75 protein-coding genes and 9 pseudogenes are annotated in these 113,762 nt (G+C 70.1%); 39 read left to right on the top strand and 45 right to left on the bottom strand.

Annotation, left to right across the window (positions count from 1 at the left end; genetic code table 11):
* Window positions 1-133 precede the first annotated feature (133 nt).
* Window positions 134-1,015, bottom strand: coding sequence for a tetratricopeptide repeat protein (locus ABTY62_RS40570; protein WP_352134389.1), 882 nt, complete (start codon window positions 1,013-1,015; stop codon window positions 134-136).
* 556 nt (window positions 1,016-1,571) lie between these two features.
* Here ABTY62_RS40570 and ABTY62_RS40565 point away from each other — a divergent pair.
* The gene (locus ABTY62_RS40565) at window positions 1,572-1,868 is read left to right on the top strand and encodes a hypothetical protein (RefSeq protein ID WP_352134388.1); all 297 of its coding nucleotides are present in this window, start codon (window positions 1,572-1,574) and stop codon (window positions 1,866-1,868) included.
* Between the two features lie 106 nt (window positions 1,869-1,974).
* On the opposite strand, the pseudogene ABTY62_RS40560 reads toward ABTY62_RS40565, so the two are convergent.
* From ABTY62_RS40560 to ABTY62_RS40545, 4 genes and pseudogenes are all read right to left on the bottom strand, one after another.
* Window positions 1,975-2,226, bottom strand: a pseudogene (locus ABTY62_RS40560) (ATP-binding protein); the annotation flags it as partial.
* A 114-nt stretch (window positions 2,227-2,340) separates the two neighbouring features.
* Window positions 2,341-2,487 (bottom strand): hypothetical protein, encoded by a 147-nt coding sequence (locus tag ABTY62_RS40555; RefSeq protein WP_352134387.1) that lies wholly within the window; start codon window positions 2,485-2,487, stop codon window positions 2,341-2,343.
* Between the two features lie 569 nt (window positions 2,488-3,056).
* Window positions 3,057-3,728 (bottom strand): hypothetical protein, encoded by a 672-nt coding sequence (locus ABTY62_RS40550; protein WP_352134386.1) that lies wholly within the window; start codon window positions 3,726-3,728, stop codon window positions 3,057-3,059.
* A 1,106-nt stretch (window positions 3,729-4,834) separates the two neighbouring features.
* Window positions 4,835-8,485: a DUF4132 domain-containing protein gene (locus ABTY62_RS40545; protein WP_352134385.1), complete on the bottom strand. Its 3,651-nt coding sequence runs from the start codon at window positions 8,483-8,485 to the stop codon at window positions 4,835-4,837.
* A gap of 1,523 nt (window positions 8,486-10,008) precedes the next feature.
* On the opposite strand from ABTY62_RS40545, the pseudogene ABTY62_RS40540 reads away from it, so the two are divergent.
* Window positions 10,009-10,482 (top strand): annotated as a pseudogene (locus ABTY62_RS40540) (transposase); the annotation flags it as partial.
* A gap of 12 nt (window positions 10,483-10,494) precedes the next feature.
* Here ABTY62_RS40540 and ABTY62_RS40535 read toward each other — a convergent pair.
* Window positions 10,495-10,626 (bottom strand): annotated as a pseudogene (locus ABTY62_RS40535) (IS5-like element IS4811 family transposase); the annotation flags it as partial.
* Window positions 10,627-11,153: 527 nt separating this feature from the next.
* Here ABTY62_RS40535 and ABTY62_RS40530 point away from each other — a divergent pair.
* The 3 genes from ABTY62_RS40530 (at window position 11,154) to ABTY62_RS40520 (ending at window position 14,311) form a co-directional block, all read left to right on the top strand.
* A complete protein-coding gene (locus ABTY62_RS40530; protein WP_352134384.1) occupies window positions 11,154-12,248 on the top strand; it encodes a hypothetical protein in 1,095 nt (364 codons plus the stop codon).
* A 442-nt stretch (window positions 12,249-12,690) separates the two neighbouring features.
* Window positions 12,691-12,861, top strand: coding sequence for a hypothetical protein (locus tag ABTY62_RS40525; RefSeq protein ID WP_352134383.1), 171 nt, complete (start codon window positions 12,691-12,693; stop codon window positions 12,859-12,861).
* 382 nt (window positions 12,862-13,243) lie between these two features.
* The gene (locus ABTY62_RS40520) at window positions 13,244-14,311 is read left to right on the top strand and encodes a lipocalin-like domain-containing protein (protein ID WP_352134382.1); all 1,068 of its coding nucleotides are present in this window, start codon (window positions 13,244-13,246) and stop codon (window positions 14,309-14,311) included.
* Window positions 14,312-14,537: 226 nt separating this feature from the next.
* On the opposite strand, the gene ABTY62_RS40515 is transcribed toward ABTY62_RS40520, so the two are convergent.
* The gene (locus ABTY62_RS40515; RefSeq protein ID WP_352134381.1) at window positions 14,538-15,218 is read right to left on the bottom strand and encodes a TetR/AcrR family transcriptional regulator; all 681 of its coding nucleotides are present in this window, start codon (window positions 15,216-15,218) and stop codon (window positions 14,538-14,540) included.
* Between the two features lie 104 nt (window positions 15,219-15,322).
* Between ABTY62_RS40515 and ABTY62_RS40510 the strand changes: the two genes are divergently transcribed.
* Window positions 15,323-16,285 (top strand): NAD(P)-dependent alcohol dehydrogenase, encoded by a 963-nt coding sequence (locus tag ABTY62_RS40510; protein WP_352134380.1) that lies wholly within the window; start codon window positions 15,323-15,325, stop codon window positions 16,283-16,285.
* Window positions 16,286-16,305: 20 nt separating this feature from the next.
* Here the strand turns inward: ABTY62_RS40510 and ABTY62_RS40505 are convergent.
* Window positions 16,306-17,179, bottom strand: a pseudogene (locus ABTY62_RS40505) (IS5 family transposase).
* 96 nt (window positions 17,180-17,275) lie between these two features.
* Here ABTY62_RS40505 and ABTY62_RS40500 point away from each other — a divergent pair.
* From ABTY62_RS40500 to ABTY62_RS40480, 5 genes and pseudogenes are all read left to right on the top strand, one after another.
* Window positions 17,276-17,608, top strand: coding sequence for a glyoxalase superfamily protein (locus ABTY62_RS40500; RefSeq protein WP_352134379.1), 333 nt, complete (start codon window positions 17,276-17,278; stop codon window positions 17,606-17,608).
* 36 nt (window positions 17,609-17,644) lie between these two features.
* Window positions 17,645-18,288: pseudogene (locus ABTY62_RS40495) on the top strand (helix-turn-helix domain-containing protein); the annotation flags it as partial.
* A 921-nt stretch (window positions 18,289-19,209) separates the two neighbouring features.
* Complete coding sequence (locus ABTY62_RS40490; protein ID WP_352134378.1) at window positions 19,210-19,869, top strand: NADPH-dependent FMN reductase; 660 nt, start codon at window positions 19,210-19,212, stop codon at window positions 19,867-19,869.
* A gap of 1,096 nt (window positions 19,870-20,965) precedes the next feature.
* Window positions 20,966-22,462, top strand: a complete 1,497-nt coding sequence (locus tag ABTY62_RS40485; protein ID WP_352134377.1) for an alkaline phosphatase D family protein — start codon at window positions 20,966-20,968, stop codon at window positions 22,460-22,462.
* 14 nt (window positions 22,463-22,476) lie between these two features.
* Complete coding sequence (locus tag ABTY62_RS40480; protein WP_352134376.1) at window positions 22,477-23,337, top strand: galactose-binding domain-containing protein; 861 nt, start codon at window positions 22,477-22,479, stop codon at window positions 23,335-23,337.
* Window positions 23,338-24,750: 1,413 nt separating this feature from the next.
* On the opposite strand, the gene ABTY62_RS40475 is transcribed toward ABTY62_RS40480, so the two are convergent.
* Window positions 24,751-25,452 carry a Crp/Fnr family transcriptional regulator gene (locus ABTY62_RS40475; protein WP_352134375.1) on the bottom strand — a complete coding sequence of 234 codons (702 nt, stop codon included), beginning with the start codon at window positions 25,450-25,452 and terminating at the stop codon, window positions 24,751-24,753.
* A 23-nt stretch (window positions 25,453-25,475) separates the two neighbouring features.
* Here ABTY62_RS40475 and ABTY62_RS40470 point away from each other — a divergent pair, with 23 nt between their 5' ends.
* Window positions 25,476-25,760 carry a YciI family protein gene (locus tag ABTY62_RS40470; RefSeq protein WP_352134374.1) on the top strand — a complete coding sequence of 95 codons (285 nt, stop codon included), beginning with the start codon at window positions 25,476-25,478 and terminating at the stop codon, window positions 25,758-25,760.
* Here the strand turns inward: ABTY62_RS40470 and ABTY62_RS40465 are convergent.
* The 4 genes and pseudogenes from ABTY62_RS40465 to ABTY62_RS40450 form a co-directional block, all read right to left on the bottom strand.
* A pseudogene (locus ABTY62_RS40465) lies at window positions 25,745-25,933 on the bottom strand (IS701 family transposase); the annotation flags it as partial. The gene ABTY62_RS40470 and the pseudogene ABTY62_RS40465 sit on opposite strands and share 16 nt — an antisense overlap.
* Window positions 25,934-25,948: 15 nt before the next feature.
* The gene (locus ABTY62_RS40460; protein ID WP_352134373.1) at window positions 25,949-26,074 is read right to left on the bottom strand and encodes a hypothetical protein; all 126 of its coding nucleotides are present in this window, start codon (window positions 26,072-26,074) and stop codon (window positions 25,949-25,951) included.
* 469 nt (window positions 26,075-26,543) lie between these two features.
* Window positions 26,544-27,095 carry a YciI family protein gene (locus tag ABTY62_RS40455; protein ID WP_352134372.1) on the bottom strand — a complete coding sequence of 184 codons (552 nt, stop codon included), beginning with the start codon at window positions 27,093-27,095 and terminating at the stop codon, window positions 26,544-26,546.
* Between the two features lie 43 nt (window positions 27,096-27,138).
* On the bottom strand, window positions 27,139-27,468 hold the full coding sequence (locus tag ABTY62_RS40450) for a hypothetical protein (protein WP_352134371.1): 330 nt from the start codon (window positions 27,466-27,468) through the stop codon (window positions 27,139-27,141).
* Window positions 27,469-27,860: 392 nt separating this feature from the next.
* On the opposite strand from ABTY62_RS40450, the gene ABTY62_RS40445 reads away from it, so the two are divergent.
* The 4 genes and pseudogenes from ABTY62_RS40445 to ABTY62_RS40430 all read left to right on the top strand — a co-directional run.
* Window positions 27,861-28,658, top strand: coding sequence for a thymidylate synthase (locus ABTY62_RS40445; RefSeq protein WP_352134370.1), 798 nt, complete (start codon window positions 27,861-27,863; stop codon window positions 28,656-28,658).
* A 36-nt stretch (window positions 28,659-28,694) separates the two neighbouring features.
* A complete protein-coding gene (locus ABTY62_RS40440) occupies window positions 28,695-28,880 on the top strand; it encodes a dihydrofolate reductase family protein (protein ID WP_352134394.1) in 186 nt (61 codons plus the stop codon).
* A 344-nt stretch (window positions 28,881-29,224) separates the two neighbouring features.
* Window positions 29,225-29,986: a class I SAM-dependent methyltransferase gene (locus tag ABTY62_RS40435; protein ID WP_352134369.1), complete on the top strand. Its 762-nt coding sequence runs from the start codon at window positions 29,225-29,227 to the stop codon at window positions 29,984-29,986.
* A gap of 75 nt (window positions 29,987-30,061) precedes the next feature.
* A pseudogene (locus ABTY62_RS40430) lies at window positions 30,062-30,282 on the top strand (Tn3 family transposase); the annotation flags it as partial.
* 178 nt (window positions 30,283-30,460) lie between these two features.
* Here the strand turns inward: ABTY62_RS40430 and ABTY62_RS40425 are convergent.
* On the bottom strand, window positions 30,461-31,324 hold the full coding sequence (locus tag ABTY62_RS40425) for a LysR family transcriptional regulator (RefSeq protein WP_352134368.1): 864 nt from the start codon (window positions 31,322-31,324) through the stop codon (window positions 30,461-30,463).
* Between the two features lie 212 nt (window positions 31,325-31,536).
* On the opposite strand from ABTY62_RS40425, the gene ABTY62_RS40420 reads away from it, so the two are divergent.
* On the top strand, window positions 31,537-32,409 hold the full coding sequence (locus tag ABTY62_RS40420) for an aldo/keto reductase family oxidoreductase (RefSeq protein ID WP_352134367.1): 873 nt from the start codon (window positions 31,537-31,539) through the stop codon (window positions 32,407-32,409).
* Here the strand turns inward: ABTY62_RS40420 and ABTY62_RS40415 are convergent.
* From ABTY62_RS40415 to ABTY62_RS40395, 5 genes are all read right to left on the bottom strand, one after another.
* Window positions 32,406-32,891 carry an OsmC family protein gene (locus tag ABTY62_RS40415; protein ID WP_352134366.1) on the bottom strand — a complete coding sequence of 162 codons (486 nt, stop codon included), beginning with the start codon at window positions 32,889-32,891 and terminating at the stop codon, window positions 32,406-32,408. The two genes, ABTY62_RS40420 and ABTY62_RS40415, sit on opposite strands and share 4 nt — an antisense overlap.
* A gap of 46 nt (window positions 32,892-32,937) precedes the next feature.
* The gene (locus tag ABTY62_RS40410; RefSeq protein WP_352134365.1) at window positions 32,938-33,720 is read right to left on the bottom strand and encodes an SDR family NAD(P)-dependent oxidoreductase; all 783 of its coding nucleotides are present in this window, start codon (window positions 33,718-33,720) and stop codon (window positions 32,938-32,940) included.
* A 21-nt stretch (window positions 33,721-33,741) separates the two neighbouring features.
* Window positions 33,742-34,275 (bottom strand): DinB family protein, encoded by a 534-nt coding sequence (locus ABTY62_RS40405; protein ID WP_352134364.1) that lies wholly within the window; start codon window positions 34,273-34,275, stop codon window positions 33,742-33,744.
* A gap of 158 nt (window positions 34,276-34,433) precedes the next feature.
* Window positions 34,434-34,715, bottom strand: coding sequence for a hypothetical protein (locus tag ABTY62_RS40400; protein WP_352134363.1), 282 nt, complete (start codon window positions 34,713-34,715; stop codon window positions 34,434-34,436).
* A 132-nt stretch (window positions 34,716-34,847) separates the two neighbouring features.
* Complete coding sequence (locus ABTY62_RS40395; RefSeq protein WP_352134362.1) at window positions 34,848-35,738, bottom strand: LysR family transcriptional regulator; 891 nt, start codon at window positions 35,736-35,738, stop codon at window positions 34,848-34,850.
* Window positions 35,739-35,867: 129 nt separating this feature from the next.
* Between ABTY62_RS40395 and ABTY62_RS40390 the strand changes: the two genes are divergently transcribed.
* From ABTY62_RS40390 to ABTY62_RS47635, 6 genes and pseudogenes are all read left to right on the top strand, one after another.
* Window positions 35,868-36,896, top strand: a complete 1,029-nt coding sequence (locus tag ABTY62_RS40390) for an alcohol dehydrogenase catalytic domain-containing protein (protein ID WP_352134361.1) — start codon at window positions 35,868-35,870, stop codon at window positions 36,894-36,896.
* A gap of 119 nt (window positions 36,897-37,015) precedes the next feature.
* Window positions 37,016-37,231, top strand: a pseudogene (locus ABTY62_RS40385) (NAD(P)-binding protein); the annotation flags it as partial.
* Window positions 37,222-38,082, top strand: coding sequence for a flavin monoamine oxidase family protein (locus tag ABTY62_RS40380; RefSeq protein WP_352134360.1), 861 nt, complete (start codon window positions 37,222-37,224; stop codon window positions 38,080-38,082). The pseudogene ABTY62_RS40385 and the gene ABTY62_RS40380, both read left to right, overlap by 10 nt.
* A gap of 135 nt (window positions 38,083-38,217) precedes the next feature.
* The gene (locus tag ABTY62_RS40375) at window positions 38,218-38,922 is read left to right on the top strand and encodes a VanZ family protein (protein WP_352134359.1); all 705 of its coding nucleotides are present in this window, start codon (window positions 38,218-38,220) and stop codon (window positions 38,920-38,922) included.
* A 75-nt stretch (window positions 38,923-38,997) separates the two neighbouring features.
* Window positions 38,998-39,693: a response regulator transcription factor gene (locus ABTY62_RS40370; RefSeq protein ID WP_352134358.1), complete on the top strand. Its 696-nt coding sequence runs from the start codon at window positions 38,998-39,000 to the stop codon at window positions 39,691-39,693.
* Between the two features lie 73 nt (window positions 39,694-39,766).
* Window positions 39,767-41,479 carry a GNAT family N-acetyltransferase gene (locus ABTY62_RS47635; protein WP_502997615.1) on the top strand — a complete coding sequence of 571 codons (1,713 nt, stop codon included), beginning with the start codon at window positions 39,767-39,769 and terminating at the stop codon, window positions 41,477-41,479.
* Window positions 41,480-41,692: 213 nt separating this feature from the next.
* Here the strand turns inward: ABTY62_RS47635 and ABTY62_RS40355 are convergent, their stop codons facing one another.
* On the bottom strand, window positions 41,693-42,277 hold the full coding sequence (locus ABTY62_RS40355) for a class I SAM-dependent methyltransferase (RefSeq protein WP_352134357.1): 585 nt from the start codon (window positions 42,275-42,277) through the stop codon (window positions 41,693-41,695).
* A gap of 219 nt (window positions 42,278-42,496) precedes the next feature.
* Between ABTY62_RS40355 and ABTY62_RS40350 the strand changes: the two genes are divergently transcribed.
* The gene (locus ABTY62_RS40350; protein WP_352134356.1) at window positions 42,497-42,838 is read left to right on the top strand and encodes a MazG nucleotide pyrophosphohydrolase domain-containing protein; all 342 of its coding nucleotides are present in this window, start codon (window positions 42,497-42,499) and stop codon (window positions 42,836-42,838) included.
* A gap of 206 nt (window positions 42,839-43,044) precedes the next feature.
* Here the strand turns inward: ABTY62_RS40350 and ABTY62_RS40345 are convergent, their stop codons facing one another.
* Window positions 43,045-44,757 (bottom strand): hypothetical protein, encoded by a 1,713-nt coding sequence (locus tag ABTY62_RS40345; protein ID WP_352134355.1) that lies wholly within the window; start codon window positions 44,755-44,757, stop codon window positions 43,045-43,047.
* A 327-nt stretch (window positions 44,758-45,084) separates the two neighbouring features.
* Here ABTY62_RS40345 and ABTY62_RS40340 point away from each other — a divergent pair, with 327 nt between their 5' ends.
* From ABTY62_RS40340 to ABTY62_RS40315, 6 genes are all read left to right on the top strand, one after another.
* Window positions 45,085-48,480, top strand: a complete 3,396-nt coding sequence (locus ABTY62_RS40340) for a DUF6603 domain-containing protein (protein ID WP_352134354.1) — start codon at window positions 45,085-45,087, stop codon at window positions 48,478-48,480.
* Window positions 48,481-48,522: 42 nt separating this feature from the next.
* Window positions 48,523-50,835, top strand: coding sequence for a hypothetical protein (locus tag ABTY62_RS40335; RefSeq protein WP_352134353.1), 2,313 nt, complete (start codon window positions 48,523-48,525; stop codon window positions 50,833-50,835).
* Window positions 50,836-50,863: 28 nt separating this feature from the next.
* Complete coding sequence (locus tag ABTY62_RS40330) at window positions 50,864-54,709, top strand: hypothetical protein (RefSeq protein WP_352134352.1); 3,846 nt, start codon at window positions 50,864-50,866, stop codon at window positions 54,707-54,709.
* A complete protein-coding gene (locus ABTY62_RS40325) occupies window positions 54,706-55,902 on the top strand; it encodes a hypothetical protein (protein ID WP_352134351.1) in 1,197 nt (398 codons plus the stop codon). The genes ABTY62_RS40330 and ABTY62_RS40325 overlap by 4 nt, the downstream gene beginning before the upstream one ends.
* Window positions 55,899-57,113 carry a hypothetical protein gene (locus ABTY62_RS40320; RefSeq protein ID WP_352134350.1) on the top strand — a complete coding sequence of 405 codons (1,215 nt, stop codon included), beginning with the start codon at window positions 55,899-55,901 and terminating at the stop codon, window positions 57,111-57,113. The genes ABTY62_RS40325 and ABTY62_RS40320 overlap by 4 nt, the downstream gene beginning before the upstream one ends.
* Window positions 57,114-57,329: 216 nt before the next feature.
* Complete coding sequence (locus tag ABTY62_RS40315) at window positions 57,330-58,112, top strand: DUF899 family protein (RefSeq protein WP_352134349.1); 783 nt, start codon at window positions 57,330-57,332, stop codon at window positions 58,110-58,112.
* 156 nt (window positions 58,113-58,268) lie between these two features.
* Here the strand turns inward: ABTY62_RS40315 and ABTY62_RS40310 are convergent, their stop codons facing one another.
* Window positions 58,269-59,156 (bottom strand): helix-turn-helix transcriptional regulator, encoded by an 888-nt coding sequence (locus ABTY62_RS40310; protein ID WP_352134348.1) that lies wholly within the window; start codon window positions 59,154-59,156, stop codon window positions 58,269-58,271.
* Window positions 59,157-59,322: 166 nt separating this feature from the next.
* Complete coding sequence (locus ABTY62_RS40305) at window positions 59,323-60,297, bottom strand: nitrilase-related carbon-nitrogen hydrolase (protein WP_352134347.1); 975 nt, start codon at window positions 60,295-60,297, stop codon at window positions 59,323-59,325.
* Between the two features lie 50 nt (window positions 60,298-60,347).
* Between ABTY62_RS40305 and ABTY62_RS40300 the strand changes: the two genes are divergently transcribed.
* On the top strand, window positions 60,348-61,280 hold the full coding sequence (locus tag ABTY62_RS40300) for a LysR substrate-binding domain-containing protein (RefSeq protein WP_352134392.1): 933 nt from the start codon (window positions 60,348-60,350) through the stop codon (window positions 61,278-61,280).
* A gap of 15 nt (window positions 61,281-61,295) precedes the next feature.
* Here the strand turns inward: ABTY62_RS40300 and ABTY62_RS40295 are convergent, their stop codons facing one another.
* The 4 genes from ABTY62_RS40295 to ABTY62_RS40280 form a co-directional block, all read right to left on the bottom strand.
* Window positions 61,296-62,426, bottom strand: coding sequence for an FAD-dependent oxidoreductase (locus ABTY62_RS40295; protein WP_352134346.1), 1,131 nt, complete (start codon window positions 62,424-62,426; stop codon window positions 61,296-61,298).
* 524 nt (window positions 62,427-62,950) lie between these two features.
* Window positions 62,951-63,172, bottom strand: a complete 222-nt coding sequence (locus ABTY62_RS40290; protein ID WP_352134345.1) for a hypothetical protein — start codon at window positions 63,170-63,172, stop codon at window positions 62,951-62,953.
* Window positions 63,173-63,718: 546 nt separating this feature from the next.
* On the bottom strand, window positions 63,719-64,612 hold the full coding sequence (locus ABTY62_RS40285; RefSeq protein ID WP_352134343.1) for a Vgb family protein: 894 nt from the start codon (window positions 64,610-64,612) through the stop codon (window positions 63,719-63,721).
* Window positions 64,613-64,919: 307 nt separating this feature from the next.
* Entirely contained in the window at window positions 64,920-65,570 is a 651-nt protein-coding gene (locus ABTY62_RS40280) for a TetR/AcrR family transcriptional regulator (RefSeq protein WP_502997614.1), read from the bottom strand.
* 153 nt (window positions 65,571-65,723) lie between these two features.
* On the opposite strand from ABTY62_RS40280, the gene abc-f reads away from it, so the two are divergent.
* The 3 genes from abc-f to ABTY62_RS40265 all read left to right on the top strand — a co-directional run bounded on the left by abc-f (window position 65,724) and on the right by ABTY62_RS40265 (window position 69,428).
* A complete protein-coding gene (gene abc-f, locus ABTY62_RS40275; RefSeq protein WP_352134342.1) occupies window positions 65,724-67,343 on the top strand; it encodes a ribosomal protection-like ABC-F family protein in 1,620 nt (539 codons plus the stop codon).
* A 49-nt stretch (window positions 67,344-67,392) separates the two neighbouring features.
* Window positions 67,393-68,046 (top strand): CatB-related O-acetyltransferase, encoded by a 654-nt coding sequence (locus ABTY62_RS40270; RefSeq protein WP_352134341.1) that lies wholly within the window; start codon window positions 67,393-67,395, stop codon window positions 68,044-68,046.
* A gap of 86 nt (window positions 68,047-68,132) precedes the next feature.
* Window positions 68,133-69,428: an erythromycin esterase family protein gene (locus ABTY62_RS40265; protein ID WP_352134340.1), complete on the top strand. Its 1,296-nt coding sequence runs from the start codon at window positions 68,133-68,135 to the stop codon at window positions 69,426-69,428.
* 7 nt (window positions 69,429-69,435) lie between these two features.
* On the opposite strand, the gene ABTY62_RS40260 is transcribed toward ABTY62_RS40265, so the two are convergent.
* Window positions 69,436-70,479, bottom strand: coding sequence for a BtrH N-terminal domain-containing protein (locus ABTY62_RS40260; protein ID WP_352134339.1), 1,044 nt, complete (start codon window positions 70,477-70,479; stop codon window positions 69,436-69,438).
* A 540-nt stretch (window positions 70,480-71,019) separates the two neighbouring features.
* Between ABTY62_RS40260 and ABTY62_RS40250 the strand changes: the two are divergent.
* The 3 genes and pseudogenes from ABTY62_RS40250 to ABTY62_RS40240 all read left to right on the top strand — a co-directional run.
* Window positions 71,020-72,114 (top strand): annotated as a pseudogene (locus tag ABTY62_RS40250) (family 2B encapsulin nanocompartment shell protein); the annotation flags it as partial.
* A 94-nt stretch (window positions 72,115-72,208) separates the two neighbouring features.
* On the top strand, window positions 72,209-73,450 hold the full coding sequence (locus ABTY62_RS40245; protein WP_352134338.1) for a family 2 encapsulin nanocompartment cargo protein terpene cyclase: 1,242 nt from the start codon (window positions 72,209-72,211) through the stop codon (window positions 73,448-73,450).
* 17 nt (window positions 73,451-73,467) lie between these two features.
* Complete coding sequence (locus ABTY62_RS40240; RefSeq protein ID WP_352134337.1) at window positions 73,468-74,361, top strand: geranyl diphosphate 2-C-methyltransferase; 894 nt, start codon at window positions 73,468-73,470, stop codon at window positions 74,359-74,361.
* Between the two features lie 50 nt (window positions 74,362-74,411).
* Here ABTY62_RS40240 and ABTY62_RS40235 read toward each other — a convergent pair whose 3' ends face one another.
* The 3 genes from ABTY62_RS40235 to ABTY62_RS40225 are packed head-to-tail and all read right to left on the bottom strand — an operon-like array spanning window position 74,412 to window position 76,046.
* Window positions 74,412-74,990 carry a YceI family protein gene (locus tag ABTY62_RS40235; RefSeq protein ID WP_352134336.1) on the bottom strand — a complete coding sequence of 193 codons (579 nt, stop codon included), beginning with the start codon at window positions 74,988-74,990 and terminating at the stop codon, window positions 74,412-74,414.
* Window positions 74,991-75,042: 52 nt separating this feature from the next.
* On the bottom strand, window positions 75,043-75,336 hold the full coding sequence (locus ABTY62_RS40230; RefSeq protein WP_352134390.1) for an AzlD domain-containing protein: 294 nt from the start codon (window positions 75,334-75,336) through the stop codon (window positions 75,043-75,045).
* Between the two features lie 26 nt (window positions 75,337-75,362).
* Entirely contained in the window at window positions 75,363-76,046 is a 684-nt protein-coding gene (locus ABTY62_RS40225; protein ID WP_352134335.1) for an AzlC family ABC transporter permease, read from the bottom strand.
* Between the two features lie 53 nt (window positions 76,047-76,099).
* On the opposite strand from ABTY62_RS40225, the gene ABTY62_RS40220 reads away from it, so the two are divergent.
* Complete coding sequence (locus ABTY62_RS40220; protein ID WP_352134334.1) at window positions 76,100-76,693, top strand: helix-turn-helix domain-containing protein; 594 nt, start codon at window positions 76,100-76,102, stop codon at window positions 76,691-76,693.
* A gap of 3 nt (window positions 76,694-76,696) precedes the next feature.
* Here ABTY62_RS40220 and fabG read toward each other — a convergent pair whose 3' ends face one another.
* The 9 genes from fabG to ABTY62_RS40175 are packed head-to-tail and all read right to left on the bottom strand — an operon-like array spanning window position 76,697 to window position 85,896.
* The gene (fabG, locus tag ABTY62_RS40215; protein WP_352134333.1) at window positions 76,697-77,416 is read right to left on the bottom strand and encodes a 3-oxoacyl-[acyl-carrier-protein] reductase; all 720 of its coding nucleotides are present in this window, start codon (window positions 77,414-77,416) and stop codon (window positions 76,697-76,699) included.
* A 29-nt stretch (window positions 77,417-77,445) separates the two neighbouring features.
* The gene (locus ABTY62_RS40210; RefSeq protein ID WP_352134332.1) at window positions 77,446-78,528 is read right to left on the bottom strand and encodes a branched-chain amino acid aminotransferase; all 1,083 of its coding nucleotides are present in this window, start codon (window positions 78,526-78,528) and stop codon (window positions 77,446-77,448) included.
* Window positions 78,529-78,562: 34 nt separating this feature from the next.
* Window positions 78,563-80,128 (bottom strand): acyl-CoA carboxylase subunit beta, encoded by a 1,566-nt coding sequence (locus tag ABTY62_RS40205; protein ID WP_352134331.1) that lies wholly within the window; start codon window positions 80,126-80,128, stop codon window positions 78,563-78,565.
* Window positions 80,125-81,039, bottom strand: coding sequence for a fumarylacetoacetate hydrolase family protein (locus ABTY62_RS40200; RefSeq protein WP_352134330.1), 915 nt, complete (start codon window positions 81,037-81,039; stop codon window positions 80,125-80,127). Before ABTY62_RS40200 ends, ABTY62_RS40205 begins: the two co-directional genes overlap by 4 nt.
* Window position 81,040: 1 nt before the next feature.
* A complete protein-coding gene (locus ABTY62_RS40195; protein ID WP_352134329.1) occupies window positions 81,041-81,463 on the bottom strand; it encodes an acyl-CoA thioesterase in 423 nt (140 codons plus the stop codon).
* A 5-nt stretch (window positions 81,464-81,468) separates the two neighbouring features.
* Entirely contained in the window at window positions 81,469-83,310 is a 1,842-nt protein-coding gene (locus ABTY62_RS40190) for an acyl-CoA dehydrogenase family protein (RefSeq protein ID WP_352134328.1), read from the bottom strand.
* 60 nt (window positions 83,311-83,370) lie between these two features.
* A complete protein-coding gene (locus ABTY62_RS40185) occupies window positions 83,371-84,594 on the bottom strand; it encodes a beta-ketoacyl-[acyl-carrier-protein] synthase family protein (protein ID WP_352134327.1) in 1,224 nt (407 codons plus the stop codon).
* A complete protein-coding gene (locus tag ABTY62_RS40180) occupies window positions 84,591-84,833 on the bottom strand; it encodes an acyl carrier protein (RefSeq protein ID WP_311728033.1) in 243 nt (80 codons plus the stop codon). The genes ABTY62_RS40185 and ABTY62_RS40180 overlap by 4 nt, the downstream gene beginning before the upstream one ends.
* A gap of 43 nt (window positions 84,834-84,876) precedes the next feature.
* Complete coding sequence (locus ABTY62_RS40175; RefSeq protein WP_352134326.1) at window positions 84,877-85,896, bottom strand: beta-ketoacyl-ACP synthase III; 1,020 nt, start codon at window positions 85,894-85,896, stop codon at window positions 84,877-84,879.
* A 160-nt stretch (window positions 85,897-86,056) separates the two neighbouring features.
* Here ABTY62_RS40175 and ABTY62_RS40170 point away from each other — a divergent pair, with 160 nt between their 5' ends.
* The gene (locus ABTY62_RS40170) at window positions 86,057-87,433 is read left to right on the top strand and encodes an FAD-binding oxidoreductase (protein WP_352134325.1); all 1,377 of its coding nucleotides are present in this window, start codon (window positions 86,057-86,059) and stop codon (window positions 87,431-87,433) included.
* Here ABTY62_RS40170 and ABTY62_RS40165 read toward each other — a convergent pair.
* From ABTY62_RS40165 to ABTY62_RS40145, 5 genes are all read right to left on the bottom strand, one after another.
* On the bottom strand, window positions 87,423-87,749 hold the full coding sequence (locus ABTY62_RS40165) for a response regulator transcription factor (RefSeq protein WP_352134324.1): 327 nt from the start codon (window positions 87,747-87,749) through the stop codon (window positions 87,423-87,425). The two genes, ABTY62_RS40170 and ABTY62_RS40165, sit on opposite strands and share 11 nt — an antisense overlap.
* Window positions 87,750-87,978: 229 nt before the next feature.
* Window positions 87,979-89,175 carry a cytochrome P450 gene (locus ABTY62_RS40160; protein ID WP_352134323.1) on the bottom strand — a complete coding sequence of 399 codons (1,197 nt, stop codon included), beginning with the start codon at window positions 89,173-89,175 and terminating at the stop codon, window positions 87,979-87,981.
* A gap of 83 nt (window positions 89,176-89,258) precedes the next feature.
* Window positions 89,259-90,482, bottom strand: coding sequence for a cytochrome P450 (locus ABTY62_RS40155; protein ID WP_352134322.1), 1,224 nt, complete (start codon window positions 90,480-90,482; stop codon window positions 89,259-89,261).
* Window positions 90,479-93,607 carry an ACP S-malonyltransferase gene (fabD, locus tag ABTY62_RS40150; RefSeq protein WP_502997616.1) on the bottom strand — a complete coding sequence of 1,043 codons (3,129 nt, stop codon included), beginning with the start codon at window positions 93,605-93,607 and terminating at the stop codon, window positions 90,479-90,481. The genes ABTY62_RS40155 and fabD overlap by 4 nt, the downstream gene beginning before the upstream one ends.
* 56 nt (window positions 93,608-93,663) lie before the next feature.
* Window positions 93,664-113,762, bottom strand: a 20,099-nt coding sequence (locus ABTY62_RS40145; RefSeq protein ID WP_352134320.1) for a non-ribosomal peptide synthetase/type I polyketide synthase, incomplete at its 5' end; no start/stop codon positions are given.

Here is a 113,762-nt window from a genome sequence, read left to right as displayed (position 1 = left end):
CCCCGACCCAACCGCCCACCCCGCCTCTCAACAAACCCACAACACCGCAGGCCAACAAACACTCGGCCCACCAACAAACCCCCCTCCGAGCGTTAGGACCGCCTTCCGCCCGGATTGCGCTGTCGGCGAGGGTTCAGCGGTTTACGGTCAGTTGGCGCCGGACGTGGTCGCCGTGGTCCGTGCGGTTCTGGGCTTCGTACAGGTGCAGGGCCTGCTGCCAGGTGGTGCGGGCTTGCCGGCGGTCGCCGAGGGCGAGGTGGGCCTCGCCGAGGCGGACGAGGGTGTCGGCTTCGCCGTGGGCGTTGCCGATCTCGCGGAGGAGTGCCACTGCCTGCCGGTAACGGTCCAGCGCGCGGCGGTGTCTGCCGGTGCGCTGGGCGAGGTAGCCCAGCGCTGTCCAGGGCGTTGGCCTCTCCGTCGGGGTGCTGGTGGCCGCGGAACAGTGCCAGGGCGGCCTCGCAGTGGGGGAACGCTTCGGTGCGCCGGCCGAGCCGGGCCGCATACCGCCCGGGCATGTCGGCCGCCCCGCCTGGGGTGTCAGGTGCGGTTGCGGGTGGTGGGGTCGAGTCTGCTGAACACGGCGCGCGAGGTCGCGGCTGTAGTTGTTGTGAGGTGGGGTGGTCATGGCTTCTTGGAAGTGGTAGGTGATCTTGGCCCATTGGCGGAAGTTGCCGTGGCAGGCGAGGTCATCGATCCACAGCAGGTCATCGGCCGGTACATCAGTCCAGATGGAGTGGTAGCGGGGGATGGAGGTGAGGGTTTCGGTCGGGGTCAGGGGCTGCAGCGCTGCCAGGCAGAGATGCGGGAGTCCAGCGCGGGCGGTTTTTGATCTTCTGGTAGCATTTTTCTGCGCCGACGAGCACGACGGCCAGGCCGGGGTGTCGTCGTCCCAGCGTTCGCGGATGTATTCCAATGCGCTGGCGGCGAGCCAATCGATACACCTTACGGCCCTCAAGAACCCATGCCCGCCTTCCCTGACGATCTCAGGACGCTCGCGGACAAGGCCCTCGCTCACATCATCAGCGACGAGGCCGGGCCAGCCTCGAACTGGGTCGGCCCGGAGGACTGGAAGCAGTGGCGAGCCAACCTCAACCGCCTTCGTATGGTCCTTGCTCCGCCATCACCGTCCATCCCGCTGTTCAGTCGAGCAGTGACAGAGCGTCATCCGCCACAAGACCTGAGCCAGAACCCGTGAAGTAGCAGCGATTGGCCATCACTTTGGGCAGCAGTTGACGATCTTGAGTGCTGCGGATGTTCACCAGAGATGACGTCGCCCAGCGGCGATGAGGATCGTTGAAACTGGGTCTGGCCGCAGTTTCGTGAGAGATCTTGGAGCGCCTTGCCCTGGCAACAGGGGTGAGTAGAAAGCCTCGGCCTCCACGTCTCCGCGCGACTACTGTGCTGCTGGTAGATCGTCGTGACTAACGAAGGGAGCTGAGTTGTGCTGACCACTACGCACCCGCCGTAGGTGCCTCTGGAAAGTCCAGAGGCACCTACGGAGGCTCTCGATGTCCCGAACGGTCCGCACGACTCCCAGGCGATTCCGCGTCCAAGAGGGCGCATCGGAGTCCATGTCGCTGTACGACCTGCGCTATGCGACTGCTGAACTGGCCCGAGCTGCCCGCGAAGGCCGTCGCCCCGCCCCGGCGAAGACGCTGCGCCGGCTCACCTCTTGGCAGTGGATGGTGCTCTACTGCAGGAATGGCTCGTTTTCCGCCGAGATCGCTACGGCTGAGGGCCGCGCCCGGCTTCAGAGTCGACTCGAAGCCCAGCGGATCCGCGGACTGCACCACGCTGGCCACGAACTTGACGACGCGGACATACCACCGGTCCGCCACCGTCATGGTGTGCTCTGGAATGCCTGGTAGAGGCGAAGCGCCCAGGACTGACCGGCACTCGCGAGCGTAGGAAGTGCGCACTGGTGGCGGCCCTCCCCCCGGAGGGCGGAGGGCCGCCAAGCAGGAGCCTGCACGGTCATCCGGACTTGGCGGGCGCTTCGGTCCGCGCCCGGGTGCTGGCGAGGCGGTAGGAGTCGGTGCCGGTCTCGATGATGGAGCCGTTGAAGGTCAGGCGGGCGACGATGGCCGCGCAGAGGCGGGGGTCGGTGAAGGTCTTGGTCCAGCCGCCGAAGGACTCGTTGGAGGCGATGGCGACACTGTTCTTCTCCTCGCGCTCGGTCAGCACCTGGAAGAGGAGCTCGGCGCCGTGGCGGTCGAGTTCCATGTGTTGGGTCGGGGACGGGATGCCGTGCACCGTTTCCGGTCCGGTTTCCCCGTCCCCGCCCGCCGAACCGGACGTGCCCGTTGGCCGGGCGTCCGGCTCTCCACGTGATCCGCTGGATCAGGCGAGGTATTCGCTGACCTGGCCGACGAAGGCCACATCGTCGTGGTTCGTCCGGCGGACGCGTGCTCCGTCGGGATCGACCTCGTCGATGTTGTAAGGCGTGCTGATCTGAGCTCCACGAAACGTGTATCGCTGGACCCGCATCTTCGCCGGGTTGCAGAGGACGATCCCGCCCTCGGTGATGCGGTCCGCTCCGTAGTGGCTCCTCCTTGCGGAGTCCCTGTGAGGGTCTCCGCGAAGCGCGGTCGAAGGGGAGTTCCGCCTCGATCATCCCGTCGGGGTCGTACAAGACCGTATGCGTGTCAGCAGTCGCCAGCGCCTTCGGTGCGTGATCATCACCGCTCGCCTTGTCGTCCTGAGGCTGAAGGCCGTGACCATCCGGCGCGGCGTCGGCGGTGTTGCGCGTGCGCATGGGCCGCCTCTTCCGCTGCTGCTGGTGGTGGCGCCGATGTGGCTCGGCGCTACGGAGGCCGCGGGAGGGGTCTCAACGAAACTGCGGATGATTGCGCGGATTCACCTCGGGGAGTCAATCGCGGACCGGATTAGGGCGCGGGCGGCATCGCCGTGCACCGGTGAGGGTTTCGACCACGGTGTGCTGGCCACCGGAGAGGCAGAAGGCCTCCACACCAATGAACCGATGACCGTCCTACTCGGCGGCGAACTCCACACGGCCCGGGGGCCGCCCCCCTGCACCCCGGGCCGTCCGCGGCACCCTAGAACGAGCGGCTCAGGCGGAGTGACAGGTAGCAGCCGCCGGGGCGGCCGTCCGTGTCGTCGCCCAACGTCAGAGATTTGGTCTCATCGACCGTGTCCCAGCCGCCCTGCGGAATGTAGCCCCTGCACTGCCCCGAGGCATCGCGCCCGCCATCGCCGTACCACTGCACGTCGAGCCGAATGTCCGAGCGGCCGGACAGGGCGAAGGTGAGGTTGCACCAGCCCGCGCGGTTGTCGGTGTCCACTCGGATGCTGTCGCCGAATGTCTTGTACGTCTTGATCGGGATCGTGTGCGTGCCCTCGTTCTCGCACTGGGTCTCGTCGCTGCCGGGCTCCACCATCCAGGTGTAGGTGATGTTCAGACCCGCGAGAGTGTTCGACGGGTCGTAGATGCCGAAGGCCAGCTGGCATCCGCCCGCGCGGTTGTCGGTGTCCAGGCGGATGGTGGAGGTCCAGTCGGGCGCGGTGGCCCACTTCTCCGGCGGGTTCGTCGGCCCGTCGCACTGGCCGTCTCCGTCGGGGTAGAACCGGACGCCCAGTTCGGGCACGGCGTTGGCCGAGGACGGCGCCGCGTCGGCCGATGTGGCCGACAGGCCGCTCACCATCAGTAAGCCGACCGCCAGCACGGCCGCCCGTCGGGCCGATCTGCTGCCCAGCTTCTGCTTTCTCACGTGTGTCTCCCACGATGTCTTCGGTTGATCCGGAAAAGGTGCCGAACCGTGCCACGAGCGTGAATGACCATCACTGAATTCCCGTTGGTGCGATGGAGCGGAGAGGAACAGAGAGGTACGGAGAGAAACCGAGGTGAATCAGACGAGGGAGGGCGGAATGGGCCCCTCCAAAGCGAGGCGCCGCACCGACGGCGCGGCGACGACGCCAAATTATCCAGGGCACATCAGGACAAGCAGTAAGGCCGATACCGGCCAGGTACGGTCAAAATCGGGCAATGCCCGTCCGAAATCAGCGCCACCGGGCCGTACCGGACAACCGTGATCGCCATGCCGGGCCCCTCCGCACGAAGACCTGAGGCCGGCACCCGATGAGCACGTGATCGCCGCTCACCACGCTTGGGTGCGACGGTTCTCTTCTCACCACACAGTAGCCCCAGCAGGAGGCGGCGGGATGCCAGCCAACGCCACCGTACGTGTGCACATCGCCTGCCCGTCACGTGACCTGGAAGCGGCAGAGAGGTTCCGGGTCTCCGGCCTCGGCCTCGGCGTCGGTGTCCTGTACCGGCATACCTCGGACGGTCCCCCTGGTGACCACTCGCTCCTGATGGCCGGCCGGCCCCACGCCGCCTGGCACCCCGAGCTGCCCCGCGGCCCCCATGGACCCGCGCCCGACACGCGACGACCTCTTGGCGATCCACCTCGGCGAACCGGTGCCGGACTCCCTGGCGGAAAGCCTCGAACGACACGGCGGCAAACGAGTACCGGCACGCAACCCCTGCTGGGACACCCGGAGCGCCGCCGGTATCGGTGCCGGTGTCGGTGAAGTGGCGGAACTGCACGATCCGCCCGCCCGGACCACGACCGCAAAGACCAAGCAGACGAAGCAGAGCCGAACCCAGAACGCGAAGGCGATCGCCGAGTCGACGAGGAAGGCGAAGAAGTCCAACGCGGACCCGCTGTATCAGCAGGCCCCGCACCGAGTGCGGCGGGTACGACACCTGCGTCACCGACCGGGTCGCCGAACTCCGGGCCCAGAAGAAGGCTCCTCCCGCGCCGTACCGGCCGCGCCGTCCCCGAGCTGTGCCGTACGGTGTCGTGCGGCGTCGTCACCGGGCCACCAGCTCCGTCAGGTCGGCGAGCAGCTCGGACGCGGTCACCGGGTCGAGTTCCGCGAAGGCGAGCCTGGACGGCTCCCCGGGCGGGTCCCACGCACTGGGCTGCTCGGACAGCCCTATGAATTCCAGCGACTGCTCGGCGGACACGTCGACGGCACCGATCGTGAACCCCTCCGACGGACTGACGACGATCCAGCGGTCCTTCGCGACTCGCTTGGACAGCCAGCACTGCACACCCCCGAACATCGGCTCGTCACGCTCCCAGCCACGCCGTTCCAGGCCGAGCAGTCTGGCGGTCGGCACGGTCACGTTCTCGAACCGCTCCAACCGGTCACCGGCCGCCTCGTCCTCCGTGAGCCGGTGCACGGCGCGGCCGAGCTGCGGGAAAGGCTGCAGGATCTCGCGGCCGGCGAACAGTTCCTCCCACTCCGTCAGCTCCCCGCCGAGGTGGAGCGGGTGCGCCAGCCGCACCGAGGCGTCCCTGGGCAACGAGAACTCCTCGTCCCGTACGTCGGCGAAGGTGCGGTCCTCCGCCACCCGGAACGCCGTCACCGCACCAGCGCCACCAACAGCCGGGGTCCCGTACAAAGCCCCCTCCGAAGCCCCGGCCGGGACGCACAGCCACACCAGCCGCCGCACCAGATGCCACAGCAGAGGATGGGAGACGAACAGCTCACGGAACTCGCCGGCCGACCAGCTGCGGCCCGCGACCATCGCACCCTCCAGCCGGCACACCTGGTCCGAGGCCACCGTCCGCACATCCTTCTTCAGCGCCATGAACCGCTTGCGTTCCGCCGGCGCCAACTCGGCGTCGTCGCGGGCACCCGGCTTGGGCAAGTCCTTGCGCCGCTTGCCGTCCCCGTCAAGGACGTACGGCCGCAATTGCTCGTCGAAACCCACAGTGAAGCGCCGGGGCCCGTAGTCCACGACGGCCGAGCCATCGGCATCCAGCCCGAACTCCGGCACCAGCCGGTCCGCGAGTTCCTCGCCGGACAGCCCCAGATCCGCCGCCACCTGCCCGACCTTCTCCTGGGCGCGCGTCTTGAGCGCCTTGAATTTCACCCGCTGGGACACCCCGTGCAGATGCATCAGGGCCACGTCACTGCCGATGGCCGCCAGCACGTCCAAGCCCTCCACGGCCCGCTGATGCGCTCCCTCGCCGGGCCAGTTCCGCAGGACCGGCGCCAGCCGGCGCACCGTGTCATCGTCGCCGAGCCACCCCAGAGCATGCAGCGCCCAGCTTTCCCCGGCCGGCATCCCGGACAGCCGCCACTGCTCGAACAGGGACCAGGCGAACGCGGCCAGCGACTCGGGATCGCACGCCTCCTTCACCATCTCCACACCCGTATAGACCGCGCCCGGCCGCGAGATCGCCAGCATGGTCAGCACATGGCGCACGGACTCGGCCGGCAGCGCCGAGGCCCGGCCGCGCAGCAGCACTCGCGGCAGCAACCGGGGGGCCGCCCAGGCGGCGGGCTCCGGCATCCTCGACGGCAGCGCGAGCTCCAGACGATCGGCCGACAGCAGGTCACGGACGACCGCGCCCGCCCTGGGACCGTGACCGGCCGCCGCGTCGAGCACGGCGTCCTTGCAGTGTGTGGCGGCGATGGCCCGCAGCGCGTGCTCCGCGTTGTGGCGAGCGGCACCCGCCGGACCGGCGGCGTCAGGCACCAGCAGCACGGCGGCGTCCGCGCCGTGCCGGGCGAACCAGGCACGGGCCGTGGCCGCAACGGACTTCAGCCGCACGAACCAGTCGGCCATCAGCCGCGCGACCTCCAGCTGCCGATAGGGCAGGAGCAGCCCGCCGGCCACAGCGGGCTGCCGCGCCGCGGCGTGCAGCAGCGCCGGCAGCGCGTCCTCCTCCCATCGGGCGGCCACCGGCTTCAGCTCCTTGACGAGCTCCCACATGTGCTCAGGAGCCCACAGCGCCAGCAGCGGGCGGTACGTGTCCGGGCCGTCCGCGAACAGGGCGGCCAGACGATAGTTGTCGAGGCCGGTGAACTGTTCCCGCAGGGTTCGGACGTCGGGATACGGCTCGTTCTGCCGGCGCCGCACCCGCCGCCTGGGCTCCTCGACGGCGGCAGCCCACGCCTCGCGCTCGCCGGGCTGCCACAGCATGCGGGTCTCCTCCCCGGCCACGAGCCCCTTGACGGTTCCCGGCTCCGGCGCCGCCCGCCTGCCCGTCCACGGCGGGCTCACCAGCAGCCCGGGCAGCGCCTCGGCGGGGGCGTCGGCAGCGGCCGGGCGCAGCAGCTCCCGCACCACCCCGGCGGCCCTGGGCGGGAACTGCGCGAGCCGCGACTCCAGCAGCTCACCGTGCGTGGCGACATGCGCGAGCAGCAACTGGCCCAGCAGAAAGGAGTTACGGCCCGGGGCGGGCGCCGCCCGGCCCGCCAGCAGACGGGCCGCGCGCACCGGATACCGGCGCACCGCCTCCAGCAGCGCCGGACGCACCTGCTTGTCGTCCGCGTGGGCCATCAACAGCTCGAACGCCTCGTCCGTCGGCAGCTCCAACAGGATGCCCGCCTGTTCTTCCGCCGATGCCCCGTAGGAAGGCGTACGGTGCCGCCAGATCTCCGCGACCAGCGCGGCAACGGCCGGGCCCACGCCCTCGGCGACAGTGGCCGCGGTGGCAAGCCGGCCATCATAGGCGGACACACCGCCCGCCCGCAGCAGAGCCCGCAGCTGCTCCCCATCGTTCAGCGACTCGAACAGCATGGCCCGCACGACACGGTCCTCCCGGCCGCTCACCCCCGGATCGGCGCAGCACTCCGCGACCCAGCCGGTCTCGCCCGGAACCAGATACGACACCACAATCCGGCGCCGCGCACCGCCGCGGTGCGCGGCCAGAGCCGCCACCACCTCCCGGTACCGGCCCTCACCAGCCATCGACAGCAGCATCCGCACCCGATCAGCGGCACCCCGGCGCAACCACAGCCCCTGCGTCGAGTCGCCCTCGGGCAAGACAGCCAGCCTGGTAGTCCGGCCCCGGTCGTCCTCGCGGTCAAGCCCGAACAGCTCCACCGCGGCACGGGCCGCGAAGACCAGCCCGTGCCGCAGACACCAGGCATCGGCAACCGCGTCGTACAACAACTTCCCCCGGTCGGTGACCATCGCCACAACCGCGGCACCGACCGGATCCGCCGTCCCCTCCAGATAGCGGCGTGCGGCAGCCGCCAGCTCAGGGGCAATGCCCGGGACAGCCCCACCCAGGACCGTGCCGGTCCACTCCCCCTTCACCGCCGCGAGCCGCCTGTCCCAGGAATCGAGAGCCGACTCGTGCGGGGCATACGAGTACCCGGCGATACCGCCCCAACGCGGGCGGAGCCTCTGCCGCCATGCGGCGGGCAGCGTGAAAAAGTCCTCACCGGGAGCCGCCACAGCGTCCCCGGCTAAACCGGCGCCCCCGGCGCCCAGCGTGTGACCGGCACCCACAGGCACATACCCCTCGCGTTCCTTCTCCCGCACGGCCTCGGCCACACACGCCTCCGCGGCCGCCGCCGAGCCGCAGTCCTCGACCCGCGTACGCCCCGGTGCACCGGCCTCTCCGTGACGGACAGTCACCACCGCGCCGTCCGACCCGACCTCCCAGAACATGACCGGGCTCTCTTCTCCCCCGTCACCCAGCTCCCAGCGCCGCACGACCGCCCCTTCCCCGGACCCACGCCGACCCCAGGCCGGCGCTCCTGTGATGAACCCGCCCCCGACACGGGCAAGACAGACCTCACAGTAGATCCGGTCACTGACAACAGCCGCCGGCAGCCCTGCACCAGGGTCCAGACATGGGCAGGCCAAAAGACACAACGGCGCCGCCGTGAGCTACGAGGTACTGCCTTTCGTGCCGGCGCCACCTGCCCCGAGACCGGCCTGCCCTCCAATACCACCAGCAGCCCCGCCAGCGCCGGCACGAGCGCGAGCGCGGGATCTGGCCCGGTGCACGGCACGGGCCACCGCCTCGTACAGACGCCGCTCACCTGCCATACGGGCCGTCGGCACCTGCCGGGCCGGCACCAAGACGCCGGGCAACAACACCCAGTTCCCGCACAGCCACATCCCTCCCCACCACCGCTCCAGGTACCGAACCGCTGGCGCAACACGCCGTTCGGCTGCCGTTCCCGGCGTATCCCATCGGTGAGGAGGAGGGCTGGACCCGATGATTTCTGCGCCAGGACGTCCTTCTGCGCGACGACGACGGCATGGCCGTCCTCGCCCGCAGCCTCACCTCCTTCCGCGGCTCCGCCAGGGCCGACGCAGCACTTCCGCATGACAACCCGCATCGACATACCGGTCCTGACATCGCGGCGGATCGCCGCGTACAGATCGACCTCGGACCTCAGCAGCCCCCAGGCCCCCTCGTCGCGCCGAGCACAACCATGGCCCCGAGGCATCCAACCGGTGCCAGAAACCTCTGAATTCACTCAAACTCCACGGCACCCGACCTTGGACTCGCAACGCTCGTCCCATGACCGCCTCCGAATACGTACCGCTGGCCACAGTCGCAGCCAGCTTCGTCACGTCCGTGTTCGCCCTGTGGACCGGCCATCGCACCGCCCGCATGTCCTGGCACACGGCCTACACCAGCCCGCGTCTGGACGCCGTCACCACCTTCCTGGAGGCCGTGGACGCCTTCGCGGAGGACCCGCAGGGCACCACCCCGGCCACCGTCCGCATTCCATACCAGAACGTGCGCCTGGTGTTCTTCTCCAAAGACGACCCCGTCACCTGCGCTGAGGCGATCACCAACACCTGTGCCGCGCTGCGCGCCGCCACTCGCACCGACGTCCCCGCCAGCTTCAGGACTTTCGAGCTGTTGGAGGAGCGGGCCGACGCCGACGCCGACGACAGCGACCGCGACCAGCACCGGCAATACCGGGCCGTCCTCGAAGGGGTCAAGGAGATCCAGGCACTACAGGACGAAGCGCTCAAGTCCGGGGCCCCCGCGCCGCATATCGCCGATCGTGTCGCGGAACTCGCCAAGGCCGCCCCTCCCGGAGTCTTCTCCGATGTGAACACGGTGCGGACAGCAATCGGGAATGCCAAAGCGCGCAACGAGTTCGACACCCGGTACGACCGCACAGCGGAGGCCTATCGGGTTCTTCTCGAGCAGAGGCAGGAGTTCATCGACTCGGTCTCGGCGTGGCTGCGCGATCCGGACAATGCCACCACCCGCCGACGGCCGCTCCCGCGCCGGACTGACCACCAAGATCCACCTCGCGGTGGAGCAGGGACAGAAGCCTCTATCGATCCTGATCACTGCGGAGCAGCGTGGCGACTTATCGCAGTTCGAGCCCGTTATGGAGACGATCCGAGTGCCCCTCCTGGGGCTCGGAAGACCACGCAAGCGACCCAATCGGGTTCGTGCTGACAAGGCGTACGACTCCCGCCGGAACCGTTCCTATCTGCGCAGACGCGGCATCAAGGCAACCATCCCGGTCCCCGCAGACCGCGCCCGGAACCGGCGGAGGCGCGGCTCCCGAAGTGGACGCCCACCGAAGTTCCACAAGACCGACTACCGCGAGCGTCACGCGGTCGAGTGTGGGATCAATCGCCTCAAGAAGCACCGGGCCATGGCAACGAGATATGAGACGCTCGCCGTCCGCCACGCATTGTCCAAGGTCAAAGTCATCATGGACGCTTGAGCGGTCGGTAAACACAATCTCGCGCCGCGGCCACTTCTCCGGCCGGCCGCCGCGGCGGATCTCGGCCGCCGGAGTCGGCAGCAGGGGCTCGATCAGGGCCCATTCGGCGTTCGTGATGTGCGAGGAATAGCGGCGATGACGCATGGCAGTTTGCCCTCCGGGCATTGCCGCGGGGCCGTCCACCGTCCAGGCGGCCCCCAACGGGTCAGGAAGAAACGACGAGATCGAGGTGGATGCGGAGCAGGCGGTGGACTCGCACCCGGCGGGGAAGCTGAACTGTGCCGTGCTGCTCGCCACACACGAGCCGGAGCTGACGGACTTCTACGCCGGGCTGGGCTTCACCGTGTCTCCCGACGGCATCGGGATCCCCACGCCCACGGGGTTCATCTGCCACGGCCCGATCAAGGGCTTTCGCTTCTCTGTGAGGCCGCTGCGCACCGGCGTCCAGATGAAGGCCATGCCACCCTGTACGGGCGACAACCGGTCCCCCAGGGCGTCGTGCCGCTGCCCCGCTGAGCGGGTGCCACCGGACGCAGCAGCGTCGTTGGGCACGGCATCACGTGCATGGACATCCGCCCGCCCAGCCGGCCTCGCTGTCGGCGCTCTGTGTCATTATGCGGACGCGTCCCAGGTGAGTGGGCCGCGCTCTACTGATTGCCAGGGGGTTGGGGATGGGCACGGGTACGGAGCCGGACGGCTCGTCCAGATCCAACGAGGAGTGGGAGCGGTTTCTGCGCGAGTCGGTGGCGGGTGTCGCCGACGCGCCCAAGGAGCCGTCGGCGCGGGCCCGCGACGTGGCGAAGCGGCTGCGCGCGGAGCCCGGCCGCGGCACGGAGGGCTGGCGCAGCTACACGCCCGCGCGGCCCAAGCGGCGCACGGGATGGTACGTGGTCGGGCTGCTGGCCTTGCTGGTCCTGCTGGTGGTGGCGCTCGCGCCGGGGCGGATCGTGGACCTGTTCGCCGGCACTGACTCCCAGCCGCTGGCGGCCGAGACCGCCCGCCCGACCCAGGCACCCCCGGCGGAGGCGGCCCAACAGCCCACCATGGAGGAGCCGTTCCGCGGCTCGCCGGCGGCGCGCTGGGCGAGCGGAGCGGCGGGGATCACCGTGCCGAAGGCCGGGGCGGTCGGCTGGATGAGCGCGACCGAGGTCGAGCGGGCCCTCGCCCGCAGCCGAGACTTCCTCGTGGCGTCCGGCCTGGACCGCGGGGTGCTGCGGGGCGAGCGCCCCGAGACGGCGATTGCACTGATCAACCCGCACCAGAAGGACGTCCAAGACCTTCTGAAAACCGCTTTCCGAACCCCGAGCGAGAAGAACGACCCCCTCCTCCTCTTCAGCCGCTTCCAGCCCTCCCGCACCCACCTGGTCGGCGACGTCGTGAAGACCCGGGGCCGGCTCACCTACCGGGAGGGCGAGCGCGGCGCGCTCCAGGTGACCGCGGACGTCACCTTCGTCTACCCGGTCACCCGAGCGGACGCGGGCGGCGACGACGAGATCGTGCGCACGATCGTCCGGCGCGAGCTGGTCCTGAGCTGGGACGACCCTGACAAGGTGATCACCGAGCCGGGCACGTTCTCGATCGTCTCGTACAAGTACGACATGACCAACGGCGGCTGCGGCGCCCCCACGGGCTACTTCACCCCGCCCTTCGGCACGGACCGCCGGGCGGACGAGGCCGGCACGGAGGTCGACCCGTACGACCGCAGCGCGCCGGTCGGGCGGGCCGAGTCCTCTGGGGACGAGTGCGCGAAGGCGACCCGGTCCTAGCGGGCGGTACTCGGTGGCGGCCACCCCAACCCCCAGGGCGATGAACATCCAGCCGCCGATCCGCCCCCAGCGCCAGCGCCAGGCCGGGCAGCGACATACACGAGCGCCAGCCGGCAGACGACGCCAATCGTGAGATCGGGCTGCGCTCAGTCAGCCACGTCCAGTACACAGCACCAGTTGCACTCGACAGCTCCGCGCTCAGTGCGTGCTTCTAAGCCTTGGAAGCGCAGGTCAGTGGCGTACAAGGGGAGTACTCGGGAAACACCGCCGTTCGCCGTACGGTCACCGTGACCGATGCGCGAACGGAACGTCTGGGGCTGCTGTGGCGCCCGGCCCGGGTGGGGCGGTGGTCCGTACCACCGTGGCCGGGGTCTTCGCGAAGACCACCGGGGAGAGCTCGAAGAAACCGCCTCGCCGCGCTCTCGTCCGCGAGGAAGCCAACATGGCCAGCATCCCATCCCTGTCCCGCGTCGTCATCGGCGGCGTGGACACCCGCAAGGACCTGCACGTCTCCGCCGTGATCGACACCGACGACCACGTCCTGAGCGCCGAAGCGTTCTCCACGGCCCAGGCGCTACAGCGCCCTGCTCGCCTGGGTGCGCACCTTCGGTGACGTCCGCCGTGTCGGCATCGAGGGCCCCGGCTCCTGTGCTCGAACACGAGCGGCACGAGTCGGTCGCTGGGCTCTTCGGTCGGCCCTGATGACACCGATGCCACGTCCAGGTTCAGGTTGGCTGCGGCACGGAACAGCTTCTACCTGCTGTCGAAGTGCCACATCACCAGCGAGGGGTCACACCCGGACCTGTCCGATAGCATGCGAATTGTCGCTTTCTGGTGGCCGTGCCGCGAACTCTGACAGGCGACCTCAAGGATCGGCGCCCGGGTGGCGGACCGCCGTGTACGCCGATTCGATCAACGGCCATAGCGCCACCGGAAGCACAGAGCCTCATTTACTCAACATGCGTTGATCGAACAGGAGCGATAGGGAGACCGCCATGAAGAGAAGCGCTCGGATCAGGCTGGGTGTCGCCGTCTCCGCAGCGGCCACCCTCGGCGCAACAGCGGCCGTGCCCGCCGTCCAGGCCGCGGGCCAGGACATCCACCAAACGTCCACCAGCACCTACGCCGGGATCCCCTCGGCGGTCAACCCCGACACCGACCTCGCCGCCCACACCCCCGGCACCCAGCGCCTCTGGAATGACTCCATCTACTTCACCAGCTGGATCAAGGCCGGCGGTCACAACTTCGGAGTGCTGGTACACACGCTGGACTTCCCCAACATAGACAACCGCATATGGCGAGTCACCGTCACCGACGAGGACACTGGCTGGCACAAGCTCTACGAATCCAAGGTTGCCCAAAAGGACTACTCCTGGAGCAAGAGGAAGCTCAACATCAAGGCGCCCGGACTGACCTGGACGGGCAACGCACAGAACATGGCGGTCAAAGCCGCCACCCCGTGGGGTGCCCTCAACTTCAACCTCAAGGCCCAAGGCCCGGCGCTGAAGTACGCCGGCACCGGCACCTTCGACCTGCTCGGCAGCCAGCAATACGAGTACGCTCTCCCGTCCATGCGCACCACCGGCACCCTGGCCGTCCAGGGCAAGACGCACGCGGTCTCCGGGGAATCCTGGCTCGACCGCCAGTGGGGGCCGGTGCCCCTGGACGACAAGACCATGCACTGGACCTGGATGAACCTCCGGCTCCCCAATGGCGACAAGCTCGCGATCTGGGACTACGCCAACAACAAGCGCGGGAACGCCTGGGCCACCGTCGTACACCCCGACGGCTCCTACAGCCTCGCAGAGGTCAAACCGCTGGCCAAGGGCGCTCACCGCACCTGGACCAGCCCCGTCAGCGGCAACTCCTACCCCACCCGCTGGAGCGTGGACATCCCCGCGCTCAAGACGCACCTCAACGTGCGCATCACGGGCACCGACGCACAGGAAGCCACTGGTAACCCGCGCGGATACGAAGGCACAGCCGCCTTCAACGGGACCTACGAAGGCAAGCAGGCCAGCGGCGTCAACTACGTCGAGATGGTGGGCAACTGGAAGGCCTGAACCCGCCTCTTGAAAGAGCGTTTTGCCTTGGCGAAGGTGTTGGTATGCCGGTCGAGGACGATGGCGGGGTGTTGGTCAAAGTAGAGGCAGTACAGCCAGCCCCGTCGAGGCCCATGGCTGTCTGACAAATCTGCGTGAACAGCGTCCTGACCTGTGGATCTAGGGCCTGTTGCGAAAGTGGGGTTGCCGTCCGAAGGGCGTGCCATGTGACAGGCGTCGCTTTGCGTCAGGCCCTGGAGGGTCGCTGTCCCGGGGAGCTGTCGGCCGAGAGCGGGAGACTGCGCAGCGACAGAGCGCTCGGCGGAGGTAGGGCCCCGTGAGTCGCCTCAGCGCGGAATGACTGGAGCAGGTACGCCACCAGGCGCCTGGAGGCAGCACTGTCATGCGGCAGCGCGTTTACCAGACCGCAGTGGGACAACAGGGCCACGGCGAGGTCGGAAGGGTGGAAGTCGGCCCGCAGTGCGCCCGCTGCCTGGGCTCTGCGGACCAGGGTCATGAGGTCCCGTTCGGCCCGTTCTCGGGCCTGCGCGTGTTCCACCGTGCTGTCCGGGAAGGCTGCGACGAACGCGGCCGGAAACCCCTGTTCCTCTCGCTGAAGCTCGCAGGCCGTCTCGACCAGACGCTGGAAGCCCCGCCAGGGGTCGGGGTCGGCCAGCGCCTCGGTGAGCGCTCGGGCGCAGGTCTCCATCTGCTGCGCGAACGCGGCCCGCACCAGGGTGTCCCGGGTCGGGAAACGCCGGTACAGCGTCGCCACGCCGACCCCGGCCCGTCGGGCCACGGTCGCCATGGGCGCGTCGATCCCGTGCTCGGCGAAGACCGCGCGGGCGGAGACGAGGATGCGCTCCTGGTTGCGCCGGGCGTCGGCCCGCAGCCTGGCCGGGCCCGCGATCCGAGAGGATTCCTCCACCACTGTTTCTCACCTCCGGTTCAAACGGACGATGTCGTCCGCTTAAGAGCCTACGCTCGGGGCCAGATCCCCTGCAAAGGCCACTGGTGGCGAAGGTGAGTACGATGGACGACCGCACGATGAGAGCAGTACTTTTCGACCGCTTCGGCGGCCCCGAGGTGCTGTACGTGGGCCGGGTACCACGCCCCGAACCGGCGCCCGGCGAGGTACTCGTGCGGGTGCGGGCGTTCAGCGTCAACGGCAGCGAAGTAGCGGCCCGTTCCGGCCGGCTTCGTCTCTTCACCGGACGGAAGTTCCCGCAGCGCGTCGGGTTGGACCTCACCGGTGAGGTTGCCGCACTCGGCGCCGGCGTGACGGACTTCGCGGTCGGCGATCGTGTGTGGGGCATCGTGGGCCGTACCGGATTCGGCAGCGCCGCCGAGTGCGTGACAGTCCGCGCCGAGCGGCTCGGCCGGGTTCCGGACGGACTGGATCTGGTGGCAGCCGCCGCGCTTCCGGTGGCAACCACGGCCATCACGGCGCTGCGCGACAAGGCCAGGCTGCGCCCCGGCGAACGACTGCTCGTACGGGGCGCTGCGGGCGGCGTCGGCAACGCCGCCGTCCAGCTCGGACAGGCATATGGTGCCGAGGTCACGGCCCTGGCCCGCGCCGCCAACCTTGACTTCGTCCGCATGCTCGGCGCCCACCACGCCATCGACCACCGGGCCGTTCCGCCGAGGGAACTGGGCCTGTTCGACGTGGTCTTCGACACCGCAGGCACCGACCTGCGGGCCTTCCGGCGCCTGCTGACGCCCGGCGGACGCATGGTCACCATCGCCTTCGACCCGGCACGGCCCGCCGCCTCACTCGGCTACATAGCCGCCAGCGCCGTACACGGACGCGGCCGGGTGCGCTTCTTCAGCGGCAACCCCACGCGGGCACTCTTCGACGACCTCGCCCGCCAGGTGGCGGAGGGTGGACTGCGCCCTGCGGTGGACAGGGGCTTCCCGCTGGAGGAGACAGCGGCGGCACACCGGGCGCTGGAGACGGGCGGGGTGCGGGGCAAGTACGTGGTCAGGGTCGACTGAAGCCTGTTGCACTGTGCTGGTTACAGCCACTCGTTGATGGCGGCGACCAACACGGTCGCTACGTAGCGAACAGCAAGTTCGTCGTATCTCGCGGCTACGGCCCGGTGCCTTTTCAACCAGTTGATCCCGCACTCCACCGCGTGACGTTCTCGGTAGTCGGTCTTATCGAACTTCGGGGGGCGACCGCCGCGGGAACCGAGCTTCTTACGGTTGCGGACTTGGTCGGCTTTTCCGGGATCGTGCAGCCGATGCCACGCCTTCGCAGGTAGCTACGGTTCGCTCGGGATCCGTAGGCCCTATCTGCCCGGACCTTGTCTGGCCGGGTACGCGGTCGCCCCTGGCCGGTGCGGGGCACTCGGATGGCATCGAGGACCGGCTGGAACTGCGGACTGTCATGCCGGTGGCCGGCAGTAACAAGCAGCGACAGTGGCTTCTGGCCCTGCTCAACCGCCAAATGGAGTTTGGTCGTCAGCCCGCCGCGCGAGTGCCCGAGGCCGTGGTCGTCGGGCTCGACGTCGACGCCGCCGGGAGGCTCCTTTTGCAGTTCCCCTTTTTACGCGCCCCAGCGGCGCGCTGATGCGCTCGGGCAATGGTGGAGTCCACACTGACGTCCCAGGTCATGAGGCCCTTCACGTCGGCCTCGGCCTGCAACTGCTCGAAGAGCCTCTTCCAGGTGCCATTGCGCTGCCAGCGTCGGAACAGGTCGTGGACCCGGTCCCACGGCCCATATCGTTCCGGAACATCCCGCCACGGTGCACCGGTCCTGGTCCTCCACCGTATACCGTCGATCAGCTGCCGACGTGTCCACGTCGGCGGCCGACCCGGCTTCTTCCCACGTGGCAGCAACGGCTCAAGCTTTGCCCACTGGCCATTCGTCAGGTTGCCTCGCCCCACGGCTCTTGATCATCTACGACCTTGATCAATTTTCGCAACAGGCCTTAGTCCCGCATCAGACAACGTTCGCCCTGGGCGGTCTGCCACGATGACTCCATGGACGAAGAAGTCATTCCCATTCTTCGCGTCGAGGACGCCGCGGCGGCGGTCGCTTGGTACGAGCGGCTGGGCTTCGCCAAGCAGTGGGAACACCGCTTCGAACCGGGACTTCCCGCGTTCGTCGAGGTCGCCCGGGGCAGGATGCGGTTGTTCTTGTCGGAGCACAAGGGCGATGCCCGACCCGACACGTTGGTCTACCTCCGCATTCGTGATGTCGAGGCCATCGCCTCCGGGTTCGGTGTGCAGATCAAGGACGCTCCGTGGGCGCGTGAGATTGAGCTGCGCGACCCTGACGGCAACCGGCTGCGGATCGGAACGCCGACGGAATGACACTCGCCGGCAGCGCGCGGCAGGGAAGCTGAGCTGGTGGCTGAGCGAGTGTGCGTCCGCGAGATCGATGACGACGAGGGGAAGGGCCTGCTGCGGATCATCCGCAGAGGCAGCGGGTCGGTGGTGACCTGGCGGCGGTCCCAGATGGTGCGGCTGTCCGTGCAGGGCATGTCCGTCGCGAAGATCGCCGGGGTGACGTTCACCAGCGCGGAGCGGGTCCGGGATGTGATCCACAACTTCAACGCCGACGGCTTCGACTCCCTCTAACCTGAGTACAGAGGCGGTCGACCCAGGGAATTCACCCTGCCCGAGCGGCGGGAGATCAAGACGATCGCCAAGTCCAGGCCGGCCGAGCACGGTCTGCCGTTCTCGGCTTGGAGCCCGGTCAAGCCGGCCGACGTCCTGGTCGCCGAGGGAGTGGTCGACGACATCAGCCACGAGGGCTTTCGGGTCCTGCTCCGCGAGGAGGGTGGTCGTTTCAACGCGTAAAGACCTGGAAGATCTCCCGCGATCCCGACTATGCCGCCAAGAAGGCCCGCGTCGAGCATCTCTACGCGATCGTCGACGGCGAGGTCATACCCGGGGAAGACGAGCCCGAAGTCGTCTTACGCCTGGACGAGTTCGGCCCGCTCAACCTCCAGCACCACCCCGGCCGACAGCGGGCCGAGCGCGGCGGACGACGCCTCGCCGGATCGTCGGACGCTAGGAGTTCGCCGCTTTCGCGGCAGCTGGCAGGAGCGCCCTGCCCGTCCGGTTCGACGAGTTCCGGAATATCACCGTCCACCACGCTGCCGACCCCGAGGTGATCGTCGCCGAATACGAGGTGACGGGAAGGGTCACCACGACCGACCGCAGTGCGAGCGCCGCATTCGTTCTGGTCCTCCGGGTCCGGGGCGGCCGCGTCGTGCACTGGCGCGAATACCAGGACGTCACGGGCATAGCACAGGCGCTGTCACATCAACGCTGACCTTCGTCCCGCACCGGCAAAGGCTGCCGGTGCATGTTGATCTGGCTTTCCGGCGTCGTCGCAGATGATCTGGTCCGCTGACTTGTTCGATTGGAGGTGTCACACGTTTGGGTGGCCCCTTTCCCGTTTCGGGCGCTGGGTTCCGCGGCATGGTCCACGTTCGCATTGCAGGGGTCGCTGGCGGCTGGCAGAGCTGTCCGTGGGCCAGTCCGCCGCAGCACTCCCCGCCTGGGAGTACGCATCGGGCGTTCAGGTGAGGTTCGTCGGTGTCGACGGCATCGGGCGGCTCGGGCCGCCGGCTCGCTACTGAAACGATCCCGTCGAACGTGCCTTACCGGCCCGGAAGTTCGCCGCGTTCAAGGGACAGGGGAACTTCACAGGCGACTCCTGGGCGGAGCAGGGCTCTGGCCCGTCTGCTCGGCATCGGACGGTGTAGACCCCCAGGGTTCGCGGCCGGGGCCGTGGGCCCAGCCCCTGTCCTGTCCGACACCATCGCCGCGCGTCGGCGGCAGAGCGTGCCCGGCTCGGCTCCCTGTGGCACCGCTCAGAAGCCGCAGTGTGTCGTCTCGTGCGGCAGGCCGCGCTGAGGAAAACTGGCTGCCGGGGACAACCGCCCGGCGAAAGGGACCGCAGGATGACCATGGACGCTCAGCCGGCTCCCGTTCGGGTGCTGGTATTCGGCGCTGCACTGCGTGCCGGGTCCACCAACGCGCGACTCGCCTCGCTGGCGGCGAACCTGATCGCCGAGACCGGTGCCGATGTCGACCTGGCCAGGATGCGGGATTTCGACATGCCGCTGTACGACGGGGATGTGGAGGATTCCGAAGGGCTGCCCGCCGGTGCCCTGGCCCTGTGCGAAAGGATCAAGCGGTGCGATGCGTTCGTGATCTCGTCGCCCGAGTACAACGCCTCCGTTCCAGGACTGCTGAAGAACGCCATCGACTGGGTCTCCCGAGTACGGCCGCAGCCGTTCAAGACCAAGCACGCGCTGCTGGTCTCGTCCTCCCCGTCGATGGTTGGCGGCAACCGCGGCCTGTGGGCGCTACGGGTCCCGCTGGAACACCTGGGCACACGGGTCTACCCCGACATGTTCAGCCTGCCCCGCGCACACGAGGCCTTCACTGAGGACGGCCGACTCACCCACCCCGGCTCCCAAGAGCGGCTCGCCGCGACCATCTGCGGGTTCATGCAGCTGGTACGCGCCGACGTGGAGTTCGTGTGCCTGCAGCGCCGCTGGTACGAGTTCCCCGGCGATCGCACCGACGCACTGGTCACCCACCGGAGTGAGGACTGACCCGCGTTTGCTGACCTGCTGTCGCACAGTTCCCAGCGAGAGCCGGGCGCCCAATCCGAGTGACAACAGGCTTGCCTATGTGGCGCCTATCGCGCGTCGGCTCGGGCGCCCCGCCAAGTACGACTCTCGGAACCCTCCAATTACGGCGCTCAGTCACACCTCCGGGCGACACTCCGGACGCTGACCCAGCCCACGAAATTCGAACAGACACATCATTTCAGCCATGGTCAGACCTGACTTCCCCGCAGCCCCTGCTCGCCGCACAGCAAGAACTCCACGAAACCGCCGCCGCACGGTCGGCCCTGTACGGCCGCCTGCCCAGGTCGGTCGGAGCACACGGCGGCTCCAAGGACGCGAACGCCGGGCGCCCGCGGGAACCTCCCGCGAGCGAGGGCTGATCCCAGGAAGCAACTGGAGCTGGCCGGCAGCGTGTCAACGCACGCCTTCTGGACCACGCTGGAGAGACCGGCCCGCGTCACCGCACCGATGATGATCAAGCACGCCCGCGACACACCCGTCGCATATCGGTCACAGACACCGTCGGCCCCGACGATCCGGAGCCGGACAGGCCCGGCCCGCCGGAGTGGGTCGCCCTGCCCGACAGCCAGAGCGCGACCGCCCAATTCAAAGGCACCGGCTTGGCATTCCTGTCCAACGCCAAGAGCCGCTGCGGGAACTCACTGCCGACAAACTCCAGACCTTGGCCGGCCTCGGGCTCGAATGGGCACGCTGAACAGGCGGTGCGGCCTGGCTGGGCCGAAGCGGATCGGCGGGGGCCGGGAGCGCCTTCTCCCACTCTCGCCTGAACATCTGCCATGGGCAGACTCCGTCGGCCACGTATCGCGCCAACGGTAATGCCGGTCACCGCCCGCTCCTGACGGGAGAGACGCCTCCAGAAGAGAACATCCTCTCCGGCGCCAGTTCGTGTTGAAGTCCTGACAGTACCGCCACGAGATGTTTATCAGTTGTTCATCTGGCGCCGCCAACGTCCACGCACGTGGAACACTCCCCTTTTCTTCCTCCAGCGCTGAGCGCGGCGACGCGTCGACGCTTCCTCACAGTCACGGGTGCCGCCGCCGGGCTCGCTCTTTCCGGCATGCTGCCCGGGATCAGCCCCGCCACCGCCGCGACCACCTCCGCCACCAAGCAGGACCCGTTCACGCTCGGAGTCGCCTCCGGCGACCCGCTGCCGGACGGTGTCGTGCTGTGGACCCGTCTCGCCCCTGACCCGCTGGCGCCCTTCGGCGGCATGGATCGGCGGACCTACTCGGTCCAGTGGGAGATCGCTGCCGACGAGCGCTTCAGCCGGGTGGTCCAACGCGGTACGGCGAAGGCCTCACCCGAGTACGGCCACTCCGTCCATGTGGACGTCCGCGGCCTCCAGCCGGCCCGCGACTACTACTACCGCTTCCGCACCGGCGGGTTCGTCAGCCCGGCCGCCCGGACGAAGACCGCTCCGGCGCCGGACCAGCTGCTGCCGAGCATGACCCTCGCCTTCGCCTCCTGCCAGGCCATCTGGGAGGGCTGGTTCACCGCCCACCGCGACCTGGCCGCCCGACACCACGACGTGGTGCTGTTCCTCGGGGACTACATCTACGAGTTCGGCAACGACCGCGGCGTCCGCCCCGGCGACGACGACCCGCTGCGGACCCGCCAGACCGTCACCCTGGACGAGTACCGCCAGCGTTACGCGTACTACAAGACCGACCCGGACCTGCAGGCGGCGCACCACACCGCCCCGTGGATCGCGGTCTTCGACGACCACGAGGTCGTCGACAACTGGGCCGACCGGTACGCCGGGAGCACGCCCCCCGACGAGTTCCTGGTCCGGCGGGCCAACGCGTTCCGCGCCTACTGGGAGAACCTGCCGCTGCGTGCACCGCAGTTCCCGACCGGCCCCGAGATGCAGCTCTACCGCCGCCTGCGGTACGGGCGGCTGGCTGAGTTCTCCATGCTCGACACCCGCCAGTACCGCAACGACCAGGTGAATGGCGACGGCATCAAGGCGCCCAACGAGGCCACGGCCGACCCCACCCGCTCCATCCTCGGCTTCCCCCAGGAGAGATGGCTGCTCGACGGCCTCACCGCGTCGCAGTCCACCTGGAACGTCCTCGGCCACCAGACCGCCATCACTCTCCTCGACACGGTCTCCGGCCCCGGCGTGGGCGTCCCGATGGACGCCTGGGACGGGTACAGCGCATCGCGCGACCGCCTCCTCGGCGGCATCGACGAGCGCGGCATCCAGAACGTGGTGAGCCTCGCCGGCGACCTGCACCGCACGGTGGTCAGCGACCTCGCGCTCGACTTCACCGACCCGGACTCGAAGGTCGTCGCCACCGAGTTCGTCGGCACCTCCATCTCTTCGGCGCGGGACGGCGAGGACCTGGACGCCGGCGGGCGGGTACTGCTCGAGGAGAACCCGCACATGAAGTTCGGCAACTTCCAGCGGGGCTACGTCAGTTGCGAGATAACGCCGGACCGCTGGATATCCGAGTTCCGGGTGTGCGACCGGGTCACGGTGCCCGAAGGCACCATGAGCACCCGCACCAAGCTCGCCGTCGAGAGCGGCGTCGCCGCCATTCAGCAGGCCTGAGAAGAGGAACGACCATGAACAAGACCCTGACCGCCGCCGCGGTCGCGGGCGTGCTGACCGCCGGCGTGACCCTCGCCGCTCCCGCGGAGAGCGCCGTCGCCGCCCCGGGCGGCAAGGCCCGCTCGAACGTCGTGATGTGGGCCTCGCCCGCCGCGGTGTCCGCCAGCGAACTGCCGTGCCTGCCCACCTCGATCTCGGTGACCCTGACCAACACCGGCACCGAACCGGTCTTCGCAGACGCCACCCTGAAAGCCGAGGCGCCGCTCGTCCTCTCCGACACGATCTTCCAAACGTACCTGCCGCCCAATAGCCCGGCCCAACCGGTGTCCAAGTCGTTCGGCGTGCTCGTTCCGCGCGGGACGAAACCGGGGACGTACGACGTCACCGTGACCAGCGGCAAGCAGAAGGAGGTCGTCCCGGTCACGGTCCAGCCGGTCCCCGAGCGCGGGCCCGGGACCAACCTCGCCTACGGCGAGCAGGCCATCGCCTCCTCCACGCATGGCAACTTCACGCTCTGCGGCGCCGTCGACGGTGACAAGGACCAGAGCCACTGGGACACCCTGACCGGCTGGAACGACGGCACCCGGGACGTCTTCCCCGACTGGTACGGCGTGGAGTGGCCGACGGTCCAGACGGTCGACCGGACCGAGCTCTGGACCAAGACGCCCGCCGCCACGAGCGGTATCCGGGACTTCGATATCCAGGTCCGTGACGGCGACACCTGGCGCACCGTCGCGCAGGTCGTGGGCAACGCCGAGGAGCACGTCGTCACCACGTTCCCCGCCGAGCAGACCGACGCGGTACGCGTCTTGATCAACTTCGCCCGCAGCAACTACTCGCGTCTCGTCGAACTCGAGGTCTACGGCCCGCAGTAGAAATCCGAGCACGACGCCGGGGCGTCCCGTCTGTCGGCCCAACGGGCTGGGGCGTCCCGGCGCCCGTACTCGACGTCTTCCCCCAGGAGGCGGAACCATAGAACTCGGATGCCCTCATCGCTCCGGCATCACCCGCTGCAGACCGCGCGAGTCCGGGAAGCGCGTTATCGAGCGGCCTGGGGCCTCTCCTGAGCGACCGGGACAAGGGTGTCGCAGGTCGAGTCTGCGTTCAAGACGATCAGGAGCCGGTTCTCCGGGCGCATCGCCCGCTACTGACGGAGCAGATGACCGAGTGGCGAGAAGCACTGATGCCTCTCCACGGAGGGGTACCCGTGGAGCAAGGTACCGGCATCGGAGCTCACGCGAGGTCGGGTCGAACAGGGACTCGGTGGATCGGCCGGTTCCTGATCGCGTGCGGTGTCTTCCTCGTACCCTCGTGGTGCCTGATCGCGACCGAACCGGCAACCAGCTCGGCTGCCGCACACCGGCGGGTGACCTGGGTCGTCATCGACGGCCTGGAGGCAGGCGGACCTGATCGCGCTGGGCACGCTTCTGGCCCGTGGCAACAGGCCACACGCCGTACTGGCCTCCGCCGCCGCCGTACTGCCCACGATGGACGCCTGGCCGGACATCACCACGGCTTCCGGCGGAAGTGAACTCGCGGCCAATCTTGTACTCTTGTACTGGCACTCGCCGCGGAGTTGCCTGTGGCGGCACTCTGCGCAGGGCTGGCAATACGGGAGAAACGGCGGTGGGCATAGCTCCCGCCGACGGCCCCGGCGGCAGGGGCCCGCGCCGACCGACGCGTCCCCGGCACCCGGGCGCACTCGACACAGGCATTCAAGCAGCTCGACCCCACAGACCGGGGAGAACGCCCACGACGGCACCGGCCCCTGCCCGCCCCGTACGGCTGGCCTGCCCTGCTCGGTGTCACCGGCGCCGGGCACGACGACGCGCGTCGTGTGCCTGCGGCAGGCACTACAACTAGACCTGCCGCAGTTCTCCGGTGGAACCGCTCCTCAACTGCGAGAAGGACCCCGAACCGTTCACCACAACCCGACACAGCCTTATCCGCAGCCTCGCTCAGAACGCCGGAAATCAGGGTGACCGTCGCCAGCGAGGGCGAACCCAGAGCACTCAGTTCGGGCGCGGAACTCACGACGTACCGCATCATGCAAGAGACGCGCAGACATACGGTTCACATACACCGCCGGCCTGGTGATGGTGGCCGTTACGAACAATGGCGCTCCCATGGCTCCCCCTCCCCCACGCCGAAACGGCACTGCCCGGCCCTCATCGCGATGAGTGCGCCCCATACTCCAGCCGCAGAACGTGATCTTGCTGATTGGGCCGCTGCATCCGCGCCATCCACAAGCTTCCCTTCCACTGCTGCGGCTCCCCGCCGCGCGTCCCTTAACCGTGGGTTCGCAATTCGAGAAGCTCCGGGGCAAGGATGGTGATCGTGTGGCGATTGACCTCGATCAGGCCGTCCCGGCGGAGCCGGGAGAGTGCACGGTTGACCGTCACCCTGGTGACACCCAGGAGGTCGGCCAAGACCTGCTGGGTACCTGGCAAGAAGATGCATCCCCTTGCATCTGATGCGCCCTCGTTCAGCAGCCAAGCCGCCAGTCTGGCCTCTGCGGGCATTGTCGCAGTGATGGTGATCTTTTCTTGGTGACTTCGCGCTTGGCTGGCGAGAACGCGCAGTACATGCCTACGTACAGAAGGCGCATCGTCAATTATGTTCAGGAAGCGGTCACGCGGCAGCATCCGAACCGAACACGGAATGAGCGAGGTGAGGGTGGCGGTGTGTCCGTGGCCATCGATCACGGCAACCTTGTCGAGCGCGCAAGGGCCGGCCCACTCGCCGAAGCGGACGACCCGGCCCGAACGCGTGGTAGCGGTGGCGGCCACCCGACCACGCAGCAGCAGCACGAGATGCGACGCAGGATCACCTGCATTGCGCAGCGCATGTCCGGCTGGGTAGCCGCGTGCAAGCGAATCATCCCAGAGGGCGCGCAACTGGTTGTCCGACAACCCGGCCAACAGCGGAATCTCGCCCAGTGAGCGCCACTCCGCCGCAGCTGCAGTATCGCCTGATACAGATCCCGGCATCCTCAGAACCTACCCTCGGGCGCATGCTGATCGTCGAACTTGCATTCACCGCCACCTCAGAGCGCCTCGCGGCACGTCCCGCGCATCGTGTGCTCCTCCAGCGCCTTCATGAAGAGGGCCTTCTCGTCACCGCAGGTCCGTGGGCAGACGACACAGGTGCGCTACTTGTCTTCGATACGGAACGCGGGAAGCTGGACCGCCTGCTTGAAACCGATCCGTACTACCGCACACCCGGAGTCGAGGTGCTCGGCGTCCGCGAGTGGGCGCCGGTGGTCGGTCGGGAACGGCTGATTCACGACCACGCCTGAGCGGCGGCTTGTCGCCGGTAACGGCTGGCCTGGGCCCGGGCCTGATGACGGCGTCGCCAGACGGACCAGCCGAGCCGGTGCGCCGCATCGTGCACGGGCCGCATGACGAACGCCGTGAACAGCCGCTGGACCTCGTTGCAGGTGAGCGGGACCACTCCGTCCGGGGCGGGATGGGGCGGGCGTGTTCGTCAGCGCAGCCCTGGTACCTGGCCCTTGCCCTGGCCCGCGTCGCCGACACCCACGCCGACAACGAACACCCCGGCCGAGCACACCAGCACCGCGCCGAAGCCCTCACCCTCCTCCCTCCCCCTCATCCAGATCGGTGCGAGCCGGATCGCGCAGAGGCTTCAGGCCGCCGCCCACCAAGGTGGCGGAAGCCGTAGCCGTGTCCTGGGGCCAGGCGCGGCTTGGCCCCGGTGTGGGTTCGAGAAGCGTCCTTGGGGGTTCCTGGCCGGGGCCAGCCCGGCTGGTCACTGGTGCGGGCGCCGACTGCCGGCTCCTGTGGCTGATGCCGATTCGGGTGTTCTTCTCACCGTCGTGCTCGAGGTAAGGGACGGTCTCCGGCCGGCCGGATCGTCCGATGTCCAGGCAATCGCCCCCTCGGGACGTTCTGGGCGGAGCCGTACAGCGGAGCCCAGGGGCGGCCTCCCCGTCCCTGCGCGCAGCGGGGCGGGAGGCTGGAGTCGGCCCTTGCGGCGTGAACCCGCTCAACGCAACGCCGCCTTCGCCGCCCGGGACGCCACCGGCGGGCTTCGGCGCTGACGTCGGCCGGACATTCTCGGGTTATGACGGTCGCCCACCGAACTGCCAGTTGTGCACCTCAATGTCGGCGTACCGGTCCGCGGTCAGGATGGCGCGGGCCGTGTCCGGGTCCGGCGCCCGGACCAGTGCCGCAGTGCCGAGCCAGGTGGCGCCGTCGTCGGACAGCAGCGGCCCGTAGGCGATCAGTTCATCCCGGACGGGCGGTGCGGCGAGGTCGGTGGCCTGCCCCGTGCCGAGGCCGATCACCAGGTACCGGTTGCCGCCGGTCCGGCCGCCAGGGAAGTCCCACATGGTGCGGCCCAGGGTGTTGCGCCACCGTCGCAGCAGTACGTCCCGGTAGACGCCGGCCTGGTAGTTCGGCTCGTCAAAGGCGAAGGCGCGGGCAGCGGCTGGATCGGGCAGGTCGAGGATGTGCACGCTTCCGGTGGGGGTGTCGCCGTCGTCGGCGAGGGTCGGGCCCCGGGCGATCATCTCCTTCGCGTACTGGTCCATATATGACCAATGCTCTTCCAGTAGCTCGTCGCGCAGTGGCAGGGAGCCGGGCCGGTCGCGGTGGTAGCAGAGGAACTCCATGTCTACAGGATCTCTTCAAGGAGATCATCAGGGCGAGCGAGTTTCACTGTGATGACCGTTCCGCAGCACCATCCGGAAGCACGCGTACCGATGCCGAGTAGCTGATGGCTGACTTCTCGTCGATGCCGGTGACGGGGACGAGGGCTTCTTCAGGCTGGCGGTCGGCTCGGAGCCGTTCGAGGGTGGCGGTGAGGTTGCGGGTGACCCGGGTGGTCCACGGCATGCCTGCCGGGCCGCGCGAGGCGGCGGTCTTCTGGGTGATCAGCGGGCGGGTGCTGGCTGTGCCCGGCTGACGGCTGCGGCGGCAGTCGAGCCAGTCCGGGCAGCACGGCGGGTGGGTTCGTCGAACGGGGCGGATCAGGCCGCGCCACACCGCCGAACTTTGCTCACGGTGAGTCGCCGCTGGTCCGGAGCGCGGGGGTGGGATCGTCCAGCGCATGGTTGTCCGGCCTTCGAGATCAGGTTGAAGAGTCGCGAGACGCCCGGAGCGGCGTACACCGCGATGTCTCATTGCGTGGTCGCCGCTGTCCCAGTTGATCCCCAGGACCGGGCTTCCTTGCGACTTCGGTGGCGCCGAGATGTGAAGGGGGTGGGTCTGGCTCGCGCGGTCCCGGCACCGGCACCACCTGCGTGCGGTCCCTGGAGCGATACGCCCGCCCCGGCGTGGGCGCCGCCGCCGGGGCTGTGCCGCACACCGGTGCCCCGGCACACGGGGAGACATGGCAGTCGAGTGCGCCTTGTGAGCGGCCAGTAGACTCGACGGCTGTGGCGGACACCCAGTACGAAGACCTGTTGCGGCTGGTACTCACCTCCGGGACGGCCAAAGCCGACCGGACGGGCACTGGCACCCGAAGTGTCTTCGGGCACCAACTGCGCTACGACCTCTCGCGGGGGTTCCCGCTGATCACCACCAAAAAGGTGCATCTCAGGTCCATCGTGTACGAACTGCTGTGGTTCCTGCGAGGCGACTCGAACGTCGGCTGGCTGCATGAGCACGGCATCACCATCTGGGACGAATGGGCCGACGCGAACGGCGAGCTCGGTCCGGTCTACGGCGCGCAGTGGCGTTCTTGGCCCGCCCCGGACGGCAGGCACATCGACCAGGTCAGCGAGGTTCTCGACACTCTGCGCCGGGACCCGGACTCCCGCCGGATGATCGTCTCCGCCTGGAACGTCGCCGAGCTGGCCAAGATGGCTCTCGCGCCGTGTCATGCCTTCTTCCAGTTCTACGTCGCCGACGGCAAGCTCTCCTGCCAGCTGTACCAGCGCAGCGCGGACCTGTTCCTCGGCGTCCCGTTCAACATCGCCAGCTATGCCCTGCTCACGCACATGGTGGCGCAGCAGGTCGGCCTCGAACCGGGTGACTTCATCTGGACCGGCGGCGACTGCCACATCTATGACAACCATGTCGAGCAGGTGACCGAGCAGCTCTCGCGCACCCCGTTCGAGTTCCCGGGACTGCGTCTGCGTCAAGCCGACTCGCTTTTCGAATACGCCTACTCCGACGTGGAAGTGCTCGACTACCAGCACCACCCGGCCATCAAAGCCCCGGTCGCCGTGTGAACGTCGGGCTGATCTGGGCGCAGAACGGGGGATTCGCTGCCTCCGCGATCCCGCCTGCTGTCCGGCAGACGCAACATCGTGGTGACCCGTGACCCACAGTGGGCGGCCAACAGCGCCGAGCGTGCCGGGTCCATCGCCCAGGCCCTGGAACCTGCCGCCGAGCCGTCGGAGCCGGCGGCTGCCCCTGCCGTGGCATGGGTGGTCGGCGGCGGGGAAATCTAACGTCTGGATTCAAAATGGCGGGGACGCTCGCGCCCTCGGAACGGCTGGGCGTCGTGTCCGGCATGGTCATGGTCGCTACCGGGCGGTGATCCTGAAGTTCGTGCATTCAGCCGTACTCAAGTCCACCAACATGGTCATCGACGGAGAAACAGCGAACTCGGCCAATGGAGCTCACAGCTACATCGCGATGTGGCCGGGTGGCGTACGGCGGAGGCGGACGGGATACCCGCCAGGGCACGGACCTGATCACAGGAAGATGGAGTTGTAGCCGCAGGTGAGGTAGCGACCGGCGACAGCTGAAGACGAGCCCATCACTATCGGACCCCAAGTCGAGGGAGCCGTTGATGGGCGCGCTCTCCAGTTGCACAAAACCGCTCGCAGTTGGCAGCCACCGGCGCGATGCTGTCACGATGCCTGCAGAGACCACTTACCACGACGAACTCGGCGACTACTTCGCGAAGAACGCCGACACCAGCCCCTACAACGCGCACACCGACCGGCCCGCGATGCTCGCACTTGCGGGGGACGTTGCCGGGCTGAAGGTTCTCGACGTCGGCTGCGGGGCCGGGCACTACGCGGCCGAACTCCTGGCGGGTGGTGCCGAGGTAGTCGGAATCGACGGTAGCGCGACTCTGCTGAGTCACGCGCGGGAGCGATTGGGCAATCGGGCCGAACTGCGCATGCACGATGCCGAGAAGCCGTTGGACTTCATCGACGACGCGTCGTTCGACGGAGTCATGTGCGCGTTGACGCTCCACCATATCGCCGACCGGCCGCGTCTCCTCGGCGAGCTACAACGCGTCCTGCGTCCGGGCGGATGGCTGCTGGTCTCGACGACCCACCCGACGGCTGACTGGCTGAAATTCGGTGGTTCGTACTACGCCGACGACTGGGTTGACCGCCCTCTCGCCGGAGGCCCGTTGGCAATCCGCTACCAACGCATGCCGCTGGAATCGTTCCTGAACGAGCTGCTGGCCGCCGGGTTCATACTTGAAAGGCTCATCGAGCCTCGCCCGAGGCCTGGCCTGCAAGATCTCGACGAGACGGCCTACAACAAGCTCCACCAGGCTCCGTGCTTCCTTGCGGTCAGGCTCCTGCGGCCCTGACCGCACGCAATCCCTGCCTCCCGGCGAACGCGCACAGTCACGACTCCGTCTCCCAAGCGCCAGAACTGGAGACACAGGCATATGGGCGCCACGGTGAACCAGCTGCGCGCTGACGGCTCCGATGTCCGCGACGAGGACGTGCCCGCCTCTCATCGTTCGTGCGGCACCACATCAACATGCTCGGGCGCCATCCGTTCCAGCTCCCCGAGCCGGCGGGCGGCCCGCGCCCGCTGCGCAACAAGGACGCATCGACGACGGACGGCATCATCGGCTCGTCGTGGTCGTGGCCAACTTGACCAAGGAATACCTGCTGGTCAGCGACCCAGAAGGGGTTCCGGGAGCCGTCTCGCCCGCCGGGGCCGTGACGGCTTCGCGGCCCTGTCCGTCCCGTGGGCGGGCGACGGTGGGGTGTGGGGGCCGGCGGTCAGGCGGTGTGTCATCAGGGTGACGGCGACGATGAAAGGCGCGAGAGGGTCATAGCCGTGTGGCTGTGCGGATCAGCCCCGCGAGGGCGAGGGAGCGGCTGTGCGCGGGCCAGGCGATGTGGGTGACGACGGGAGGTGCGTCGGTCAGGGGGACGGCGGTGTGCTCGGCCCACAACCAGGCGCGGGCGGAGTCGGGGAAGACGGCCACGGTGCGTCCGAGGGCGATCAGCTGGGCCAGCTGCGTCTGATCGTGGATCTCGGGGCCCGGGCCGGGTGGGTACGTACCGTCGCGGGACCAACGGGCGAGCGGAAGATCGGGGATGTCGCCGACGTCGGCCAGGGACAGAGTCTTGTGCGCGGCGAGCGGGTGCCCGGCGGGCAGGATGGCGATCTGCCCCTCGGTCATCAGTTCCTCGCTGTCGAACCCGGCGAGGGAGTTGAACGGCGCGTGCATGAGCGCCACATCGGCGCGGCCATCGCGCAGCATCTCTCCCTGCTCGCACGTGCCGCTCGGCAGCACCTCGATCTCGGCGGCGTCGGGCTCGGCCGCGTAGGCGTCGAGGAGCTTGTGCAGCAGTTCGTGGGACGCGGCGGCCTTCACCGCCAGCACCAGGCGGTTGCGGGCGCCGCCCGGGCTGTCGGCGCCACCGGCGCGGCGGGTGCGGCGAGCGGCGGCGGTGGCCGCGTCGAGGGCTGCGCGGCCCTCGTGCAGCAGCATCTCTCCGGCGCCGGTCAGGGCGACGCCGCGGCGGTTGCGTTCCAGCAGACGGACGCCGAGGCGCCGCTCGAGCTGCTGGATCGCCCGGGACAACGGTGGCTGGGCCATGCCGAGGCGCTCGGCGGCGCGGCCGAAGTGCAGTTCCTCGGCGACGGCGATGAAGTACCTCAGCTCGCGGGTCTCCAGGGTGTCCACGGCCACAGCATAGCCCGGTGATACCTGCCGGGTATGACAGGGCACCGTGTCGGTATTGGATGTGCCGCTCGTCGGCAAGCGAACATCGACGGCATGGGCGAAGCGAAGTCCGCGCCGGTGGCCGGCGCGGATGAGGGGTGCCGTTGGCGAACGGCGCACCAGGTGGAAGACAGCCCTCTTGCAGTATCCGGCTCAGCAGGAAGGTCACAGACATGAACACACCCTCCGCTCCACTGCCTGGCGGCACCTGGCCCCTGGGCGATCTGACCGTCACCCGCTTCGGCTACGGCGCCATGCAGCTCGCCGGCCCCGGGGTCATGGGCCCGCCCGCCGACCACGACGGTGCGCTCGCCGTCCTGCGCGAGGCCACCGCCCTCGGGGTCACCCATATCGACACCGCGGGCGCATACGGACCACGCGTCACCAACCATCTGATCCGTGAAGCGCTGCACCCCTATCCCGCATCGCTGCACATCGTGACCAAGGTCGGCGCGGTCCGCGATCAGCAGGGCGGCTGGATTCCCGCCCGGCAGCCCGAGGACCTGCGCCGCGCCGTCCGCGAGAACCTTGAGGACCTCGGCCTCGATTCGCTCGATGTGGTCAACCTCCGGCTCGGCGACGCCCAGGGCCCCCGGCCCGGCTCACTCGCCGAGCCCCTCGAGGCCCTGGTCGAACTCCAGCGGCAGGGCCTGATCCGACACCTTGGAGTGAGCAACGCGACGGCGGAACAGGTCGCCGAGGCGCAGGCGATCGCGCCGATCGTGTGCGTCCAGAACATGTACAACCTCGCCTACCGCCAGGACGACGAGCTGATCGACGACCTCGCCGAGAAGGGCATCGCCTACGTGCCCTTCTTCCCGCTCGGCGGCTTCACCCCGCTGCAGTCCACGGCGCTTTCCGCCGTGGCCACCCGGCTGGATGCGACTCCGATGTCGGTCGCCCTGGCCTGGCTGCTGCGGCGGTCGCCGAACATCCTGCTCATCCCCGGCACCTCGTCGGTGGCACATCTGCGCGAGAACGTCGCCGGCGCGGGACTCTCATTCTCCGACGAGGATCTCGCCGAGTTGGACAACATCGGCCACTAGCGGGACGCAGCCCGGCCCCCCAGCAAGGCCAAGGGGCGGTGGCGGATGATGTGGTGGCGGACGCGCACCTGTTGCAGGCCCGGGCGGACCGTGGGGTCGATGCCGAGGAATCCGCGGAGGTCGACGTCGCCTTCGAGCTCGAGGCGGAAACTCTTCAGCTCCACACCCTTGGCGGCGGCGTTGGCGGCGAGCGTGACGGTGTAGCAGCCGGCGAGTGCCTGCAACAGGTACTCCGCGGGTGAGACGGCCGTGTCGGTGCCCAGCAGCGGGGCGGGTTCGTCGCTCCTCATCACGTATCGCGCGACGCGCTTGTCGTCACGCTCGCCGCCCGCGGTCAGCGGGCCGGTCTGCGCGGTGAGCCGACAGCCGCCCTGCCACGAACCGTTGACCGAGAACGTGGCCCGGCCGAGCTCCGGGTTGGCCCGGACAGCGGCCGTGGTGTCCCGCAGTGCCTGGACGTCGATGTCGTTGATCAGGGACATGGGTGCTGGTTCCCTCGGCGATTGCTATGTGGATGGCGAGGCCGGGTCAGTTGCGTCCGGCCATGACGCCGCCGTCGATGTCCCAGACGGCGCCGGTGACCCAGTCGGTCTGGGTCGACAGGAGGAAGGCCACGGTGACGGCGATGTCGTCGGGGGTGCCGGTGCGGCCGAGGGGGTGGAAATCGTTGAAGCCGTCGAGCGCGGAGTCGACATCCGACTTGGGGATGAACTCCTCGTAGATCGGGGTGCGCACCACGGCCGGGGCGACCGCGTTGACGCGGATGCCGTGCGAGGCGAGTTCCAGCGCGAGGTGCTGGGTCAGCGCGTGGAGCCCGGCCTTGGCCATCGAGTACGCCGACGAGGGCGTGGCGGCGATGGCCTGGTGGGCCCACATGGAGCCGATGTTGACAATGGCTCCCTTCGCGTCGCGGGCGATCATGTTGCCGGTGACGGTCTGGGTCAGGAAGAAGAAGGCCCGGTTGATGGCCTGGTAGCGGTCGTAGTCCTCGGGCGTGTGCTCCAGGAAGGGCTTCGGGGCGAAGACACCGGCCGCGTTGACGAGGAGGGTGGCGTCGGTGTGCTCTTCGGTGAGGATGAGGCGTAGGCGGTCGACGGCCGCCGGGACAGTCAGGTCGGCCGCCAAGCCGACGGCGTTGCCGTGGGTGGACAGGGCAGCCGCCGCTTCGTCGGCGCTGGACTGTGCGCGGCCGGTGACGACGGCGCGGCCACCGGCGTCGAGGACGTGGCGGGCGACGGCGTAGCCGATGCCGCTGGTGCCGCCGATGACGACGACCTTCTGCCCGGTGAAGTCAAGGGTGTCGCTGGACATGTGGTGCTCCTGGTGCGGTTGTCAGGCGTAGGGGTTGAGGACGAGGTAGCCGTCGATGCGGCTGAGCCGGTCCGAGGCGGGGTCGGGCGGGAGCGAGTGGCCGAGGTCGTCGGCGCGGACCTCGCTGATCCACTGGTCGTGCTGGTACTCGTGGTTGATGAGTGCGGTCAGCAGGTGGGTGGCGACGATGGTCAGTTGGGTGGGGGCGCCGACGTTGCCGGCGGCGATGTCGCCGATCCGGGCGTGGACGCGTTCGGCGACGGTGTCGCGGAAGGCGGTGAGCCGTTTGACCGTGGGCAGCGTGCCGCGGAACTTCTCCGGATTCGCCGAGTCCATGAGCCCGTCCAGTTCCGGGTCGGGGCTGGGCTCGGCTGCGGTGAGGTTGCGGATCATGAAGTGGGCGACGTGGGCCTGGTGGCCGAGATGCCAGCCGATGGCACTGGAGTTCTCGTGCGGGCGCCAGGTCACCTCGTCCGGGGTGAGGTCTTTCCACAGCTCGTCCGTGTACGCGCGGGCACGGTCGTATTCGCGTAGCAGCGCTTCGAGTTCGCGCATGACTCCACCTGTCGGTGTTGGGGTGAGGGGAAGGGATCGATGCCGGGTCAGGACCGCGGTGACGAGGGCGGGCGCGATCGCTCCGGCGAGCCGCGCGGGCCGATGACGGGCTGGGCGAAGCCTGGTGCGCGGGGTCCGCCCCGATGGTTCTGGGAGGGTCAGACGGTGTCGTAGAGGCGCACCTCGGGTGCCGCCTTCAGCAACGGGGACAGGCCGCCGACCACATCGCGGGTGAACAGGTCGCTCGCCAGGTACGCCTTCGCGTCGGCCACGTTCTGAAAGCCGTGGAGCACCTGGACGTCCTCGTTGCGGACGAGGAGCTCCTTGCTGGTGGCGCCCGGGACGGTGTCAAGGAACGGCTGCTTGTACTTCTCGTACACACCCGCGGCCGCGACGCGGTTGACCGGGTCCACCTGGAGCGTGATCTCAAGATATGCCATGGTTATGCCTCACTCGATCGGCAGGGATTCAGCGGTACGGGTGGGCACCGCAACGTGCCTGCCAAGTTAGGCGTTCCTCGCCGGGGGCCGGTAGAGGATCCTGCCGAATCAGGCTATAAGTGTTCCGTATGGCTAGTGGCGGGCGGCCGCGAGGCTGTCGGCGAGGCGGAGCAGGTCCGCGCTGAGAGGGGAGTCGGCGCTCCAGACCGCCTCGAATGAGATCTGCACCTCGCGACCCTCGTCCATCAGGGGCCGGTGGGGCACGTCGGGCGAGGTGAGCTTGGAGCGGGGGACCATGGCCGAGCCCAGGCCCAGCTTGGTCCAGTCCTCCAGGACCCGGTAGCTGGCGGCTTCTCCCGGATAGGTGCGCAGGGGCATGTCGCGTGCCTGGAAGAGCTGTGTGGTGAAGGTGGTCAGGCCGCAGGTGTCCGGAACGAGGATGAAGCATTCCTCGCCGACTTCTTCGAGTTCGAGCGGAGCCGCCTCTGCGGGATCGGGGGTGACCACGACGATCGGCTCGACGTCGATGACCCGGTGCTCGAAGCGGGGCATCGCGGTGACGGCCGGGATCAGGATGATGTCGAGTTGGCCGGCCCGCAGGCATTCGCGCAGGTCCTGCATGTTCGCCTCGCGCAGCACGAGGTCGCGCGGGGCGGGAAGGTCGCGCACCTTGCTGAACGCCCGGGCGACCAGGTGCGAGCCGATCAGGGGCGAGAGACCCATGCGGATCTTCTGCTCGCCTGGTTCGGTCAGCCGCCTGGCCTCCGCAGCGACGGCGTCCAGCGCGACCAGGGCACGCTCGATCAGAGGAAGGATCCGAGTACCGAAGGTGGTCTGGGTCACGCCGCGCGGCGACCGGTCGAACAGCTTGTCACCGAGGCGCTCCTCCAGCTTGGCGATCCCGTTGGACAGGGCGGGCTGGGTGACGCCGTAGGCGCGTGCGGCGGCGCTGAACGACTTGGTCTCGGCGACGGCCTGCGCGTATCGGAGTCCTTCGGGATTCAGGCGATCCGTCATAGCCATGCCTTATCGCTCCATTCACTGATGTCCCCTACCGGGCCTGTTTCCCTCAGCCTACGGTGGGGTCGCCGCTGATCCGGCATAGCCAGCCGCTATATGCATCATCGTCGTGTTCGGAATGGAAAAGGCACCATGTCAGACACTGCCGTGGCCATGGTCGTGACCGACCCCCAGGGCCCTGTTCACCCCTCCATGGCCGAGACGCCATCGCCGACGGGCAGGTGGGTCCGCGTGGCCGTCGCGGCGAGCGGCGTGTGCAACGCCGACATCGGAACGGCCGCGGCCACCGGCGCGGGCACGTCCTTCCCGGTGAGCCCGGGGCACGAGGTCGCCGGTGTCATCGCCGAGATGGGCGACCAGGTGGAGGGCTGGTCGGTCGGGGACCGCGTGGCCGTCGGCTGGTTCGGCGGCAGCTGCGGGCACTGCGCGTTCTGCCGCGCGGGCGACGTCGTCCACTGCCCCGAACGCAAGGTACCCGGCGTGTCCTACCCGGGCGGGTGGGCCCAGAGCATCACCGTGCCCGCCGACGCGCTCGCGCGCATCCCCGGCGGGCTCGACCTGTTCGACGCCGCCCCGTTCGGCTGCGCGGGCGTCACGACCTTCAACGCCGTGCGCACGGCCGGCACGCGCGCGGGCGGTCGCGTCGCCGTGTTCGGGATCGGCGGACTGGGCCACCTCGCCGTCCAGTTCGCGGCGAAGCTCGGCTACGAGACCATCGCCATCGCCCGGGGCAGCGACCGCGAGCAGCTCGCCCGCGCCCTCGGCGCCCACCACTACATCGACGGCAACGCCCAGGCGCCCGGAGCCGCCCTGAGGCAACTCGGCGGCGCGGACCTCATCGTCCACACCGCCTCCGCCACCGCCCCCGTGGACGAACTGCTCACCGGGCTGAACGTGCACGGACAGCTCACCCTCGTCGGGGTCGACTCGGGATCCGTGACCGTTCCGGCGGCCCAGCTCGTCATGAACGGCCACACCCTCACCGGACACCTGACCGGCAGCGCGCGCGAGACGGAGGAGGCAATGGAGTTCGCCGTCACCAACGGCGTACGCCCCATGATCGAGCGCATGCCGCTGGAGCAGGCCGGCGAAGCCGTGGCCCGGCTGCGCTCGGGAGCTCCCCGCTTCCGGATCGTCCTGGACACCGCCGACGGCGAGTAGCCCCCTCCGGCCGCCCCCACCTCGCGTGGCTGCCGCCGGCTCGGCACGCGTCAGGAGCCGGACGCCGAAACACCACCGACGACAGCGGCGGTTCGGCCTGATCAAAAAGGAAGCCACACATGTCCCGCCAGGACAGCAACAACGTGATCGTGGTCGGCGCCGGCGCCTCCGGACTCGCCGCGGCCACCGCTCTGCACGCCGCCGGCCGCGAGACGATCTGCCTGGAGGCCCGTGACCGCATCGGCGGACGCCTGCTCTCTGCCCCCACATCGCATCCGGGCCGGGCCCTTGACCTGGGAGCCACCTGGTTCTGGGACGGAGAGGAGTGCGTGCGGACCCTGGCCGTACGCAGCGGCATCGAGACCTTCGACCAGCACCTCACCGGCGACACCATCCTCCAGGAGAGCACCGGCACACGCCGCTACGCCGGCAACCTGATCGACGCCCCCTCCCGCCGCTTCACCGCCGGATCCCAGAACCTCGCCACCGCCCTCGCCGCCGCACTGCCCGCCGAGTCCCTGCGGCTGAACACGCCCGTCACCGCCATCCATCCGGACGGCACGGGCGGCCTTGCCGTGCTCACCCCGGCCGGAACCCTGCCCTGGAGCGCATCGACTTCCGCGACGCACTTCCCGCCGACCTCGTGCGCCTCGCCCGGTCCACCCCGGTCTGGATGGGGGCCGTCGCCAAGGTCGTCGCCCAGTACCCCTCCGCCTTCTGGCGGGAGGCCGGGCTGGCCGGCGCGGCGCTCAGCAGGACCGGCCCCCTCCAGGAGATACACGACATGTCGGGGCCCGACGGCCGACCCGCCGCACTCTTCGGATTCGCCCACGCGCGCACCGTCCGAGCGGGATTCGACAAGACAGTCACCGCACAGCTCGCGCGGCTCTTCGGGCCGGCCGCGGCCGCCCCCGATGTCCTGCATGTGCAGAACTGGAGCGCCGAGCAGTGGACGTCCCCGTCCACTGTGCGGCACCTCGCCGACTACTCGCTCTTCGGCCACCCCCTCTACCAGCGGCCGGCGCTCGACGGCCGCCTGCACTGGGCGTCCACCGAGACGGCGACCGACCACGCCGGACACATCGAAGGCGCGCTCGCTGCCGGAGAGCGAGCGGCACAGGCCGTACTGGTGGCGCCCGGCGTCCTGAACAGCCGCAGCATCACCATCCCCACCACAAGGCGCTAATAGGGATCCCTCTCCACGGACCGCCCTTTCGTTCTCGTCGTCGTGGGCTCCGGCTCCGAAAACTCGATCGGTGTATCGCAGGCGTATCGAAAATCGCATACGTCACCACAACGGCCCTCCGTCTCCAATGGGGGCATGAACCACAACGCATCCCTGTCGGCACCGCCCCGCCGCACGCGCAGGATCGTGCTCCTCAGCCTGGCGATCCTCGGCATGGTGAGCGCCACGTTCGTCGTGTGGCGGCCGCTCATGATGCCCGCTCCGATGTGCATGGCCGGGCGGTGGCACGGCTGCTTCGATACGTTCAACGGTGTGGTGCTCATGACATTGGTCACGCTGCCGTTGGCCGCGCTGGTGGTGTGGGCTCTGGCGTGCCGTCGGCGTGCCGTTGGCGTCACATCGGCGTGGCGGATGTCGCTGGCCGAGGTGGGCATGGTCCATGGGACGGTGCCGTTCCTATGGATGACCATGATGCCGGGCGCCGGGGCCGGCACCGCTGCGCGCCGGGTGAGCCTGGTACCGCTGCGGGACCTGGTCACGATGGGGCCGGGCGGGATCGTCGGCAACCTGCTGATCTTCGCGGCGCTGGGGTTCTTCGCCCCCATGCGGTTCGCGGCGCTGGCGTCCGTGCCGCGGATTCTGGCGCTCGGGGCGGGCTGCTCGGTCCTGGTCGAAACCGCACAGTACGCCCTGTGGCTGGACCGGGTGTCCTCCGTGGACGACGTACTGGTCAACGCCGCCGGCGCCGTGCTGGCCGCGCTGGCGTCGCGCCGCTGGTGGCGCACTGCGGCGGAAGCACCGTCGGACCAGCCTCGCCCCGCGCCGGCACCAGCGGGCTGAGTCGCGTGTCGCGTGTCGGGAGTGCACACGTCTTTGCATACGTCGGCGATATGTTGTGCTGCTTAGGCTTCGGACATGCGCGTACTGCTCGTGGAGGACGAGCCCTACCTGGCCGAAGCCGTCCGTGACGGTCTGCGGCTGGAGGCGATCGCCGCCGACATCGCCGGCGACGGCGACTCCGCCCTGGAACTGCTCAGCGTCAACTCCTACGACCTCGCGGTCCTCGACCGCGACATCCCCGGCCCGTCCGGCGACGAGATCGCCCGGCGCATCGTCGCCTCCGGCAGCGGCATCCCGATCCTCATGCTCACCGCTGCCGACCGGATCGAGGACAAGGCTTCCGGGTTCGAGCTCGGCGCCGACGACTACCTCACCAAACCGTTCGAGCTGCGGGAGCTCGTCATGCGGCTGAGGGCGCTCGACCGCAGACGCGCATACGCCCGGCCCCCGGTCCGCGAGATCGCGGGTCTGCGGCTGGACCCCTTCCGCCGGGAGGTCTTCCGCCACGGACGCTACGTCGCGCTCACCCGCAAACAGTTCGCCGTGCTCGAAGTCCTCGTCGCCGCCGAAGGCGGTGTCGTCAGCGCCGAAGAGCTACTGGAACGGGCCTGGGACAACAACGCCGACCCCTTCACCAACGCCGTCCGCATCACCGTCTCCGCACTGCGCAAACGACTCGGCGAACCATGGCTCATCGCCACGGTGCCCGGCGTCGGCTACCGAATCGACACCGGCATGGACACCGCCCAACCCGGCGGCAGTCATGAATAGACGCCCAGGGCTCAGCACCCGACTGAAACTCACCATCAGCTACACCGGATTCCTCCTCCTCGCCGGCGCTCTCATGCTGGCCGTGGCCTGGGTATTCGTGCTGCGCTGGCTGCCGGACGACGACCGCAGATCCCTCCAGAGGACGTTCGGCGCCGTGATCATCACCGGGCCCAACCGCTCCGACCTCCTGCGCGGCTTCGCCCCCGCCGCGGCCACAGCGCTGGCCTTCCTTCTCGTGTTCGGCCTCCTGGGAGGATGGATCCTCGCCGGCCGGATGCTCGCACCACTCACACGGATCGCGTACGCGGCACGGATGGCCGCGAACGGATCGCTGTCCCACCGGATCCGCATGAAAGGTCCCAAAGACGAATTCCGTGAACTCGCCGACGTGTTCGACACCATGCTGGAACAACTCGACTCCCACGTCACCGAACAGCGGAGGTTCGCCGCGAACGCCTCCCACGAACTGCGCACCCCGCTGGCGATTTCCAAGACACTCCTCGACGCCGCCCGCAACGACCCCACGCGGGACCAGGGCGAACTCATCGAACGCCTCCGCACTGTCAACACGCGGGCGATCGACCTCACCGAGGCCCTCCTGCTGCTCAGCCGCGCCGACCGCAGGAGCTTCACCCGCGAGGCCGTCGACCTCTCCCTCATAGCCGAAGAAGCCGCCGAAACGCTGCTTCCCCTCGCCGAAAAGCGCCAGATCACACTCGACGTCACCGGCGAGGCAACACAGACCGTCGGCTCCACGGCGCTCATACTGCGGATGGTGACGAACCTCGTCCAGAACGCCATCGTCCACAACCTCCCCGCCGGCGGCACCGTAACGGTCCACACCGAACCGCAGCACGACGCGAGCGTGCTGCGGGTCGAGAACACCGGCCGTCCGCTCCCGCCGGAACTGATACCGGCCCTCACCGAACCCTTCCAACGCGGAACAGAACGCATACGCACCGACGAGCACGCCGGCGTCGGCCTCGGGCTGGCCATCGTGCACAGCCTCGTCCGAGCACACGACGGCACCCTCGACCTCGCCCCCCGCCCCTCCGGCGGCCTCCGCGTCACGGTTCGACTTCCCGGCACGCCGCGGGCATCCTCCCCGAGTGGCTCACCTGCCCCCACCCGACGGGCCGGGCTCCCGATCTGGCAGAAAGCGCCTGATCACCGAGGGGGTGCGGGTGTTATGGTCCCTCGCATGGCTGAACTGATCGCTCCCACAGGGCGGCTGCATTCCTCGTGGCTCACGGCGCGTGACGAGTGGCAGCCGGGTGCTCACCAGGACGGGGCCGGCCTGCGTCTGGTTGGTGACGATGACCTCGACAGCCCGGAAGGGTTCGCCGCATGGGTCGAGCGACTGCGCCAGCAAGCGGACCGGTCGCTGCCTGTCGGGGAAGGACGCGTCCACGCTACCCACTGGTGGATTGTCGACGGCGAGACGTACCTCGGGGCCATCGACCTCCGGCACTATCTGAACGCCTTTCTGTTGGAAGGCGGCGGACACATCGGCTACAGCGTTCGGCCTTCCGCCAGGAGACGCGGACTGGCCTCGTGGGCGCTGGGCGCGGTTCTGCTCAAGGCACCGGCGCTCGGTCTGGACCGGGTCCTCCTCACCTGTGATGACGGCAACGTCGGCTCGGCGCGCACCATCGAAAGCAACGGCGGCGTCCTCGAAGATGTGCGCAGCACCGAAGCCGGGGTCAAGCGCCGCTACTGGATCACTCTCAACGACGCTGGTCACAGCCATTCATCGATGGCGGCGACGAGGGCGGTCGCCTCGTAGCGGGCCGCCAGCTTGTCGTCCCTCGTGGCCACGGCGCGGTGTCTTTCGAGGCGGTTGATGCCGTACTCCGCGCCGACCGCTGTAGAAAGCGGTGCAGACCAGTCACCTCCTCCCCCACGGCCTCGCGGCTGCTGGCCGACGTCGCCCTGCTGGCAATGGCTGCACCGCACGCGGCCGTCCACGGGGGCGGGCGTGGCCACACGAGGGAGGCCTTCAGAGGCGGAGGGCGTAGCAGCGGAGCAGGTCGAGGTCGGCGTTCCGTACGACAGACCAGCCCGCGGTGAGGAGCTCGACGTCGGCGGCGGTGATCCCCAGCTTCTTGAGGGGGTCGGTGTCCTCGCGGCGTTCGGCGAGCTCGGTGACGACCCACAGGATTCCACCGGGTGCGAGGACGTGGCGGACGCGGTCGAGGAAGGCCGGTTTGTCGTCCACCCACCGGTAGACAAGGCGGCAGGTGACGGCGGCGTACGCGGGCTCCGGCAGTTTGCCGAGGTCGTCGCTTGTGAAGTCCATCAGCCGCCAGGCCGGGCCGGATTCGTCCTCCACGGTCTCGACGTCCTCAGCGGCCGCGAGGGCGACGGCGGTGGGAGCGCAGTCCACGCCGGTGGTGCGGTAGCCGAGCTGGTGGTGGAGGTGGCGGGCGAGCGCGCCGTCCCCGCTGCCGATGTCGAGGGCCGGGCGTCCGCGGCCGGGGCCGAGATACCTGGCCAGGAGCGTGGTCTCGGCACCGGTCACCCGGCGGTACCGGCGGCCGTCGTGCCAGAGCCGCTCCCAGTAGGTGGCGGGCGCGGTCGTCATCAGGACTCTGCCTTTCAGGCGGGGGCGAACCGGAAACTCGTCAAGCACCCGCACGGCGCAAGGCAGTGGGAGAACTGCACGTCTGACGAGTTGCAACGGCGCCGGGTTCCCGACCTGTTCCGGGACCGCGAGTGATCGCGACCCGTTGACGATCAAGGCTCCCAGCGAGAGGGTCAATCCTCGATCACCTCGACACGTTGAAACGGAAAGGCGGGCTCCGTGGACCTCGGCGAGCTGAAAGAGCAGGCGATTCGGATCCATGACCTCTACGACGAACTGAACCGCCGTGAGCGCGGACGGGCGTGGACGCGAGACGAGTTCATGCTCGGCTTCATGGGAGACGTCGGTGATCTGGCCAAGCTCATCATGGCTCAGGAAGGTGCCCGAGATGTCCCGGGCGGCCGGGCGGCGCTGGAGCATGAGCTCGCCGACTGCCTGTGGTCAGTATTGATCCTTGCGCACCGCTACGAGGTGGATCTGGAGGATGCCTTCCGACGCACCATGGCGGAACTCGATGAGTCGATCACCGCCCAACTCGCCGACGGCAAGGAACTGCCGTGACGGACGACCGCCGCGAACACGTCAGCGTAGACCGTCCGCGCCGGCTCCCGGCCGAGCAGTGGCCGGGAACCGGGGCGCCCGCGTTTCGGCTGGTCACGGGCTGCGCGATCAGTCGGTGTGACGTTGAGCCGAGCCGTCAGCTCGCGGTTGGCGGCGGGTGGTGCCAGGGTCGTCCTCGTATGCTTCCCGTCCGCCCTGGGGGGCGGTCAGCGGGCGGGTCCCCAGGTGATGGTGATGAGGCCGGGGCCGCCGGGTTGGCCGGGGGTGCCGGGGGTGCCTCCGCCGGTTCCGCCCGTTCCGCCCTTACCGCCGGTGGCGACGTTGGCGGGTGGGTTGCCGCCCGGCCTGCTCCCCTGGCCGCGCTGGTTTTCCGTGACGTCCATCAGGGGGTGGCTGTATCCGCCGTCTCCGCCACCGCCGCCTGCGCCACCGCCGGCGGCGTTGCCGGCACCCCCACCCCCACCGCAGTAGCCGCCGCCGGTGGCGCTGGTGACACCGCCCGTGCCACCGGCACCGCCCCCACCGCCCGCACCGGGGCCATGACCACCGCCGGCACCAGGCCTATACGCGCCCTGATTCTGCCCGCATTGACCGTTGCCGCCGGGGCCTTCTCCTCCGCTGGTTCTGAGACCTAAGTAGCCGCCCTTGGTGCCGTTGGCGCCGTCGCCGCCGGCGCCGATGCTGTGGTTCGCAGAGTAGGCAAATGCGGTACCCCCTCCGCCCGCGCCGGCGGTGCCGCCACCGCCTCCGCCGTGGCCGCCCATGACCGTGCCCAGGAAGTTGAAGGACGACGCGTTGCCGTCGGTGCCGTCGCGGCCGCCTTCGGTGCCCTGGCCGCCTTTGCCACCGGTGTCCGCACCTCCACCGCCGGCGCCCCCGGCGCCCCCACCGCCGCCGTGGTGGTCCTGCCAGGCGTTGCCACCATCGCCTCCGTTGCCACCGCTGCCGACCCAGACGCCGGCGTAATCGCCGTCGTGAAGGCCGGTGGAGCAGTTGGTGGTGGTGCCGGGCCCGTCGACGGTGAAGGTGAGTGTGTGTCCGGGGGTAACGGCGCAGGTGCCGGCGTAGTAGGCGCCGAGGCCTCCGTCGCCCCCGGCGCCGCCTGTTCCGCTCGTGCCGTCGCCGGCGCCTCCAGTGCCGCCGCTGCCGCCGGCACCCCAGATCCTCGCGGTGATCTGGTTCACGCCGCTGGGGACGGTCCAGGAGTGGGTACCGGGCTGGTCGAAGACCCGCGCGCCGATGGAGCCGAGTCCGGGCCAGTCGGTGTCGCTGACGGTCTGGCAGGTGCCGACGACGCTGTGGGTGCCGGGGGTGCAGGCGATCCACTGGTTGCCGTGGAAGAGGTAGCCGCTGTCCTGGAAGTCACCACCGGACCTGAGTTCGGGCACGGCGAAGTCGATGCCGGCGGCGAAGTCACCGGCCAGGCCCCACAGCGTGCTGGTATCGCCGGAGAGCTCGACGTGCTGGGCCAGGGACTCCCGGTTGTAGAGGCAGCACTGGCTGCCGGAGAAGAACCAGATCTTGACGGTGTTGCCGTCCCGGAACGGCAATGCCGCATCGATCTTGCTGGTAAAGGGAGCGGGAAGGCCTTTGAAGACGGTGCTGATCGGCTTGGCGGCGGTATCGGCATCTCCGGCCATCCGGGCCCACAGGCACTGGTCGCCCTTGAACAGGTAGATGGTGTTCAGGTCCAGGCAGCAGACGGCGTCCACGCCCTCGCCGAACGACACGGCAGCCTGGGGAATGTCGAGCAGATATCGGGTGGCGCCGAAATCCTGGTAGGTGACCTTCTGCTTACTCCCGGAACTGTTCCACGCAAAGCGGTAGTACTGGTTGCCGATGAGGAAATAGCCACTGGCCACGGCCGCGTCTCCGTGCGGTGGAGCGGAGAACGCGGCATCGAAAAGCTTCGCTGACATGACAAACGCTCCCGTCGGTAACAAGATCGCCGGAACCTCCGGCACGCGTCGCCGAACCAGCCACCGGCACCCGGCCGTGCCCACACCATCTGACGTCACAACCGCGGCTCGCCCACGCGCTATTCGCCTTGTCATACGTCGCCTCAGACCCGATCCCCCTCCCGCACCAAAACAACCAAACCGATGGAGCGAGCTGTCAGGTGAGGGGGGTACGTTCCGGGGTGACTTAGGACGCAGTACTGCTACAGGCTCGACCGAGCGATCGTTTCTCACTTCGCCTGGCGCTCGACCAGGAGCCGATTTGACGCGTCCCAGAGGTGGTGTGCCATGACCGGTCTGTCCCGTGAAGATCTTCTGAATTGTCTCGACCAAAGCACGGATACGTTCACCTTGCCGGGCAGTAGATTATATATTCCCGCAGCACAGGAGCTGTTCCAGAATCACCTGCAAGGCAGTCTCGAAACCAACCCGGGAGCCGGTTTCCAGGGGAATCCTGAAACCGACGAAACCGTGGTTCTCGTCGGAAAATTGCGACTGCCCGGAGCTCAGTGGGATGGACAACGGGTAAAGACAAGCTTCCCGATCGCCGGCGGTGAGGTCGCCGGCGTCAAAGTTGAGATCTCGCTCCCCCACGATCTCAAGGACATCAGTTCCGGGGGACTCCACCTCGACATCGGCTTTCTTCCCAACCTTGGCTTCACGGAGATGCAGCTGCTCCTGGAGACACGAACGAACGGCCATACCCTGGCTCCTTTCGCGGGCGTAGCTGCGGGATTGACTTTCGGTCAGAATATCCATCTGCACATGGCTTCCGCGGGCAAGGTAGCGGCCAAGGTCGGGGATCACACCAGGCGTGCGCTCCCCAGCCCGGACAGTACGTCACCGGATGTGCTCAGTACGGCTGTGTTTGTGATGCCTTTCGATGTTTCCATGGACGGCCAGGGCGAGGTGACGGTCGGGAATCTCCTGAAGGCATTCAAGATCAGCTCTGGTGGGATACCGGCGGGGGCGCTGGCACCGAAACTGACTCAAGTCTGGGTGGTGTACGACCCGCAGTCGGACGTTCTGACGCTGTGCGGCCAGTCGACGGACGGCAACTGGCGCTTCTCCCTCGGATCGGTGAAGGCCCATGTGCCGGGGGGCGAGGATTTCATCTATATCGTGGAATCCGCCTGCGGGATCGGGATGCCCTGGAGTTTTTCGAAGCTGGTGGATATGACGCCCGCTCGGGGAATGACGCTGAATCATCTGGGCGCCGGAGTGTGCACCGGCACTTTCGAAGCAGAGCAGTTGAATGCTTTGAACGAGACGATCGGTGAGATCGAGAAAAAGGTCGCGGCCCGGTTGCCGATATTCCCGGACAAGTACTTCGAGGGGGACGGGTCATGGTTCGCCATGGCGGAGTACGAGAAGGAGGCTGTGCCGACAACCATGGCCCTGCCTCAGGTCCTGGGGGCAGGGGTCGAGCCCGTGTGGTTCGATGTATCCGAGCAGCTCGGTCCTCTGTATCTGGGCCGTATCGGGCTGGACTACGACGATCCCAACGTATGGGTCCTGGTGGACGGCTCTGTGGGCGGCAGCCTGAAAGGAGCGGGAGTCCGTCTCGAGCTCGCCGGGGCCAAGGTCGGGATACCGTTGAATGCGCCGGACTTCCCGTTGCCGCTCATCGAGGGCCTTGGCCTCGACGTACAGCTCCCCGATTTCCGGATCGCCGGGGGTCTGATATTCAAGAAGGATTCGCACTACTACTATCTGGTAGAAGGTGACGTCATCCTGCAGTTCGGAAACCCGCAAGGATCCGATGTCACAGGCTTCCAGCTCATGGGCGCTCTCGGGAAGACCAAGGACCCCGAATACACCACCGGGTTTCTGTTCGGGCGGGTGAACGCGGGGACGGGGCGCGGAATACCGATCGGCCCCGTCATCATCGATGGATTCTGTATCGGCTTCGGGTACAACAATCAGCTGCGGACGCCAGGGCCGACGGAGGTCCTTTCCTTCCCGCTGATGGTGAAGAGCACACATCCGGTGGACAAGAACCCGACCGAGGAGGATGCGGAGCCCAACCCGCCGGACGGCCCGTTGTCTGCGCTGAGAGCGCTCTCGGCCACCAATCCCCCGTGGATACGGCCTCAGGACGGGGCGTTCTGGGGCGTGCTGGGGGTAAGTGCGAGTATTTGCGGGCAAGTCGATGCCCAGGCCGTGGTCGCGATTGCGATCGACAAGATCGGCTGGTCGGCGGCGCTGATAGGGCTGGCCGCCTTCGAAGTGCCGCCTTCGAGTCAGTCCCTCGCGATGCTGGGGGGCTGGGATCCCTTCGTGAGGGTCCAACTGGTACTGGACGCGACATATCAGTCGGCGACCGGACTGTTTGCCATCGCCGCCGCCATCGATGCAAAAGCATTCTTCTTCGCGAACGAAGCGCGAATTACCGGAGCTTTGGCACTCAACATCTGGCTCACCGGTGGCCACCGCGGTGAGTTCGTACTGACCGCGGGAGGATACCCCCATGGCATCACCATGCCGTCCTACTATCCGTCGAATCTTGACAGGGTGAAGGTCGGCTGGACGCTCTCAAAAACAATATCCATGACCGCGTCGGTCTACTGCACTTTGACACCGGCCGCGTACATGTTCGGCTGCAAAATGGAGCTGGACGCAAAGGCAGACTTCAAGATCGGGCATGTCATCCTGTTCTGCACGGCTGGGTTCGACGCCCTCATCCAGTGGCATCCGTTCCACGTCAGGGCTCGGATCGGGCTGTCCGTAGGGGTCGAGATCAAGCTTGTATTCACGAAGAGATTCGAATGCGAGCTCACTTTGGATGCGTGGGCTCCGCCGTTCGGCGGAAACGTCATCATCAATCTTCCTTTTGGTATCAGGTGGGCCATCCCCATCGGTCAGGAAGAAAGCACGAAGCCCGCATGGGCGAGCTGGGAACACGTCACCGCGATGCTGCCGGCCGCCGAGGACCGGCTGCACGCCACCGCGGGCGATGGCCTGCTGCCCTCCGGCAGCGACACCGAGTCCTCTGCGCAGGACGCCGGATCGCGTCCACCGTGGGCCGTGTCCACGCATGGGTTCAGCTTCACCACCCACTGTGCCGTCCCCGCCACCAGCGCCTGCGTCAACGGCGTCCCCCTCTCCGACAGTGCTGTCGCCCCCACGCTGAGCATCCGCCCCATGGGCCCCGAGGCCGGGAAGGGAAACCAGGCCACCCACAGCGTCACCATCGCCCGAGGCGACACGCAGATCGACTGGCAGGGCCAGGGATGGAGGGTGGAATGCCTCACCGAGCATGTCGCCAACGCTCTTTGGGGCACCCCCGTCGACGGCGAGCCCGACCCGAAAGAACCCGCTCTCACCAGGGATACGTACATCACCGGTATCCGCGTCGCCGTCCCTGATTCCACGCTCAAAGGCGGTCTTCCCCCCGTCGGTTCGTCCGTCCTCGAGGAAACCGAGCCTCTTTCACCCGATGGATGCATTCCTCCCGTTGCGGGCCCTCACATTCAGCAGCCCGCCCCCGCCGCGGACCAACACGCCATCGCCGACATCGCCACCGACCTCGGCAGCAATTCCACAGCCGCCGCTCGCAGCAACCTCTACAGCGCTCTCGACTCCCTCGGCTACAGCCCGCACACGAACGACTCTCTCAGCGATTACCAAGATCGCATCGAAAGCGGACTGTACAACTCCCAGCCGCTCGTTCTTTCCCCGTGACGCTCCCCGCCCGCCCCAGCCACCAGGACCAGGTGACCCGCCATGACGACGAAGGACGACGACTCCTCACGCGAGCTGACTTTCCACGACTCCTATACGCCTTTCCTGACCGGCGGCGAGTACACCATCAAGATCGACCACTCGGTGTCCGACAGCCTGGGCCATGCGCTCAGCAGCGGGTCTGATTTTCCGTTCGACGGCCAGGAATTCCAGGTGACGGCACCAAGGTTCGCCCTGCCGCCAGGGTCCGTGCATGCGGTATTTCCTCCCCCTGGAGCGGCGAGCGACTTTGACACCCAACTGGCGCATGTGAGCCTGACCCGCCCGATCCTCCCGTGGGAGCAGATGCTGGACGAGCATGTGCAGAGCGGCCAAGCGGACCGCATCCCATGGCTGGCCTTGTTGCTCTTCGCTCCAGGGGAGCTTCCGGACACCGACCCGTATGCGCAGGGCTCCGTCGACACCGCCTGCACCGTCCAGGACCTGCTCGATCTGAACGACGTTCCCAACGCTCCTGTGCTCGGCCCGGACATCGACAAGAACTCCGTGCTCGATGCGGTGAAGAAGACCACCTGCCGCACCATCGATGTGCCGGCCGATGTGTTCAAGGCCGTCGCACCCCGCATCGACGAGCTGGCATACCTGACGCACGTACGTGACGTCACACCCCAGCAGGCACGGCGGACGGGCAACTCGGTCAGGCAGGACTTCAAGGACCTGGGCCGATACGGTGTCGTGCTCGCCAATCGCTTTCCCCGCACCCCAGGCCCCTACGCCGCCCACCTGGTCTCGCTGGAAGGCTTCGCGGATTACCTGAAGCCGGATGCTCGGGCCCCCAAGCCGCTTCGGCTGGTCTCCCTCCACTCATGGGCGTTCATTCAACAGCCCGACGCGAGGGGGCACTTCTCCGATGTGGTCAGCCACCTGGCGGCGGACCCGGACCCACGACACCCAGGGGATCCGTTTCGGCAGGCGCTGCGGCTGCCGCCCCCGCACGACACTGATCAGTCGGAGCAGGCGATCGAGGCGAGCAACCGGCTGACGTGGGGGTACACCCCTGTACGCCATGAGACGGCCACAGGAGAGAGCACCTTCGGCTGGTACCGGGGCCCGTGCTCCGCGGTGCCGGTCCCGCCGGTACCAGGTCTGGAATCCGAGAGCAACGACCATGCCTCGGCTGACGGACTGCTGATCTATGTGAAGGACTGGGGAGTCTATGACCTGTCCTACGCCGTGGCCTGGAGCATGGGACGGCTGGTGGCGCTGTCCCATGCGGAGAGCCGCGTCGCGGTGCAGCGGCTCTGGCGGCAGGCCCGTATCACCGCGTTCAAGGCCCTGTGCCGGATCACCACCCCTGCCGAGGTCAGCGGGTTCGACCCCGGAACCCTGACCACGACGGCAGCGCTGGCCAGGGACCGTCCGGCCGTCCATCACTTCCATCAGCTCCTGGCCGACGGGCTGCCCGAGCAGCCGGCTCGGCCCATGGCAGCCGACGCACCGTCAACGAGCCGGACCGTACGCTCCCCGGCCGGAGGGAGGAGCGCCGGAGCACGGCGAACGCTGGACTTCCTGGAACGGAGTGAGGCGCGGTCCATGCTGACCCGGTCCCTGGATGAGCACATCGAGCCGGCCGCGGACGTCGTCGAGGCATTGCGGGCGCTGGAAATGATCCCCTTCGACCACCTGGTCCCCGATGCGCGGATGCTGCCGGCGGAGAGCGTGCGGTTCTTCTTCATCGATCAGGCGTGGGTGACCGCTCTGGTCGACGGAGCGATGAGCACGGGAGTGAGCACCTCTCAGGACCGGGCTCTGGCCGGCATCGTGACCAACGCCGTCGCGGACCGGCTCGCGTCGCGCGAGGGCGGCGGCCCAGGTGCGCGCGCAGGCATGGTCATGCGGTCACGGCTCGCCCGGGACTGGCCGAACCTGTCCATTGCCGTACAGGACGAGGATGGGGCGCCGGTGGAGATGATCCGGCGGGAGATGCTGGCCCCGGACGTGATGCTGTGCCTGTTCGGTGATGTTCCCGACACGGTGACGTTCAGCGAGGCCCATCAGGACCTCACCCTCGGCGTCGAGGATGCGGATGGCTACCGCATCATGCTGCGCAACCTGGGTGAGGGGAAAGTCCCGGTCGGCGAGCCGATACACCAAGAGTTCCCGTCCGGTGGGCCGGGCCTGGAAACGTCCTGCTTCCGGCCCATGGTCCCCGGTGCTCGGCAAGCCGAGGTGATGGACATCGCCGCGCTGATACCGGACCTCGGCGCGGCGTTGGGCACCACGGTGAAAGCGGCGGGCTTCGCGGTCCAGCTGTTCGTTTCGTCTGTTCGCCAAGCTTTCACACAACCGCGGTAACACCAGTCTTGAAGACCCGGAGCCAATTGTGACCACTCCACTGATCGTTCCCGTCCAGATCAAGGCGTACCTCGTCAACGACGGCGAGTACGGGTCGGACCATCGACGCTGGTCCCTGGACAACTCCAGCCCTGAGGGCTATCTCTCGACCCCCATCGAACCCTCTCCACTGGTCGAAGCGGATTCACCGGACCCAGGTGTGTATGTGCAGTGGTCACTGCCCGACGCCCTGCGGGCCATGCGGGACCAGTCCGACGGCGAGGCGACCTTCCCGCTGGTTCCCAATCGATGGCTGGTCGCCCGTTTCAGCCGCCCCAAGGGCACGCCGGAGGCGAGTCTCACTGCCGCATGGGTCGTGGACAGCGACTTCTTGGATGACGGCGAAGTCGGAGAGTCCCCCTATCTCGTCACCACTCCGGACAACCGGCTCGAGGGAAGATGGATCGGCCGGGCCCGCGACATCACGGGGGCGGAGCCGCAACAGTGGGCCGAGAGCGGGGATGAACTGTTCCTGAGCGGCGTGGGCCCGGGTCTCCTGGCCTTCGCCGGCTACCAGCCGTACCACGAGAACGTCTTCTCCTACCATGACGATCTCGGCGATCTGACAGACAGCATCGACGAGCTGACACTGGACTACCTCGTCGTGGGCTGGTACTCCCGGGGCGACAAGGACATCCTCGCGAACCCCGGGGACACGCCCCTGGCCGAGCTGCTGAAGGGCCTCGGCTGGGAACCCGAACCGGGCGGGCAGGAGCCGGACGGGAAGTCGCTCTACGTGGGCACGGCCCTGCGCGTGGAATCGCACGGCGACGGCCCCCCTGCCTCGGACCGTCCCGACGATCCCGGCAGCGTCTTCCTCGCGGTGGGAAACAACACCGCCGACGCCCAGCAGGCATTGATGAGCGACAGAGACGCCGCGCTGGGGCGGCTGTTCCACGCGTTCCTGACCGACAATTTCGAGCAACTGGACGAGGATCCCGACGGGCTCGACGACGTCGTCCACCGCACCTGGTTCCACAAGCGCGCCGCCGGCCACGTGTGGGAGATCACCAACGCCCCCGACGCGTCCGGGCAACCGGACCAGGCGGAACTGGAGATCGAACGCGGCTGGCTCGCCGAGCTCAACGACAAGCAACGCCGTTACGACATCGCGGCACGCTCCGCGGCCGCCCTGCGTCAGCGTCTCTATGACCTGTGGCGGCTGAAGCACACCCCCGAGGCCGCTCAGCAGGCTACCGACTTCAACCCCGATGAGAAGATCAACCAACTCGGTGACCACGTACAGGCGTTGCTGGAGGAGATGCGGAACATCCTCAGCACCGACGGCGGTCTGCCCACCGGCAACACCACGGACGAACTCAACCGCAGCGTCGAGCAGTACACGGCGGCCAGGAAACTGCCCGCTTACCGGCGACTCAAGTGTTCTGCGCTGCCCTCCTTCTACACTCCGGCCGACCCCGTCATCCTCTTCGGTGGACTCAATGCCGAGGCACCGCCCAAGGACGGCGGCGCGGCCCTGCGCTGCCGCACCGCCGACCAACTGGTCAGCCAGATCCGCATCGACGGGGCCATGCGGGGCCCATACCTCGCCGCCCCCACCTGGTACCAGGATGCTCTGGGCCGTCTGCCCGAAGAGATACGCGAGGCCGTCGAGGGCCTGATCACGGAGTGCTCTCTGCTCTCTCTGGCCGCAGCCACCGGAAACGCGCCCGATGGCGACGCCCTGACGCAGGACCTGGCCGATCCGGACAGGATCCCGGCCACCGTCATGGGCATACCCGCACCCTTCACCTCACGCTGGCGCCAGCCCTGGGCGCCGGTCTTCGTGGAGTGGCGGATGCACTACTACCCCATCCCCTTCGTCGTTCCCGGCGAGGACCATGACAACTGCCACTACTGGCAGTTCGACGCCGACACGGGCCGCTACCGTCTGCACACTCGAGGCCGACCGTCACCCGTGCAGCCCCAACAGCTCACCGGGCGGTGCGCTGTGACATCGCTGCCCGTCTTCATCACCCGGGCCCGAGCCGAACAGCACGCCCGCAGGTATCCCGACGCGCCCGGCCAGGCTCTGGAAGCCCTGGCCGAGACGGGCGAACTGGGCCAGCTCTCCCAGACACTGGAAGACTTCAACCTCTCACTTCAGCAGCGGACCGCCGCCGCGGACGCCCTCCCCCAGCCGCGCGACATGACCCCCGACGGCAGACACGACCTGAATGATCTCCTCAGGCCACGCTCCGACCTTGGGCTCACCGCGCCCAGCCACGGTCTCCCCCTGCCCGATCCCGACCAACGCGAAGGCTCCGACCCGGACCAGCACGGGAGTCACGGCCAGGTCGCCCCGTTGCGGTTCAACCCCGTACGAGCAGGCCAGTTCGTCTTCACTGAGTTCGTCGTCGTCGATGCCTTCGGCCGCAGTCTGGAATTCAACCCGTCCCATGGCGCATTCTCGCGATCCATCCATGTGACTCCCGACAACGACATCACCGTCGGCGGGAGCGACCAGACGGACCCCAACCTCTACATCCAACTGCCGCCCCGCATCCTCCAGCCGACCCAGTTACGGTTCGACTTCGTCGACGCCCTCAACCGCGACCTCATCGTCGGCGATCCGCCCGTGATCAGCACGGCCGGCGAACGCGCTCCCAGCCCGGTAGTCGGCTGGCTGCTGGCCAACCACCTCACCGGCTCCCTGCTCGTCTACGACCCGGAAGGCCACGGCGTCGTCGAAGGCCGCCTCGGCCTCGCCCCGGACGGATCCCAGAAGGTGGACTGGGACTCGCTGCCCGACTGCCGCTACCGCCCGCTGGACACCCAGGACGAGGGCTTCACCGACGCGTGGCCCGAACTCTCCGGTTTCCTCCAGGGGCTCAGGGGCGGGTCGGACCACCCGGGATTTGATCCGGTCACGGCATTCAAAAGCCTGATGGAACACATCGACAGGTCCGCGCAGAGCACCAAGCCCTCCGGCGACGACGGCGACATGATGGCACCGCTCGTCGGCAGGCCCATCGCCCTGCTACGCGCCCGCCTCACCCTGGAGACCGACTCCCCCTACCCCTTCACCGACACCAGTTGGAAGAACGTCGAGCATTTCCCCACCCCTCCTTACCTCGATGTCTCGCACACGTGGCGGTGGAACATCCTCCTTGGCGCCGAGACCCAGTACGCCGACGGGCTGCTCGGCTATTACACCCATCCCCCGCTCGACGACCAGTCCGGCAACCCCGTCGACACCACCAAGAGCACCGACTATTCCGTTCTCCGAACCGTCCTCCAGTCCACCGCGCAGGACACAGAGAGCCCCTACACACAGCACATCGACGCCCGCGACCTGGCCCTGCCCATCAACCCGGGCCCCGTCCCCGACGTGCTTCCTCGCGACGGCTCCGCCCCGACCGCCGCCTACGTCACTCTGCTCGCCGACCCACGACGGACCTTCCAGGCCACCACCGACATCGTCCCCGCGGTCACCCTGCGCCTGCCCGACGAATTCGTGCGCGATGCCCTGTCCAACCTCCGGCTCGCCTTTCGTATGGGCCCTCTCCTCGCCTCCACCCGCCCCGTACCCGACCCGTCCCCCGAGAGCGGAGCGATCAGCAGCACTCAGGAAGGCGATGACGCTCCGGCCACAGCGGTCACCATGCCGTCCATCTCCGCCTGGGCCGGCACCTGGAACTGGTCCCAGCGCGGGCGGCAAGCCGGGCGCCATGACTGGGAGACGTACGCCATCGCCCACACCGATCCCACCGCCCACCTCGACCAGGAAACGCCGACCGCACGCACCGGCTACCTCACCCTCACCACAGCGCTCGGGCAGACGAAGCCGCCCGAGGACGACACCCCGTCACCTTCCCCGGAGCCCCAGTCATGACGACATGCACCGTCGACAACATCAGCGGACTTCGCTACAGCCTCGCCACCAGTCCCACCCATCTCGCCGTCTCGGAGGAAGCCACCCTCACGCTGACGATCACCAACCCGACCGATCAGCCCATCGCCTGCTCCGGCTTCACCCTCACCTTCCCCCTCGAACTCCCCACCCATGACACCACCGTCCTCACCTCACACCCCGAAACCATCAACGCCACCGCCGACAGTGGCTGGCACATCACCAGCCCTGAGCACGGCGTTTACGCGGCGGCGCCCCCCGCGGCCACCACTGACCTCGCTCCCGGGAAACGCATCACTCTCACCCTCGACAGAATCACCGCCTCTGCCGATCCCGGCGCCGCAACCCTCTTCCTCTCCGACGGGCTCCATCCCACCAGCCAGGACCCGACGCCCCTGCGTGTTGTGGTGTGGCCCTCGGGTCCCATCGTCGATGACTTCCACCCCACCTCGCTCAACGTCCAACGCGGTGAACAGGTGACCCTGAAATGGAACCGCATCAAAGAAAGCGCGATCACATACGCCCTCTACTATTACCCGCACACGGATGGTCAACTCCCCATCGGAAGGGATGGCGGACCGGAGCCAATCCCGGACGAGGATCTCCGCGGCACCTACGACGTAAACTCACAGCGGTACGACGTCGATTACACCACGAAAGACAAAGACGGTATGACCAATCCCACCGTCATCTTCGCTCTCAACGCGATCTATCAGGGAGACGTGAAAAGCTACGTCACCTATGTACAGACAACTCACGCGGACGGTGAATTCTACAACGTCGGCGTGAGTGGAGCCATCACCGTTCTCAACCGTACCGCCCATCCTCTCAGGGATTCCTCCACGGTTTACCGGGCGAGCACCGACGGATTCCTTGTCGGCTGGGTCAAAGAATCCGACTCCATGAGCGCCCAGGGAAACGTCACCACGGGGCAGGAGTACGTCACAAATGAGCTCCAGATCCAGGTCAACGCGCCAGACGCGACCGACTGCAGCTACTTTCACCTCGTATCCGGCGAACGCGAATCACACAACAGCAACGTCACCATTCCGGTGGCCGCCGGAAGTGAAATCATCTTCGAAGGGCCGGCGGATGATCGCGTATGCGAGCTCTTATGGCACCCCTTGGGAACCGACGTAGGAACCGGACTAGACGGAGAACAGGAAGGGACGTGACTGCCATGACCTCATCGCGAGACGAATCCCCCCTGCTCCAATACCGGGAGCCGACAACAGATCCGGCGCCACCGCAGATCGGCAAGAACGGTTCCATTACCTTCGAGGTAACGAATACAAGCGATGGCCCCGTACCCTGCGAGAAAATCTCCGTCGACCTCCAGCCGCCCGATGTCGACAGCTCCCAGTACTTCACTGAGGACACCGCCGATGCGCTGACGCACATCACGCAGGCCCCACCCCGCAAGTCAAAGTGGACCGCACACAAGCGCGGCAGCGTCATCGACATCGTCCCCAAAGCCGGTTCCTATCTATTCCCCAGAACTGAATACAACGGCGATGGGACGGCAAAGAATTCGCTGACGTTCACGATCGACCACATTACCGTCAGCGAAAGCAACACGGATGCGGTTGTCAAGATCAGCGAAGCAACCGCTATCAGCACCGGAAGCGAGTATCTGACACGCGGCAAAGAATTCGCGATCAAGAAATGTGACGCGGGTACGGTCTTCGAAAACTTCAGACCGTATCATCCGGACCAGATTCTCGTCGGTCGAGGCACTTCCGTCCGACTCGTCTGGGACGTCAACGTTCCGCATTACTCGGCCGGAGAGCAGAAGAGTCCCGCCCCCTATTACATCACCACTCTGGGGTACGACCAACTCGGCGATACTCCCGTCGATGTCGTCGATGTCACAGGGGCTGCCGAATACCCCACCCGGCCGCTTTCCCATTCCACCATTTTCACCCTGACGCTCAATCTGTACAAGACAGGCGGCGAACTCGAGCGTTCTTACTCCCTCCGGAGGCTCATTGCAGTTGCTCCCTCCGACGCCAACTTCGCCACACTCAACGTCAGCGGCCATGCCAGCCTCCTGCGAACCGCTTCCCCTACCGGTGAAGGCAGGTTTATCGCCACGACCGACGGACTCCTTCACTGTAGAGTCCAATCGGCTCCGGACGGATCTCCATCCGGACTCAGTATCAAGCTCAGCTCCGCCGACGGGAGCAGCGCCCGCTCTTACAACATCATTTCAACCAATCCATCCGGCAGTAACTCATCCAATGATCCGGGCCGCGCCGCCAGCATTCTCCTGCCGGTGGCTCATGGCTCCTACACCGATGTATATCGCCCCTCCACCGCCGACAAAGGAACCTACCAAGTGGATTGGCACCCCCTAGGCGCCGGAGTACTCATCCCGGCCACCTGATGGTCGGAGTGGCGATTCCGCCGGCTTGCATTCAGGCCTGGCGCCGAAGCGAAGGCGGCCTTCGTCTGATCCTGTGCTCCATCACAGAGGCAGAGGAACAGTGCGAAGGCCGTAGTCGTGAGTCGCGATGAGTTCCGGACGCCTCGCGAGTCTGTTCTGGTGACCGGCACAGAGCGCGTATGACGCCGCCCTGCATGAGACACCACGGAGGACACCATGACGACCACGCCGAACGACCCGACCACCGCGCAGCCCGGCCGCCCGCCCGTGGTCGACCTGGACACCTGGCAGCGGGCCCGTGACGAGCTTCTGGTCCGCGAGAAGGCCCACACCCACGAGGGCGACGCCCTCGCCGCGGCCCGCCGCCGGCTGCCGATGGTGGAGTTCGACGGGACGGTCGAGGTCGTCGGACCCGACGGCCCGGTCCCGTTCCTGGACCTGTTCCAGGGCCGCGACGAGCTCGTGGTCTACAAGCACATGTGGTACGACGGCGCGCCGCACCAGGGGCAGTGCGAGGGCTGCACCACCGCGGCCTGGCACATCAAGGACGCGGTCTATCTCAGCGCCCGCGGCGTGTCGTTCGCCATTCTGACCACGGGCCGTTGGGACGAGGTGGCCTCCTACGTCGGGTTCATGGGCTACACCCAGCCGTGGTACTCGGTGCGCGACGTGGACGCGCCGGTCGGCGGCAGCATGGGTTACATCGCCTGTTTCCTGCGCGACGGCGACCGCGTGTTCCTCACCTACTCCACGACGGGCCGTGGCAACGAGCGGATCAACGGGTCCCTCGGCCTGCTCGACATGACGCCCTACGGCCGCGGCGAGGCATGGGAGGACAACCCCGAGGGCTGGCCCGAGGGGCACACCCCGTGCTGGTCCTGGCGCTCGGACGCGGACGGCAACGCCACCTGGGGCCCGACCAGCCGCCCCGTGCCGCAGTGGACCCGCCCCGGTGCGACCCCCGTGGACACCCTCGGGCGGCACGGCCACCACCACTGACAAGGTGTCCAGGTGCCGGGCGGAGCCTCCCAACGGCTCGCCCAATGGCCGACGAGCGCTCCCGCCGCACCAGACCGGCGATGCCCTGTTGCGCCGGCGGACCCGCGTCGTGGTCACGACCGCCTCGTTGCAGCCCTGGCCGTGGCGATCCCGCAGTCAGCTGGACGGCGCGTCGGAGGAGGCGGCCTCGCGTGCGCCCGGCGGCGCGCTCCAACTGGCGAGGAGACGCAGCGTCTGTGCGGAAGGGGAGCCGGGTTCGGCGGTGTAGAGGCAGATGCTCTGGTCGGGGTCGGCTGGAAGGGCCAGCGTTTCGTAGGAGAGGGTGAGTTGGCCGACCACGGGGTGGTCGAGGCGCTGGGTGCCGTGGGCGCACTGGTCCACGCGGTGGCCGGCCCACCAGGTGCGGAATTCGGGGACCTTGATGGACAGTTCCCCGACCAGTTCGTTCAGCTGCCGGTCGTCGGGGTGGCTTCCGGCAGCCAGGCGGAGGCTGGCGACGAACGTCTCGGCGGCTTTGTCCCAGTCCGCGTACAGCTCACGGGCGGCGGGGTGGAGCAGGACGAAGCGGGCGAGGTTGCGGTCACGGTACGGCAGCGCGTCGAAATCGGTGATCAGCGCCTTGGCGAGGTGGTTGGCCGCCAGGACGTCGCTGCGGTGGTTGACGACGAGGGCGGGCGAGACGTCGTTCAGGACGTCCAGCATGCGGTGGACCGCCGGCCGCATGCGCGGTCCACCGGCCGGACGCCGCCGGCCCGGGCCGGGCGTCCCGCGCCGGACGAGCTCGAAGAGGTAGCCGCGCTCGGTGTCGTCCAGGCGCAGGGCACGAGCCACGGCCTCCAGCACCGCCTCCGAGACATGGGGGTGCCGGCCCTGTTCGAGGCGGGCGTAGTAGTCCGTACTCACCCCGGCCAGGTGCGCGACCTCTTCACGCCGCAGCCCCGGCACCCGTCGCGCGCCGCCGCTGAAGGCGACCCCCGCATCCTCGGGGCGCAGCCGAGCCCGCCGCGAGCGCAGGAAGTCGCCTAGTTCACCGTTCTGGTCCATGCATCCAGTGTTACCACCGCGGTGGCACGGCGGGTCCGGCGAAGGTGGACCACCCAGACCCAGGTTCAGCAGGGCGCGCAGGCAGTCATGGTCGGCCAGCTTGGCAGAGCGTGGACTTCTGCGACATGTGTTTTTGGCGCGCCAAGGCCTCTCCAGTGGTTGCCGGTCAGCTACTGGTGACGGTGGTGCGGGCGGACTCGTCGATGTGGAGGGTGAAGATGTCGGGCCGCGCGTAGTGGCCGGTGGGGTCGAAGTCGAAGCGGGCGCGCGTGAGGTCGTCGAGGTCGAGTTCGGCGGTCAGTATGCCCTCGCCGTCGCGCAGCGGGCCGGCGAGGACCTCGCCGAGCGGGGAGACGATGACGGAGCCGCCGCCGATCAGGACGGTGTCGGGGGCGTCGCCCTGGACGGGGTGGAGGTCGGCGGGCACAGCGTCGCGGCGCAGGTACTGGTTGGCGCTGAGGACGAAGCAGCGGCCCTCCAGGGCGATGTGCCGCATGGTGGCCTGCCAGGCGTCGCGGTCGTCCACGGTCGGCGCGCACCACAGGTCGACGCCCTTGGCGTACATGGCGGTGCGGAACAGCGGCATGTAGTTCTCCCAGCAGATGCCCGCCCCGAGGCGGGCGGTGCCGGTGTCGATGACGGGGAGGGTGGAACCGTCGCCCTGGCCCCACAGGTAGCGTTCGGCCGCGGTCGGCATGAGCTTGCGGTGCAGGCCCAGGTAGCCGCCGGGGCCGAAGAACAGCGCCACGCAGTACAGGGTGCCGCCCTGGCGTTCGACCGCGCCGACGACGGCGTGGCAGCCGAGTTCCCGGGTGAGCGCGGCCAGGGTGTCGACCTCGGGACCGGGGACGTCGATGGCGGCGGCGTGGTAGCGGCGGAACAGCTCGCGGCCGGCCGGGGTGCGGCTGCCGACGGTGATGTCGAAGTCCAGACCTTTGGGGTAGCCGCCCAGGAATGCCTCGGGGAGGACGACCACCCCCGCGCCTCGGTCGCCGACGGCCTCCCGGATGAGTTCTTCGGCGCGGGTCAGCGCGGCCTGCGTGTCGAACAGCGGGGCGGCCGCCTGGACGACGGCAGCGGTCAGGGTACGGCGGGGCTCGGGGGCCGCGGCAGCGGCAGCGGCAGGGCTCGGGGAGGTCATGGCACCGAGATTAGGAATCCCCTGAATCATCGAGCAAGCTGATGTCCGTGATGATCGACATTTATGACAGTGAATTCAGGAAGGCGGACCTGAATCTGCTGGTGGTCTTCGCCGCCCTGATGCGCGAGGGCAGTGTCACCCGGGCCGCCGCCGCCCTGCACCTGAGCCAGGGCGCGGTCAGCGCCGCGCTCGGCCGCCTGCGCAGGCTGTTCGACGACGAGTTGTTCACCCGTACCCGCGCCGGCATCGAGCCCACGCGCCGCGCGGTCGAACTGGCCCGCCGCATCGAACCGGCCCTCGGGCTGGTCCAGGCCGCCGTCACCGGCCGGGACCACTTCGACCCGGCCACCGCCCGGCACGTGTTCACGCTGGGGATGTCCGACGACCTGGAGGCCGCGCTGCTGCCCCGGCTGCTGGCCGCCGCGGCCGGCCTTCCAGGCATCCGGATCGCCGTCCGGCAGGCCAACCGCAACACCGTCGCCGACATGCTCGACCACGGCGCGATCGACCTCGGCATCGCCGCCGCTCCCGCACACGGCCCCGACCACCGCACCCGGGATCTGTTCGCCTCCGGCTACACCTGCCTGTTCAACCCGCGACTGCTGCCGCTGCCGACCCCGCTGAGCCTGGACGACTATCTCACCCATCCCCACCTGCTGATCTCCTACGACGGGCGCCGCGGCATCGTTGACGACCTCCTGGAGGCACGCGGACTGACCCGCCGGATCGTCGCCTCCACCACCCACTTCGCCGGTGCCGCCCTCCAACTCACCACCCTGCCCGCCCTGGCCACCCTCCCCACCCACGCAGCCACCGTCTACGCCGACACCCTGGACCTGACGGCCACCGAACCACCCCTGCCCATGCCCCGGTACACCGTCAGTGCGATCTGGCACACCACCGTGGCCGACGACCCCGCCCACACCTGGCTCCGCCACCTCGTCGGCGGAGCCGAGAGGTCCCTGCCTCGCTCGCAGAAATGAAGCCGTGATCTGGGGTCATATCTCTTTCCCGGCCATCATGTTGATCAGGCCGTGGGCTGTGTTGTCGTCGGAGTCGATCCTGTGGACCTCGGCACCTTCAAAAGTGGCGACCTCGGTGCTGCGGGGGAACATGTCCTGTTCGTACTCGGTGAGCGCGGCCTCGATGTCGTCGGGGTGCGCGGCGAGGGCCTTGCCGAGTTCGGCGCCGTCGAGCATGGCCAGGTTGGCGCCTTCGCCGTTCGGGGCCGCGAGGTGGGCGGCGTCGCCGAGCAGTGTCACCCCCGGCACCCGATCCCACCGGTGCTCGATCGGCAGCGCGTAGTGGGGGCGCAGGACCGGCACGGTGTCGCCGTCGGTGATCAGCGCGGTGAGTTCCGGCGCCCAGCCGTCGAACTCCTGCGCGATCCGCGCTGTGGTCGCGGCGGCATCGGTGAAATCGATGGCGGCGAACCAGTCCTGCGGCTTGGACAGCGCCACGTAGGTGTGCAGGGTGTCGCCGCTTTCCCGGTGAGCGAAGATCTCCTTGCCCGGCGCGGGCGCCATCATCGACCCGCCGCCGACCGCTTTCGCGGCGGCCGGGTGGCGGGTGTCGGCCTCGAACAGGTAGGTCTCGACGAACGACGTGCCTGCGTACTCGGGTGTGGCGGAGGAGAGCAGCGGCCGGACTCGTGACCACGCGCCGTCCGCGCCGACCAGCAGGCTCGTGACGACGGTGGTTCCGTCGGCGAACGTCACCTCGTGGCGGCCCTCGCCGAGGGCACGGGCGCTGGTGACCTTGTGCCCCCACCGGACGGCGCCGGCCGGGAGCGAGTCGATCAGGATCTGTCGCAGCTCGCCGCGCTGCACCTCGGGCCGTCCGCCCGTGCCGTCGTCGGCTTTGTCGAGCAGGACGGTCCCGTCCCGGTCGAGGACCCGCATCGCCTGGCGTCCCTCCAGGACGATGGCGTGGAACTCGTCCATCAGGCCGGCTGCCTTGAGGGCGAGTTGCCCGTTGTAGTCGTGGATGTCGAGCATTCCGCCCTGCGTGCGCGCCGACGGGGAGGGATCGGCCTCGTAGACCGTGACCGGGATTCCGTGGACGTGCAGGACGCGGGCCAGCGTGAGTCCGCCGAGTCCGGCCCCGATGATCGTGACGGGCGTGTGCATGATGACTCCTCAGGGTCGGGCCGCCCGGCGAACTCCGGCCGGCCGTCTCCGAAAAGGTGCCTGGCCCCGCCGACCGGCCGCCGACATCCGACCGACACCCCCCGACAGGTGACCGACGCCGCGGATCAGTCCCGACACACAAGATCAATCTCAGCGGTCCAGGGGCGGCCCGGTGCGGGGGCTGGGCGCCCGCCGGTGGATCGCGTTCGGGGCGATCGCGTTCGGGGCTCTGTTCCTGGTGGATGCGGAGCGTGCCCGGGGCACGGTCGTGGCCTTGGAGTGGCGGGGGCTCACCGGTAGCCGTCCGAGGACGCCGCCTACGTCTCCACCGCCCCGGCGGGCGCGGCCGAGGTCAGCCTTCCGGCTCCTCGCCGTGCCACGACTGCCCGGTCCGGTTCCGCTGCGTCGGTATCCGGGAGATCTCCTGCGCAACGACGAGCGCCGCTGCGTCTGCCTCGGCACCGCCACTGCTGCGGCACTGATGATCTGGCTCCGCTCGTGAGCGTCAGATCAGCGCCTAGCGCCTATCCGTCTTCGGGCAGGTGGAAGTAGACGGTCCCCGACCACCAGGGGCCGTGTTCGGTCATCTCTGACTCGAACACCACATGCTGGATCTCAAGAGGGCCCAACTCCTCGATGGTTTCGGCCAACCGTCGAAAAAGGGCCGGAACGCTATCGCAGCCTGGGCCAGCGGGGTTGGCCTGCGAGAAATGACGCGCGGTCCAATGCTGCGGAGAATCAACCATGGGCAGATCGTAAAAGCTGCCGCCATCTGACCAACAGGCCAACCGCTGAGGCCAGGTGATTCAGGTCCCGAGGCGGCCGAGGGGATGATCGACCGGACAAGTCGTGTCCGCGAGTCGGGCGTCGTCTCGCTCGGCATTCCGAAGGTGAGGCAGTTCCTGCCCGACCTCCGCCCCGAGGGCGGGTCGTCGTACAGGTCCCCTGCCGTTGATCGTGTTCACAGGTACTTGAGGAGATCGGCCATCTCCCGCAGGGGCAGCCCCAGCGAAGCGCGGCGATCTCCAGGTCGGCGGCCCATCCGGACACGCCAGCCGCCCGCGGCAGGGACGGTGCGATCGAACAGGTGGGCAGACTGAGAGCCGATCCTGTTCGTTTCCGGAGCGCCCCTGTCGCTTTGGGCGTGGGACGGGCTGTTCGAACGGCCGGCCCGGGCCGGGTACCGGACCATCCGTTTCGACCGGTACGGCATCGGCTTCCGCGAACATCCTGGAGTTCCTGCACACGCGCAAACAGCCCTCATGACAGCTCCCGGTTCTTGCCGCCGAGGCCTACGGTGCCACCCGCGCCACGCCGCCCGTCTCGAGGGCCGCCCAGAGAGCACCGTCGGGACCCAGGGCGATGCCGTGTGGCTCGGATGCCGGTGAGGGCAGGTCATACTCGGTGATCTCGCCACTCGCGGCGATGCGGCCGATGCGGTTGGCTCCCCACTCGGTGAACCAGCAGTCTCCCGTGGACGCCGCGACAATGGCGTGTGGTTTGGCCGTGCGGTCGGGGAGCGGAAACTCCCTGATCTCACCATCCACCGAGATCCTGCCGATCTGGCCTGCGGCGATCTCGACGAACCACAGAGCCGTGCCATCACTGGCGATGCCCACGGGTGCCGCGTCCGGGGTGGGCAGTGGGTGGATGGCGGTGTCACCCTCGGTGGTGATGCGGCCGATCGCGTTCGCCTGGTTGAGGGTGAACCACAGGGCTCCATCAGGGCCAGTGGTGATCGCCGAGGGAAAGCCGCCCGCGACCGGAAGGGCGAACTCGGCGATCTCTCCCTTACTGGCGATACGGCCGATACGGTCGGCGTTCATCTGCGTGAACCACACCGCGTCGTCCGGGCCCGCGGTGATGCCGAAGGGGCCGCTGTCGGGCGTTGGCAGGGGGAAGGAGTCCACTTCACCGTCGGTGGTGATGCGGCCGATGCGGTGGTCCTGAGACCGGGTGAACCACAGTGCCCCGCCCGGCCCGGGGGTGATGATCGCAGGACGGCACGCCGGCGAGTCCAGGGCGTATTCCTTGAGCCCGCCGTCGAGAGTGAGACGCGCGATGCGACCGATGTGCACGAAGGTGAGCCACAGGGCACCATCGGGGCCGGTGGTGATGCCGTAAGGCCCGGCCTCCTGGTCTGCCACGCGGATCTCCGTGGCGGCTGAGGCATCAGGACGGGGCACGGCAACTCCTTACCAAGTAAGTGTCAGTCAGCGTTTCAGGCCTATGGCGCGGTCCCAGGACCATACTGGGACAAACGCTTCCGATATCCCGCCCGTACAGCTCCGGATCGGTGGATCGGTGGAGACGGGTCGGGCCCGCCCATGGCCACGCGGGTCGACGGCGACGGAAGTTTGATCTCCGTGCCGATCACCACCGCACCCTGCCGGTGAGAGGACAGCGGGCGCAACCGCTTTTCCGCGGGGCGTCAGGTCAGATGAATCGGACCCGTGCAGGTCTTCGAGGGGTGTAGGAGTGGCGCGATCCCACTTATGTGTCGTCCTCGGGCGGGGACTCGGCGAAGGCGCCGGCGGCCGCGGCGAGGGCGGCGGTTCTGGCCGCATGGCCGGGCAGTTGCGGGTCGGGGGCTGTGCGGAGGAGTACCAGCTGGTGGTAGAGCGGCGCGGTGGCGGCGATGAGCAGTCGCCGAGCGTCGGTTCGCGGTGGGAGTTCGCCGCGCCGGACGGCTCGGCTGACGACGATCTCGCAGCGGGCGTACCGGTCCTCCCAGAGCCGCTGTTGGGCGTGGGCGGCTTTCTCCGAGCGGAACGAGGCGGCGATCAGGGCCGCCATGATCGGCGGCTGTGCGGCCATGGCTGTCTGGATCTCCTGGTTCAGCGCTGCCAGGTCGCCTTCCAGTGAGCCGGTGTCCGGTGGCTGCCAGTCGTCGTCGCTCGCCGCGTCGAGTACGTCGGCGAGCAAGCCGCCGATGTCCCCCCAGCGCCGGTACACCGTGGTGCGATGCACCCCGGAGCGGGCGGCGACGGCGTCCATCGTGAGCCCGTCATAGCCGTGTTCGCCGAGCTCCGCGCGGACCGCGTCGAGTACCTGCGTACGGATACGGGCGGTGCGGCCCCCGGGACGGCTTCGGGTGGGCGGCGGCCGGGTGTCTTCTGGTTCTGGGTCTGTGGGAGTGATCACTGAAAGTCCGTTTGCTCACGGGGACGGCGTTGTGGCAGCATCTTAATGCATCAGTTGTCGCACTAGTGGAGTGATCAATGCTCTTCCAAAGCGTTTGCCCGGCCGCGCGGCCCTCGATGGCCGCCTCGTTCCCGAACGCTTTGGAGTCTCCGCATGCCTACACAGATCACCGCGCTCGCCGTCAGCAAGTCCTTCAACGGCAGGCTCGTCCTTGACTCGGCGACCTGCTCGCTCGCCGCGGGCGAGCGCACCGGGATCATCGGTGAGAACGGATCCGGCAAGACCACCCTGCTGCGCCTGCTCGCCGGGCAGGAACGTCCCGATCAGGGCGAGGTCGTCGTCCAGGCCACCGGCGGCGTCGGCTATCTCGCCCAGGACGAGCGGATGGAGCCGCGGGCGACCGTCCAGCAGATCATCGACCGGGCCCTGAGTGATCTACGCGGCGTCGAGCAGCGAATGCGCCGTCTGGAGGCCGCGATGGCCGATGGTGACGAGTCGGGCATGGCCGAGTACGGCGAACTGATGACGGCCTTCGAACTGCGCGGCGGCTACGACGCCGACGCCCGCGTGGAACGTGCTCTGCACGGTCTCGGCCTCGGGCTGGTGGGCCGTGACCGCGCCGTGGGCAGCCTGTCCGGCGGAGAACGGGTCAGGTTGCGGCTGGCGGCCGTCCTGGCGGCGGCGCCGGAGGTGCTGCTGCTGGACGAGCCGACCAACCATCTCGACGACGGCGCCCTGAACTGGCTGGAAGAACACCTGCGCACCCGGCGGGGCACCACGGTGGCGGTCTCCCACGACCGCGTCTTCCTCGAACGTGTCACCACCAGCCTGCTGGAGGTGGAGGCCGACCGGCGCCGCGTCGTCCGGTACGGCAACGGCTACACCGGCTACCTCGCCGAGAAGGCGGCCGCCCGGCAGCGCTGGGCCCAGGCGCACGACCAGTGGCGGGCCGACGTCGACCGGCTGCGCGAGGCCGCCGCGACCACCGCCCGCCAGGTGGCCCCCGGCCGCCCGATGAAGGACGGCAACAAGATGGCCTACGACCGGGCTGGCGGCCGAGTACAGCAGTCGCTGGCCAGCCGGGTGCGCAACGCCGAGGAACGGCTGCGCCGCCTCCTCGCCACCCCGGTCCCGCCCCCGCCGGAGCCGCTGCGCTTCACCCCCGTACTGCGGGCCCGCCGCCTGGAGGGCGCCGTACTCGACGCCACCGACATCGCCGTCACGGACCGGCTCGACCGCACGAGCCTCGCCGTCATGGCGGGCGAGCGCCTGCTGATCACGGGGCCGAACGGAGCGGGCAAGAGCACCCTCCTCCGGGTCCTGGCCGGCAATGTCGCTCCCGACAGCGGGAGCGTCACCCGCCGCGGCAGGATCGGCTACCTCTCCCAAGAGCCGCGCCCCGGGCAGCCGGACGAGACCGTGCTGGCCGCCTTCGCCCGCGGGCGGAAAGGAGAGGCCGCCGGACACAGCGAACGGCTGCTGTCCCTCGGCCTGTTCGACCGCGACCAGCTCACGGTGCCGGTCGGCCGGCTGTCCACCGGGCAGTTGCAGCGTCTCGCCCTGGCGCGATTGCTCAGCGAGCCGTCAGACGTCCTGTTGCTCGACGAGCCCACCAACCATCTGTCGCCGGCCCTCGTCGAAGACCTGGAGACCGCGCTGACCGGGTACCACGGCACCCTCGTCATCGTCAGCCACGATCGCCGGCTGCGCCGGCGCTGGCAGGGCTCCCACCTGGCCATACAGGCGACTGCGAGGTCCGCCGCCAAGTGCTGAGGTCCTCCGGACCCGCAGACACCCCTTATCTGAGAGGAAGCAACTCGTGATGCCGCCTGTTCCCGCCGACCCGACCGTGGTGCATCCGATGCCCGAGCAGCCGCGGGTGGTGCTGTTGAAGCCACTGATCACCTCGCCGCTGATCGAGGTCGGGGAGTTCTCCTACTACGACGATCCCGACGACCCGACCGCCTTCGAAACCCGCAACGTGCTGTACCACTACGGGCCGGAAAAGCTGGTCATCGGGAAGTACTGCGCGCTGGGCGAGGGGGTGCGGTTCATCATGAACGGCGCCAACCACCGCATGGACGGCCCCTCGACGTTCCCTTTCCCGATCATGGGCGGCTCCTGGACCGAGCACTTCGACCTCATCGCCGGCCTGCCCGGACGGGGTGACACCGTAGTGGGCCATGACGTCTGGCTCGGCTACCGGGCCATGGTGATGCCCGGTGTCCGCATCGGCCACGGAGCGGTCATCGCTTCCGGCTCCGTCGTCGTCGACGACGTCCCCGACTACGGCATCGTCGGCGGCAACCCCGCCCGTCTCATCCGCCGCCGCTACAGCGATGAGGACATCAACCGCCTCCTGGCCCTGGCCTGGTGGGACTGGCCGCTCCAGCACATCACCGAACACATCCGCACGATCATGTCCGGCAGCATCGACGACCTGGAAAACGCCGCCCCCGGGCACACACCGCGGTGAGGCCGGGCGGCTGCACCGCCATGCCGCGCGGCGACCACTCCCCCGCGGTCCATCCACACTCCAGCACCGAGAATCGGGCCATCAGCATGCCTTCTTCGTCCCGCCACCCGTTCGCCGACTGGCTTCGCACCCATGCCGTCCCCCTCACCCATCTCGACCGTGAGGCGCCGCTCGACGATCTCGAGCCACTGCGCGACATCGTCGGCGACGCCCGCGTCGTCGCGATCGGCGAGAATTCCCACTTCATCAGCGAGTTCGCGCTCCTGCGCGAGCGCATCCTGCGGTTCCTGGTCGAACGCTGCGGCTTCACCGTCCTGGCCTTCGAATACGGCTTCAGCGAAGGCTTCCCCCTCGACGCATGGGCCCAGGGCGAGGGGGCGGACGACGACCTGTCGGCCCACCTCGCCGGAGCGATTCCCGTGGGAGTCGGTGGGCCGCTGCGCTGGATGCGCGGGCACAACCGCACAGCCTCACCACCGGTGCGTTTCGCCGGCGTCGACATCCCGGCGGCCGGTGGGTCCCTGCTCCCCGCCCTGGCCCCGGTCGCCGACTACCTGCGCCACATCGATCCCGAGACCCTGCCGGCGGTCGAGACGGCAATGCGGATCGCCGAACCGTTCGCCGGTGGCTCCGCGGCCGACGCCGCGCCCGCGTGGGCGCGCCTGGCCACCGCCGAACAGGACGCCCTCAGCGCGACCCTGACGCGCCTGCTCATCCGGTTCCGCGCCCTCGAGCCTCTGTATGTCTCCCGCGGCGGCCAGCAGAGCTACGACATCGCCTTGCGACGCCTCGAAGGCGCCCTCCACGGCGACTACACCTTCCGTGCCATGGCCGGCCTCTTCGCCGGCACAGGGCTGACCGCCGACACCTCGGCCCGGGACGTCTACATGGCCGAGTCGGTCCTATGGCACCTGAAGCGCTTCGAACCCGGCACCCGCGTCGTGCTGGTGGCTCACAACGCCCACATCCAGAAAACGCCGGTCTCCTTCAACGGCCACCTCACGGGGCTCCCGATGGGACATCACCTGCGCCGCGCGCTCGGCGACGAGTACGTCGCCCTCGGCCTGACGAGCACCACGGGACACACCGCGGACATGCGCCGGGACGAGAACGCACGGTTCGGTTTCACCATCGACGCCACCGCGCTGGAGCCGCCCGAGCCGGGAAGCATCGAAGCGGCCTTCGCCGATGCCGGGCTCGGGCTCAGCATCGCCGACCTTCAGCAGGCACGCCACGAGGCCCCCGGCGGCTCCGGCCTTGCCCCGGGCCCCGACCGCATCCGGATACAGAGCGCCTACCTGCACACCCCCATCCTCGAGGCGTTCGACGCCATCCTCAACACCCCGACCTCCACCGTGGCCGACAACCTCGACAACTTGTGAGACACCATCACGCGGTGTTCCTCGGCTGGTTCGGCACACCGTGAGCGTTTGCGTGTGGGCTTTCACTCCCCAGGCAGCGCAGCGCCTGCATGGCCTCGCGCTCAATGCGTGAAAGATCGCGGAGGATGGTGCCTGCCTGTACGAGGGGCTGCGCATCGCCTGACTCACCGGCCTTTGTGATCAGTGCCGCGACTTCCGTCCACAGGGTGGCTGCCTCGGTGTAAAGCCTGTGGCCGGTGCGCAGGTGGTCGCTGTCGAGCTGTTGGGAGCATTCGGCGAGGAAGTCGCGGTAGAGGTTACGGAACAGGGCGCCGCCGGTGCCGGCCTTCTCCATCAAGAGGGCAGCCTGCGGTAGGTCCCGCTGCGGGGCGTCGGTCCGCTGGAGCCAGGTGCGTACCAGCTTGCCGGCCTTTTCGATGCCTCGGTGGCCGAGGTTGGCGATGGGCGGGTTGAGGAAGGCGTCGGCGCAGGCGGTGATGGCGGGAACGATCCGGTCCCGTGGGGAGGACGGGTTCCCCGGAGCGGTGAGGGTGAAGGACCGGTGTTTGGCGGCCATCGGTCCACGTGCGGCCCTGGCCTCGGCGAGGCTCGCCAGGCTGGTGGATACGGCTCCGCCCTGCTGGTCGGTGTCCACCAGATAGGCGTCGCGGTCGTCGTAGCCGTACATGGCGACGACATGACCGCCGAAGTGCACCTTCGACCCGAAGTAGTCCAGGTGGTAGCTGTCGAGCTGTAGTCCCACCGGGTGGCCGGCGTCGATGGGGGCCACCACGTTCTCCCATGCCCTGCGAGGGGAGGTGGTCTCCTGGACCAGGAGTTCCAGCCCGAGTGTGGTGGCCAGGTTCCTGGTGAGGTCGAAGGGCTTGACCCGTCCCCCGAGGAAGGGGAAGCCCATGTTCTTGCTGTCCCAGTAGATGAAGGACAGACCGGAACCGAGGCCGAAGAGCATGGGTTCGGACAGATCGAGCCCCTGGTGCCGCAACAGCACCCCCAGAGCCGTCGTCTCGCAGTGCTGCGTACCGCGGACATCAAGGTCTATCACCGTGGTCATGCCATGCTTCCCTGGATGTAGAGGCCTCTGCCGACCCGACGCGAAAGGCCTCACGTACGGCGCTTCGTCTTGCACGCCATCATGGTGGACTCTCCCACGGTGGGAGAGTCCACCAGCCCCCTGCTCCTAACCTGCTCGACCGTCTTTGGGACGTCGGCGGTCTCGGACTGGCCATAGGCGAGCCGGGTGTCGTAGCGGCGGAAGACAAAGTGGACGTCGTCCCAGGCGAAGTGGCCGAGACGGTTGGTGGCGAACTGCCACTCCCAGCCCTGTGCGGTGCAAGGACTCCGTATGACGTACGGACAGCGGGGGCGCCGGCGATCGCGCCTGTATACCGTCGTCCGGCCGCCCGGGCAAACCCTGTACGGGCAGGATCATCGTATCGAGTTAATACCAACGGCTTCTCACGGCCGTCCGGGCGCAGCGGCCGTTACTGTTCCCCGGGATCTGGACGGATTCCCGGATGTTTGCCCCTTCTTTTTCCTCTTTCCCGGTGACGCGCGCACGCCGACCATGCCCTGATCAAGGAGAGCTCGCCCGATGACTGTTGAGACCAGTCCGGAAGCACAGCCGGTGCCGCCTCGGCAGTCCGGCAGCCTGTCCACTGCGGCTGCCCGCAACCTTGCCACCACGACCAAGTCCGCCCTGCAGATGCAGGGGATCACCTCTCGCTGGCTGCTGCGGACGCTCCCCTGGGTGGAGGCCAAGGGCGGTACCTACCGGGTGAACCGCCGGCTGAGCTACACCGTCGGCGACGGGCGTGTGGCGTTGGTGCAGGACGGTGCCCACGTCCGGGTGATCCCCCGCGAGCTCGGCGAACTGGCCGTGCTGCGCGGATTCGAGGATGTGGAGCTGCTGACCGCGATCGCCGACCGGTGCGTGCAGCGCGACTTCCGGGCCGGCGAGGTGCTGGTCGAGCGCGGAACGCCCGCTGAGCAGCTCCATCTGATCGCCCACGGCCGCATCAGCCGGACTTCCGTCGGCAAGTACGGCGATGAGGTCGCCGTCGCCGTACTTGCCGATGGCGACCGGTTCGGTGAGGCAGCCCTGTTGGACGCGGAGGCCCGGTGGGGCTACACCGCCACCGCCGAGACCGCCGGCATCGTGCTCACCCTGTCCCGCGCCGACTTCGCCGCCGTGGTGTCCGCGGCGCCGGGCCTCCAGGCGCACATCCAGCGGTACGGCTCACGTCTCCGCGAGCGGCAGAACCGTCATGGCGAGGCCGAGATCGCGCTGTCGGCCGGCCACACCGGCGAACCCGAACTGCCCGGCACGTTCGTCGACTACGAGCTGAAGCCGCGGGAGTACGAACTCTCCGTCGCGCAGACCGTTCTGCGGGTCCACACAAGGGTCGCCGACCTTTACAACGGGCCGATGAACCAAACCGAGGAGCAGCTCAGGCTCGTCATCGAGGCGTTGCGCGAGCGCCAGGAGCACGAGCTGATCAACAACCGGGAGTTCGGGCTGCTCCACAACGCCGACTTCAAGCAGCGCATCCAGACCCACTCCGGCCCGCCCACCCCGGACGACCTCGACGAGCTGCTCTGCCGCCGCCGAGGCTCCAAGTTCTTCCTCGCCCACCCCAGGACGATCGCGGCGACCGGGCGTGAGTTCAACTCCCGCGGGCTCTATCCGTTCGGCGTGCTGGAGAACGTGCAGATCGCCCGCACGCCCGACTAGACGGCCCAGACCTCCCGGGACAGCCACCCATCCCGCCAAGGAGCCACCGATGCCCGAACCTGAGCCTTCCCCTCCGCAGTCGAGTCCGCCCGCGGCCGCCAGCGGCGGCCGCCCCCTTGTGCCGTCCCCGCCCATCCTGTCTGCCGTCGATGTTTCCGCCGCCGAGGTGCGGACGCCGGGCGCCGGTCCGGACCGGATCCTGGGTGGTCCCAGTGGCCTGGGCACGGCCGGTCTGCGTCTGGTCCGACAGGAGGAGCCGCCAACGCTCCCGGAACCTCCGGCGGCTACGGCTACGGCTACGGCCGCCGCTGGAGGGAATCCGATTCCTGGTCTGTACTACCACCCGGTGGCGGAGCCCGACCCCGTACGGGTGGAGGAAGTCGGCCGCAGGATCAAGGCATGGGCGCTGGACGAGGTCGATCTGTACCCCGAGGAGTGGGAGGAGGAGTTCGACGGCTTCTCCGTGGGGCGCTACATGGTCGTCTGCCATCCGGACGCCCCGACCGTCGATCACCTGATGCTCGCCACGCGGCTGATGGTCGCGGAGAACGCGGTGGACGACTGCTACTGCGAAGACCACGGAGGCTCGCCCATCGGCCTGGGCGGACGCCTTCTGCTGGCCCACACCGCCCTCGACCCCCTGCACACCACCAGGGAATACCAGCCCCAGTGGGCGGAATCCCTCCACGCGGACGCACCCCGGCGTGCCTACCGCTCCGCCATGGAGTACCTCCTCCAAGTGGCCAGCCCTTCCCAGGCCGACCGGTTCCGGCACGACATGGCCCGGCTGCACATGGGGTACCTGGCCGAGGCCGCCTGGGCCCAGACGGACCACGTCCCCGAGGTGTGGGAGTACCTGGCGATGCGCCAGTTCAACAACTTCCGCCCCTGCCCCACCATCACCGACACCGTCGGCGGCTACGAACTGCCCGCGGACCTGCACGCCCTGCCCGCCATGCAACGGGTCATCGCGCTCGCCGGCAACGCCACCACCATCGTCAACGACCTCTACTCCTACACCAAGGAACTCGCCTCCCCCGGCCGCCACCTCAACCTCCCCGTGGTGATCGCCGAACGCGAAGACCTCCCGGACCGCGAGGCCTACCTGAAGGCGATCGAGGTCCACAACGACCTCATGCACGACTTCGAGGCCGAGGCCACCGCTCTCGCCACCGCCTGCCCCGTCCCCAGCGTGCAGCGCTTCCTGCGCGGCGTGGCCGTATGGGTCGACGGCAACCACCACTGGCACCAGACCAACACCTACCGCTACACCCTGCCCGACTTCTGGTAAGAAGAATGGACCTGTCCGTGACCAGCACCGAGCTCACCACCGACGCCACCCCCGCCAACGCCCCCTTGTTCATCCCCGCCCCGGTGACGCCCTACCAGGGGGACATCGCCCGCTACTGGGACCACGAGGCCAGGCCCGTGAACCTGCGTCTCGGCGATGTCGACGGCCTTTACCACCACCACTACGGCATCGGCGACGTCGACCACGCCGCGCTCCGCGACGCGGACGACAGCGCATACGAGAGGAAGCTGATCGCCGAGCTCCACCGCCTGGAGTCGGCGCAGGCCGAACTCCTCCTGAACCATCTCGGCCCCATTGGGCGCGACGACACCCTCGTGGACGCCGGCTGTGGCCGTGGCGGCTCGATGGTCATGGCCCACCAGCGCTTCGGGTGCAAGGTCGAGGGCGTCACCCTGTCGGCCAAGCAGGCCGACTTCGCCAACCAGCGTGCCCGCGAACTCGGCATCGAGAACCACGTCCACGCCCGCGTCTGCAACATGCTCGACACGCCCTTCGAGACCGGGCGGGCCGCGGCCTCGTGGAACAACGAGTCGAGCATGTACGTCGACCTGCACGACCTCTTCGCCGAGCACTCCCGGATCCTCGCGGTCGGCGGTCGCTACGTGACCATCACCGGCTGCTGGAACCCGCGTTATGGCCAGCCCTCGAAGTGGGTCTCCCAGATCAACGCGCACTTCGAATGCAACATCCACTCCCGCCGGGAGTACATGCGCGCCATGGCCGACAATCGCCTCGTGCCACAGGCCGTCATCGACCTCACTCCCGCGACGCTGCCCTACTGGGAGCTGCGGGCCACGTCCTCGCTGGTCACGGGCATCGAGGAAGCGTTCATCAACTCCTACAAGGACGGCTCCTTCCAGTACCTCCTGATCGCATCCGACCGCGTCTGACCACCTGACGGCTGAAAGGGCCGGGCCCGTCCCTGACGGACCCGCCCCTTTCAGCGCACCCCGGGGTCGGGCAGCGGTTCGAGTTCGGTCACCGCGTACTCGACCCGAACCTCGTCGGCCAGCTTCAGCGCGCCGAGGAAAGCGGTGTACGGCTTGATCCCCCAGGTGGACTGGGTGACCGTCGCCCAGCCGCACACCATTCCATCGCCGTCGCTGCCACCGTGCACGGTCGCCGTGTGTGTCCGGCCCTTGATGGTGAGATCCCCGGTGATCTCGAAGGACGGAAGCGTTCCCGTGATGCTCGTGGAGCGAAAGGTGATCGTGGGGTGCCGCGCGGTGTGCAACAGGGCCTCCCCCTCCAGCGTCCTTTTGATCTCGGCCCGGTCGGCGTCGGTGAGGGGTTTGAGCCCGCCGGTCCCCTCCCGGACAGTCAGGGAACCCGTCTCGACCGTCACGGTCACCGATGACCGCCCGGGATCGTCGGCGACGACCACCGCGCTCCCCGACCAGCGGGTGGCCTCGATGGTGAGGTCGTGCCCCGCCTTCCGGCCGAGCCCGGCGCGGCTGGTCTTGATCAGCAAACGGCCCGTCGGCGGCCCGAACCCGTACGCCCCATCACTCAATGTCACGGATCTGACTGTACGTGACGAATAGGGACCGGCGGGCGCGCGGACGGCCGCGTCAGGGAACGCCGGCGAGCCGCAGCAGCGCGGCCGTGCCCGCTGCGGCGAGCACCACGACGAGGAACGGCGCTTTGCGCCAGGCGAGCGCTCCGCCGACGATGACCCCGATCGGGCGGGCGGGGCCGGCGAAGCCGCCGCTCTCGGTGAGCGCCGCTGTGGCCGTCAGTGCGGTGAGCAGGACCACCGCCGAGACTTCCAGCAGCTTCTCGGCCCGTTTCGGGAAGGTGACCTTGGCCCGCAGGGCCGGTCCCGCGAGGCGGAGCAGGAAGGTACCGGCCGCCAGGGCCAGCATCGCCGCCAGCAGCGCTACGGCATGACTCAACGCACGGCTCCTTCCGTGGCCTTGGCGGCGAACAGCGGCAGCGCGGCGAGGGCGACCAGTACCGGGAGCCCGGCCGGCAGAAACGCGCTGACGGCCAGTGTCAGCGCGGCGCCGGCCAGCGCCGTTCGCCGTACTGGCCGTTCCTTCATCGCGGGGAGGATCAGGGCGAGGATCACCGCGGGGAACATGGCGTCCAGGCCGAGGGCCGCGGTGTCCTCCACGACGCTGCCGAGGAGCGCGCCCAGCGCGGCGCCGGCCGGCCAGCAGACCAGGATGCCCAGTCCGCAGGCCCAGTACGCGGCCCGCTTGCGTGGCAGTCCGTCCTGGGCCATGGCGAAGACGACCGTCTCGTCGTTCATCAGATGGGTGCCGAGCAGTCCGCGCCAGCCCCGCCCGAGCACATCGGGGACCGCCAGTCCGAACGGCAGGTGGCGGGCGTTGACGAGGAGCCCGGCCAGCAGTGCGGCGATCGGGCTGCCCCCGGCGGCGATGATGCCGACGAACAGGAACTCGGACGACGCGGCCAGGACGAGCGCCCCCATCAGGACCGGGAACCACCATGCGAACCCTGAGGTGACCGCGGTGGCGCCGTAGGAAACGCCGATGACCCCGACGGCCAGGCAGACGAGCGCGATGTCGCGCAGCAGCCTTCCACCCAGTGTTCTCCATAACGAACGCATGGCGTTTATACTGAACACCCCCTGCCGTGTTCGTCAAGGAGAACCACCGACCATTGGAGCGAACCCGCGTGTCCGAGGCCGACCCCGCCGACCCTGCGCTCAAGCCGCCGCTCGAAGTGATCGCCGCGTCCCTGCGGGCGGCACGCGTCCGGGCAGGGCTGTCCCTCACCGAGGTGGCCCGCCGGGCCGGGCTTGCCAAGTCCACGCTCTCGCAGTTGGAGTCCGGCACCGGAAACCCCAGCCTGGAGACGCTGTGGGCGCTCTGCGTGGCCCTGGAGATCCCGTTCTCCCGGCTGTTGGCCGTCCCCCGGCCGCAGGTCCAGGTGATCCGCGCGGGAGAGGGACCGGGCATAGGCGCCGCCCAGAGCGACTACCGGGCCACCCTCCTCGCCGCCTCCCCGCCCGGGGCCCGGCGGGACGTCTACAGCATCGCGGCCGAGCCCGGCCCGCAGCGTTCCTCCGCCCCGCACCTGCCCGGAGTCGTGGAGCATGTGGTGATCAGCGCGGGCCGGGCCCTGGTGGGCACCGCCGACGAGCCGGTGGAGCTCCGCCCGGGCGACTACATCTGCTACCCGGCCGATGTCCCGCACGTCTTCCAGGCGCTGGAGCCCGCCACCCGCGCGGTGCTCGTCTCGGAGCATCTCTGACCTTCAGTGCCCCATGCCCAGGCCGCCGTCCACCGGCAGGACGGCGCCTGAGATGTAGGCCGCGTCCTCGGAGGCGAGGAACCGTACCGCCGCCGCCACCTCCGCCGCCTGTGCACTGCGTCCCAGGGGCACCTTGCTCAGCATGGCGGCCCGCTGTTTGTCGTTCAGCGCCTTGGTCATGTCCGTCTCGACGAATCCCGGCGCGACCACATTGCAGGTGACGCCCCGTGAGCCGAGCTCGCGGGCCACGGACCGGGCGAAGCCGACCAGGCCGGCCTTCGAGGCCGCGTAGTTGGCCTGCCCGGCCGCGCCGAGCAGACCGACCACCGAGGAGATCAGCACGATCCGCCCCCGCCGCGCCTCGACCATCTCCCCGGCGGCCCGCTTGACCACTCGGAAGACCCCCATCACGTTGGTGTCCAGCACCTCCGCGAAGTCCTTGTCGGCCATCCGCAGCAGCAGCCGGTCCCGGGTGATGCCGGCGTTCGCCACGAGTACCTCCACCGGGCCGTGCGCCGCCTCCACCTCCTTGTACGCCCGCTCCACCTGATCGGCTTCGGTGACGTCACATGTGACGGCGAGGCAGCCGAGCCGGGTCGCGGCCTGCGGCGGCTCGCCCGTCCGGTAGGTCAGCGCGACCCTGTCGCCGGCCTCCGCGAAGGCATGGGCGACCGCGAGGCCGATGCCCCGATTCCCTCCGGTCACCAGGACCGAACGGCTCATGATTCCCACGCACCCTTTCCCCACGCCGGTCAGGCGATCTTGTGAACCCAGCCGAACGGGTCCGGCCGCGCGCCGGTCTGGATTCCCGTCAGCTCCGCGTGCAGTCGCGAGGTGACCGGGCCGGGCGTCCCGCCGCCGATCGTCCAGTCGCCGTCCGCGCTCCTGACGAAGCCGACCGGCGTGACCATCGACGAGGTGCCGCAGGAGAACACCTCGGTCAGCGCCCCCGACTCGGCGTCGGCCCGCCACTGCTCCACGCTGATCCTCCCCTCCTCGGTCCGGTAGCCGAGTTCGGCCGCCAGCGCCAGCACCGAGTCCCGGGTGACCCCGGCCAGCAGCGTCCCGGACAGCTCCGGCGTGACCAGCCTCGTGCCGTAGACGAAGAACAGGTTGCTGGTGCCCATCTCGTCCACCCACCGGCGCTCCACGGAGTCCAGCCACACCACCTGGTCGCAGCCCATCTCCCGGGCCTGCGCCTGGGCCACCAGGGTGCCCGCGTAGTTGCCGCCGCACTTGGCCTCGCCCGTGCCCCCGGGAGCCGCCCGTGTGTAGTCCCGTGAGAGCCACACCGCGAGCGGTTTCGCCCCGGCCTTGAAGTAGGCGGCCGCCGGCGAGGCGATCACCATGAACCGGTAGGCGGCGGACGGCCCGTAGAAGCCGATCGTGTGCTGCGTGGCGATCATGAACGGCCGTAAGTACAGGCTGTGCCCGGGCCGTTCCGGGACCCAGTCCCGGTCGGCGGTGACCAGGAGCTCGAGGGCCTCGACGAAGGTTTCCTCGGGCAGCTGCGGCATCGCCATCCGCGCGCTGGAGCGGTTGAACCGGGCCGCGTTGGCGTACGGGCGGAAGGTCACCACGGTGCCGTCCGGGCGCCGGTACGCCTTCATGCCCTCGAACACCTCCTGTCCGTAGTGGAAGACCTGGGCCGACGGGTCGAGCACCAGCGGTCCGTACGGATGCAGCCGGGCGCCGTGCCAGTCCCGCCCCCGGTCCCAGTCGATGCTGATCATGTGGTCGGTGAACACCTCGCCGAAGGCGGGGGCCTCCAGCAGCGCCGCCCGCTCCGCGGCGGGCAGCGGGACGGCCGTCTCGGTGGTGAAGGTGATGGTCATGGGCGCTCCGAGGCAGGGGGTTGCGGCGTACAGGTCACAGGGGGGTGTTGGCGTGCTTGCGGGACGGCTGCTCCGCATGCTTGGTCCGCAGCATCCGGAAGGCGCGTACCAGCACCGACCGGGTCTCGGCGGGGTCGATCACGTCGTCGACCAGCCCGCGCTCGGCCGCGTAGTAGGGGTGCATCAGCTCCGACCGGTAGTCCTTGACCATCCGGGCCCGCACGGCCTCCGGGTCGGCCGCCGCCGCGATCTGTTTACGGAAGATAACGTTCGCGGCGCCCTCGGCGCCCATGACCGCGATCTCGTTGGTCGGCCAGGCGTAGGAAAGATCAGTGCCGATCGAGCGCGAGTCCATCACGATGTACGCCCCGCCGTACGCCTTGCGCAGGATCAGCTGTACTCGCGGCACCGTAGCCTCACAGAACGCGTACAGCAGCTTCGCCCCGTGCCGGATCACCCCGCCGTGCTCCTGGTCCACCCCCGGCAGAAAGCCCGGCACATCCACCAGGGACAGCAGCGGAATGTTGAACGCGTCGCACATGCGCACGAAGCGGGCGGCCTTTTCACTGGCCTTGATGTCGAGCACCCCGGCCAGCGCGATCGGCTGATTGGCGACGATGCCGACCACCTGCCCGCCGAGCCGGGCAAGACCGCACAGGATGTTGGGGGCCCACCGCTCATGGACCTCCAGAAAGTCGCCGTGGTCGACGATCTCCTCGATCACCCGGCGCATGTCGTACGGCAGCCTGCCCTCGGCCGGAACCAGGCCGAGCAGCGCCTCGCCGCGCCGGTCGGCGGCGGCCGTGCACGGTGCGGAGGGCGGGGCCTGCTGGTTGTTGGACGGCAACAGGGAGAGCAGGTAACGGACCTCGCTCAGGCAGGTCGGCTCGTCCTCGTACACGAAGTGGGACACGCCCGACAGCTCCGCGTGCACATCGGCGCCGCCGAGCCGCTCCTGGGTGACGTCCTCACCGGTCACGGCCTTCACCACGTCCGGCCCGGTGATGAACATCTGCGAGGTGCCGCGCACCATGAACACGAAGTCGGTCAGCGCCGGAGAGTACGCCGCGCCGCCCGCGCAGGGCCCCAGGATCACCGATATCTGCGGTATCACCCCGGAGGCCCGCACATTGCGCTGGAAGATCCCGCCGTAGCCGGCGAGGGCCGACACGCCTTCCTGGATCCTGGCCCCGGCCCCGTCGTTGAGCGAGACCAGCGGCGCACCGGCCGCGATGGCCATGTCCATGATCTTGTGGATCTTCTCGGCGTGCGCCTCCCCGAGCGCTCCACCGAAGATCCGGAAGTCATGCGCGTAGACGAACACGGTGCGGTCCTCGACCGTGCCCCAGCCTGTGATCACACCGTCCGTGTGCGGTCTGCGGTCCTCGATCCCGAAGCCGACCGCCCGGTGTCGGCGCAACGGTTCCACCTCGGCGAACGACCCCGGGTCCAGCAGCAGGTCGATACGCTCGCGGGCGGTCAGCTTGCCCTTTGCGTGCTGCGCCCGGGTCGCGCGGTCGCTCGGGCCACGACGGGCCTGCTCCTTGGCGGCGTGCAGCTCGGCCACCCGCGCCCGGGTGTCCCGCTGAACGGTCGTCATCTGCTCTCACTCTCCTTCCGGGGCCGGCCGGCCGGTACGACGGCCCGTACGGCTGTGGCCGCGCGGCAGCGCTGCCGGTGCGCGCCCAGCCCCGCCACCTCCGCCTCCACCACGTCACCGGCCCGCAGATACGGCTGGTCCGGGCGGCCCAGGGCGACCCCGCCGGGCGTCCCGGTCAGCACCACGTCACCCGGGTGCAGCACCATGAACTGGCTGACGTACCAGACCAGGTGGGCCACGTCGAAGACCATGTCGGCGGTGGTCCCGTCCTGCATCAGCCGGCCGTTGACCCGGCAGGTCAGCCGCAGCCGCTGCGGATCGCCGGCTTCGTCCGGGGTGACCAGATACGGGCCCAGCGGGCTGAAGGACTCGAACGACTTGCCCTTCACCCACTGGCCGCCGCGCTCCAGCAGCCAGCTCCGCTCGGACACGTCGTCACCGGTGGCGAATCCCGCGACATGGGCCCGCGCGGCGGCGCGGTCCGGCAGATACTGGGCGCGCCGCCCGATCACCACGGCCAGTTCGACCTCCCAGTCGGTCTTCTCTCCGCCGGGCGGCAGCAGCAGATCGTCGTACGGGCCGACCAGGGTGGACGGCGCCTTGCTGGAGACGATCGGCTCGTCCGGCAGCGCCAGGCCCGCCTCGGCGGCGTGCATCCGGTAGTTGAGCCCGATCGACAGCAGATGCCCGCCCGGACGGACGGGCGGCCCGACGCGCTCGGCGGCCGGGTCGACCGCCGGCAGCCCGGCGGCCTCCCGCTCCAGCCGTGCCCCCAGCTCCCGCAGCGCGTCCGGGTCCAGGGCCGCACCCGTCCAGTCGGTCACCCACGCCGACAGATCCCGGACGATCCCGCCGGGGCCCACGGCGCAGGGCCGCTCCCCGCCCGGCGGGCCGATCCGCAGCAGCCGCATGTCAGCCGCCCCCCTGGGGGTCGTCGAGGTACTTCTCGAAGAAGCGGGTTTCGTCGTCGGTCAGCCGTCGGGGTCGGCCCGCCTGGTAGTCGAACGGCGCCATCACCGTCGAGGCGGCGGCGTACACGGTGTCGCCGTCCTTGACCGCGTAGTCGATGGCCACCGTCGCCGATTGGAGGTCGGAGACCCACATCTCGATCTCGACCGGCTCGTGCCGGTGCGTCAGCTGCCGCCGGTAGCGGATCCGGTGCTCCACGACCACCGAGCCGTCCCGGAAGAAGGCGTCGCCCTCGGTCGGTGCCATCCGGAAGATGAAGTCGACCCGGGCCTCCTCCAGATAGCGCAGGTAGGAGACGTTGTTGACGATCCCGTAGATGTCCATGTCGGACCAGCGGATCGGGCAGTGGTAGCTGTGCCGCGCCATCCCGTTCAGCTTCCCTCGGCGGTGCGGGCGGCGGCCGGGCCCAGGGCGCCGGTCCGCCGCTGGAAGGCGGCCACGTAGTCGTCCGCCGCGATCGGCGCCCGCAGCAGTTCCGGGGACAGGTTGAACCCGCCGGTCAGCGTGTCGGCGTACGGCTGGAGTTCCGCGCACAGGGCGTCCGCCTCCAGTGGCAGCCGCTCCACCTGCTCGGCCGTCAGCGCGCCGCGCGCCAGGAACCAGCCGGCGTCCCGTCGCACCTCGGTCAGCCCGTACAGCGCGGCCAGCAAGGCGAGCGCCGCCCTCGCCGTCTCGTCCCGCGCCGCGTCCACCGCGGCGGCGAGGCACTCCAGCGCCGTGCGCACCCCGCGCGCCCGGGCCATCTCCAGGCCGGTGTTGATGGTGCCGTTCCACGCCTCGAAGTACGTCCGGTCCTGGGAGTCGTCCGCCATGGCCGCCCGGGCCGCCCGGAGCAGTTCCTGTTCCCGGTGGCGCAGAACGGCCACCAGGAACGCCGGGTCGCGCAGGCTCCGGCCCCGCGGGTCGGGGGCCGCGCCCGGCTCCTCGACGTCGCTGCTCTGCGCGATGATCTGCCCCGCTGTGGTGGCCAGCAGGACCTGGTTGTCGCCCTCCGCGGTGACCAGTCCCTGGAGCAGCGACCCGTAGTCCGCGATCCGGTTGACGCTGAAGATGCCCTGGGCCCCGCAGCGCTCCCGGCAGGTGGCGATCACCTCGGTCATCTCCCAGGTGGTCAGCGCCTTGGTGATCGACACCAGATGGTTGAGCCCGGCCGGCGCGGCGTCCCGCGGCGCCCCTGTGAACTCCCGCTTGGCGTGGTTGAGCAGCAGGGTCATCGCGTATGTCCTGGCCAGCGCGGTGAACAGCGCGAGCTGGTGGCTGCGGTACTCGATGACCGGAAGGTCGTTGCGGCCGGGCGCGTTGGTGAGCCGCCGCGCCGCGTACCGCAGGGCGATGTACACACCGGCCCGGCCCGCGCCTGTCGCCGCGCTGGAGACGCACAGCCGCCCGGGCAGGATCCGGCTCATCGCGCGCAGGAACCGCCTGCGCCGGTTGCCGGAGGCCGGGCGGAAGGTGCCGTTCGCGTCGAAGCCGCCCATGTCGCCGTGGAGCAGGTTGCGGCGCGGGACCCGCACATGGTCGAACCATGTGAGGCCGTTGTCCAGGCCCTGCACCGGTTTCTCCGGGCACGGCGCCGCGTGCACGCCCTCGCACAGCCCGTCGCGGTCGCTGATCCGGACCAGGAACGGGAACACGCCGTGGTCCTTGCCGTCCGCCTTCAGCCGGGCCATCACCACGGCCAGCTTCGGGATGTCCTGGAACCCGCTGTACGACATGTACTTCTGCGCGAGCGCGTCGGGGGTGTTCAGCACGAACGTCTCGCTCCCGGCGTCGTACACAGCCTCGGTGCGCAGCGCGGCCACGTTGTTGCCGTAGCCCAGCTCGGTGGCCATGTACGGGCTGAACGAGTCCAGCCGGTCCAGTTCGTCGAACAGGTCCTTCAGGTCGTCCCGCGCGCCGTGCTCTACGACGGTGCCGAAGGCGAGGTTGTAGTGCACCATCAGCAGCGAGAACGTGGAGACGTCCACCAGTGACGGCCACTCGGCCAGCGCGAACAGCCGCCACGGGTCCGCCAGGATCTCCCGCGGGCGCTCCAGCCCGGCGTGCACGGCCCGCGACCGCTCGTAGGCCAGCTTCCCGGCCTCGTCCATGGTCAGCCCCTCACGGGGGTCGAACAAGGGGTCGAGCAACAGCTCATGGAGGTCCTGGTGCGTCTGCTCGTACCTGCCGTCGAAGAGCAGCCGGGACAGGTCGGCGGAGGCCGACGGGGTCATCTGTGGGTCCTTTCCCGCGGTTCGGATCGTGAAGACCGGCAGAAGGGTGGGCCGCCGCCGTCAGGCGGACGCGAGCAGCAGGGCGGCGTTCTGGCCGCCGAAGCCGAAGGAGTTGCTCAGCGCCACGTCCACGCGGCCGCGGCGCGCCGCGCCGTGCACGACGTCCACCTCCACCCTGGGGTCGACCTCGGTGGTGCTCGCCGTCGGCGGGAGCACACCGTGGTGCACGGTGAGCGCTGCGAACGCGGCCTCGATGGCCCCGGCCGCGCCCAGCGGATGTCCGGTGACCCCCTTGGTGGAGCTGACCTGGACGTCCGTCCCGGCGACGCGGCGGATCACCCCGGCCTCGACGACGTCGTTGAGCGGGGTGGAGGTGCCGTGGGCGTTGACGTACCCGATGTCCCGGCCGGTCAGCCCGGCGTCCTCGAGGGCCGCACGGACCGCCAGCTCGGCGCCCCTGCCCTCGGGGTGAGGGGAGGTGACATGGTGTGCGTCCGCGGAGGCGCCGTACCCGATCACCCGGGCCACCGGCCGCGCTCCCCGGGCGCGTGCGTGCTCCTCGGACTCCAGGACGACGACCCCGGCTCCCTCGCCGAGCACGAACCCGTCGCGGGCCGCGTCGAACGGGCGGGACGCGGTCCGCGGGGAATCCAGCCGCCGCGACAGGGCCCGCATCCGGGCGAACGAGGACATGTACAGCGGGGTGATCGGCGCCTCGGCGCCGCCGGCCACGACGATGTCGGCCGCCCCCGACCGGATCAGCTCCCGGCCCAGCCCGATCGCGCTCGCCCCGGCGGCGCACGCCGTGCACGGGGCCATGCAGGGCCCGTTGGCGCCGATGTCGATCGCCACTTGGCCCGCCGCCATGTTGAGCAGCCCCATCGGCAGGGTCAACGGGGACACCTCCGACGGCCCCTCCTCGATCATCACCCGGTGCTGCTCCTCCAGGGTCGCGGTACCGCCGGCGCCCGAGCCGAGGATCACGGCCACCCGCGCGCTGTCCGCCCACGCCCCGGGGCTGAGCCCGGCCTGTTCCAGGGCCTCGCGCGCGGCGACGATGGCGAACTGGGCGTAGCGGTCCCACTGCCAGGCGCCGCGCAGCCCGAGGCCGTCCGGGTCGAAGCCGGGCACCTTGCAGGCCATGGTCACGGGCAGGCCGTCCAGGTCGGCGTGGTGCGCCGCCGCCGGCCGGCCCTCGACCACGCGGTCCCAGTTCTCCTTGATCCCGATACCGGCGGGCGTGACCAGCCCGATCCCGGTGATCGCGGCGGCGAAACCGGTCATCGGACGGCGGCGCCCTTCTGCTCCACCATGGCGACGATGTCCGCGACGACGGAGATCTCGGACAGCTCCTCGTCGCTGATCACGATGCCCAGGCGCTTCTTCAGGGCGGTGGCCAGCTCGATCTGTGACAGTGAGTCGAGGCCGAGGTCGTCGAAGGTGGCCTCGGGCACCACTTCCTCCGGGTCGAGACCGAAGCGGGTGACGAAGACCTCGACGACGGAGTCGTGGGTGGAGCTCATGGTGTTTCCTCCTGGATCGGATGAAGGGACGAAGATCTGAGGATCAGTCGACGGGCTGGGCCTGGATGTCCGGCCAGTGCAGGGTGGTCGAGCCCCAGGACAGGCCGGCCCCGAAAGCGGACAGCAGCACCCGCTGGCCCGCCTCCAGGTCACCGCGGGCGGCGTAGTCGTTGAGCAGCAGGGGCACCGACGCCGCCAGGGTGTTGCCCACCCGGTCGATGTTGACCGCGACCCGCTCCCCGGGAAGCTCCAGTTCCTCCGCGACCGCCCGCACGATGCGGATGTTGGCCTGGTGGCCGACGAACCAGTCGACGTCCGCCACCGACCAGTCGGCGCGCTTGAGGACCGTCTGCGCCGACTGCGTCATCCGCTCGACGGCCTGGGCGTACAGCGGGCGGCCGTCCATCCGCAGGTACCAGTCCGCCGTCGGCACCGTGCCGTGCCCGGGCCCGCCGTCGGCGGAACGCTGCCGCGAACCGCCGGCCGGGATGGCGAGCAGATCGGCCAGCGCGCCGTCGCTGCCGAGGTCGAACGGGCCCAGCGCTCCGGGCTCGTCCGGCTCGCCGCGGCGCAGCACCACCGCGCCCGCGCCATCTCCGAAGATCGGTGCCGTGGCCCGGTCCTCCTGGTTCACCAGCGTGGTGAACGCCTCCGACCCGATGAACAGCACGGTGTCGGCGGTGCCGGAGCCGATCAGGCCGGACACGGTGGCGAGCCCGTACAGGAACCCACTGCACGCCGAGGTCAGATCGAAGGCGGCCACGGTGCCGAGGCCCAGCCGGAACGCGACCTCGGGCGCCACCGCCGGGCAGAGCCGCTCGGGCGAGGTGGTCGCCACGACCACCGCGTCCACCCGGGTCACCCCCGCGGACCGCATGGCCCGGGCGCCGGCCGCCACGGCCATGCTCCCCGTCGACAGGCCGTCGGAGACGACCCGGCGCTCCCGGATCCCGGTCCTGGTGCGGATCCAGTCGTCCGTGGTGTCCAGCGTGCGCGAAAGGTCGTCGTTGGTGACTGCCCGGGGCGGGAGGAAGCCTCCGATTCCCGTGAGTACCGCCGTCATTGACTCGCCCTCCTGATGGCCGCGTCCACGCCCTGAAGCCGGCGTTGAGTCAGGTTTTCCGATGGCCGGACGGCCGGGCAATTGGCCCTTGGTACACCCGGCGGGGCGTGTACCAAGGGCCAATTGCCCGCTCTCCCCGCCCGGTGCGAACCTCGCGAAGATGACCTCGACACCTTCTGAACTCGCAGGGCTCCTCCCGGCCGGACAGGTGATCACCGACCCGGCCCGGCTGGCGTCCTTCGCCCACGACGAGGCCGCCGGCGCGCCCTACGCCCTCCCGGCGGCCGTGGTGCGGCCACGTGACTCCGCCGAGGTCGCGGCGGTCGTGGCGTACTGCGCCGAACGAGGCGTGCCCGTGGTGGCCCGCGGTGCCGGCACCGGCCTGTCCGGCGGCGCCAACGCCGTCGACGGCTGTGTGGTCGTCTCCTTCGCCGCGATGGACCGCATCCTGCGCATCGACCCGGACGAGCGTCTGGCCGTGGTGCAGCCCGGCGCCGTGAACGACGACCTGCGGGCCGCGTGTGCCGCCAAGGGCCTCTGGTACCCGCCCGACCCGGCCAGCGCGCCCTGGTCCACCATCGGCGGGAACGTCGCCACCAACGCGGGCGGCCTGTGCTGCGTGAAGTACGGCGTGACCCGCGACTACGTGCTCGGCCTCGAGGTGGTCACCGGCCGCGGCCAGGTGGTCCGGCTGGGCCGGCGGACCGCCAAGAGCTCGGCCGGTTTCGAACTGGCCGGCCTGCTGGTGGGTTCCGAGGGCACCCTGGGCCTGGTCACCGAGGTCACCCTGCGGCTGCGCGGCGAGCGCGCCCAGGAGCAGACCGTCGTCGGCTACTTCGACGATCTGCCGAGCGCCGGTCGGGCCGTCGCCCACGTGGTGGCCTCCGGCGTCGTCCCCAGCGCCCTCGAACTCGTCGATCGCTACTGCCTGCGCGCCGTCGACGAGTGGAAGAACATGGGTCTCACCGACGGCGGCAACGTGCTGCTGCTGGCCCGCTGCGACGCGCCCGGGGCCGCCGGTGCCCAGGAGGCCGACACGGTGCTGGCCTGCTTCGAGGCCGCCGGCGCCGCCTGGAGCGCCCGCTCCGGCGACCCGGCAGAGGCGGACGCCCTGTTCGCCGCGCGCCGCCTGGTCTACCCCGCGCTGGAACGTCTGGGCATGGTGCTCAGCGAGGACATCTGCGTGCCGCGCACCCTCGTCCCCGAGATGTTCGCGCGTCTGGAGCACACCGCCGAGCGGCACGGCGTACGCATCGCGAGCATCGCCCACGCCGGGGACGGCAATCTGCACCCGATGCTGGTCGTGCCGCGCGGCGACGAGCGGGAACTGGCCCGGGGCCGGGAGGTCTTCGAGGAGGTGGTCGACGAGGCGATAGCGCTGGGCGGCACGGTCACCGGCGAGCACGGGGTGGGCCTGCTGAAGATGCGCGGCCTGGCCAGGGAGCTCAGCCCTGCCGTGCTGGAACTGCACCGCGGCATCAAGCGCGTGTGGGATCCGGCGGGGATCCTCAACCCGGGAAAGGTCTTCACGGTCTGACGACGGCCGCCGGCCCGCATCGCGGGACGGATCTCCAGGAGGGGAGCGCTCGCGCATCGCCGTTGTGCGTGACCACTTCCCAGGCGAAGGCGACGATGCCGGCCTGGAGTCTGGATTCCACGTCGAGTTTGGCCAGGATCTGCGCCACGTGGGCTTTTGCGGTGCGCTCGCTGATCGCGAGCACGCTGGAAATGGTGCGGTTGGAGGCACCCTCCCCCAGCAGGCCGAACACCTCCAGCTCACGCTGGGAAAGCAGCGTAATAGCGGCCAGGACGGCATCCCAGCTCTCACCATGAATTCCGGTCAAGGACATCATGATCCCCTCCACAGAACGCCGACAGCCCTGGCCCCGGATAAAGCAAAGGCTGGACGGCTTATGTCAATCTAATCGCGCCCCGGGGAAGAGATGTCCATGGTGTGCGTGTGTCCTCGTGATGTCGAAACAGTAGTGCGCGCCGAAATTTTTGAGATTCTTTCCCCATTCCGACTGGCGAATGGCGAAAGGCCGCTCCCGGCACTCGGGAGCGGCCTTTCCGCCGCTGCGGTCACGCCGTCGGGATCGTCAGCCGAAGCGACTCCATCCCGATGTTCGCGCGTACCAGCCTGGCCCGGTGCGAGGTGCCCTCGGCGATGGCGTACTCCGGGATCCGGCGGTGCCACTCCTCGAAGAGGAGCTGCATCTCCAGACGCGCCAGGTGTGTGCCCAGGCAGCGGTGCACGCCGACGCCGAAGCTGGTGTGCGGGTTGTCCGGGCGGTGGAAGTCGATGTCATGGGGGCGCGGCCAGCAGGTCTCGTCCCGGTTGGCCGTGGTCAGATGGGTGTTGACCAGGGTCCCGGCGGGGACGGGGCAGCCCGCGATCTCGACGTCCTCGGTGGTGACCCGGGGCAGGAACGGAGCCGGTGGGTCGAGCCGCAGCAGTTCCTCCACGGCGGCCGGCACGAGAGAGGGATCGTCCGCCAGCTCCCGGCGCCGCTCGGGATGGGTGGCCAGTCGCTCCATCGCGAGGCTCAGCGCGTCGGTGACGGTCTCCAGACCGGCGAGCACGAGCATGAGGCACACACCCATGGCTTCCGTGTCGGAGAGGCGGTCGTCGCCGTCGATGGACAGGATCTCGCTGAGGACATCGTCACCTGGCCGGGTGCGACGGGTCTCTATCAGCGTCGTCAGATAGCCGCCCAGGGCCATGGTCTGTGCCACTCTGGCGGCGCGCTCCTCGTCGGTGAGGGTCAGCTCGCCGGCGGCGTCGGCGGTGAGTTCGAGGGCTGCGTTCTTCGACTCGATGAAGCGGTCGCGGTCCTCCAGCGGCAGTCCCAGCAGGCTCAGCAGCGCCTGCGCCGGGAAGGGGACGGCGATGTCCGCGACGAAGTCGCAGCCGCCACGGGCCTGCACGGCCTCGACGAGATCGATGGCCTGGGCGCGCAGCGACTCCTCCAGGGCCCGGATCCGGCGCGGGCCGAAGAAGGGTTGCAGGATCCGCCGGTAGCGGGTCTGCTCGGGGGGATCGAAGGCCAGGGGGATGAGGGGGTAGCCGGTCTCCACGGCGTCGAACGCCTTCTTGGCGGAGAACCGGTTCGGTTCTCTGAGCACCGCCTTGACGGCGGCGAGGCTGGTCACCGCCAGGCCGTCGGCCATGCGCGCCGGCTCCGGGCCGGCCATCAGCATCCGCCAGGCGTCGTCCCGCCGCTCGGCCACCGGGAGGTCACTGACGGCGCGCACGGTGTCGCGGTCAACACTGGTCATGGGCAATGGATCCGTTCTTGGTCGCTCTCGCTGTTCATGGAGGTGGAGGTCGTACGGGAGTGCCGGGCCGGTGTTCCCAGGGCTCACACCCGGACCGGCATCCGGGCCGCGCCCCGCAGGCTGAGCAGACCGTTCCACTCGACGTCGCCGTCCAGGCTCAGCGCGGGGAACCGCCGCACCAGCTCGCCGATGGCCACCCTGCCTTCGATGCGGGCCAGCGCCGCGCCGAGGCAGTGGTGGATGCCGGCGCCGAAGGACAGATGACGGCGCGCGTTCTCCCGGTCCAGCCGGAGCTCCTCCGCGTCGGGACCCCAGAACGTCTCGTCGCGGTTGGCTCCGGCCAGGTTGGCGAGGATGAACGCCCCGGGCGGGATCTCGTAACCGCCGACGTGGTAGCTCTCCAGCGTCACCCGCCTGCTGTTGTGCACAGGAGCGTCGTAGCGCAGCAGCTCCTCGACGGCGTTCTCGATGAGGTCCGGCGTGTCGCGCAGGAGCTTCAGCTGGTCCGGGTTGCGCAGCAGCGCGAGGGTTCCGCCGGAGAGCAGGTTCACGGTCGTCTCGTGACCCGCGACGTACAACATGGCGACCTGGGCGACCAGCTCGTCGTGGGTGAGCGCGTCCCCGTTGTCCTCGGCGGTGATCAGTGCGGTGAGCAGGTCGTCGGCGGGGTGGTCCCGCTTCCAGGAGACGGCCTCGCCGACCAGGTCGAACAGCTCCGCGTCGGCCGCCTCGACGGCCCTCATCACCACGGGGTCGGTGGTGGGTTCGACGGAGCGCATCAGGGTGTGGGAGAGCATGCGCAGCCGTTCGTTGTCGGTCGGCGGCATGCCGAGCATCCGCGAGACCACGGTGAACGGCAGCGGGAACGCCAGTGCCTCGACCAGGTCGACGCTGCCGGCTTCGGCGATGGCGTCGAGCGCGTCGTCGACGAGCGAGCGGATCTGCGGCTCCATGGCGTTGATGGCCCGCGCGGTGAACGCCTTGGAGACCAGCTTCCGCAGCCGGGTGTGGTCCGAGGGGTCCCGGTCCAGCAGGGCCAGCCCCTTCAGGCGCGGCTCGTCCGTGACGCCCGCCTTCGCGTACGCGTCGCGGAACGGCCCGGGGGCGACGTGGCGTTGCTCGACGGAGAGCCCGGAGCGCAGCAGGGCGTCCACGTCCTCGTAGCGGGAGAGCATCCAGAAGCCGCCCGGATGTTCGTGGACCGGCACATGCCGGCGCACCTGGGCGTAGTGCGGGTAGGGATCGTCCATGAAATCCGGCGTGAACGGGTTGAAGATGACGGGCTCGCCCTGCGGCGGGGTACTCACAGTGAACTCCTGTTCGTTTGCATGCCTGGCGGTTGGGCGGTGAGTCGGGCTGCTGCTCCCTCCATCAGGGTGTCGGCGATGGACTCGACCGTGCGGGCCCCCCAGGGATGCAGCGCGGTTCCGGCGACCACCTGGTTGAACGCGCCCATCGCCGGGCCGCAGTGGACGAGGTAGTCGACCCGGAATCGCCGGTCGCCCGTCACCGCGAGGCGGTGGCCACGGTCGAAGTACTTCCGGAACAGGGCGGCCAGCTCGGCCGTCGGGTCCGCGCCCGGCTCCGCGGACGGCACGGGCTCTCCGCCCAGGTAGCGGTCGAGCACCTGGGTCCGGGTGCCGTCGTCGAGTTCGGCGAGTGAGGCGTGCCGGCGCCACAGCTCGTGGAGCCGGGACGCCCGGGCCGGAAAGAACAGCCCGCGTTTGAGATAGCGCGCCGGCACCCCGAGTTCGAACAGTTCGCCCCAGGGGGCGGTGTCCACGTCGTGCTCGCGGACCTCCTGAAGGATCTCCTTCACCTCGGGGCTGGTGGCGGCCTCCACCGAGCACTGGTTGACCGAGCCGGTCAGCACGTAGTCGGCGCCCATCCAGAAGGCCGCCGCCACGGCCTCCGGGGTGCCCATCCCGCCGGCGCATCCGATGTGCACCCGATGGCCGGGCAGGGCCGCCTCGTCCCGCAGCCGGAGCACCGTCGGCAGGAGCGTGAGCAGATCGGCCGTGGTGCTCAGCCAGCCTCCGTCCGCCTCGACGCACAGGTCGTCCGCCATGGGCCGCCCCGCGGCGGCGGCCGCCTCCTCCCGTGTCACCTCTCCTGCCGCGAGCAGCCGTGCGACCAGCGGCTCGGGCGGCGGTGCGAGGAATTCCCGGGCGATGTCGGTCCTGGAGACCTTCGCGAGGATCCGGCCGCCCTTGAGGCGGAAGCGGACCAGTTCCCGGGTGATCAGGGGGAAGCCGGACGCCTCGACCAGATCGACCCCGTGGCGCAGCAGCAGGTCGACCAGCGCGGCCTCCTGTTCCGGCGCCTCCTGCCGGTGGAGCAGGTTGGCCCCGAAGGCGCCGCCGGGTCCCAGGTCGTCGGTCAGGCCGCGCAGCTGCCGCTCCACCTCGTCGAGGGAGAGCCCGCCGGTTCCCAGGAAGCCGAGCAGGCCTGCCTTGGCCGCCGAGCGCAGCATCTCCCTGCCGGACACCCCTCCGTACATCGAACCGATCAGATAGGCGCGGCGCAGCCCGTACCGGGCGCGGAAGGTACGGGCGCCGAGCGAGTCGGCCGCGGGACCGTGGCGGCCGGTCACCGGCCCGGGGGCCGTCTGGGCGGGCGGGAGCGGTTCGGCGGCCGCCCTGATACGGGTGACCAGCTTGGTGAGCACCTGGCCGGGCCCCAGCTCGGTGAAGTCGAAGTCACCGTGGGCCATCAGCCGGCGCACGGTCTCGGTCCAGCGCACCGGTGAGGCGATCTGGGCGGCCAGACGTTCCTTGACCGTGTCCGCCGTGTACGGCAGGGCGTCGACGTTGGCGAGCACCGGAACGGTCGGCGGGCGAAGGGTGAAGCCGTCGAGGAAACGGCCGAACTCCTCGGCCGCCGGGCGCATGTAGCGGGAGTGCAGGGGCGCGCTCACGTTGAGCCGGACCGTCCGGGCGCCGGCGGCCTCGAAGGCGGCGCAGGCCGCGTCGATCCGTTCGCGCGGGCCGGAGATCACGAACTGGTCCATGGCGTTGTGATTGGCCAGGTCCAGGCCGTCGAGGCCGGGGTCGGCGAGGGTGCGGGTGACGGTCTCCTCGTCGGTCCCGATCACCGCGGCCATCGTGCCGCCGCCGGCAGCGGCCATCAGCTCGCCGCGCCGCCGCACCAGCCTCAGCCCGGTCTCGAAGTCGAAGACCCCGGCCGCGAACAGCGCCACGTACTCGCCGAGGCTGTGCCCGACCAGGTGATCCGGCGGTGCCGGGTCCTGGGCGAGACGGTCGAGATAGGCCAGCGCGCCGACCACGTACAGCGCGGGCTGGGTGAACTCGGTGCGGCCGAGGCGGCGCTGCGGATCGGTCAGGCAGAGTTCCTCGATCGAGTAGCCGAGGACGCGGTCCGCCGCCGCCGTCTGCTCGGGGAACCGCTCGAACAGCCCGCGGCCCATCCCCCGCCGCTGCGACCCCTGTCCCGGAAAGCCGTAGACCTTCATATCCGCCTTTCCTGGTGTCACGAGGGGTGTCCTGGGAGGAACGCGTTCCCGGACCTCGTCGAGCAGGTCGGTGTCCTTGGCGAACGGGCTGAGCAGCGGCATCGTCCGGGCACGGGGGCCGGCCGGGAGGATGGTGCGTACGAAGTTGTGCAGGGTGCCCGAGGGGCCGAGGTCGAGGTAGAGGAGGTCGCCCAGGCCGGCCAGCCGGGCCATGGCGCGCTCGAATTCGATCGGGTCACGGGCGACGTGCCAGAAGTGCTCCTCGGTCGGCCGCGCCACCAGCTCGCCGTTCCGGCAGGACACCCAGGGGATGCGCGGCGGCGCCAACGCCACTCCCGCGAAGCTGCGCCGGCAGTCGTCGAGGGCCTGGTCCATCAGCCGTGAGTGGAAGCCGTATTCGACCGGCAGGCGCAGGTGCACCACATCGGCCGCGCGCAGCCCCGCCTCGGCCCGGGCCAGGGCATCCTCCGAGCCGGCGACCACGAAGTTCCCCGGGTAGTTCCGGGCGGCGACCTCGCAGGCGCGCAGTTCGTCCACCCGGTCCAGCACCTCCGGCCCGGCGAGCACGGCGAGCATGCCCCCGCGGGGAGCCGAGCGCAGCAGATCCGCCTGCCGGACCAGCAGCCGCAGACAGTCGAACGGGTCGAGACTGCCCGCCACGACGGCCGCCGCGTACTCGCCGAGGCTGGAGCCGAGAACGTAGTCCGGTTCGATGCCCTCCGCCCGCAGGGTGCTGGCCAGCGCGAGCTCGATCATGACGATTCCCGGGTGGGTGATCCGGGTGTCGATCAGGGGATGGTTGCGGGGCTGGCCGGGGTCGAAGATCCGAACCAGGACCGACTCGCCGAGCTCCTCGGAGACCACCGCGTCGTAGCGGAGCAGTTCGGTGCGGAACGCCTCGTTGCCGTCGAAGAGCTCCTTTCCCATCCCGTAGTACTGCGAGCCCTGTCCGGAGAACATGAACACGACGGGCAGGGGTCCGGCCTCATCCGAATCCCGGGCGAACGCCGGCGCGTTCACCGGTAGTTGTCCCAGAACAGTCCCGCGGCGGCCGCCGCGGGTTCAGCGGTCCCTCTGATGACGGTCCTCCGGTTCAGTTCGGGCTCGGGGAGCGGTTCCCTGGTGTGGTGATGACCTCCGGGTGCGGGGGCGAGCAGCAGGTGGGCGTTGGTGCCGCCGTCGGCGAAGCAGTTGATCGCGGCGACCTGGGCGGTCTCGGGCCACGGCCGGGGCTCCCGGGGGAAGTAGAGCGGCGAGGCGGCCAGGTCGAAGTGGGCCGGCGGCTCCTGGGCCGAGCGGAACGGCACCTGCTCCCGGTGGTGCAGCATCAGCACCACCTTGATGAACGCGGCGATCCCCTCGGCGGCCAGCGGGTGACCGATGTTGGGCTTGATGGAGCCGAGGGCGACCGGCTGCGTGGAGCCGGTGCGGTAGACCGCCTCCACCGCCTTGAGTTCCAGCAGGTCGGTGACGGTCGATCCGGAGCCGTTGGCCTCCACCCAGCCGATGTCCCGCGGGTCGTGGCCGCTGCGTGCCAGCGCCTGGGCCATCACCTCCTTCTGCGCCTGGAGGTTCGGCGTGGCCGGTCCCGCGGTCCGGCCGTCGTTGTTCACCGCGATGCCCTTCAGGACCGCGAGCACGCGGTCCCCGTCGGCCCGCGCCCTGGCCAGCGGCTTGAGGACGACGACGCCGACGCCCTCGCCGAGGATCAGCCCGGCCGCCCTGCGGTCGAACATGTGGAACTCGGCTCCCGGGTTGAGCAGTCCGCGCTGCCCGAAGACCTGATACGGCCGGTGGCTGCCCAGCAGGCCGACCCCGGCGACCACGGCCGACTCGACATCCCCGGCGCGCAGTGCCCGCGCGGCCGTCTCCATCGCCACCAGCGCGGAGGAGCAGGCGGTGTCGACCACCAGGCTGGGGCCGCGGAAGTCGAAGAACTGCGAGATGTTCGCGGCGAGGTAGTTCTGGCCGGTGGCCACCACCGGGTTCTTCGCCCGTCCCAGCCGCGTCTCGTCCGGCATATGGGCCGTCCGGCCGCCGACGTACACGCCGACCCGGCCTCCCTTGAGCTCGGCGGGCCGGTACCCGGCGTGGTGCACGGCCCGGTTCACCTCTTCGAGGAGCAGCAGCGCCTGCGGATCCATGGCCGCCACGTCCTCCTCGGACAGCAGGAACGACCCCGGGTCGAAGCGGAGCACCTCGTCCAGCAGCCCGGCGTGGTAGCCCATCGGGTGGCCGAAGCGCTGCTCGGGGATGGGCCGCAGCGCGGACCGGCCCTGCCGCAGCAGCTCCCAGTACGCGTCGGCGGAGGCGGCCTCGGGGAACCGGCAGGACAGGCCGACCACCGCGATGGCCTCGGTGGCGGGGCCCGGCTCCCCGCCGGGCGATGCCGCGGCGGGGGCCGCTTCGGCTCCGACATGGTCGACCGAGGCTGCGGGGGCCACCGGTGCCGCGGCCGCCGGCGGGCCGGTCGGGGCCTCGCCGAAGGCGGCGGCCAGTTCCTCCCCGTGGTGCTCGGCGAGGTACGCCGCGAACCCGTCGGCGGTCGGGTGCTCCAGCAGCGCCGAGGGGTCGATCGGCACGTCGAGCTTCTGGGAGAGGGTCTGGACGAGCTGGGCGACCAGAATCGAGTCGATGCCGTAGTCGTGCACCGGCACATCGCCGCTGAGCCGGGCCCGGTCGAACCGCAGTTCCGCCGCGAGCCGGTCGAGCAGCCATGAGGTCACCGCGCCGACCGCGCCCTGGACGGCTCCGGCCGCGGGTGCGGTCGGCGCCGCCGGGGCGGGGGCGGGGGCCGCCGCCTCGGCGGCGGGGGTCAGGCGCCGGTGCGTCCACCGCTCGGGGCGCCATACGGCGTCCGGCCGCGCCAGCGCGGGCATGACCACCCGGGCGCCGCTGGTGAGCGCCCGCTCCAGCAGGGCGAGCCCCTGCTCGTCCGAGAGCGTGGCCAGCCCGGTCGCCTGGTAGGCGGCGCTGCGCACCGCCCCCATGCCGGTGTCGCGCCAGCTCGGCCACTGCACACTGACCAGCGGCAGCCCATGGGGACGGGCCTCGGCCACCGCGTCCAGGTAGGCGTTGGCCATGGCGTAGTCGCTCTGGCCGACCGCCAGCGCGGGGACGGCGGCGGCGACGGACGAGTACAGCACGAACAGGGTCAGCGGCTCATGGCGGAAGCACGCCACGAGTGAGTCGAGGCCGAAGACCTTCGGGCCGAGCACCCGGCCGATGGCGGTCTGCGGCTTCCGTACGAACGCGGGGTTCTCGGCGTCGGTGACGCCCGCGCTGTGGATCACGCCGCCGATCGGGCCCAGCCTCAGCTTGACCTCCTCCACCGCCTTGGCGACGGTCTCCTTCTCCTCCAGCGGCAGGGCGAGGCACTCCAGCTCCACTCCCTGGTCGGCCAGTTCGGCGAGCGGGCGCAGCTTGTGTCCGAGCGGGCCGCCGGCGGCGATGTGCGCCGCCCACTCGGCGCGGGTCGGCAGCTCCTCCCGGCCGGTGAGGACCAGCTTGCGGACGCCGTGCCGGGCGACGAAGTGCCGGGCGGTCAGCAGCCCGATGCCGCGCGTGCCACCGGTCACCCACAGCACCTGGCCGTCGGGGAACCGCAGCCTCCTCCTCGGGGCGTCGGGCAGTTCGCGCAGCTCGGCCCGGTGGCGGACGCCGTCGCGGTAGGCGACCTCGGCCTGGTCCCCGTCGCTGCCGAGTTCGTCGGCCACCCAGCGGCACAGCTGCTCGTCCGTGGCGTGATGTCCGGTGTCGAGGTGACGGGAGCGCAGATGGCCGTACTCGCTCTGGAGCATCCGGTACAGCCCCACCCTGGCCGCCCCGCCGAGGCCGGCCGGACCGTCGGGGGCGGCTTCGGTGCGCCGGGAGACCAGCAGCGCGGACAGCCCGCGCCGCCCGTGGTCGACCAGGTGCTGCATCCACCGCAGCCAGGTGGGCAGTTGGGAGTGGGCGGGGGGCAGGGACGGGTCGGCGCAGCCGGCCAGGTCGACCACGGCGTCGAAGCGGTCCCAGCGGGTGCCGGTGGCGGCGAGGTCGGCGACGAGCCGTTCGTAGTCGAGTATCTCGGCGGCGGGCAGTGCGGCGGCCAGCCGGGCGGCCAGCGCCTCGGTGCCCGGCATGGTGAGGACGGCGGTCCGGCCGGGCAGGGCGGTGCGTTCCGCGGGCTTGGCGGGGACCCAGTGCCGGGTCAGCAGAAGCCCCTCCCCGGCTTCCCCGGCTTCCCCGGCCTCGCCGGGCTCCAGGGCGGCCAGCTCGGCGTCGGCCGCCGCCAGCCGGACCCGTTCGCCGCCGAAGGGGTAGCCGGGCAGCGCCACCCGGCCGGGGAGCGAGCCCCCGTGCAGGGCCGGCCAGTCGACGGCCCGGCCCGAGCTCCAAGCGGCGGCGTATGCCGTGGGGTCCGGCGGCAGCGGGTCCCCCGCGGCCGGGTCGCGGGGGTCGACCACGCCGGTCCAGCTGCCGTCCGGGGCACCGCCGGCCGCGAACTCGTCGAGGCGCGCGGCCAGTTCCGGGAGGTCGTGGAAGAGCACGGCGACCCGGTGGGCCATGGCCTCACGGCCCCGCTGGAGGGTCCAGGCGACCTGCTCAGGCGCCGCCTCGGCGCCTTCGGCGCGCAGGTGGGCCGCGAGCCGGCGTGCCTGGGTGACCAGCCGCTCGCCGTCCCGGGCGGACACCACCGCCAACTGCGGGCCGGCCGCGCGGGTCCGTGGCTCCGGCTCGCCGAGGTACTCCTGAAGGATGACGTGGGCATTGGTGCCGCCCGCGCCGAAGGAGCTCACTCCCGCGGTCCTGGGCCGCGGGGCGCCGTCCTCGCGGACCCGGCGCGGCCAGGGTGCCGGCTCGCGCTGGACCCGGAACGGGGTCGCCGGGAAGTCGATGTTCGCGTTGAGCTGGTCGGCGTGCAGCGAAGGGGCCAGCTCACCGTGGCGCATCTGGAGCAGCACCTTGGTGACCGCGGCGACCCCGGCCGCCGACTCGGCGTGTCCGATGGCGGACTTCACCGAACCGATCGGCAGCAGCTCGGGGACGTCGCCCTGGAACGCCCGCATCATGCCGGCGATCTCCACCGGGTCGCCGAGTGCCGTGCCGGTGCCGTGTGCTTCCAGGTAGTCCAGGTCGGCGGGGCGCAGCCCCGCGCGGTCGAGCGCGGTCCGCACCAGGTCGCCCTGGGCCTTTGGGTTGGGCACGTTGAACCCGCGCCCCGAGCCGCCGTGGTTGACCGCTGACGCCTTGACCACGGCAAGGATCCGGTCTCCGTCGGCCAGTGCCGCGTCGAGGCGCTTGAGCAGAACCGCGCCGGAGCCCTCGGACGGGACGTATCCGGTGCCGCCCTCGCCGAAGCTGCGGCAGCGGCCGTCCTCGGCGAGGAATCCGCGCCACGCCAATTGCAGGTATTTCGCCGGGTGGCTGGTGATGTTGACCCCGCCGGCGACGGCCACGTCACAGTCACCGTTGCGGATGGCCAGGCACGCCTGGTGAATGGTGACCAGCGCGGACGAGCACATGGTGTCCACGGCGACGCTGGGCCCGGAGAAGTCGAAGAAGTACGACACCCGGTTGGCGACCGAGGCGAAGGACGAGTGCGGGGGCAGGCCCTCGCCGCGCAGCGCCTCCTGGACGCCGTACAGCTGGTACTGCCCGTACATCATGCCCACGAAGACGCCGGTCCGGGAGGTGCGCAGCTGGTCGCGGGTGTAGCCGGCGTCCTCCAGCAGGTGCCAGACGGTCTCCAGGAAGACCCTCTCCTGCGGGTCGGTGTGCTCCGCCTCGATCTGTGACATCCGGAAGAACAGCGGATCGAAGCGGTCCGCGCCGCGGATGAACCCGCCCCACCTGCCGTACGTCTTGCCGGGGGCCGACTTCTCCGGGTCGTAGAACAGGTCGTGGTTCCACCGGTCGGCCGGTACCTCCTCGATGGAGTCGCGGCCGGCGCGCAGATTGCGCCAGAACTCGTCCACGTCGTCGGCCTGCGGATAGCGGCCGGCGACGCCGATGATGGCGATGTCGTCGCCGGTGGCGGCCGGACGGGCGGCCGCGGGGGTGCCGGTCTCCTCGTCGGTGGGCTCGTCCTCGGCGGCGGGCGCGGTGAACGCGTCGGGGTGGGCGGTGGCGAGGTGCTCGGCCAGCTCACGGACGGTCACGTACTCGAAGAGCAGGGTCTTCGGCAGGGGGCCGAAGCGCTCTTCGAGCCGCCGGGTCACGCTCAGCGTGATCAGGGAGTCGACGCCGTAGTGGTCGAAGGGCTCGGTGGCCGCGATCTGTGTCTCGGGGAGCTTGAGCGCCTCCGCCATGATCCGGAGCACCAGTTGCTCGGCCTCGGCGCGCGTGTCCGCGCCGGCCGGGGGTGCGGCGGCGGGCCGGGGGGCCGCCTGCTCCGAACCCGGTCGGCCGGCCGTCGCGTTGAGGGCGGTCAGGATCCGGGCCGGGTCGCCCGGGGCGAGCAGCAGTCGGGGCGCGGTGCCGGCCAGGGCGCGCTCCAGCGCGTCCAGAGCCGGCGCGGTGCGCAGCGGGCGCATGCCGGTCTGCCGGGCCATCTCCCGCTCGCCGTCGGCGTCGATCCGCATGCCGCCCTCGGTCCAGACCGGCCAGGCGGCGGCGAGGGTGCGGCCCTGACGCGCTCCGCGGCGGCGCTGCTCCTCCCGCTGCTCGGCGAAGTGGTCGAGGAAGGCGTTGGCGAAGGCGTAGTCGGTCTGCCCGATGTTGCCGAACGCCGCCGCCGCGGAGGAGAAGGCCACGAAGTAGTCCAGCGGTTCGTCCCGCGTGGCCTCGTCCAGCAGCACCGTCCCGTGCACCTTGGCGGCCAGCACCGCCTCCGCGTCGGCCCGCTCCTTGCGCCGCTGGAGGCCGTCCCTGAGCACCCCGGCGGCGTGCAGCACGCCGCTGACCGAGCCGTGCAGCCGACGGGCCTCGGCGACCAGCGCGCGCACCGCCGCGGCGTCGCTGACGTCGGCCTGAACCACCTCGGCCCCGATGGCCTCGATGCGGGCGCGGGCCTCGGGGCCGGGCGCGGTCCTGGAAGCGAGCACGACGCCGCCGCCGGACACCCCCGCGACGCGCCGTACCGCGGTGATGCGCTCGGCGAGCAGCAGGCCCAGCGCACCGGTGCCTCCGGTGATCACATGGGCGCCGGGGCCGGTGAACACCCGCCCGGTGGCGGCCGGGAGGCTCACCCGGCGCCAGGCGCGACGGGTCCGGCCCGTGGCGTCGACGCGCACCTCGGCCTCGGCTTCGGCGCCGAGTTCCGCGACCACGGCGTCGGTGAGCGGTCCCGCCCCGACGGTCAGTACCCGGAAGTCGGCCGACGGGAGCTCCCGGCGCACCGAGCGGGCGAACGCGGCCATCGCCGGATGGGCGGGCGAGGCGGCCGGTTCGCGGTGTACGTAGAGGTAGCGCAGCGCGCCGCGCCGTTCCCGCTGCCAGGCCTGGAGGAAGGCCGCGGCCGCGTGGAATCCGTGTTCCACCGCACTGCCGGGCCGGGCGTCCTCGCCCGCCAGGTGCACCACGTGGACGGGGTCCGGTTGCCCGGCCCGGACCGCCGCGTCGGGGTCGAAGCCGGCTCCCAGCTCGATCCGCTGGGGGGCCATGCCCGCCGCCGTCAGCGCGGCGCTCACCGCGTGCCCCGAGGAACCGGCGTCCAGCACCAGCACGGTGCCGTCGAGCTCGCGCCGGGCCGACGGGGCCGGTTGCCACAGCGGCTCGAACGCGGTCACCGCGTCGCCGTCGGGCACCGCCCGGAGAGTGAAGGACTCGATCGCCGCGACCACCTCGCCGGCGCGGTCCAGCAGCGCCACATCGAAGCAGAGCGTTCCCGGTGCGGCCGGGCGCGTGGAGGGGGTGGCGTAGGCGTACACGTGCTCGGGGAGTCGGGCGTACCGGCGGACCGTGCCCAGCGAGAACGGCAGGTGGAGCAGGGGGTTGCCCGGGTCGCTCGCGCCGGGGGCGAGCCTGCTCGCCGTCTGGAGGGCGGCGTCGAGGAGCGAGGGGTGGAAGGCGTAGTCATCCGCGTCCGCCATCCGCTCGGCGGGAAGCCTAAGGCTCGCCAGCGCCTCGCGCTCCCCCAGGGCGAGTTCTTCGATCACCTGGAAGCCGGGCCCGTAGTCGAAGCCCAGCCGGGAGTAGAGCCGGTAGCAGTCGGCACCGCCGTGGACGTCCGGGCAGCGCGACCGGACGCCCGCCACGTCGACGCGGTGCGGACGGTCTTCGGGCTCGCCCGGCAGCAGGGTGCCGTGGGCGTGCACCGGGGAGCCGTCCCCGTCGGTGCGCACCTCGAATGACGTCCCGTCGAGCCGGACCACGACCCGTCGCTCGCCTGACGCGGGGAGCCGGATGGGGGCCGCCCACACCAGGCCGTCGACTCCGCGCACCGGCCGGCCGGTGGCCAGTTCGCCGGCCAGCCGGGCCATCTCCAGGTACGCCACCCCGGCGAGCACCGGCTCGCCGCCGACAACGTGGTCGCGCAGGAAGAACTCCTCCCCCGTGAGCGTCTTGGCGTAGGCCCGTCCGTCGGGGGCGGGGACTTCGGCGTCCAGCAGGGTCGGGTGGAGCCGGGCGGCGGCCGGTTCCTGTTGTGGTGCCGGGGTGAACCAGTGCCGGGTGCGGGCGAACGGGTAGCTGGGCAGATGCACCCGGCGCCGGTCGGCGCCCCGGTGCAGGGCCGGCCAGTCGACCTCGGCGCCCGCGAGCCACTCGCGGGCGAGGACGGCGGACTCCTGGGTCACGGTCGCCGTCCGCGGGGTCTGACCCCGCTCGGCCTGGCCGGTGCGCACCGCCGAGGGCCGGCCGGCGAGATGCTCGACCAGCTCGGCGCGCAACCCGGCCACGCCGCCCGCCACCACGGCGAGCCGGTGGGGCATCGCCTCGCGGCCCACCTGAAGGGTGTAGGCGAGGTCGCCCGGCGGGACCTGCTGATCCGCCAGGTGGTCGGCGAGCCGCTCGGTGGCGGTCCGCAGTGCCTCGGGGGTACGGGCGGAGAGCACGAACAGCTGCTCCGCCGCGTCCTCGGCGCGGGTGTCCCGCATGGTCGGTTCCTCCAGCACGAGGTGTGCGTTGGCCCCGCCGAAGCCGAAGGAACTGACCCCGGCGCGGCGCGGCAGCTCGTTTCCCGCGGCATCGCACGGCCGTGGCCAGGGCCGGGTGGTGGCGGCGATCTCGAAGGGGCCGCCGTCCAGCTCCAGATAGGGGTTGTGCTCCCTCAGGTGCAGGCTGGCGGGGATGGTGCCGTGCCGCAGCGCGAGCACGGCTTTGAAGAGCCCGGCGATGCCCGCGGCGGCCTCCAGGTGGCCGATGTTGGTCTTGACCGACCCGATGGCGCAGCCGGGCGCCGCGGCCGTGCCGTGCTCGGCGCGCAGCCGGCGGAAGGCGGTGCTCAGCCCGGTCGTCTCGATCGGGTCGCCCAGCGCGGTGCCGGTGCCGTGTGCCTCGATGTAGCCGACGGTCTCCGGCTCCACCCCGGCGGCGCGGTACGCCTCGACCAGCAGGTCGGCCTGGGCGTCCGGGTTGGGGGCGGTGAGCGAGGTGGTCCGGCCGCCGTGGTTGGCCGCGACCGCCTTGATCACCGCGTGCACGGCGTCGCCGTCGTGCTCGGCCCGGTCGTCCGGCTTGAGCAGTACGACGCCGGCACCCTCACCGCGGACATATCCGTCGGCCCCGCTGTCGAAGGTCTTGCAGCGGCCGTCGGGGCTGAGCATCTCGCCCTGGCTCAGCGCCTCGTACACGGTCGGCGAGAGGATGAGGTTGACCCCGCCCGCGATGGCCAGGTCGCAGGTGCCGTCGCGGAGCGCGGCACACGCCTGGTGGACGGCGGTGAGCGAGCCGGAGCAGGCGGTGTCCACGGCCATGCTGGGGCCGCGCAGGTCCAGCAGGTAGGAGACCCGGTTGGGGATGACCGACAGCGCCGCGCCGGTGGCGGTGTGGGCCTGGGGGGCGCATCCGGCGGCCCGCTGCATCTCCAGGTAGTCGGCGTTCGCGACCCCGATGAACACCCCGACGCGCTTGCCGGCCAGCTCGGACGGCCGGTAGCCGGCGTCCTCGACGGCCGACCAGACCGCTTCCAGCAGCAGCCGCTGCTGCGGGTCCATCAGTTCCGCTTCCCGCGGGGAGATCCCGAAGAAGGCGGCGTCGAAGCAGTCCACGTCGGGGACGAAGCCGCCCCAGCGGGAGCCCGGGCGGCCGCGCCAGTCCCAGCGGTCCGCGGGGACCTCGCCCACCAGATCGTCCCCGGCGGCCAGGTGGTCCCAGAACTCCTTGAGGTCGGCCGAGCCCGGCAGGCGCCCGGCCATGCCGATGACCGCGATGTCGCCACCGCGCCGTCGGTCGGCCGGGGCCTCGGCGGGGGGCGGTGCGGTGATGAGCGACTCGGCGGCGGTGCCGAGCCGCGCGACCAGCTCCGCAGGGTGGTGCTCCCACAGGTGCTCGGCCAGCGCGGCCAGCGTGCCCCGGCGGTAGAACAGCGTCGGGTAGACCTCGATCCCGTACGCCGTGCGCAGTTCGGTGCTGAGCGCGGTGAAACTCACCGAGTTCATGCCCGCCTCGCCGAGGGGGGTGTGCGCGCCGATCTCCTCGGGGCGCAGCCCGCCCAGGCGGCTCACCGTCCGCGCCAGTTCGGCGATCAGCGCCTCGGTGCGCCCCGCGGGCCGTGCGGGCTCGTGCGGGCTCTGCGGCTGCCCGGTGTCGGGGGCGCCGAAGCGGGCCCGGAGCTCGGCGAGCGGCAGCGTGGCCAGGGTGGTCCGGTCGACCTTCTCGTTGAGAGTGTGCGGGAAGCCGGTCACCCGGATCAGCGCGTCCGGGAGCATATGGGCCGGCAGCCAGGCCGCCAGCTGTTCCCTGGCCGGGTCGGCCGCGCCGTCGTCGAGCACGTAGCAGGCCAGCAGCGAGCGATCGCCGCCGCCTTGGCCGCGGGCCACCACGACGGCTTGGCGGACGCCGTCCAGGCGGCGCAGGGTGGCCTCGATCTCCTCCAGTTCGATCCGGAAGCCGCGCACCTTCACCTGGGAGTCCATGCGGCCCAGATAGTCGATCCGCCCGTCGGCGAGCCGGCGGACCAGGTCGCCGGTGCGGTACATCCGCGCGTCGGGCGCGGTGGCGAACGGGTCGGGCAGGAAGCGCTCCCCCGTCAGCTCGGGGCGGCCCAGGTAGCCGTCGGCCACGCCGTGGCCGCCGATGTACAGCTCGCCGGGGACGCCGGTCGGCGCCGGTCGGTGGGCGCCGTCGAGCACATACAGCCGGGTGTTGGCGATCGGGGTGCCGATGGTGACCGGCTCGCCCCGGCCGAGCCGGCTCGCCGCCGACCAGATGGTGGTCTCGGTGGGCCCGTAGAGGTTCCACACCTCGCGGTTGCCGGCCAGCAGCGCCTCGGCGGTGTCGGACGGCAGTGCCTCGCCGCCGCACAGCACGGTGAGTCCGGGGTCCCCTTGCCACCCGGCGGCCAGCAGCATGCTCCAGGTGGCCGGGGTGGCCTGGATGACGGTGGCGGTGCCGCGCTCGACCGCCTCCCGCAGCCGCAGCCCGTCCTGAGCGACCTCGGCGGGCAGCACCTCGACCGTGCCACCGGTGATCAGCGGCAGGTAGAGCTCCAGACCGGAGATGTCGAAGCAGACCGTGGTCAGGGCGAGGAGCGTGTCCCTCGGTCCGAATCCGGGTTCCCGCGCCATCGACCAGAGGAAGTTGGTGAGCGCGCGGTGCGGGACGCGGACGCCCTTGGGCCGGCCGGTCGAGCCGGAGGTGTAGATGACGTACGCGGTGTCCGACGGCCCCGCGGGTCCGGGCGAGGGGGCCGCGGGCGGTTCCTGCTCCCCGTCGACGAGCAGCCGGGGCACCGCGCGGCCCCACGCCGCCTCGGCGACGGAATGCGTGAGCAGCAGGTGCAGGCCGGCGTCCTCCGCCATGTAGGCCAGCCGCTGGTCGGGGTAGGCCGGGTCGAGTGGGACGTACGCGCCGCCGGCGGCCTGCACGGCGAGCAGCGCCACCGGGAGGTCCGCGTCGCGCGGCAGGAGGACGCCGACGGTGCGGCCCCGGCCGACGCCGGCGGCGGTGAGGCGGGCCGCGAGGGCCTCCACCCGCTCCCGCAGCCCGCCGTAGGACAGCTCGGCTCCGGCATGGCGGACCGCCACCGCCTCGGGCCGGGCCTCGGCCTGACGCCGCACCAGCTCCCAGACCAGGGTGTCGGCCGGGTAGTGGGCGGGTGCGGGCGGGGCGAGCAGGGCGCGCTCGTCGTCGGTCAGCAGCTCCAGGTCGCCGACCGCGGTCCCGGGTGCGCCGACGGCTGATGCCAGCAGCGTGACGAAGTGGTCGCCGAGGCGTTCCACCGTGGCGGCGTCGAACACGTCGGGGTTGTATTTGAGGGTGTACCGGCAGCCGTCCGGGTGGTCAACCAGGTCCAGTGTCAGGTCGAACTCGCCCTCCTGGTGGACGCCGTCGACCCTGTCGCGCACCACGCCGTCGGCGCGCATGTCGCGCGCCCAGTTGTGGAAGTAGAAGGCCACGTTGAACGGCGCGTCCCAGGCGCCGGGGGCCTCCCGTTTCAGCTCCTCGGCGAGGGTGATCAGCGGATAGGCGCTGTGTTCCAGCGCCCCCAGGACCATCCGGTGGATCCGGCGGACCAGGTCGCGGAAGGTCTCCTGGCCGTCGACCCGTTCAGCCAGCACGACCATGTTCATGAAGTAGCCGAGCACGTCGTCGTAGCCGTCGGCCGGGCGGCTCGCCGTGGGTGTGCCGACGGCGATGTCCGCCTGGTCGCTGTAGCGGTGGAGCAGTGCGAAGTAGCACGCCAGCATGGTGCTGGACAGCGAGGCGCCCGCCGCGGTGGCCAGCGCGCGGGCGCGGTCGGACACGGCCGCGGGGACGCGGCCCGCCACGCTGGCGCCCCGGAATCCGGGCACGGGCGGGCGCGGTCGGTCCAGCGGCAGCGCCACGGTGGTCTGCCGGCCCCTGAGCCGCTCGACCCAGTAGGCGCGCAGGCGCTCCACCTCGGGCCCGGCCAGCAGCTCGCGCTGCCAGGCCGTGAAGTCGGCGAACGTGCGGGCGGGCCGGTCGGCGGGGAGCGGGCGGCCTTCCCGGAGCGCGCGGTAGCCGCGCTCCACCTCTGCCAACAGCAGGGGGATGGACAGTCCGTCGAGCACCAGGTGATGGACGTTCAGGAGCAGCGCATGCCGGCCGTCGCCGAGGGTGTACAGCGTCGCGCGCAGCAGCGGGCCCCGGCCCAGATCGAAGGGCCGCCGCATGTCGGTGCGGATCCGGTCGCGCAGGTCGCCGTCCGCGACGGAGGTGAGGAAGACCTGCTGGAACGGCAGCTCCGGCTCGGCCGCGATCCGGACGTACGGGATGCCGTCCGCATCCGTCCGCACGGTGGCGCGCAGTTCCTCGTGGCGGTCGAGCAGGTCCTGGAGGACCACGCGGAGGGTGAGCACGTCGACGTCGCGGTCGAGCCAGAAGGCGAGCGGCAGGTTGTAGGCATGGTTTCCGGGCGCGATCTGCTCGATCACCCACAGGGCGCGCTGCCCCTCCGACATCGGATGGGTGGTCTGCTCGGCGTCCCCGCGGGGGCGCAGGACCATCTCCGCCGCCGCTGTGGGATGCGGCGGTGTCGTGGACGCGGCGCCGACGTGCACCGGGGGAACGGGGGCGGCGGGGACGGGGGTGGGCGCGACGGGGGCGGGAGTGCCCACGTCGGCGAGCCAGCGGGAGCCCAGGTGGTCGGCCAGCTCACGCAGGGTCGGACGCACGAAGAACTCGTCGAGCGGCACCGTGACGCCGAAGGTCCGGTCCACAGCCGCCACGATCTTCATCCCGCTGAGCGAGTCGAACCCGTAGTCCACCAGCGGACGGTCGGGCTCGATCCGCACATCGAGCTTCAGGACCCGCTCCAGCAGCTCCCCCAGACGGTCGGCCACCGCCGCGGACGCATCCGGTCGCGCCGGTGTCGTTATGGGTTCGGGAGTGGTGGTTATTGCCGGCGCTGCGACCGGCGCGGCTTCGGGCCGCTCCGCGATCAGCACATGCTGGCCCAGGTCCGCCCCCTCGGCGCCGAGTGTCCCGACCTTCGCGTAGCCCTCTTCATCGAGCAGCCCGACCCAGCTCTCGGCCGTGGCCAGCGGCGAGCCGGGGATACGTACCTCGCCGTCCTCGAACAGCCACCAGCCCTCCATCACACCGCCGCCGACGGTGAGATAGGGCTTGATGGAGGTCAGCTCGTTGAGGACCAGCCGGCCGCCGGGCTTGAGCAGGTCCCTGGCCATACGCAGGGTGGCGCGCAGGTTCCGCGTGGCGTGGACGACGTTGGTGGCCAGCACCAGATCGGCCGAACCCGGGGTGAATCCCTGCTCGGCCAGTCCGCGCTCCAGGTTGAGCAGCTGGAACCGCGCGAACGGGTAGTCCCCCGCGAACCGCTCGCGGCCGTGCTCCAGGAAGCGCGGCGAGATGTCGGTGAAGGTGTAGCCCACACGGCCCGGGTGGCCGGCCAGCACGGGCAGCACCCGTTCGCTGGTGGCACCGGTGCCGGCGCCCAGCTCGACCACCTCGATCGTCTCGCCGCCGCTGAGCCGCGGCAGCCGGACGTCCAGGTGGTCGCGGACCATCCGGGCCACCAGCACATTGAAGAAGTCGCTGAGCGGGTTGCCCTGGTAGAGATCCCGCACCAGCTCCATCGAGGAGTCGGGGAACATGACCTCGGTCCCCACCACCTCACCGCGCAGGAGCTGCGGATACACCCGCAGGAACTCCCGGTTGAGGGTGACCGTCGGCTCGATGTCCGGGTAGGCGGCCGCCACCCGGTCGAACGCGGACTCCCAGCGGTCCGCCGCCTCGGCGGGCGCCACCGTGTCCACGGCGGCGGTGCTGGTGAGCCGGTCGCCGTCGCGGGTCAGGAACCCGGCCCCGGTCAGGAGGTCGAGCAGCGCTTCGTGCAGCCGCTGGAACTTGTCCCGGATGCCGAGCCGGCCGCGCAGCTCGTCGCCGCGGTGCTGCTCGCCCCTGCTCCGGAAGACGCCCATGCGCTGGTAGGCGCCGAGCACCCCGGACACGGAGACCGCTCCCAGTTCCTCGTACCCGGCCAGCACCCGGGTCACGGCGGGGTCGATGCCCGCCCCGGCGGCCGGGCGACGGCCCGCGACGGCCCCGGGCTCGGCGGCGGACGGTTGGGGGATCCAGAGGCGTTTGCGGGCGAACGGGTAGCCGGGGAGCTCGATCCTGCGGGCGGCCGCGGAGGTGATCCGCGACCAGTCGATCTCGGCTCCGGTCAGCCAGCGCTCCGCCACGGCCGTCAGGTCACGCCGCGTCAGCGCCTGCTCCAAGGCGAGGACTTCGTCGTGGGAGAGCCGTGTCCGGGCCGGGGTCCCCTGGCCGGTGCCGACCCGGTCGTCGGCGCCGCCGGCCGCGTACGACGCCAGCAGCCGGGCGGCCTCGGCCACCGAACGGGCGGTCAGCGCCAGCCGGAACTCGTGGGCGGTACGGCCCGACTGGAGGGTGTGCGCGACATCGGCGAGCCGCGGCCCCGGTCCGCCGGTGGCCTCCGCGGGCGGCAGGAGGCCGGCCACCGCCTCGGCCAGCGCTCCGATGGTGTCCGCCGCCAGGGCGGCCTCGGGCAGTTCGGTGCCGAGTTCCGCGGCGAGCAGTGCGTGGTAGCGGGCGCGCTGGGCCAGGTCGAACCCGCAGTCGACCAGATCGGTGGTGAGGTCGAGGGAGTCCGGTGCCAGGCCGGCCAGCTCCGCGGCCAGCCGCAGGCACAGGCGCCCGGCATCCGCCGACGCCTCCTGGGGCGCCGCCGTCCGCCCCGGGGCGCTGCCGCGCAGGAACTCCGCCAGGTCAGCCGCGTACGCGCGCAGCCGGTCCTCGCTCTTGGCGGAGACCACCAGCAACTGCTGCCGCCCGTCCTCCGCCGGCTCCTGGGGCGAGCCGGCCGGAACGTACTCCTCCATGACCACACAGGCGTTGGAGCCGCCCGCGCCGAAGGAGCTGACGACGGCGCGCAGCGGCAGCTGGTCGCCGTCGGCGCCGGGCCGGTCCGGCGGGGTCCAGGGCTCGAGGGTCTGCTGCACCTCGAACGGGGTGGTGTCGAAGTCGATCTCCGGGTTGCGGCGCGCCGAGTGCAGCGAGGGCGCCAACTGCCGGTGGCGGAGCTGTAGCAGCACCTTGGTCAGCCCGGCGATGCCGGCCGCCGACTCCAGGTGGCCGATGTTGGACTTCACCGAGCCGACCGCGACCTTGGGCCGCTCCGCACGGCGCGCCGGGTCGACGCGTCCGCCGAAGGCCTCGGCCAGGCCCGCGATCTCGATCGGGTCGCCGAGCAGGGTGCCGGTGCCGTGCGCCTCCACATAGCCGATGGTGTCCGGATCCACCCGGGCGCGGCCCAGCGCTCCGCGGATCACCTGAGCCTGGGCCTGCGCGCTCGGCACGGTGTAACCGCCGGCGTCGCCGCCCGAGTTGATGGCCGAGCCGCGGATCACACCGAGGATGCGGTCCTGGTCGGCGACCGCGGCCGCCAGCGGCTTGAGCAGGACGGCGCCGACGCCCTCGCCGTCGACGAAGCCGTCCGCGTCGGCGCCGAAGGCCTTGAGCCGGTCGTCGCGCGACAGCATCCCGGCCTGGGCCAGGCCGCGCAGGTGCTTCGGGTGCAGGATCAGGTTGACGCCGCCCGCGAGCGCGGCGGCACACTCGCCCGTCCTGATGCTCTGGCAGGCCAGATGGACCGCCGTCAGCGAGGCCGAGCACGCGGTGTCCACCGCGAGGCTGGGACCGGTGAAGTCGAAGAAGTGCGACACCCGGTTGGCGACCGACCAGTGGTGGGAGTGGGCGTCCGTGGGGACGCCGAGCGCGTTCGCCGCGCCGCCCATCCATTCGTAGTCGCTGCTCATCACGCCGACGAAGACGCCGACCGGCCCCTGGGCGGCGAGCGCGGCCGCCGGATAGCCGGCGTCCTCAAGGGTCGCCGCGGCGGTCTGGAGGAACAGGCGTTCCTGGGGGTCCATCGCCTCGGCGTCCGCGGGGGCGATGTGGAAGAACAGCGGGTCGAACGCGTCGACGTCGTCGATGAACCCGGCCCACTTGCTGTACGAGGCGTCCGCCCCGGCCGGGTCGTAGTGCGCGTCCGCCTCCCAGCGGTCCGCAGGAACCTCCCGGACGCAGTGCCGGCCCCGGGCCAGGTTGTCCCACAGCTCGCCCACGGTCCCGGCCAGCGGATAGCGCCCGGCGACACCGACGACGGCGATGAGGTCGTCCGGGCTCTCCTCGGCCGCCGCGCCGCCCGTGACGGCCGCGGCCCCCTGCTCGCCGTCGAAGATCCGGCCGGCCAGGAAGCCGGCCAGCGCCCGGGGCGTGCGGTGCTCGAAGACCATGGTCGCGGGCAGTCGCAGCCCGGTGCGGGCACTGAGCTTGTTGCGCAGCTCCAGCGCGGTCAGCGAGGTGAAGCCCAGGCGCTGGAACGCGACGTCGGGGTCGATCTCGGTAGCCGTGTCGTGCCCCAGCGCCGCGGCGGCCTCCCGCAGCACCAACTCGCCGACGACGCGGTCACGTTCCGCCACCGGGACGTCCCTCGGGTCGTCGCCTGTGGAGGTGGTGACGGCGGAGAGGACGGGGACGGGGGCGGGGGCGGGGGCGGGGGACCGGCGGCGCGGGGCCGGGGCCAGCTCCCGGAACAGCGGCGGGGTGCCCACCGTGGAGTCCTGGGCGGTGGGGTCCAGCCGGACCGGCAGCAGATGGGCGCGGTCCGCTCCCAGGGCGGCGTCGAGGAGTTCCAGGGCCGCGTCGGTGGCCAACGGGCGCACGCCGGCGCCGGTCAGCCGCGCCAGGTCGGCCTCGTCGAGCCGGCCGGTGAGGGCGCTGCGCTCGGCCCACAGGCCCCAGCCCAGCGACACCGCGGGCAGCCCCAGGCCGCGGCGGTGGTGCGCCAGGGCGTCCAGGAAGGCGTTGGCGGCGGCGTAGTTGCCCTGCCCGGCGGTGCCCAGCGTGGCCGACACCGAGGAGAACAGGACGAAGGCGGAGAGACCGAGGTCGCGGGTCAGCTCGTGCAGATGCCAGGCGCCGTCGGCCTTCGCCGCCAGCACCGACCGCAGCCGTCCCGGCGTCAGGGAGCCGATCACCCCGTCGTCCAGCGTCCCGGCGGCGTGCACGACGCCGCGCAGCGGGCGCTCCCGCGGAATCGACGCCAGCAGCTCGGCGAGCGCGTCGCGGTCGCCGACATCGCATCTCGCCGATGTCGCCCGCGCGCCCATCGCGATCAGCTCGTCGGCGAGCGCGGGCGCTCCCCCGCGGCTCACCAGCAGCAGGTCGCGGACTCCGTGCTCGGCGACCAGGTGCCGTGCCACCAGTCCGCCCAAGGTGCCCGAGGCCCCGGTGACGAGCACCGTGCCGTCGGCGGGGAAGCGGGCGGCGTCGGGTGTTCCGGTCGCCTGGAGGCGGGTCAGCCTCGGCACGCGGATCTCGCCGTCGCGCACCAGGAGCTGCGGCTCGCCGCGGGCGAGCACCGACGGCAGCGACCGTGCCAGACCGTCCATGTCGCTGGTGTTGCCGGTGTCGACGAGGACGATCCGGCCCGGGTGCTCCGTCTGGGCCGACCGCACCAGACCCCACACCGCGGCCGCGGCAGGGTCCACCTCCGCGTCGGCGCCGGACGCCACGGCCCGGCTGGTCGCCACCACCAGGCGCCCGTCGCCGGTTTCCGTCTCGGCGAGCCAGTGCTTCAGTTCCTCGAGGACGGCGGAGGTCACCGCCTGGACCCTGGCGGGCGGTTGTCCGTCGGCGGACGGGCAGCGCAGCACCGTGACGTCCGGCATGTCGGCCGCCGGCCCGGTACCCGGTCCGTCCGGCCGCGCGGGGAGCCAGCTCAGCTCGTACAGTGCGCCGGGTTCCGCGGTGTCGTCGAGGTCGGAGCCGAGGGGGCGCAGCGCCAGGGAGCCGACGGACAGCACGGCGCGGCCGGTGCCGTCGGCGATCCTCAGGGCCACCGAACCGTCATCCAGCGGGGTGAGCCGCGCCCGCACCGTGGACAGCTCAGCCGCCGCGTCCCGATCCAGCCACCGCACGTCGCTCCACGAGAACGGCAGCGCCGGTGCGGTCTTCAGGTCCAGCGCGTGCAGGGCGGCGTCCAGCAGTGCGGGGCGGTTCGGCGCGGCCAGGGCCACCTCGGCGAACAGCTCACCGCCGCGCCGCCACAGCGCCCGCAGGCCCCGGAAGCCGGGCCCGTACTCCAGCCCCTGGGCGGCCAGATCCTCGTACCAGGAGGTGAGGTCGACCCGCTCGGCGGCCGCGGGCGGCCACGCCCCGATGGCCGGTGCCGCCGCGGCCACCGGCCCGTCGGCCTCGGCCAGCGCGCCGGTCGCGTGCAGCCGCCAGTCGGTCTCCGGGCCGCGGGCGTACAGCCGCAGGGGCCGGTGGCCGCCGTCGTCGGCGGGGCCCACCAGCAGCTGGATCTCGACGTCGCCCTCCTCGGGCAGGATCACGGGGGCCTGGTGGGTGAGCTCGTCCACCGCGTACCCGGTGTGCAGCGCCATCTCCAGGAGGGCGGTCCCCGGTACCACGGCCCGGCCGCGCACCCGGTGGTCGGCCAGCCACGGGCAGGCCCGCAGGGACAGCCGGCCGGTCAGCACCGTCCGATCGCCGTCGGCCAGCTCGACGGAGGTGCTCAGCAGCGGCCGCCGAGGCTTCAGCCAGTAGTTTCTGGGCTGGAAGGCGTAGGTGGGCAGCTCCACGGTGCGGGCACCGGTGCCCTCGAAGAGGTGGCTCCAGTCCACCGGAACGCCCTGGGTGTGCAGTTCGGCCATGGACAGCAGGAACTGCCGGGCCGAGTCCTCGTTGCGGCGCAGCGAGCCGGCGACGACGACATCGTGGTCGGCCTGGAGCGCGGTCTCCTCGATGCCGACGGTCAGGACGGGGTGCGGGCTGCATTCGACGAAGGTCCGGTATCCCTCGGTCAGCAGATCGCGGATCACGGACTCGAAGCGAACGGTGTTGCGGAGGTTCTGGTACCAGTACGCGGCGTCGAGCGCGGTGGTGTCCAGGACTTCGCCGGTGAGGGTCGAGTGGAAGGGCAGTGCCCCGGAGCGGGGGCTGATGCCGGCCAGGTCGTGGAGGATCCGGTCGCGGATCTTCTCGACGTGGGCCGAGTGCGAGGCGTAGTCCACCGGGATGCGGCGGGCTCGGATCCCCTCCCGCTCGCAGTGTGCCAGTAACGCGTCCAGCGCTTCCGGCTCGCCGGAGACCACCGTCGAGCGGGGTCCGTTGAGGGCGACGACGGAGATCCGCCCGTCCCAGGGATCCAGCAGGGCACGGGTCTCGTCGGCGGACCGGGCCAGGGACACCATGCCGCCCTCGCCGGCGAGCTCCAGCAGCGCCTTGGAGCGCAGGGCGACCACCCGGGCGCCGTCCTCCAGGGACAGGCCGCCGGCCGCGCAGGCGGCGGCGATCTCGCCCTGGGAGTGGCCCACGACGGCGGACGGCACCAGCCCGGCGGAGCGCCACAGCTCGGCCAGCGAGACCATGACCGCCCACAGCGCGGGCTGCACCACATCCACCCGTGTCAGCGCCGCCTCGTCGTCGATGACCTCCCGCAGCGACCAGTCGACCAGGCCGCTCAGGGCCTCCTCGCACGCGTCCATCCGCGCGGCGAACACCGGGGAAAAGGCGCGCAGTTCCCGTGCCATCCCGGCCCACTGCGCCCCCTGTCCGGGGAAGACCCACACCACGCCGGATTCCGGGGCGACGGCCCCTTCGACCACCCTCGGCGACGGCCGGTCCTCCGCCAGGGCGGTCAGGTCCCTCAGCAGTTCGGCGCGGTCCCCGGCGATGACGACCCCGCGGTGCTCGAGCGCCGACCGTGTGGTGACGGTGGAGAGCCCGACGTCCGCCGGAATCAGCTCCGGGCGGGCCTCCATCCAGTGCAGCAGACGCCGCGCCTGGCTGCGCAGCGCCGCCTCGGTCACGCCGGACAGCACGACCGGCAGCGGGGGCGGCGCGACCGGCTCGTCCTCGGCGGCATCCTCCGTGTCCCCGGGCGGCTGCTCGACGATCACATGCGCGTTGGTGCCGCTGGCCCCGAACGAGGACACCCCGGCGCGGCGCGGCCGGTCCAGCTCGGGCCACGCCCGCTGCTCGACCAGCAGCTCGACCGCCCCGGCCGACCAGTCCA

Source organism: Streptomyces sp. NPDC097640, from assembly GCF_040302705.1.
Taxonomy (GTDB): domain Bacteria; phylum Actinomycetota; class Actinomycetes; order Streptomycetales; family Streptomycetaceae; genus Streptomyces.
Note: the sequence above shows the minus strand (reverse complement) of the source record. Positions and strands in the feature narration are given on the sequence as shown.

Bases quoted from the DNA above. Each gene is read 5' to 3' on its own strand.
- ABTY62_RS40565 (WP_352134388.1), top strand. From the start codon at position 1,572: ATGTCGCTGTACGACCTGCGCTATGCGACTGCTGAACTGGCCCGAGCT.
- ABTY62_RS40555 (WP_352134387.1), bottom strand. From the start codon at position 2,487: ATGCGGGTCCAGCGATACACGTTTCGTGGAGCTCAGATCAGCACGCCT.
- ABTY62_RS40530 (WP_352134384.1), top strand. From the start codon at position 11,154: ATGGGCACGGGTACGGAGCCGGACGGCTCGTCCAGATCCAACGAGGAG.
- ABTY62_RS40525 (WP_352134383.1), top strand. From the start codon at position 12,691: ATGGCCAGCATCCCATCCCTGTCCCGCGTCGTCATCGGCGGCGTGGAC.
- ABTY62_RS40520 (WP_352134382.1), top strand. From the start codon at position 13,244: ATGAAGAGAAGCGCTCGGATCAGGCTGGGTGTCGCCGTCTCCGCAGCG.
- ABTY62_RS40510 (WP_352134380.1), top strand. From the start codon at position 15,323: ATGGACGACCGCACGATGAGAGCAGTACTTTTCGACCGCTTCGGCGGC.
- ABTY62_RS40500 (WP_352134379.1), top strand. From the start codon at position 17,276: ATGGACGAAGAAGTCATTCCCATTCTTCGCGTCGAGGACGCCGCGGCG.
- ABTY62_RS40490 (WP_352134378.1), top strand. From the start codon at position 19,210: ATGACCATGGACGCTCAGCCGGCTCCCGTTCGGGTGCTGGTATTCGGC.
- ABTY62_RS40485 (WP_352134377.1), top strand. From the start codon at position 20,966: ATGCTGCCCGGGATCAGCCCCGCCACCGCCGCGACCACCTCCGCCACC.
- ABTY62_RS40480 (WP_352134376.1), top strand. From the start codon at position 22,477: ATGAACAAGACCCTGACCGCCGCCGCGGTCGCGGGCGTGCTGACCGCC.
- ABTY62_RS40475 (WP_352134375.1), bottom strand. From the start codon at position 25,452: ATGCCGGGATCTGTATCAGGCGATACTGCAGCTGCGGCGGAGTGGCGC.
- ABTY62_RS40470 (WP_352134374.1), top strand. From the start codon at position 25,476: ATGCTGATCGTCGAACTTGCATTCACCGCCACCTCAGAGCGCCTCGCG.
- ABTY62_RS40460 (WP_352134373.1), bottom strand. From the start codon at position 26,074: ATGAGGGGGAGGGAGGAGGGTGAGGGCTTCGGCGCGGTGCTGGTGTGC.
- ABTY62_RS40455 (WP_352134372.1), bottom strand. From the start codon at position 27,095: ATGGAGTTCCTCTGCTACCACCGCGACCGGCCCGGCTCCCTGCCACTG.
- ABTY62_RS40435 (WP_352134369.1), top strand. From the start codon at position 29,225: ATGGGCGCGCTCTCCAGTTGCACAAAACCGCTCGCAGTTGGCAGCCAC.
- ABTY62_RS40420 (WP_352134367.1), top strand. From the start codon at position 31,537: ATGAACACACCCTCCGCTCCACTGCCTGGCGGCACCTGGCCCCTGGGC.
- ABTY62_RS40415 (WP_352134366.1), bottom strand. From the start codon at position 32,891: ATGTCCCTGATCAACGACATCGACGTCCAGGCACTGCGGGACACCACG.
- ABTY62_RS40410 (WP_352134365.1), bottom strand. From the start codon at position 33,720: ATGTCCAGCGACACCCTTGACTTCACCGGGCAGAAGGTCGTCGTCATC.
- ABTY62_RS40405 (WP_352134364.1), bottom strand. From the start codon at position 34,275: ATGCGCGAACTCGAAGCGCTGCTACGCGAATACGACCGTGCCCGCGCG.
- ABTY62_RS40400 (WP_352134363.1), bottom strand. From the start codon at position 34,715: ATGGCATATCTTGAGATCACGCTCCAGGTGGACCCGGTCAACCGCGTC.
- ABTY62_RS40395 (WP_352134362.1), bottom strand. From the start codon at position 35,738: ATGGCTATGACGGATCGCCTGAATCCCGAAGGACTCCGATACGCGCAG.
- ABTY62_RS40390 (WP_352134361.1), top strand. From the start codon at position 35,868: ATGTCAGACACTGCCGTGGCCATGGTCGTGACCGACCCCCAGGGCCCT.
- ABTY62_RS40375 (WP_352134359.1), top strand. From the start codon at position 38,218: ATGAACCACAACGCATCCCTGTCGGCACCGCCCCGCCGCACGCGCAGG.
- ABTY62_RS40370 (WP_352134358.1), top strand. From the start codon at position 38,998: ATGCGCGTACTGCTCGTGGAGGACGAGCCCTACCTGGCCGAAGCCGTC.
- ABTY62_RS47635 (WP_502997615.1), top strand. From the start codon at position 39,767: ATGCTGGCCGTGGCCTGGGTATTCGTGCTGCGCTGGCTGCCGGACGAC.
- ABTY62_RS40355 (WP_352134357.1), bottom strand. From the start codon at position 42,277: ATGACGACCGCGCCCGCCACCTACTGGGAGCGGCTCTGGCACGACGGC.
- ABTY62_RS40345 (WP_352134355.1), bottom strand. From the start codon at position 44,757: ATGTCAGCGAAGCTTTTCGATGCCGCGTTCTCCGCTCCACCGCACGGA.
- ABTY62_RS40340 (WP_352134354.1), top strand. From the start codon at position 45,085: ATGACCGGTCTGTCCCGTGAAGATCTTCTGAATTGTCTCGACCAAAGC.
- ABTY62_RS40335 (WP_352134353.1), top strand. From the start codon at position 48,523: ATGACGACGAAGGACGACGACTCCTCACGCGAGCTGACTTTCCACGAC.
- ABTY62_RS40325 (WP_352134351.1), top strand. From the start codon at position 54,706: ATGACGACATGCACCGTCGACAACATCAGCGGACTTCGCTACAGCCTC.
- ABTY62_RS40315 (WP_352134349.1), top strand. From the start codon at position 57,330: ATGACGACCACGCCGAACGACCCGACCACCGCGCAGCCCGGCCGCCCG.
- ABTY62_RS40310 (WP_352134348.1), bottom strand. From the start codon at position 59,156: ATGGACCAGAACGGTGAACTAGGCGACTTCCTGCGCTCGCGGCGGGCT.
- ABTY62_RS40305 (WP_352134347.1), bottom strand. From the start codon at position 60,297: ATGACCTCCCCGAGCCCTGCCGCTGCCGCTGCCGCGGCCCCCGAGCCC.
- ABTY62_RS40300 (WP_352134392.1), top strand. From the start codon at position 60,348: ATGATCGACATTTATGACAGTGAATTCAGGAAGGCGGACCTGAATCTG.
- ABTY62_RS40295 (WP_352134346.1), bottom strand. From the start codon at position 62,426: ATGCACACGCCCGTCACGATCATCGGGGCCGGACTCGGCGGACTCACG.
- ABTY62_RS40290 (WP_352134345.1), bottom strand. From the start codon at position 63,172: ATGGTTGATTCTCCGCAGCATTGGACCGCGCGTCATTTCTCGCAGGCC.
- abc-f (WP_352134342.1), top strand. From the start codon at position 65,724: ATGCCTACACAGATCACCGCGCTCGCCGTCAGCAAGTCCTTCAACGGC.
- ABTY62_RS40270 (WP_352134341.1), top strand. From the start codon at position 67,393: ATGCCGCCTGTTCCCGCCGACCCGACCGTGGTGCATCCGATGCCCGAG.
- ABTY62_RS40265 (WP_352134340.1), top strand. From the start codon at position 68,133: ATGCCTTCTTCGTCCCGCCACCCGTTCGCCGACTGGCTTCGCACCCAT.
- ABTY62_RS40260 (WP_352134339.1), bottom strand. From the start codon at position 70,479: ATGACCACGGTGATAGACCTTGATGTCCGCGGTACGCAGCACTGCGAG.
- ABTY62_RS40245 (WP_352134338.1), top strand. From the start codon at position 72,209: ATGCCCGAACCTGAGCCTTCCCCTCCGCAGTCGAGTCCGCCCGCGGCC.
- ABTY62_RS40230 (WP_352134390.1), bottom strand. From the start codon at position 75,336: ATGCTGGCCCTGGCGGCCGGTACCTTCCTGCTCCGCCTCGCGGGACCG.
- ABTY62_RS40225 (WP_352134335.1), bottom strand. From the start codon at position 76,046: ATGCGTTCGTTATGGAGAACACTGGGTGGAAGGCTGCTGCGCGACATC.
- fabG (WP_352134333.1), bottom strand. From the start codon at position 77,416: ATGAGCCGTTCGGTCCTGGTGACCGGAGGGAATCGGGGCATCGGCCTC.
- ABTY62_RS40210 (WP_352134332.1), bottom strand. From the start codon at position 78,528: ATGACCATCACCTTCACCACCGAGACGGCCGTCCCGCTGCCCGCCGCG.
- ABTY62_RS40205 (WP_352134331.1), bottom strand. From the start codon at position 80,128: ATGACGACCGTTCAGCGGGACACCCGGGCGCGGGTGGCCGAGCTGCAC.
- ABTY62_RS40200 (WP_352134330.1), bottom strand. From the start codon at position 81,039: ATGCGGCTGCTGCGGATCGGCCCGCCGGGCGGGGAGCGGCCCTGCGCC.
- ABTY62_RS40195 (WP_352134329.1), bottom strand. From the start codon at position 81,463: ATGGCGCGGCACAGCTACCACTGCCCGATCCGCTGGTCCGACATGGAC.
- ABTY62_RS40190 (WP_352134328.1), bottom strand. From the start codon at position 83,310: ATGACCCCGTCGGCCTCCGCCGACCTGTCCCGGCTGCTCTTCGACGGC.
- ABTY62_RS40185 (WP_352134327.1), bottom strand. From the start codon at position 84,594: ATGACCGGTTTCGCCGCCGCGATCACCGGGATCGGGCTGGTCACGCCC.
- ABTY62_RS40180 (WP_311728033.1), bottom strand. From the start codon at position 84,833: ATGAGCTCCACCCACGACTCCGTCGTCGAGGTCTTCGTCACCCGCTTC.
- ABTY62_RS40175 (WP_352134326.1), bottom strand. From the start codon at position 85,896: ATGACGGCGGTACTCACGGGAATCGGAGGCTTCCTCCCGCCCCGGGCA.
- ABTY62_RS40170 (WP_352134325.1), top strand. From the start codon at position 86,057: ATGACCTCGACACCTTCTGAACTCGCAGGGCTCCTCCCGGCCGGACAG.
- ABTY62_RS40165 (WP_352134324.1), bottom strand. From the start codon at position 87,749: ATGATGTCCTTGACCGGAATTCATGGTGAGAGCTGGGATGCCGTCCTG.
- ABTY62_RS40160 (WP_352134323.1), bottom strand. From the start codon at position 89,175: ATGACCAGTGTTGACCGCGACACCGTGCGCGCCGTCAGTGACCTCCCG.
- fabD (WP_502997616.1), bottom strand. From the start codon at position 93,607: ATGTTCTCCGGACAGGGCTCGCAGTACTACGGGATGGGAAAGGAGCTC.